Source organism: Bernardetia sp. Wsw4-3y2, from assembly GCF_037126295.1.
Taxonomy (GTDB): Bacteria; Bacteroidota; Bacteroidia; order Cytophagales; family Bernardetiaceae; genus Bernardetia.
This window is the reverse complement of the sequence record NZ_CP147017.1, coordinates 1,451,199-1,566,541: the sequence shown is the minus strand read 5'-3', so window position 1 is coordinate 1,566,541 and position 115,343 is coordinate 1,451,199. Positions and strand designations below refer to the sequence as shown.

Below are 115,343 nucleotides of genomic sequence, written 5' to 3'. Positions count from 1 at the left end.
TATTATCTTTGGATAAACTCGCTGAATTTAATAAAGCCATAGGACTTCATTCTCATGGAGTTGGTATTGGCTCATTTGTTTATTTAAGAAGAATCTTTGAGAATTTAATATTTGAAACTCATAATAGAGTGAAAGATACAATAGACGGTTGGGATGAAAATAAATTTTATGCAAGTAAGATGAATGAAAAAATAAATCTTTTGAAAAACTATTTACCAAATTATTTAGTAGAAAATAAAGAAATTTATGGAATACTAAGTAAAGGAATTCATGAATTAGATGAGAATTTCTGTAGAGAAGTATTCCCTATCATTCAATCTGGTCTTGAGTTTATATTGGACGAGAAACTCGTTGAGTTCGAAAAAGATAGAAAAAAACAAGAAAATTCTAAATTGTTATCCAAAATCAAAAGTGAGATGAAAAATAAGAGTTAGTAAGATTTATAATATTACAGGTTAATTATTTTACAAAAACAAAAAAAGACTTGCCAGTAAATAATCTTACCGACAAGTTTTTTCTGTTTTAAATACATTTTGCTGTAGGAGAAGGACTCGAACCTTCACGAAGTAGTTAGTCAGATGATTATCAAAAATAGTCATTTGATTTATCCCAAACCTTCACCCCTGAGACCGAGGGGCGTGGCTGCCAAAATTTCACCATCCTACATTTTCAGTTACCAGTAATCAGTTAATGAACAATTAAAAATTACAATCTGCAAAAGCAGCGAAGCTAATTACGAATTGAATTTCCTTATTGTTCAAATAGTTACCAGTTAAATACGTGAAAGTAATCTTTTTTACCTTCTTCGAAAGAGAATTAAAAATTAAATGAATTGATAATTAGCAAAGTTAAACTCGTAATTTTTAATTCGTGATTCGTAATTATTTCTAGCTGTAGGAGAAGGACTCGAACCTTCACGAAGTAGTTAGTCAAATGATTATCAGAAATAGTCATTTAATTTATCCCAAACCTTCACCCCTGAGACCGAGGGGCATGGCTGCCAAAATTTCATCACCCTACATTTTCAGTTACCAGTTATCAGTAAAACAGTTGATTTCAGAATGCGATTATCTTTTATAATTTTTCTTTGATAATCCTTTTTTATGAAATTTGTAACGTTTTTCCCTTTCTGATGATACAAAGTAAAGGAAAAGATTCTTTTGTTGCAAATTTATCAATGAAATTAATTAAAATTTATGTATTTCGCAATTATATATTTCAATCTTTAGAGATTTCGTAATTTGACTTATAGATTTTGCTGTTTTTTTGTAAAATTTTTAATGAGGAATAAATAGCTTCTTTTCTTGCCTTATTTTATGCTGTTTTGTGAGTTTTTCTCATTGGTTTTGGAATAGAAAGAAAGATTAGAAAATTGTTTTTTCTATTTTTGTGTAAATTGAGAAACAATTACGAACTGAAAGACGACGAAGTCAATTATGATTTATTATCGATAGTTTGTGATTTATAAAAAAATAATTTATTGGTTTTCATTTCTCATACTATAAAATTTAAAAAATCATTCATATAAAAATACACGCAAATGTCAGAAACACCATTAGACCACTTAATAAAAACAAATTGGACTCGTGCAGAAATAGCCGAAATTTATAATACACCTGTTTTAGAACTCATTTATAAAGGCGCAAGTGTTCATAGAAAATTCCACGAAACATCAGAAGTACAAGTTTGTACACTTTTATCTGTCAAAACAGGAGGCTGTCCAGAAGATTGTGCTTACTGTCCACAAGCTGCACGCTATCATACCGACGTAGAAGCAAGTAGAATGTTGAAAAATCAAGAAATTGTAGAAAAAGCAAAAGAAGCCAAAGAATCTGGCAGTACACGCTTTTGTATGGGAGCAGCTTGGAGAGAAGTTCGCAACGGAAGAGAATTTGACCGAGTAGTTGATGCTGTAAAAGAAATCAATGGAATGGGTTTAGAAGTTTGTTGTACATTAGGAATGCTTACAGAAGAACAAGCTCAAAAACTAAAAGAAGCTGGACTTTACGCTTATAATCACAACTTAGATACAAGCGAAGAATATTACGACAAAATCATCAGCACGAGAGATTATTCGAATCGTTTGGATACCTTGGAGAATGTTCGTAAGTCGGGTATTTCGGTTTGTTCAGGTGGAATTATCGGAATGGGAGAGGCAGAAGAAGACCGTATCGGAATGCTTCACACACTTGCAACCCTTCCAGAACATCCAGAATCTGTTCCTGTAAATGCGCTTGTACCTGTTGAAGGAACGCCTTTGGAAGAACAAGAAAAAGTTTCGGTTTGGGAAATGGTCAGAATGATAGCGACAGCACGTATTATTATGCCTAAAGCAATGGTTCGTCTTTCTGCTGGTCGTGTCAGAATGAGCGTTGAAGAACAGGCTCTTTGTTTCTTGGCTGGTGCAAATTCTATTTTTGCAGGAGATAAACTCTTGACTACTCCAAATCCTGATGCTAAAACAGACAAAGAATTATTCCAAATCTTGCAAATAAAACCTCGTCAGGCTTTTAAGAATGAGGGGAATACGGTTGAGGTGTAACATTAGAAAACTTTGTAATTAGTTTTTTGTTAATCCAAAATACTCTGATAATAGTTTAACATTTCAACTATTGACAGTCTTCTGAAAGGACTGTCAAAGCCTTAAATCGTTTTAAAATCCATTATTTATTATAAAAATAGATAATGGATTTTTTCATTCTCTCTAATCTCTTCTTGCTCTGTGGTTCAAAAGAAATTTTTATTCCCTATTCTCTTACTCCAAATTTAAAAATCGTACCTTTGCATCTTCATTAAAAAAAGACATTACACACAATCAAATAAAGACAATACAGATAAAAATTTTACAAAATAAATTCAAAAGATGACTCAAATTTTTCAAAACTTTACTCAAAATTTTTCTAAAACCTTTACACAAAATCCCAAAGATGATATCCTTTCAGGACTTACAGTTGCTCTAGCTCTTGTTCCTGAAGCGATTGCTTTTGCTTTTGTAGCAGGAATTGACCCAATAATTGGTTTGTATGGTGCTTTTATGATGGGCATTGTTACAGCAATTTTTGGAGGACGACCAGGGATGATTTCGGGTGCGACAGGTGCGATGGCTGCCGTTGTTGTTAGTACACATTTGATTATGAAAGGAAATGAAGTAGGAGCTACTTTAGGAATGGAAGCTGATTATTTAGGTGTACAATGGCTCTTTATTACGCTGCTTTTAGTTGGTATATTTCAAGTTTTGGCTGGTGTTTTTCGTTTGGGAAAATTTGTCCGTCTGATTCCACATCCTGTAATGATGGGTTTTGTCAATGGTCTTGCAATTGTGATTTTTATGGCACAAATAGATTTTTTTAAAGAAACTGTAACAGTTGGAGGTGCTGCTGAAAAAGTATGGTTACAAGGAAATGATATGTATATTATGATTGCTCTAGTTGCTCTTACGATGGGAATTATGTTTGGTCTGCCAAAACTAACCAAGAAAGTTCCTTCTGCTTTGGTAGCAATTGTAGTTGTGGCTGCCATTACAATTTTTGGAGGAATAGAAGTAAGTACAGTAAAATCATTTGTAATCGAAGGAAGTGGAGGAAAATCAACAGGAATTGAAGGTTCTTTGCCTACTTTTCAAGATCAGATTTTTACGCTTTTCTATACAATGAAAGAACATTGGACACTTATTTTATCAACTGCTTTTCTTTTGGCTGCCGTTGGACTGATAGAATCATTAATGACATTGAATTTATTGGATGAAATGACTGAAACTAGAGGAAGTGGAAATCGTGAATGTGTCGCTCAAGGAACAGCAAATATTTTGAATGGTCTTTTTGGTGGAATGGGTGGCTGTGCAATGATTGGACAATCAATTATCAATGTTGAGTCTGGTGGTCGTGGTCGTTTGTCTGGAGTAATTGCTGCGATTGCACTTCTTTGTTTTGTGCTTTTTGGTGCGCCACTTATCGAACAAATTCCTATTGCTGCACTTGTTGGTGTTATGTTTATGGTTGTGATTGGAACTTTTGCTTGGAGTAGTTTCCGTATTTTACACAAAATTCCTGTTTCTGATGCTATTGTTTTGATTACTGTTTCGGCTGTTACAGTGTGGCAAGATTTGGCGATTGCTGTTTTTGTAGGTGTGATTATGTCTGCTTTAGTTTTTGCTTGGGAAAATGCAACTCGTATTCGTGCTAGAAAACACATTAAAGAAAACGGAACAAAAGTATATGAAATTTGGGGCCCTTTATTTTTCGGTTCTACACAGGCTTTTAGTGCTAAATTTGACCCAAAAAATGATCCACAAAAAGTAGAAATAGATTTTATAGAATCAAAAGTAAGCGACCATTCAGGTATTGAAGCATTGAGAGGCGTTGCAAATCGTTATTTAGATTTAGGAAAAGAAGTAAAACTGACGCATTTGAGTGAAGAGTGTATTACACTTTTACTCAAAGCAAATCCAAAATTTGAAGAAGTAATTGAGCGTTCGATTGATGACCCTCGTTATTATGTTGTAAGCGATGTAATGGATGGAGTAGTTTCTTGATAAGATAGATAGTTACTAGATATATAAAATTTAAGTCAGATAATCTTTTGGGTTGTATGACTTTTTTTTATCCTGAAGTTATTTAAGAATATCTATTTTTCTAAACTGAAAAATATGTTTAATAAGGAAGTTGTTTAAGAATGGGATTTGTGGATATATTTGTTGGTGTCGCTACGCTAAAACATCAACAAAGGCTTTAGAACTGGATTTGCAAACTCAGTTCTAAGGAAAAATGAGTATTCTTAAACAACTTCATTAAAGCAAAATTGTAGTCTTACAATTTATCACAATTTTTTAGTATTTTTGAAGTATATTTAAACTATTGTAGTCTATTTTGAATTTTATACATAAATTCTTGATAAACCTGAGAAAACAACCAAAAAAACTGTAACGACAAAACTCCTAATACGATATGGCAAAAGAAATGAAAATACCTACTGTTGGCGAATCTATCACAGAAGTAGTCATCGCAAACTGGCTTGTAGAAGACGGCGACCACGTAGAAATGGACGACCTTATCTGTGAATTAGAATCTGATAAAGCAACTTTTGAAGTTCCTGCTGAAGCTGATGGAATCATAAGGTTCAAGGCAGAAGCTGGCGATACTTTAGAAATAGGCGCACTTCTTTGTGTAATCGAAGAGGGAGAAAATGGCAGCGAAACTAAAGAAGAAACCAAATCAGAAGCGAAAGAAACTCCAAAACAAGAAACTACAGCAAAAGCTGAGACATTTATCATGAAAATTCCGACAGTAGGCGAATCTATTTCGGAAGTAGTATTGGCAAACTGGCTTGTAGAAGATGGCGAAGAAGTAGAGTTGGATGACCCAATCTGTGAATTAGAATCTGATAAAGCAAACTTTGAAGTTCCTGCTGAGAAAGCTGGAAAAGTATTTCACATGGTAGAAGCAGGCTCTACACTTGCTATTGGAGACGATTTTGCCAAAATCGAAATGGGTGGAAGTGGTTCTTCTTCTAGTTCAAGTAAAGAAACTACAAGCGCATCAAATGCTCCAAATAGTGATATGTATTCTAGTGAGGATTCAGGGTATGCAAAAGGACATGCCTCTCCTGCTGCTTCAAAAATGTTAGCTGAAAAAGGAATTGATGCAAAAGATGTAAAAGGAACAGGAAGAGATGGCAGAATAACAAAAGAAGATGCTCAAAATGCTCAGAAATCATCTTCTACATCTGCTCCTTCTCAACCAAAAGCTCCTGCATCTTCTAAGAAAGATGATAAAGCACCATCAAGTGCTGAAACACAAGGCGACCGTAGTACGAATGTAGAACGTATGTCTTCGCTTCGCAAAACAATTGCCAAACGTTTGGTAGCTGCAAAAAATCAAACAGCAATGCTTACTACTTTTAATGAAGTAGATATGTCGGCTGTTATGGAAATGCGTAAAAAATACAAAGATAAATTTAAGGAAACGCACGAAGTAGGTTTAGGATTTATGTCTTTCTTTACAAAAGCTGTAACGATGGCACTTATGGAAATTCCTGGGGTAAATGCTCAAATTACAGGTGATAATAATGATGAAATTTTATATCATAATTATGCTGACGTTTCGATTGCAGTTTCTTCTCCTCGTGGTTTGGTTGTTCCTGTTATTCGTAATGCAGAACAGCTTTCTTTTGCAGGTGTAGAAAAAGAAGTGGTTCGTTTGGCTGTAAAGGCTAGAGATGGAAAACTTACTATAGACGAAATGTCTGGTGGAACATTTACTATTACTAATGGTGGTATTTTTGGCTCAATGCTTTCTACTCCAATCATTAATGCTCCTCAATCAGCTATTTTAGGACTTCATAATATTGTTGAGCGTCCTGTTGCGATTGATGGAAAAGTAGAAATTCGTCCAATTATGTATATCGCTCTTTCTTATGACCACAGAATTGTAGATGGAAAAGAATCTGTAACTTTCCTTTACAGAATCAAAGAATTGATTGAAGATCCTTCAAGATTACTTTTGGGAGTTTAGATTTTGTAATGATGTCGTTGGTGAGACACCAACAACGGCAATAGAGTTATGAAAAAGCCTTTACAATCATTTTGTAAAGGCTTTTTTGTTGAAATTTACTGAGATTTATGATGAGAATTTATTTTATAGGTAGTTCTACAAAGAAAGTCGTACCTGTATTTTCACCTATATTTTCGGTTTCGAACCAAATTTTGCCGTCATGCTTTTCAATGATTTTTCTGACAATATTAAGTCCTAATCCACTTCCTTCTCCTACTGGTTTGGTAGTAAAGAAAGCATCAAATATTTTTTGTTTGACTTCATCTGGCACTCCTTTTCCTGTATCTCTTACTGAAACAAGAATTTTATTTTCCTGCTTTTTGGTAGTCATATATATTTTGCCTTTCTTATTCTTGCTAGTATCTATGGCTTGAATAGCATTATGAAGCAAGTTTGTCCAAACTTGTGCTAGTTCGTCTTCATAGGCATTTATTAAAGGCAAATCTTCCATTTCTCTAATTACCTCAATTCCATATTTGAGTTTATTTTGATATAAAATCAATGTATTTTCTAAGCTTTCATTGATACTAGTAGGTTTCTTTTCTCCTGTATGATCTTGACGAGAAAAATTTTTGAGAGTAATAATAATTTTTGAAGCTTTTTCAGTTGCAATTCTGACAGTTGTATTACTTTTCATAATTGTAGATATTTCATAGATGGAATGAAAAAATTCTACAGCCTTAGGTAATTCTAAAAAGGGTTCATAGAGTTCTGTGTATTCGTTCAATCCTGTATCAACTAAAATATCAGCAATTCTATCAGCTTGATAAATATTTCTATCTTCAAATTCAGCAATTAATTTGTATTTTATAGCTCTTTTTTCTCTAGAAGAATAAAGTTTGTTTGTCTCCATTGATTTTTCTATCAATATATTAAAACCTTCTAATTGTTGCTCAGTAAGAGTTTTTATTATTTTAGGTAAGTTAGATAGTGAATCTTTTAGTAATTTGAAAATAGTTCCTGCTGAAGAACTAATTGCGCCTAAAGGTGTATTTATTTCATGAGCAATACTAGCAACAAGTTGCCCTAGTGTTGTCATTTTTTCATTATGAATAAGTTGAGATTGTGTGGTTCTTAATTCATCTAGCGTTTCTTGAAGTTCTTGGTTTTGCTTTTGTATTTTAAGTTCATTTTCTTTTAGTTGGTCAATATTTTGCATAATTCCAGTCCATAAAATACTTCCATCATCCATACGTGTTGGTTTGGAGGTAGCATGTATCCAAACTTCTTTTTCATTTTTGATTAGGCGAAGTTCGGATTCCCATTTTTGCATGGTATCAGCCGATTTTTTTCCTGAAGATTGAAAGCCTAACAAATCTTCAGGGTGTATAGATTCAAAAATATCATTAGATGAGTTATTTTGCATTTCTTGAGGTGTAACTCCCAAAACAAATTCTGAGCCTTTACTAACTAAGGGAAAAGAAATATATCCTTCTTTATCTCTCTTGAACTGATAAATCATGGCAGGAACAGCATCAAAAATTTGTTCTAACTGTTGTTTTTGTGTTTCTAAATCTTTCTGTAAGTGATACATTTCTCTGATTCCTTTTCTGAGTTCTTGCTCAGATTTAGCTAAATCTTGATTTTGTTCTTCAATAATGTTTTCATGTTCTTTTTGTATAGTAATATCTTGAGTGACTCCCAGTATTGAAATGGGGTTTCCTTTTTCATCCTTTATTAAAATGGCTTTTCCTTCGTGATAACGAATTTTTCCATCAATAGGTACTGTTCTGTATATAGCTTGATATTGTAAAACTCTTTGGGTGACTAAATCTGCAAGAAGCTCATTTACCCTAGCAATATCATTAGGATGAACTCTTTTTGATATGCTTCCAGAATTTATTTCTTCATGTTCAGATATTCCAAACAGTATTCTAGCTTGTTTATTCAAATAGGGTTGATTCGTAATTAAATCTATTTCCCACAATCCAATTCCTGTTTTTTCTAATGTGGTAGAAAGTTTAACTTGAATAGATTGAATTTCTTGTTGCGCAATTTGTAGCTCTGTTACTTTTTCTTGAATTTTAAGCTCTGCTTGTTTTTCTTTAGTAATATCTTGAGTAACCCCAAAAACAGAGATAGGTTTGCCCACTTCATTTTTTATTAATATAACCTTAGAATCATAGTATTTTATAGTTTTATTAGAAAGTTTTACTCTATATACCATGTGATAGGTTGGAATTTTTTCCATAATTAAATCTTCCAACATTTTGTTCATTATCACAAGGTCATCTTCATGGATTTTGGATGATGCTATTTCATTATTGATTTCTTCAAATTCATTAACACCAAACATTTTCCTGATTTGCTTATCCCAATAAGTTCTACCAGTTAGTAAATCAACTTCCCATATCCCAATACCTGTTTTTTCTAAGGTAGTAGAAAGTTTATTTTGAATTTTTTGAGTTTCTTGTTTTGCTTTTTCTAGTTCATTTACTTTTTCTTTAAGCTGAGTTTCAGCATTTTTTTGAAGCGTTATATCTTGAAGCAGTCCATATAGTTCTATTGTTTTTCCTTGCTCTATTTTAGGAATTCCGATTACTCGTACCCATTTTTTATTTCCTTTATGTGTAGTTATTCTGAGTTGTTTGTCAAATGAAATTCCACTATTTATAGCATTATTAAACGAATCAGTAATCACTTTTCTATCTTCTTCATGATAAGATTCTAATCCATGATCTATTGAAGATTCATAATTATTATCTACTTCATGTATTTGTCGAATAATTTTGTCTACTTTATTAACTCTAGTTTCTAAATCAAATTCCCAAACACCAATTACTGCATTGGCATTACAAGTTTCTAGGAGTGTCCTTGCATGTAAGAGATCATTTTGAGAAACTTCAAGTTCTTCGATTTTTTGTTGAAGAATAATTTCATTTCTTTTTTGCTTATCTATGTTTTGGGTTGTTCCATAGAGTTCGACACATTTTCCATTCTCAAATGTAGGTACACCAATGACCCTTACCCAAATTTTATTCCCTTTTGCTGTAATGATTTTAAGTTCTTTATCAAACGGAATTCCTTCTTCTACAGCTTTTTTAAACAAATTAGTTATTGTCTCACGGCTATAACCCTCTGTATAAAATTCTATTCCATTTTCAATTGTAGTAATAAAATTAGTATCTACTTCATGGATTGATTTAGTTACTTTATCCCAAAGTACAGACTGATTATTTAGGTTAAGTTCCCAAGTTCCAATTTGTGCAGCCTCATTAGAAGCATCTAATAATTTTTGAGTATGAATAAGTTGATGCTGTGTAATTTCTAATTCATCTATTTTTTGCTTTATCTCTGACTCAGCTTCTTTTTGAGCTGTTATATCTTGAAATGTACCATAGAGTTCGACACATTTTCCATTTTCAAGTGTAGGTATTCCTATAGTTCTTATCCAAACTTCATTTCCTTTAGCAGTAACAATTTTAAGTTGTTCATCATACGGAATTCCTTCTTCAAAGGCTTTTTTAAATACCTCAGTAATTTTTTCTCGGCTATATCCTTCTTTATAAAAAAGAATCGCATTATCAACATTCCAAAGGAAATTATCATCTACTTGATGAATCTGTCTAGTAATTTTATCAACATTTGTACTAAAATCATCTATATTAAGTTCCCAAGTACCTATTTTTGCAGCTTCATTGGAAGCATCTAATAATTTTTGAGTATGAATAAGTCGATTTTGAGTAGTTTGTAACTCTTCTACTTTTTCTTTTATTTCTAGCTCAGCTTCTTTTTGAGTTGTTATATCTTGAAATGTACCATACATTTCTATACATTTTCTGTTTTCAAATGTAGGAATTCCAATAGTTCTTACCCATTTCTCATTTCCTTTTGCAGTAATAATTATGAGTTGTTCGTCAAAAGGCATTCCTTCTTCAAAAGCTTTTTTAAATACCTCAGTAATTTTTTCTCGGCTATATCCTTCTTTATAAAATTCTATTCCATTTTGAGCGTTCGAAACAAAATCATTTTCTACTTGGTGTATTTCTTTAGTGACTTTATTCCAAGTAGTTGTAAAATCATCTAGGTTAAGTTGCCAAGTACCTATTTTTGCAGCCTCATTAGAAGTATCTAATAACTTTTGAGTATGAATAAGTTTATTCTGTGTAGCTTCTAGTTGTGATATTTTTTCTTTTAGTTGAATTTCTATTTCTTTTTTCTCTGTTATATCTTGAAAAGTACCGTATAGCTCTACACAAACTCCATTTTCCATAGTAGGTACGCCTGTAGAACGAACCCACCTTTTGTTTCCCTTATTAGTTACGAATTGGAACTCGTCATCATAACTTATTCCCTTTTCAAGAGCCAAGTCAAGATTTTTTTTAATTTTTTCTTGATCTTTGTCTTTATAGAAAGAAATGCCAATTTTATCATCAACTATAAAATTCTCATCTACTTCATGTATTTCTCTGATAATTTTATCCCATTTGACAAGCCGTGTTTTTAAGTCTAACATCCAAACTCCAACTCTTGTATTTTCATTGCAAGTTTTAAGAATTTGTTGAGTATGTATTAATTCTTTTTGTATAATTTCTAGTTCTTTTAACTTTTCTTTGATTTGTAATTCAGCTTGTTTTTGAGAAGTAATATCTTGTATAGTACCATAAAACTCTATACAACTACCATTTTCCATGACTGGAATTCCTATTACTCTTATCCATCTTTTATTTCCTTTGTAAGTAATAATTTCGAATTCTTCATCAGGTTTTTTTCCTTCTGTAAGAGCTAACATACCTACTTTTTCTATGCGTGCTTTGTCTTTTTCTTGATAGAATTCAATTCCATTATTGTGTATTACAAAATCTTTATCTACTTCATGTATATTTCTAGCTATTTTGTCCCATTGCACAATTCCTGTTTTTAAATCTAGATTCCATATACCAATCTTTGCATGCGAGTTACACGTATTGAGGAGTTTTTGTGTTTGAATTAATTCTTTGGTTTGTATATCTTTTTCTTTTTCAGACATTACTTTATCAGTCACCTCTATGCCTATACATTGTATTTCTTCTGCTATTCCATCTTTATTGAGAATGAGTTTACATTCCCAATCAGAATATATGTACTGAGAAGTTGTTTTTTGAGTTTTTCTATCAAAAATAGGTTTTCTGAGATGAACAAATACAGAATCATTAGGAGAAGCAAAACATTTATGAACAGCCTCTATATATTTTTCATGGTCTTCTACTAAAATTGCAGACATAGCACTTTGTCCAATAATCTCTCTTTTATCTAAGCCCAATCGGTCGCAAAAATGATTATTGACATAGGTATATTTTCCTTCTAAATCAGTTCGGATAATAAAAACACTATTATGGTTTAGCATAGATTCATATCTGTTTACGATACGAATCAATTCAACTTCTTGTTGATGGTTTGTTGTTGTATTGGTGTGTGTTACTACTACTCTATGATTATTTTCTTCAGGACTTCCAAAAATAAGAGCTTTCATTTTTACCCACAAAGTAGTTCCATTTTTATGGAAAAATCGTATTTCATTTTCATAGATAGTAGAACTGTTTGTCGTTTTATAACTCAAAAAAATCGTATTTATTTTTTCTACGTCTTCAGGATGAACAATTTTTTGAATTTGGTTACCTTGTAATTCTTCATATTCGTATCCTAAGAGATTACAAAACTTAGGATTTATCCATTTATCATTAGGTTTTTCTAAATTCCAAAACCAAAGTCCATCAAAAGCATTTAGTTGAACGAAATCAAAAAAATCTTCATCAGACTTTAGAATCTGATAGAATTCTTGTTTTAAATAGTTCATATAGTAAGTAGCAAATTTTTAATTATTAGTAAGTGGTAGTTAATCCAGTTTCTTGACTTAATTCTTTAAGGTCAGAAAACAACTTCATTTTAGTTTTACTAAAACAGAGTTGTTTTTCTTTGTTTTTTATTTTTTACAAAGGAATTTCGACAAAAAATGTTGTTCCTTCTCCTTCTTTACTCTCAAACCAAATATTACCATTGTGTTTGTTAATTATTTTCTTGACAATATCTAATCCAAGTCCACTTCCTTCTCCTGCTTTTTTTGTTGTAAAGAAAGCATCAAAAATATGTTCTTGAGCTTCTTTTGGAATGCCTGTACCCGTATCGCCAATACTTACTAGAATGTTTGTTCCCTTTCTCCTTGTTTTCAAAATAAGTGTACCTTGATTTTTCATAGCTTGTATAGCATTATGAATAAGATTAGTCCATACTTGCACAAGTTCATCAGGAAATCCCATTATTTCAGGAATATCATTAAATTCTTTTTGCATATCAATACCGTGTTTTATCTGATTTTGATATAAAACAAGGGTGTTTTCGATGCTTTTATTTACATCTGTTTTTTGTTTTACACCGTTTTGGTCTTGACGTGAAAAATTTTTGAGCGCAAAAATAATTTTTGAAGCTCTTTCTGTTGCCATTTGAATAGTCTGATTACTTCTAATTATTGATGATATATGATATATTGTTTGAAGTAACTCATAAGGCTTTTTGGAGGCTAGTATGTTATTTACCATTTTATCATCCTTATAAATACCACTATCGACAAGCAAGTCAGCAAAACGGTTATTATATTGGACATTTTTACAAGAGTCAAGTTTATCTATCAAATCATACTTCAATGTTCTTTGTTCTCTTGAAGAAAGTGAAATGTTATTTTCTGCAGAAAACTTAACTGCTTTATTAAATATTTTGAGGTCATTTGGTGGTAAGGCACTCAAAAATTCAGGTAAAACAGGTAGAGTTTCGGTAAGCGTTTGTTCAATTCCTCCAGCCGACGAACGAATAGCACCCAAAGGTGTATTTATTTCGTGTGCAATATTTGCCACCAATTGTCCTAATGTAGCCATTTTTTCACTATGAATAAGCTGACTTTGCGTACTTTTTAGTTCTCTCAATGCTCGTTCTACTTCTATTTTTTGTCTTTGCAGTTCTTCTTGTGTAGTTTGAAGTTCTTCAAAGTTTTGACGTAGCTCTTCTTCTGAGGTTTGGAGCATTTTATTTTTTTCTAAAATAAGCTGTTCGGCTTCTTTTCGGACTGTTATATCTGTTTCAACTCCCACAAACTGAACTACTTCTCCTGTTTTTTCATCAAAGACAGGAGTAATACTGATTTCTAACCAATATTCTTTTCCATATTTAGAATAATTTAGAATTTCTTGTGTAAATGGTTTCTTAGATTTTAAACCTTCACGAATTGCTAAAACATGTTCTCTTTTGGTTTCTTTTCCTTGTAGAAGCGCACCTGGTTTTTTGCCGATTACTTCAGTGAGAGAGTATTCTGTGATTTTCAAAAACCCGTCATTTACCCAAATAATATAACCTTGAGCATCTGTAATAACCACAGCATTACTAGTTTCGCTTGCCACAACAGAAAGACGTTTCAAATCTTCTTCATCTTTTTTGCGTTTGGTAACATCAGTTTCAATGCCAATAAACTGTGTTATTTCGCCTGTAAATTCATCTATGACGGGAGTAATATTGAGTTCTAACCAATATTTTTTGCCCATTTTGTCATAATTTAGAATTTCTTGTGTAAATGGCTTCTTAGATTTTAAACCTTCACGAATCGCTAAAACATGTTCAAAGTTAGTTTCTTTTCCTTGCAACAACTTTCCAGGTTTTTTGCCTATAATCTCAGGAAGTGTGTAACCTGTTGTTCTAGTAAAACCTTCATTTACCCAAGTTGTATAACCTTCTGCATCTGTAATAACAATGGCATTACTTGTTTCTCGTGCCACAACAGAGAGCTTTCGAAGTTCTTTATCTGCTTCTTTTCTGTCTGTAATATCCTGAGCCATAGCAAGATAGCCGATTGTCTCTCCTGTTTTGTCATTTTTGATGCTACTTATATGTAATTCTACTGGAAATATTTTTCCATTTTTAGAAATATATGTCCATTCTTTTGCTGTGGGCAGATTACGTTTTGCTTTTGCTGTCAGAACATCAAAACCTACTGGAATAATTTCATCTAATTCTTCTGAAAGTTCTTTTGCATAGGCTTTTATTTCATCCATATCATGGAAAATAATAGGAGAAACTTTTCCTACTACTTTTTCAGCTTCGTATTCTAATAATTTTTCTGCAAGCGAATTAAAACTGGTAATTGTACCTTTCAAATCAATTGCTATGAGCATCATTGGAGCATTTTCTAAAATTGCTTTTCTATAAATGCCTTCTTCTTCAATTTTTATTTTTTGTTCCTGAAGTTGCTCTTGAGTTGCATTCAATTCCTCTAAGTTTTGTCTCAGTTCCTCTTCTGTTGCTTGAAGTTCTTCTTGTTGCGCTTGAATTTCATTTTCATTTTGTTTTTGGGCATTGTAATTTGTAGCAATTTTGATTACTCTAATTACTTCTCCTTTGTCATTTGTTACAGGACAATATGCCCCAAAAACCCACAAATCTTTATCAGATTTGGTTTTTCGTCTGAAAACTCCACTTACTGTTTTTCCTTTTTTTAGTTTTTCCCAAAGGTCTTTGAAATATATTTCTGTTTGCTCGTCTTGAGGCAAAAGTTTTTTATGAGAAAGTCCGATAAGCTCACCTTGATCAAATTCGGTCCATTCAGCAAAAATTGGATTTACTTTAATTATTTTCCTTTCTAAATTAAATTCTACATACCCAAAACTGGTACTGATAGCATCTAATTGAGATTTATTTAATAAGAAAGTTTCTTGTAATTGCTCTTGTGTAGCATTTAACTCTTCCAAATTTTGTCTTAATTCTTCTTCTGTTGCTTGTAGTTCTTCTCGTTGTGCTTGGATTTCAATTTCAGCTTCTTTTTGAGTATTATAATTAGAAGCAATTTTGATTACTCTAATTACTTTTCCTTTTTCATTTTTGACAGGACAATATGCTCCAAAAATCCATAAGTCTTTATCAGATTTGGTTTTTCGTCTGAAAACTCCACTTACTGTTTTTCCTTCTTCTAATTGTTTCCAAAGATTTTTGAAATAACTTTCAGTTTCATCATCTTGAGGTAGTAGTTCTTTGTGTGAAAGTCCGATAAGCTCACTATCAGAAAACTCTGTCCAATTAGCAAAAATTGGATTTACTTTAATTATTTTCCTTTCTAAATTAAATTCTACATACCCAAAACTGGTACTGATGGCATCTAATTGAGATTTATTTAATAAAAAAGTGTCTTGTAATTGTTCTTGTGTAGCATTTAACTCTTCTAAGTTTTGTCTTAGTTCTTCTTCTGTTGCTTGCAGTTCTTCTTGTTGCTGTTGAATTTCATTTTCAGCTTCTTTTTGAGCATTGTAATTAGAAGCAATTTTGATTACTCTAATAACTTCACCTTTGTCATTTTTGACTGGACAATATGCCCCAAAGACCCATAAATTTTTATCAGATTTAGTTTTTCGCTTAAATACTCCATTTACAGTTTTTCCTTCTTCTAATTGTTTCCAAAGATTTTTGAAATAGGTTTCTGTTTCTTCATCTTGTGGTAGCAGTTCTTTGTGTGAAAGTCCGATAAGCTCACTATCAGAAAACTCTGTCCAATTAGCAAAAATTGGATTTACTTTTACGATTTTTCTATCCAAATTAAATTCTACATATCCAAAACTAGTACTAATGGCTTCTAGTTGAGATTGATTAAGCAAAAAAGTTTCTTGTAATTGCTCTTGTGTAGCATTTAACTCTTCTAAGTTTTGTCTTAGTTCTTCTTCTGTTGCTTGTAGTTCTTCTTGTTGCTGTTGAATTTCATTTTCAGCTTCTTTTTGAGCATTGTAATTAGAAGCAATTTTTATTACTCTAATAACTTCTCCTCTATCATTTTTGACTGGACAATATGCACCAAAAATCCATAGATTTTTATCAGATTTAGTTTTTCGTTTAAATACTCCACTTACTGTTTTTCCTTCTTCTAATTGCTTCCAAAGGTTTTTGAAATAATTTTCAGTTTCTTCATCTTGAGGTAGAAGTTCTTTGTGTGAAAGTCCGATAAGCTCACTATCAGAAAGCTCTGTCCACTTAGCAAAAATTGGATTTACTTTCGTTATTTTTCTTTCTAAATTAAATTCTACATACCCAAAACTTGTACTAATGGCTTCTAGTTGAGAATTGATAATTAGATTTGATTCCTCTAATTGTTCTTTTTGAATTGCTATATCAGCTTCAGCTTTTTTTCTATCTGTAATAAGATAACGAATAGATAAATAACTCGTAATTTTTTTATTTTCATCAAACATTGGATTAATGACTGTATCTACCCAATAAAAAGAACCATCTTTGGCTTTATTTTTTACTTCAGCTCTCCATGTTTTTCCTCTAGAAATATCTCTCCACATTTCCTTCCAAAACTCTTTTGTATGATGTCCAGAGTTTACAATTCTGTGGTCTTTTCCTAAAAGTTCCTTTTCTGTGTATTGAGAAATACGACAAAACTCATCGTTAATTTTGGTAATTTTTCCTTGTTTATCAGCTATTGAAACAATAGCACTTCTATCAAGGGCATCCACTAAAGATTGAAGCTGATTTTGGCAATTTTCTAATTCTTCGTAAGTGGTCATAGTTTTATATTCTGTTTATTTAAAATACATATTGACATCACCATTAGAAAATAGTGAGTTAAATTGATCAAAATAAGGGGAAGTATTCTTTACTCTAAACAAAATCTAAATTGGGGAAGTATTTTTCAGCAAATAAAAATAGTGTGAAAAGCACTGATTCTATTCTTGTAAAAATTTAAGTTTTAGTTTGTTTAAATTACTTAAGTTAAGATACTGTTTTTTGCTATTTAATGCAAGTGTTTTTAGATAAAACAGAATATAATTTTGATTTATGTAGTTAAATCAAATATAAAGGCTGATTGTATTTATTATACTTTCAGTGCTTATTCCACAGAAGTTATATTGTTCTTGTTGGGTTGCTTGGGAAATAATGGAATCTGGAACACCTAAAACTTTTACTTTATCAAGACGTTGTAAATAGTTGTTTTTATTCAAAAACTCTAAGATAGCACCTCCAAAACCTCCTATTTTACTTCCATCTTCTATTGTGATTATGTTTTTTATATTCTTAAATTCCAAAATATGATGTAAAATATCTTCATCTAAAGGTTTACAAAAACGCATATCATAATGAGCTATTTTATTTTGAAAGTCTTGATTATTTTCTAAAACTTCAATAGCTTCTTTGGCAAAATTTCCTGTAATTCCGTAAGAAAGGATTACAATTTGAGTTTGATTATTGGCTTTTTTTATACTTCTGGCTTTTCCTATTTCTATTTTGTTTTCTGATTCTTCTAATTCATTAATTGATAATAATCTTTCTTTACTCTCCTCATTATTTTCTAGTAAAAATCCTTCTCCACGAGGATAACGAATGGCAAAGGAAGTTTTGTTTTTTTCTAATTGGGCTGCAAAAAGCATTTTTTGAAACTCTATTTCGTCCATTGGTGCAGCCAAAACAAGATTTGGAATAGCACGCAAAAAAGCAATATCATAAACTCCTTGATGTGTTGCTCCATCTGCTCCCACTAAGCCTGCTCTATCAATACAAAAAATTACTTTGAGTTCTTGTACACAAACATCATGAATAATTTGGTCATAACTGCGCTGCAAAAAAGTAGAGTAAATGACACAAAAAGGAATTATTTTTTGAGTAGCCAAACCTGCCGAAAAAGTAACAGCATGTTGTTCTGCAATTCCAACATCAAAAATACGATTAGGAAATTCTTTTTGCATCTCTAAAAGTGAACTACCTGATGCCATAGCAGGAGTAACAGCAATAATTTTAGAGTTTTGTTTGGCTAATTGTGTAATTGTTTTACCAAAAACATCTTGAAATTTGAGAAATGACTTTTTAGTTGAGGACTCTGATTTGATAAGCTGACCTGTTTTGGTTTCAAATTTGGCTGGAGCATGCCATGAATTATATTTCGATTCTAATTCTGAATTAGCATTTTCAATAATTCCTTTTCCTTTTATGGTCTTGATGTGAAGAAAATGAACTTTATTTGTATATAAATTCTGATTTGTGTTTTGCTTTAATTCATCAAAAAAATCAAGTAATGTTTCTAAATTATGTCCATCTATAGAACCATGAAAATTTCCTCCAAAAAACTCAAAAATAGAAGGAATAGAAAATGTATTTTCTGAATTTTCTTTTTTCCATTTCTGTTTCGAAAGCTCTTCAAAATGGCTTTTGAGTGTACCAACATTTTCATCAATAGACATTCCATTGTCATTAAGAATTATCAAAACATTGGGTTGAATGCCATTTTCTATGTTATTTTGTATATTATTCAAAGCCTCAAAAGGCAAACCAGCCGTAAAAGCACCATCACCAATAACTGCAATATGCCAACGGTTTTTTATGCTTTCATCTTGTGAAAATTGAGAAGCCACAGCCATTCCCAAAATAGCAGAAATAGAAGTAGAAGAATGTCCTGTTCCAAAATCATCAAATTTGCTTTCTTTGATAGAAGGAAAACCTGAAAGACCATTTTGTTTTCTGATAGTATGAAACTTATTTTTTCTGTTTGTCAGAATTTTGTGTGCGTAGGCTTGATGCCCAACATCCCAAACAAGTTTGTCAGATTGTTCTGTACCCAAAAAAGAAAAGGCTTTATGAAGAGCAATAGTAAGCTCAATTACCCCCAAAGTTGCACCCAAATGCCCTCCATTTTGTGCTACATGTTCGATGATAAAATGACGAAGTTCTTGGCACTTTTCTTTTAGTTCTGTAAGAGTGAGATTTTTGATAGACATTTTTACTACATTGAAACCTCGTTGACGGTTTCATTTGAGTCTCAACGACGGCTGATTTTATAAAACATATCAACCATCAACGAGCTTAAAAGCGTCGTTGAGGATTTTCAAATTAAAACAGAAAAAGGCAACTTTAAAATATTAAAGTTGCCTTTTTATAATGAAATACTAAAATTTCTACTACAAATTATGCAGACAAAGTGTTTACATATTTCATCAATTTAGATTTTTTGTTAGCAGCATTTCTATCGTGAATGATATTGCGTTTTGCTAATTTATCTACCATTGCGATTACTTTAGGAAGTAATTCTTTTGCTTCTGCTGCATCAGTAGTTGCACGCAAACGCTTCATGAATGTACGAGTAGTTTTTAATTGGTAACGGTTACGAAGACGTTTAGCTTCATTTCCACGAATACGCTTGAGGGCTGATTTATGATTTGCCATTTAATGTTAAACTATTTTTGATGAGATTTTCTTAAAACAGAAAAAATCATCTGATTAAAAAGAATTCTTTGTGATTAAATAAAAAACCTAATTTCAATCCTAAATTTAATAAAAATAGAGCAATCCGTTTATTAAATTACAGAGCTTTGATTTTATGAGAGGAATAAAATAAAAGCCTGATGAAAAGTTGGAAACAATTACGAATTACGAATTAAAAATTACGATAATAATCTAATGATTAGTAACGATTTACAAATTAATGTTTAATTTTTTTACTTGTAAAGTATTCGTTTTTTGTGCTTTTCTTGATTATTCGTTTTCATCTTATTGTATCAAAATACAATTTGATTTTACGATTTTTTGAACTGATTTCTTTTGATAAAACCTTTAATCTTACTAAAATAAAGATTTTTGTCTTCTACTGTTCCTAATTAAATAAGAACCGTATAAAGAGCGCAAAAATACGACTTATCTACAACTTTCACAAACTATGAGACAATAAAAATAAAGAAAAATCAAAAAAAAAAATGAAAGGAATAAATGGAAAGCACTGTAAATGTTAATTTAGAAAAGACTAAAAAACAAGGTTTAAACAATAGAGAGGTTTTGAGGTTTTTTTGTAACTTGCTAGACAAACAAAACGATTTGATTTTTTGAGAGATGATTAAATTTTCGAAAAATTATTTCGTATATTATTCAAAACCATTTTTTGATTCCTACTCCCTATTCATTTTTATAAAAAAATAGTATGAAATTTACACTCAACAAACAAGAACAATATACTGTATTTAAGTTGCAAGAAGAAAAACTAGACTCTTCAATTGCACCTAAATTAAAGACCGAATTTTTTACCTTATATCAGTCTGGAATGATTAATCTTATCTTTGATATGGGCGATATTAAGTATGTAGATTCATCTGGACTTAGCTCTATTTTGGTAGCCAAACGCCTTTCTGAGCAGATAAATGGCTATTTGGCTCTTGCAGCTGTTAGCGACCACGTTATGAAACTCATGACAATTTCAAAATTAGATAGCGTTTTGAACATTATTCCAACAGTAGCAGAATCAGTTGATGCTGTTTTTATGGCAGAACTAGAGCGTGATATTAAAGAAGATGAAAAAAATAATGGTTAATTATTAATGTTTTCTATATAAAAACCCTAAGAATCTTTAAAGATTCTTAGGGTTTTGTTATTTTTTATTTTTCTTCTGCCAAAGCGTTTTCAATAATCTGTTTGGCATTTTGAGAAGGACGAGCAGTGGTAGAAATAAAATTTCCTTCTTTATCTAAAAAAATGTAAGCAGAAGCTCCTTCAATATTATAGGCTTCTCTTATTTCTTTACTTTCTTTGTCTTCTGCATAAAGTTCTGTTCCTTGTAGGGGCATTTTATCTAATACTTTTTTCCAAATACTTTCTTTACTATCTATACAGACATTTAAAAATACAATGTTACCATTTGTAAACTCCTTTTCTAATTTTTCAGAATAAGGGCGTTCAGCGATACAAGGTTTACACCAAGCTGAAAAGAAATCAATCAAAACATACTTTCCTCTAAAATCAGATAAAGAAACCGTTTTACCATTTTCATCTTTGAGAGTAAAATCAGTAGCAGGTTGTCCTTTTGCAAAACGCTTTGAGTTTTTAGCTTTGGTTTTTAGATAGCTTATATCTTCATCATGTGGAAACTCATTTTCCAAACTTGTAAATGCTTTATCTATTATTTCTGTTTGAGATAAATTGCTCCACTCTGCTTTTCTTATCATTCCTTCTAAAGAATGTAAAGCCATCACTTTTTTGAGTAGAGGAGTAGTTATTTTGTTTGTATTTTGATAAATGCAATGATAATTCTCAAATCCATATACTTTTCCTTGTTCAGTTTCACAGTTTCCTTCTTTAGCTAAAGTGCTAGAAACACCTCTTATATAATCTGAAGTATAAGGGTAATCTTCTTCAAGACTGGAAGGAATGGTATAAGGAACTTTAGGCTCTGCATCAAAATATTTTTCAGGAAGAATAGCTACCATTTCCTTTTTTTTGTGATGACGGTTATGAAAAAAATGATAATATCCAAAAGCATAATTATGAGAAGAAACTACTTTATTTCTGAAATAAGCATCAAAAATAGGATTTGGTTTTTCGCTTTGGAAAGCTAATTCATAATCAGATATTTCTTGTTTGATAAGACTATCTACTTTTTCCACATATTCTTGCCATTCGTATTTTACAAAATCAGAATAGCTATATTTATTTTGGTTATTAAATGTAGTTTGATATTCTTTTGATAATTTACTCTTACTAAAAGTGTATTTGCCTTCTTCGTTAAATAATACTTCTATTTCATCATTTGGAAAGATTAATAGGTAATTATACTTCTTTCTTTTTACAGACAAATAATATAAATCAGCTCTTGAAATAGGAATTTTTATAACCCATTCATTTTTTATAGAATCTGTTCTATCAAAATAAATAGTTGTTTTTACTTCTGTAAATATAGGGTGAAAATTCTCAAGACTTATTGTATCTGCTATTTTCCAATCTTCTGTTGTAGGAAGTGTTATTTTGATAGTTGTACTGTCATTTTGCTGTGCAAAAGTAGTTGTTGCTATTCCTATAAAAAGGAAAAAAGCAATGATTAAAATTTGATGTTTCATTGAATTATTGTTTTGAATGATAATTAATCAACAAAGAAACTCATTTCTTTATCAAAAATTGTATCAAATCAATGCTTTTATAAAAAATAAATTCAATTTTCTGTTTGTAACAATTTGGTTACAAAACTTTCAATCAAAAATAATACAGTCATTTTTTAATATAAAAAATATCATAAATTCTTTTGTAAATCTAATTTTAATATTCAAAGTTTAGGTAATTGAACTATTATTTCCTCAAATTTATAAAAGTGTAATTATTTCGTAATCTATTTTTTGAGTTTTTGAATGCTCTTCCTAGTAATTTTGTAGTCAAGAAATAAAACCTAATAAGGCAATAATTACCAGCTTATAGTACGATTATAATTTGAAGGAAATGACTCAAAACTTTACGACTTCTGTTCAATCAAATAAAAAATTTAGAGGTATCAAAAACAAGCTACAACTCTATTTTAGCGTTTATTTGCTTCTAACAGCACTTATTATTGGTGCTATTTTTATGTTTTATGAAAAACAAGAACGGATAGAAAACATTACAGACTTACTTACTCAACTTCACATTGATATTCAGACACTTAGTGGTGTAGAAAAGGATTTTTTTACGTATGAAACTATCAATACAGCTTTTTTTGAAACAGGAAAAAGTGAGTATTTGGATATTCGAACCAAAAAATTATATGACATTCAGAATGGTTTGATAGTTTTAAAAAACAGGAAAGAATTACGAAATGAAGATATTGATAAAAAATTATTCAAACTAAAGAAATCAGTAGGAGAATATGAAGTGATTTTTGAGCGATTAGTTCAGATTATTCAACGAAAAGGACATAAAGACTATGGAAAAGTAGGACAGATGCGTAAGTTTATTCATAAAATAGAAAATTCTGATTTGCCTTTTAAAAGAGAAAAATTACTAATGATTAGAAGGCATGAAAAAGATTTTATGATTCGTAAAGAAGAAGAATATATAAATAAACTTTCCCTTGCTGTTCAAGATTTACGAGCCGAAATTAGAGAAACTATACAAGACAAAGAAAGGCAAAAAGAAATGTTAGACTTACTAAGAAACTATCAATATGCTTTTTTGGATATGGTAGATTATGAAAAACAAATTGGACTCAATATTCATGAAGGAATGCGTTATCAAACGCAGCAAAAAGCCTATCAAATTGCTGATATTATTGCAGAAATAAACAAAGCAGGAGAAGTACAAGCACAAGAAATCACATACAGAATAAAATATACATTAGGAGCTGTTGTTCTGTTGTGTTTTGTTTTGGGAATGTTTGTCAGTTATTTGATTAGTAAAAAACTCAGTTTGCCTGTTCGTCAGTTATCAAATTCTATTCATAAAGTAATAAAAAACGATTTTTCAGAACAGTATTCTATCAAACCCATAATTACAAGTGATGAAATAGGTTGGCTCTCAAAAGATTTTGGCTTAATGCTAAACAAAATTCAAAGCAGTTTGCAGGAAACAAAAGAAAAGAGTGAAGAAATTGAGCGTTCTCAGGTTCAGATAATGGATTCGATTCGATATGCCCGTCAGATTCAAGATGCTGTTTTGCCTACCGAAAGTGAATTAAATGAATATTTTCTAGATAGTTTTGCTATTTACAAGCCTCAAAAAGTAGTTTCTGGAGATTTTTATTGGGTATATCGTAAGAAACGAAAAACATTTGTAGCTGTGGTAGATTGTACAGGACATGGAGTACCAGGAGCATTTATGTCGATGATTGGACAAACACTTTTGAATAAAATCATTGGACAAAGTAAAATCTATGACCCAGCTATGATTTTGGAAGTTTTACATTTGGAAATTCAGCATGCCTTAAAACAAAATGAAGGAAAAAATGATGATGGAATGGAAGTGGCTATTTGTGCCATTGAAAATACAGATTTAGGAAAACAAGTAACTTTTGCAGGAGCGCATCGTCCTCTTTATTATGTACAAGGAGGTGAGTTTTTGAAGATAAGAGGAAATAATCGGAGTATAGGAGGAAAACAAAAACAAGAAAATCAACAATTTGTAACACACACTATTCACTTACAAGCAGGTGATATTCTCTATCTCACAACAGATGGATTTGCAGACCAAAATAATCCAGATAGAGCAAAATATGGAACTCAAAAATTAACACAGTTCTTAGAACATATAAAAGAACATCCTTTTGCTACTCAAAAAATAGAACTTCTAAAAGAGTTTGAAACCTTTAAAAATGATGAACCTCAACGAGATGATATGACAATTTTAGGATTAAGAGTGTAAAGTGGCAAATAGGATATGTGAATTGGAACTAAAAATTACACTGAAAGCAAAAACGTATTATTTTCATTATTACCCATATCCTAATTCCCACCTCCCCATTTTCTAAACAGGTTGTTTAAAAGGCAGTTTGATTGTAAAGACAGAACCTTTTTCCATTTCACTTTCTACACTAATTGTTCCGTGATGTGCTTCTACCATAGATTTTACGTAGCTAAGTCCTAATCCAAAACCTTTTACATTGTGTACGTTTCCTGTAGGTACTCGGTAGAATTTATCAAAAATTTTGCTGACTACTTTCTTCGGAATTCCTTGTCCTTCATCAATAAATTTTATTTCAATTCCATTTGAAGTATTTTGAGTTTGTACTTCTATACGTGGAGTATTAGGCGAATATTTATTTGCATTGTCTATTAGATTCGATATAATACTTGTAATATGAACTTGGTCTCCTTCAACTAGCGTTTGAGTTGCTTTCAAATCTGTAAAAATTTTTCCTCCTCTGTTTTCTACTTGCACAGCACTATTACGGATTACTTTTTCTATAATTTGATGAATATCTAAGGATTTGAAATTTAGCTTTAGGTCTTTTCTATCTAGTTTTGCAGCCTGTAATACATTTTCTACCTGAGAACTAAGTCGTTTGCTCTCATCTGCAATAACTCCCAAATAACGATTTGTTTTTTCTGAATTTTGCTGAACACTAGGGTCTTGTAAAATCTCACGGGCAAGAGAAATAGTTGCAATAGGAGTTTTGAACTCATGAGTCATATTATTGATAAAGTCGTTGGTAACCTCTGATACTTTTTTCTGACGAATAATCGTATAAATTGCAGCAGCAAAACAAAGAATAATTACGCCAATAAAAATAATAGAAGAAGATAATATCATTGCCATTTTTCCCATCAAATATTTAGATTCAGTAGGAAAATAAACACATAATAAGTTATCTGGGTTATGCATATCATTCGGAAAAAGTTTGGTACAGTAATTTGTTTCTACCAAACACTCACTACTTGTAGAAGGAGAAGCAAAAAACCAACTTTTCTGAGAGTGATTAAAGACAGCAAAATCATACTCTAATGCAATTCCTTTATTGTGCATTTCTTCTCTCAAAATAGAATCAATAACAGGACGACTAGTACGTTGTTGAATTGGTTTTTCTTGATTTTGAAAAAATAATTTTTCGGCAATGACAGACAAAATCTGAGACCTATTTACCTTTCTACGTTGTGTTTCTTCCCAAATCATTTTTGGATCACGTATATCATATCTTTTCATCGGCTCAAGAATAATTTCTGTACTTTGTTGTGTAGATGTTATTCCGTTTTTTACTTGAAACTGAAGTTCATAAGTAAGTGCCGAATTAGTATTTTGTGCTTTTGTAATTGAATCTAGCGTAGAAATAAGCTGTCCACTCATTTGGTCTGCATTACTTTTCATTACATAAATAGCTTCATGTTTTTCCAAACGAGTAGCTACTTTTTCAAGTGCTTGATGAACGTTTTGTTTGAAACGAGATTTATTAAGTGTTATGGTTGTAGTAATCCAATAAAACTGTAGTCCTATAAGTCCGACCATTGCCAAACTCATAAGAGCAATAATATAGCGTACTTGTTTTGCGCCTACTAATCCTTCTATTTTCATAATAGTTGTATCTTTTTATAAGTATTTCCTCTTCGCTCATTACTTTGCGCTTTTTTATGCTACTTTATTATGAGAGGTAAATGTATTTTCAAATAAATTATTTTTGAGGGTCAGATTTTTTATTTATTTACAAAGGATATTGATGTCTACACCTTTGTTTCTGATATTAATTTATACAAAATAAAGCAATCCTTATTCTTTAAAAATGCACTTAACAAACTTTAACCCACTTACATTGAGGACTTTAAGAGTATTTACGAAAACAGGAGTGAAAATTAGAGGTTTTTGGGTAAAATATTATCCCACAATATTAATCTCAGGCTCTATGTGTATTCCAAATTTATCAAAAACGGATTTTTGAATTTCTTTTGCCAAATTCCACACTTCTTCTCCTTTTGCATTGCCATAATTTACCAAAACGAGAGCTTGATTTTTGTGTGCGCCTGTATTTCCGACTATTTTTCCTTTCCAACCACATTGTTCAATTAGCCAACCAGCAGGAACTTTTGTTATTTTATCAGAAATAGGATAACCAACAATATTAGGAAATTCTGTTTTTAATTTTAAAAACTGACTACTCGGAATTTCAGGGTTTTTGAAAAAACTTCCTCCATTTCCAATCTCTTTTGGGTTGGGTAACTTCGATTCTCTGATAGAAATGATTGCTTTGCTTATCTCTTGAATTGTTGGACTATCATTTTCTAAAGCCTCTTGAATTGCTCCATAAGATGTATTTAGAGTATGGTTTTTTGTAGTCAATCTAAACTCTACACCAATAATAATGTATTTGTCTTTTGCTTGATGCTTAAAAATACTACTACGATAGCCAAATTGACATTCGTTATTTGAAATCCAAAAAGTCTTTTTTGTTTTTCTATCAATTACTTTTACTCTTTCGACAACATCACGAATTTCTACTCCGTATGCTCCAATATTCTGCATTGGTGCAGCTCCAACAGTCCCCGGAATGAGTGATAAATTTTCTATTCCTCCATAATTATGTTCCAAACAGAAAAGCACAAACTGATGCCAATTTTCGCCTGCTGATACATAAAGAGTTGTATTTTCTTCATTCTCTTCTATTACTTCTATTCCTGTAATAGAATTTTTGATTACCAATCCTTCAAAATCTTTCAAAAACAAAATATTACTTCCTCCTCCCAATACAAGAATAGAAGGATATTTTTTTTGCTCTGCAAATTCTAAAACCTCCAGTAATTCATCAACTGTTTTTACTTCTATAAAATTTTTGGCTGTGCAGTTTATTCCAAACGTATTGTAAGACTGTAAAGAGATATTTTTCAGAATTTGAGGTTTCATAATTAGTATATTTTTTGTTGAAAAGGTTTGTTGTCCTAGAAGTTGTTTAAGAAAAAAGAACATAGCCTTTGTTGGTGTTTTAGCGTAGCGACACCAACAAACATACACTAAAAATCTAAAACAACTTCCTATTGAAAATACAAAAGTACGAAACAAAAAAACCACTACCTCAAAAAAGTAGTGGTTTTTCTATTCACTAAAACAAAATCAAAAATGAAAAATCTAATCTTACAATTTCTTTTTTTTATTCTTCTTCTACTAGGAGCGATTCTGCTTCTTCTTTTGAAAGAACATCAGCAAATTTTTCTATATCTCCAAGTCCTTGGCGAAGCAAAATAATATTATCTTCTATACAACGAATAACAGTAGAAGGCTGAATTTCGCCCATTCCTGCATCAATAACAATATCTACTAAATGTTCATACTCTTCTTTCATAAGCGAAGGGTCTGTCATTGGTTTTCCATCCTTATCATAAACAGAAGTAGTTACGATAGGATTTCCCAATTCTTGAACAATCATTCTAGGGATTTTATGGTCAGGAACACGAATACCTACTTGATTTTTCTTTACTCCACCTACTTTTGGAACTTTATTACTTGAATCTAAAATAAAAGTAAATGCCCCTGGTAGAGCTTTTTTCATAACTTTAAAAACGTGATTGCTTACTCTATGAGCATACAAACTAATATCACTTAAATCATAACAAATAAAAGAAAGGTGCATCTTTTTCGGGTCAATTCCCTTAATTTTACATACTTTCTCAACTGCTTTTGCATTTGTAAAGTCACAACCTATGCCATAAACTGTATCAGTAGGATATATAATTACACCACCATTTCTTAGCGTTTCGACTATTTTTTGGATTTTACTTTCTTGTGGATTATCTGGGTGTATTTTGAGGAGTTCTGCCATACTATTTTAATAACTTTTAGTAAAAAATAAACTTCTTTTGTTTTTAATGAAATGATTTAAGAAGTTTTTAAATATAAGTATAATTTTATTGCATTCAAAATAAAAATTATTTAATTATCTTTTTTAGGCTTTATTTTTTTAAATGAGCAGGGTAAGTAGATAATTTTACATAAAAATAGATGCTTTATCGCTTACTCTAACCAATAATACATAATTTCTTTGTTTGTTGCAATATTTTAGTGTAAATACTTTTGAATTTTTCTAAAAAAGCCAAATACTATTCTGATATCAAACCCATTTGACAATCACCTATTTAGTTTTAACCTACTTTATTCTATGCTTTTATGTATTGTATCAAGCTATTTTTATTTTTTTTTTTTTAAAATAAATAACCTATGCAACCTTATTGCCTACTTAGTGGGTCATAGAAATAGAAGCGCAAAACTACTATGTTTTGAAATCTTCTAACTTACAACCTAACAATTCCTAACAACTTCCTAAATGATAGATTTAGGAAGTTTGTTTTAAAGAAAAATAGAGTAGGTAAGTTAAAAAAGAAATTTCAAATTATTTTAATATAAATAATTTATAGATACAAAAATCTTTTGTTGGCTATGTAGTTTTCTAAATTACAGTAGCCATAGTTAGTGAGTAGTGGAAGATGATGCAGCCTTTGGAAGTATCATCTTTTTTTTGTGCCTATATTTTCTTTTTATCAAATAAAAAAATCCTACTTATCAGAAGATGAGTAGGATTAGTATAAATTAAAAGAGAAAAATTATTTATTCTCTGCTATTTTCTTTTTCATCAAGTCAATGTTCTTCTGATCTTCCTTCATAACATATAAATCTTTAAGTATATTATAAAGTGCTACATCATCATTATTTATCTCTAGAGCTTTTTTTGCATACATGATAGCCTTATCTGCACTTGCAATAATAGGTTTCATTTTCTCACTTTTAGAGTCTTGTTCCTCTGGTTTCAATTCATTATATACATTTATAGCCTCTTTGTAATAATGAAGAGCTAAAGCGAAAGTAGCATCATAATCTTGAGCATCTAATTCCAAAACTTTTTGATAATATTCCACAGCTTTTTCAGGTTGCCCTTCAGATTGATACATAATGGCAATATTTGTAAAAGTTTTTGTGCTTGGTTCTATTTCACTTACATTTTTAAGTATTTCAATCGCTTTAGGATAGTCTTTACGTTGGATATATACATCAGCAATATTAGTAAGGAAATAGGTTTCTTGAGGAAAACGTTCTGCTCCTTTTTCTAATACTCTAAGAAAGTTTGTACTATCTTCTAATTTATAATAGGAATAAGCAGCTGACTGATAAGCGTCTACTGCACCTGTATATTCTTCTATGTTGCCAAGTTTTTCATAAAAAAAAGCTGATTTATCTAGTTTTTCAGCTTTATTAGCAAAGTAAGCAGTATAAATCAAGTTTGTGGTATCAGTAGAAAGATAAGTAGCAAGAGGAAGCATTGTTTCGTAAGCTTTCACAAAGTCTTCTGCATCTTGGTATTTCTGTACGTTATTAAGAATAGCATTTTTCAAGCGAGCTTGTAAACCTGTTTCCATTCCTAAATCACTTTGAAAAGCTGGATCTTCTATTCGTTTAGTATATTTATCATCTCCTTCGGCTTTTTCTACTTCTAATGCCTTTGTCATGGAAGCAAAAGCACTATCTATTGGATTCTCTACGAGAGCTGCTACTTCTTTATCTTCTACTCCTGCTTCAACAATAGCAGTAAAAACTTTTGCTCTTGTATACCAAGTTCTAGCTTTTCCTTCTGTTTTCTTATGATAAGTTGCTTGACGAACTTTTTCTAGTGCTTTTTCGTAATTTCCTTCTTGAGGCGTTGCAAAAAATTCAGCGCTGGTTAAAGCTCCATTTTGTGCAATAGTTTCATTTGTAAGAAATGAACCTGTTACAAATGCAGTTCCTACTATTATTGATTTTAAAATTGATTTTGTCATTGTATAAAATGAGTTTGAATTATTGGATTCATCACACGTTAAAATAGGTGTGATATTATTTTGAAATTGATTGTTTATAAAAAAATAGAAGTTCTATTTCCCTTACAAAAATAGAACTTCCAAAGTTAATGCAAGTATAATGCAAAAAAAAATTATTCTACACCTTCTGAATTTTCATCAGCTTCTGTATCATCATTTTCAGAATGACTTCCATTTTCAGAATTATTGGCTTCATTAGCAAGATTTGTAGCAATTTCTCCATTTACCTCTGTATTTGGATTTTCCATTCCTTCTTCCAATAAAATATCTTCTAACTCTTCTTCTATGTGTTCAATTTTAGCAACAGAAGCTATTTGGTCTCCTTCTGCTAAATTTATCAGACGAACGCCTTGTGTAGCACGTCCCATAGTACGAAGTTCGGAAACTGCAAAACGAATCATGACACCCGATTTTCTACTAATCATTAAATGGTCGGTATCGATTACTTCTTTTATGGCAATCAAAGTACCTGTTTTTTCTGTGATTTTGAGAGTAGTTACTCCTTTTCCACCACGTTTGATAACTCTATAATCTTCTACATCAGAGCGTTTTCCATATCCTTTTTCAGAAACGACTAAGAGATTTGAATCTGGACGGTTCAGACAAACCATTCCAATTACTTCATCACCTTCTTTTACAGAAATTCCACGAACTCCTGATGCTGTTCTTCCCATCGGACGGACTTGTGTCTCGTTGAAACGAATTGCACGACCCGAACCAACAGCCATAATAATTTCGTTGTTTCCATCTGTCAAACGAACATCTAAAAGTGCATCGCCTTCATTAATCGTAATGGCATTAATTCCATTTTGACGAGGACGAGAATAGGCTTCCAAAACTGTTTTCTTGATTTGTCCTTTTTTAGTACAGAAAATTAGATTATTGTTATTTATATAATCTTCGTCTTTCAGACTTTTTACATTAATAACAGTCTGTACTTTTTCACCTGTTTCTATCGAAATAAGATTTTGAAGTGGGCGACCTTTTGATGTTTTTGAGCCTTCTGGAATGGCATATACTTTTAACCAATATACTTTTCCATAGTCTGTAAAAATCAATAAATAATTGTGTGTAGAAGCTACAAACAAGTGTTCTGCAAAATCATCTGCTTTTGTAGTTGCTCCTTTTGAACCTTTTCCACCACGGGCTTGTGATTTGTATTCTGATAAAGAAGTACGTTTGATATAACCTTCATTAGAAATAGTAATTACCATTTCTTGTTCAGCAATCAAATCTTCAATATCAATATCTTCTGCGCTATGAACAATTTGAGTACGACGCTCATCACCATATTTTTCTCTAAGTTCAAGTAGTTCCTCCGTAATAATTTCCATACGACGTTCTACTCTAGCTAAAATATCTTCGTAATCTTCTACTGTCAAAACAAGTGCGTCGTGTTCGTTTTGGATTTTGTTGCGTTCTAGTCCTGTAAGACGTTGAAGACGCATTCCCAAAATTTCTTTAGCTTGAATTTCTGAAAAATCAAATACAAAACCACTTGGAACAGCAATGTCTTTGAAGAAACGACTTTCAGTATTCATTTGTCCTTCACCTGTCAAAACATTTCTTGCTTCTTCGGCATCTTTTGAGCTACGAATTGTCGCAATTACTAAATCAATTACATCAAGAGCTTTCAAAAGACCTTCTAAGATATGAAGACGTTTTTTAGCTTCTCTAAGGTCATATTCTGTTCTGCGAACAACAATTTCGTGTCTGTGTTCGACATAATAACTAATTAAATCTCTAAGATTACAAATTCTTGGACGACCTTTCACAAGTGCAACATTGTTTACACTAAAAGAAGTTTGAAGTCCTGTATATTTGAAAAGTTGATTCAAAACTACATTTGCCATCGAATCACGCTTAATATCATAAACGATACGCAAACCATTTCTATCTGACTCATCACGAATAGCAGAAATTCCTTCAATACGCTTTTCGTTAACCATAGCAGCCGTTTTTTCTATCAAACTTGCTTTATTGGTTTGATATGGAACTTCTGTTACAATAATCTGTTCACGATTATTTTTGTCCGTATGTATAGTTGCAACGGCACGCATCACAATTCTTCCACGTCCAGTTTCTAATGCTTTTTTTACTCCTGTGTAGCCATAAATAATTCCTCCAGTTGGAAAATCAGGTGCAATTACAAATTTTGTAAGTTCCTCAACTGTAATTTCTGGATTTTTGATATACTCAATAATTCCATCAATGACTTCTGTAAGGTTGTGAGGAGCCATATTGGTAGCCATACCAACAGCAATACCAGACGAACCATTTACCAAAAGGTTAGGTAATTTTCCTGGTAAAACAGAAGGCTCTGTTAAGGAATCATCAAAGTTTGGAATAAAATCTACCACTTCTTTGTTCAAATCTGCCAACATTTCTTCAGCCAAACGCTGCATACGTGCCTCTGTATAACGCATAGCTGCTGCATTATCACCATCAATAGAGCCAAAGTTTCCTTGTCCATCGACGAGCATATAACGAAGCGACCACTCCTGCGCCATACGAACCATCGTTTCATAAACAGACGAATCGCCATGAGGGTGGTACTTACCCAAAACCTCACCTACAATACGAGCCGATTTTTTGTAAGCTTTATTGTGATATACTCCTAAGTCTGACATTCCATACAACACTCTACGGTGGACAGGTTTTAAACCATCACGTACATCAGGTAAAGCACGAGAAACAATAACGGACATCGAATAATCAATGTATGCCGTTCGCATTTCGTCCTCAATACTTACAGGAATGATATTACTGTTTCCATCATCTAACAGGTCTTCTGAACCATTTTCTATATCTGCCATATATTATCTAGTAATAAAACTATATTAAATTGAAATTCTTGATTCTAATTTCTCATTCAAGCATTTGCTTGGATGTTCTCTTTTGTAAGTATATGCTTACTAACTAAATAGAAAACACAAGATATAATCTTGCGTTAGAATAATAATTTTTCAGTTGTTTTTGCTATAAAATTTCCTTGAAAAACAACTCTGCAAGTTACGAAAAAATAGGTAATTTGACAACGTTTTTAATGTCCTAAATTGAGTATAGAAGGGTTGAGTTTATAACAGTGTTTTTTATTTGGGTTTTGCTTAATTTTTACGTTATCTATCTCATTTATAGCCTGTAAATTCTTTTTTCTAACTATTTTTAATGAAAATACGTTTTACAATCACAATTATTTTTAAAACTACCTTAACAACCCCTAACACTATAATTTTGATAACATTAAAAAATTCTGATGAAAAAGTATTTTATGAAGTTTATGTAGAAGCACATACAAATTGTCTTTATGCAGATTGGACTGGGTTTGTGAATGTAAATAATGTAAAAGCAGGCTGTTTGGTTGCTTTGGATTTAATTAAAGAAAATAATTGTCCTTATATCATTAATGATAATACAAATTTAGTAGGTCCTTGGCAACAAGCTAATCAGTGGATACAAGAATTTTGGATGCCACAAGCTATTGAAGCAGGGTTACGCTACATGGCTCATATTACATCTCCTGATATTTTTGGGAAACTTTCTGCACAAGATTTAGAAAAAAAGGCAGCAGGTGTTTTTATTATGCGCTTATTTAAAAATAAGGAACAGGCAGAAGAATGGATAAAAGAATGTCAGAAAAAAGATAGCGATACTTTATAAAACCAATATATAGTAGTCTTTCAATACATAAAAGTAATTTTTTCATATCCTGAGAAATTGTTATCAAATTTTTTGAATTCTAAAGATAATCAAAGTAGAGAGGGCGTTTTTTCTTTCCTATCTCTCTTCATTTTTTCTTAATTTTACGGATAATACTAAAAAACAAAGAAAATTAAACTTATAAAAAATGACACCAAACGATATACACGTAGAATCTGCACGCATCCAGAAAGGAATAGAAGACCATTTGGGAATTGATGGAAGTCTTATTTTTGATTATTCACAAGAAGGTACAACTGTAAAACTCAATTTAATTACAGTTAATCCTCGCCACAATCAATCTTTTTTGTTTCATACCGAACACGGAACAGACAAACTAGATGCGCTCAAAAAAATGTTTGAGTACGTTCGTAATTACCGTGAGCGTGACAGTTCTTATACTATTCAGTGGGTTTCAAAAGAGGATAACGGACATAGAGAATTACAAACTTCTTATTTTCGTGCAAGAAATATGTACGAAGCACTAGACAAACTTTATTTTGGTAGAGAACTCAATTCTATTACTGTTTATAGTGTAGTGATGAATCCTTCAGCTTAGGTGTGTTTGTCGTTGCTGGAGACACTAACAACGGCAGGAGACAAAGCAAATACACCAAAAAAAAGGAAAATTAAGCCCTTTCTGCCAAGTCAAAATCTATTATTTGGAGAAAAAATTAAAACAACTTCCTAAATAGAAACAAAAAACTCTCTTCTCAAAAAGTCAAATAAATTGAATGTTGAGAAGAGAGTTTTTAATATAATAGAATTTGGTTTTAATTAATTGAACAGGATTTTAATCCTGTTTTGTCTTATTCAATCCCTAATTCTTCTTTCATTTTACGAATATATTGTTCGATTGCTCCTGTCATAGATGGTGCATTTGGAAGAGGTGCTTCGATATCTAAGCGTAAATTGTGGTCACGAACAGCTTGTGCTGTCGTAGGACCAAAGGCTGCAATACGAGTAGTTTTTTGTTTGAAATCAGGGAAATTATCAAATAAAGATTTGATTCCTGATGGACTAAAAAATGCAATTACATCATAATTTACATTCTTCAAATCGGATAAATCACTAGAAACAGTTGCATAAATAACAGCTTCTGAATGCTCAATATTATTTTCTCTCAAGAAGCTAGGAATATCATCTCTACGAATATCTGAACAAGGGAATAAGAATTTTTCCTTCTTGTGCTTGGCAATGACTTTATTTAAATCTTCTGCCGTGCGCTCACCAACAAAAAGTTTACGTTTGCGAAGATTGATATATTTAGGAAGATAAATAGCTGTTTGTTCTGAAACACAAAAATATTTCATGTCATCAGGAATAGTAATTTTTAGCCCTTTACAAAGCGTAAAAAAATGATCCACTGCATTTCTACTTGTGAAAATTACTGCTGTATGGTCTAAAATATTGATACGCTGCTTTCTAAATTCACGTAAAGAAACAGGCTGCACTTCAATAAATTGTCTGAAATCTACCTTTACATTATACCTTTGCGAAAGGTCGTGATAAGGAGATTTGTCAGTCAAAGGAGCAGGTTGAGAAATCAGTACACTACGAATTTGCTTAGGTGCAGGTGTTGGGTGTGAGGCATTCGCTTCGTTTGCCATATCGTTGCAAAAATTGGTTTGATAAAAACTACGACTAAAACAGTTTATATAAACTAAATATGTCTCTCTTTTCAATAAATCATTAATCAAATAATGATTTATTCAGAAAATAATGATTTATTCAGAAAATAATTTATATTTACACAAACTATGAAATACAGATTTAGAGGTTATTCTAAAACTGTAAAGATTAATCTAACCTAATTAAAAGTCTTTTATCTAACTCAGTAGTTTGATTAATTTAATGAAAAATTGTATTTAATCTAAAAAACTGTTAAAATAGGAGAATTTAATTAAGAATAAACTAAGAAACTGAGATAATCCATTTTGAAACTATCAAAAGGGGAATTATTTCGGTGGCGCAAAGGTACGAAAAAAGATACAACTTACCAGCATTTGTTCGTGTAAACAAATAATAACTAACTAACAAACTGTGAGTTAGAATAGAAAGTGCTACTGAAAGAACAAAATAATAGAGGAAAGAACTATGTGTAGTATTAATTATTGTGCTTGAAGAAGGACTATAAAAAGAGTCAATTAAGAAAGAGAATAATATTGTTACTATAAAAATCACACTCATTGCAAATGTATTTCCTAAGATAAGAGCCTGTGTATGTTGCTCGCTAATCTGACTACTTTTGAAGAAAAGTTTTCCCATCAATTGAATCCAAAACAGTCTAAAAATAGCAATACACAAACACCAAAAAGCAGCATAAAGCCAATTTAAGACAAAAGAAAATAGACTGTTTTTTATAAGAAAAAAGTTAGTTGTAGTTGTTCCATAAAGTTCTACATAGTTATAAAAAATCCATACAAAACCCATTACCAAACTAAAATAAACTACATACCCAATTTGAGGCAATAGTTCGGTTCTTTTAAAAGCTTTGGCAGGTCTGAAAAAATAACTCCAAAATTCTCCAAATGCTTCTCTACCAACTAGAGGATAAATACTGACCGAAAAAACAACAATAATTCCAACCATCAGCCAGTTTATCATTAATATCCAATCTGGAAGAGGTAATTTAGGTTTTTGTAGGGTTATTGGATTTATTTCTTCTTTTTTAGTTGTTTTTCTTTCACTAAAACTATTTTTTTGAGTGAGAATATAAGCAGAGTAGGCTTCAAGGATTTGATTTTGAGGCTTTTCTTGGTAAACTGTCAGCATTAAAAAGCCATTAAAATTTTTAAATTTTTCTTTATCAGAATATAAATTTATCAGGCTATCAAACGAAATTTCTATGTATTCTTTTTCTGTAACAATAGAAGAAAAACGAGTATTCCAAAATAGTTTTGCATCTTGTGGCAACGCAATGCCTAAATAATTATTCTTATAATCAGAGAGGTTTTTATTGAAATCAAAAATCAAATGTAAAGCTCTGTACTGACTATGAACTGTTGGTAAATAAGGAACATAACTCTCTAAATCTTCATCATAAACTACCCATTTTTCACTCAAAGTTTGATAAATTGAGCTAGATTCAACAGTAGGTAACACAGACGAAGCCATCGCAGAATTTTGAACACTCAAAAATCCTGTAAAAAATAAGATAACTAATAAGATAATTCTAGAAATAGAATTTATTATAGAATTGCTAAGACTTTTCACACTAATTTCAGAATAAAAATATTTTTTATTTCGCAGACTAAAGCCCACGTTACTACACTACAAAACTAGCTAATTTCTTTCTAAAATATGACTTTTCTTTTTTGGTTACTCTTTTTTAGTATTTCTTTTTTGAGTGTTTTTGCTTCATTTTTCTTTAAAAATGGACAAACTATTCAAATTATTATGATTCCAATATTATTTTTTTTAATATATTTTGTTTCTCAAAGTATTGAAAAAGTAACTTCAACCTCTTTTTTTAAAGAAAAGAAATATATTTTGGTTCTGCTTTTGGGAAGTATTTTAATCTGGTTTTTGAATGCTGCTTTTGTGTTCGATATTTCTGCAATTTTTGACGCAAAAAATGATTTTAATTTTCGTATTCCCTCAAAAGATTCTTTTTTCTATGGACGTTTATCTGAAAAATTACTGACCTCTTCTTATGAAACTGTTTTTGCTTTTCATCAAGATTCAAAAGCTGTTTTGGGAACTACTCCTTATCATTATTTTGAATTGTGGATTTCAGCATTTTTTAGTAAAATTTTTTCTGTTTCGGGTTATATAGCTTATTCACTTTTTACGATTCCTTTATTACAAATCTGTGTTTGGATAGGAATTATAGCTATTTTTGAGCAAAAAAAACGTGAAAAAATATCTCTAGCTACTTTTATATGGGCATTTGGATTACTTTTTTTAGGTGGAATTTATCTTCCTTTTTATTCTGATGTAAAAGGTTTTCAATCTACTTATTGGCTTACAAATACTCTTTTTACAGGACTTTCAGAACATTATTTTTTTTGGATTGCTGTTTTTCTATCCTTTCAAAAGAAAAATTACAGAGCTTGCGTTTGGATAATTTTTATGATTCCAATTATTTCTCCTACACTTTGGGCTGCATGTTGGACAGGACTTTTTTTCATTGCAAGTTTTTTGTTCTATCAACAAAAAACACTTTTTCTACAAAAATACAAGCTAGAACTGATAGCTTTTTTTGTGATTCCTTTTTTCTATTTTTTGTTTTATTATCTGACACAATCTTCTCAAAGCGTAGCAAGTTCAGAGATTTCTATTTTAGCTTTATCGGAAAATGAAATTAATTTGGTTGCTATTTTTAAAGAAATAGCAATTTATTTATTTGGTTTTTTTGTGATTTATATTCCTTTTTTGAGTCTATTTTATTCTGCAATTAAAAATTATTTTATAAAAATTATCAATCTACCGTTGTTGGTATCTCCACCAACGACATTTTTACTCTTTTTTATGGGAGGAGTTTTGGGAGGGATATTTTTTTATTTTCTTTTTCCATTTCATCAAGAACGATTTCAATTTTTGAGAAATTTTATTTTGCCATTTGTACAAATTAGTTTGATTTATATTTTTGTGATAAAACAGAATTATTTGAATAACAAAGTAAGTATTGTGTTTGTAATTTTACTTTGTTATGGGTTTGGTTTTACACTGCATTGGTTTTTAAAAGAAATAGAGCCTAATCAAATTTATTCACAGAACTATTTGAATAGTATTGAAAGAGAATTGCTACAAAAAGAAGAATTGAAACGAGGAGCGATTTTTCATTCTACTACTTATTATGATGATAAAATTTTATTCAATAGAAATGAAAACTTTGAAATAGAAGGTCGTTATTTAGCTTTTAAAAAAGGTTTAGAACACTTTTATAATTTAGATATGGCTTGTATAAATTACCAAGATAGAACAACTTCTTCGTTTTCTGAAACTGATATTTTTGCAGTTTGGCTAAAAGACAGAATGAAAAATAAAATTGAGCTAGAAAATAGAAATGAAAAGTTAATGTGTAATGATTCTTTGAAGTGGCTTTTTGTTAAAGAAAAGCAATTAGATTTTGTAGTTATTGGAAAAAATGTATCTATTCCTTTAGAGTTTCAATCAAAAATTCAGTTCCAAGTGCAGGATAGCCAAAGTGGAGAAGTTTTTTTGAGATTAAAATAAAGCAAAATCTAATCAATAAAAATTTGTATTGATTAGACTTTGCTTTCAATCAAAAATTCAAAAATAATTCAGAAAATCAATATTCATGATAAACTGACTTATCAAATCTACTTTCAAATAGATGTTTTGGAAGGTGTTTTGAAATAAGTGAGAATACGAATCAGAATAAGCTAAATTTCCAAAATCATTTACATTAAATAAATCAGCTCTTCTTTTTCCATTTGTAAAAAAGAAAAATAATGCGATAATAGCTAAAACAGCGATAACAGCAAGTGCAATCTTGATAACACTATACGGACGCTCACCTTGAACTTCACCTGTACGTGCATTGACCAAAAAACGATAGACTTTATCTTGATAACGATAAGCACTAATCCAAAGAGGAAGCAAAATATGCTTAAAAGTAATATCATTATAATCAATTTGAATATCTTCGATGCGCTGTTCATCTCCTCCAATATCTCTAGAAACTAGATTTCTAATTTGCTCTTGCATCTTTCCTTTTGCTACTTCAAAACCACTTTTAAGGTCAATCTGATAGGTTTCTGTTTGAAAACCAGATAAGTAACGCTCATCGTAACCTGCTAGTTTCTCTAAATCCCATGGCTCAAGTTTGTCTACATAATTTCGTGGTAAGGAATGACTAGCTAACACCAATGTATCATCAAAAAAATGGTCTATTCGTCCAGATACAGGAGACCAACGAGTATGACGAACTTGCCTAGTTTGGTGATTTCCATCACTATCTGTATAACTTTCAGTTGTATAATAATAATCGCCTCTCATTCCGTGATAACGAGAATCCGTTTCACTATCAAATGTCCAATAAGGAATATACATTCCTTTTAGTTTTTCTGTAAGTTCTGCTCTTTTTTTCAAATCATTTGGAGCAAACCAAAGGCTAGAAACCCAATCCTTAAAAAGTTTGCCTGCTGCTTTTTGATCAATATCAAAAGGTAATAATGATTTGGGTTGAAATACTTCTACCGTTTCAGGTGAAGAAGTGACTAGAGGTGTTCCACAGAAAGCACATTCATCAGAAACTACATTTGGTTTGAGTGTGGTACGTGCGCCACAGTTATCACATTGCACAGTTTGTAACGTTTGCATTTCTGTTTTAGAAGATGCTTGTTGAAGAGCTGCATAAAAATCATGTTCTTCAATAATAGTTTCTACTTCTGCAACAATTTCGTTTTCTGCACCACAATAATTACACTTTAGAGCAGTCGTTCCTGGAGCATAGACTAAGTTTGCACCACAATCGTGACAGGTCATGTTACGACTTTTGGTAGTAATATCGGGTGTTTCTCCATCAGGACGGCGAGGAGAATCTTCTGGTAAATTATTGGGTAAATCAGGAGGTAAATTTGGCATAATTTGGTAATGATTAGTTTTTTTTATTTTACTTTTCTTAAAAATAGAAAAATACAATCAAAACTCAAACTAATTTTAGATTAGATTTGAACAATTAGTTTACTCACAATCTTAAAATAGAATTATAAGTTATTGAAGAATATTTTCATACAATTAGTTTTCAAGCTAGTGAGGATACAAAAAAACAAAACACAAACAAAAAAGGCGATGCCAGCAGCAACGCCTTTTTGACCTTAACCAATAAACAACACATAAAACACACGCCCTACTATATAGGGTCTGAATTAAGTTTTTATAGATAAACTAAAATTCTTAATTCGTTATGCAAACATACTATTTTTTTTTGAATTCTAAAACTTTTGCAAAATATTTTATAGATATTTAGGCAATTCGCAATATTTCTTGTATTTTTTAGGAAAATTACAATAACCACATAATAAAATGACTAAAAATTCTCAAATCGATAGCTGTGATTTACGCATCTTATCTGAACTTACAGATGATGCAAAATTACCTTACACAGAGGTTGCTGACAGAGTATTTGTTTCAGGTGGAACAGTACATGTTAGGATGAAAAAAATGCAGGATTTGGGCATCGTAAAGGGAGCTTCCCTAACGATTGATTATGCCAAATTAGGCTATGATGTTACTGCTTTTCTAGGAATTTATTTAGAGCGAAGTTCTATGTATGATGAGTCTGTGGAACAGTTATCCAAAATTCCAGAAATTTTGAGTTTACACTATACAACAGGTGCATACAGTATTTTTGCCAAAATTATTTGCCGAGATACAAAGCATTTAAGAGAAGTTTTACACGACAAAATCCAGAAAGTACCTGGAATTGTCAGAACAGAAACCTTTATTTCTTTAGAGGAACGTGTAGAACGTGCGCCTCTTTTAAAACAACTCGCAGAAGAAAGTAAAAATGAAGATGTATAATTAAATTTATCAGTTATTTATGGAAACCAAACAACTCATAAAAACAGGACGAGTAATAGCTATCCTTTCTTTTTTGATTGGAACAGCTATTTTCATCGTTTATTACCTCACTTCTGCTGATTTCTTTTTGTCTTTAGGAGGTGTTTTTATTCTTGTGGCAGCAATTATAAATAGTATATTTTTGATTTTAATTTTGAGACGATATTCAAAAGAGAAACACTACAAAACACATTTATTTATAACAGCAGGAATTATTTTACTTAATATTCCTGCATTTCTTTTTTATTCTTGGGTTACATTTCTTTTAATGGATACAATGAGAATCAGTTTCATAAATTCTACACAGGAAACTATCACAGAGTTAAAAATTACAGGCTGCCAAAACAAAACAATCAAAAAATTAGATGTTGGACAAAGTGAAATGATTTGGATAAATATAGAAGCAGATTGTACTATAAATATTGATTATCTGTTGAATGGAGAATCAAAAAAAGAAACTGTTTTAGGATATGCCACAACAAGTATGGGACAAAAAATGAAATATAAAATTGGAGAGAAAAAAGAATGATTCTATTAAACGTTATCACAGTTGTTTACAGGTCTAATAATTAGCAAGTTATAGAAAAACAAATCTGTCTTATTTTTCCATAGCGCAGGAGTTTGCAAACCTTGTGCTATGGAAAAATGAATATTACTAATTTAACCGTGATAACGTTTATTATGAAAAATCTAATTTTATTTCTGTTTAGAAATCAAATTACGAGCTTCCCAATAAGAACGAATCGCATGAGGACTTTTTCCAAAACTGGCTTTCATAGTCTCAATAATTGGTAAGGTCTGAACTATGTATTTTGTCCAATTTGCAGCAGGAATACCCAATAAATCACAAATTCTATCGCCCAAAAGAAAACGCATATAACTATGAATATAGCCTTTAGGAACAACAGGAGGTAAAATGTCGTCAAAATGAGAAAGTAGAGTTTGTGTCAGAATATTTCCTTCATGAGAAGATTTAAAATGACGCATTTCTGTATTTTGAGAAAGAAAAACGGCTTCTTTCATTGTTTGAGGAAGGATTTTTTTATCAATTCCTAAAAGTTGTCCCACTACAAACCAAAGATGTAAATAGTTTTCAGCATCTTGATTTGTGAATTTCTTTCCCAGCTTTCGAAGTCCACGCAAAACGATAGACGAAAAAGCAATATTTGTTCCCATCAAATCCTCTTGATTGATAGGCAACCCCCATTTTTTATTCCAGCCCTTATGGTTTTTGACGTGAAAACGAATGGTAGCATGTAATAGTCTAACTTTCAAAATAGTAATAAAAGCAAGTCCACCTTCTTTCAAACTATCTCTTTGATTGACTTCAAAAACAAAACGAGCTGTTTCCAATAATCGTTTTTGTGCATCATTTCGCATACGTTCTGAAAAATATAAAACTTGTGCTCCATCAGCAGCAGCATAACAATAGGGCAAAGACATTGTACCCAACAGACTTAAACAGTCTTCTGCATTTTTTTGAAAAAATTCCTGCCCCTTTGCTATTTTTTCGATATTCGAACCAACAGGTAAAACAGCGTTTTGGGTAAAATATTTTTGTATAAAATCAGGTAAATTATCAGGCAAACTTTGATTATCGCCCCATTGAATTGTAATTACTTTTCTAAGGTGTTCCCACTGATTTTGTTCTTGTGTTTTTTGTATTATTTCATCAGCTACTCTATCACCTTGTAGCCTATAATTATCCCAGTCTATTTGTGTTAGGTTTTGCATTTTCTATTCTTTTAATCATTGACCTATAAATTAATCTTATATTTTTCCTGTATTTTTTGAGCTAACAGACTGTTATTTAAAATGGTTTTGATTGTCAAGAAAACAAATCAATCAATTATATCTATATTGTTATAGAAATTATCAGTTTGATTTATAATTTAAAAAATCTAATCTTTGTGATACGAAAAGAGAAAAACACTATTTTATTTTTTTAATTATGAAAATCTTTTTATAAATTATTGATTAATAAGTAATTACACTACTATCTTAATTTATCACAACCTTAAACTCTAAAAAGAAAATGGAACACAACACAAACGGAAAAGGTAAAGTTTGGGACACCAACGAATCTAGTAAATGTCCTTTTACAGGTGGAGGAGCAGCAAAATTTACAGCAGGACAAGGAACAACAAATCTTGACTGGTGGCCAAATATGCTAAAAACGACTATTCTTCGTCAAAATTCTTCTCTTGCTAATCCAATGGACAAAGACTTTAATTATGCTGAAGAATTTAAAAGTTTGGATTTAAAAGCTATCAAAAATGATCTTTTTGAATTAATGACAAATTCTCAAGATTGGTGGCCAGCTGATTATGGTCATTATGGTCCATTTTTTATTCGTATGGCTTGGCACAGTGCAGGTACATATCGTACGGCTGATGGTCGTGGTGGTAGTGGCTCAGGAACACAGCGTTTTGCACCACTTAACAGTTGGCCCGATAATGCAAATCTTGATAAAGCTCGTTTATTGCTTTGGTCAATTAAGAAAAAATATGGTAAAAAAATCTCTTGGGCAGATCTTATGATTTTGGCAGGAAATTGTGCTTTAGAGTCAATGGGACTACAAACTTTTGGTTTTGCAGGTGGACGTGAAGATGTATGGGAACCAGAACAAGATATTTATTGGGGTTCGGAAGGCGAATGGTTAGGAGACAAACGTTATTCAGGTGACAGAGAATTAGAAAATCCATTAGCAGCCGTTCAGATGGGACTTATTTATGTAAATCCTGAAGGACCAAATGGAAAACCTGACCCATTAGCATCAGCAAAAGATATTCGTGAAACGTTTGCAAGAATGGCAATGAACGACTACGAAACTGTTGCTCTTATTGCAGGAGGACATACATTCGGAAAAACACATGGCGCAGCAGATCCAGGAAAATATGTAGGAATGGAACCAGCAGGAGCAGCTATTGAAGAGCAAGGAACAGGATGGAAAAATACATACGAAAGTGGACATGGAGTACATACAATTACAAGTGGATTAGAAGGAGCTTGGACAACAACGCCAACAAAATGGAGTAATGATTATTTTGATCATCTATTTGGTTTTGAGTGGGAGCTTACCAAAAGTCCAGCAGGAGCGCATCAATGGAAACCAAAAAATGGAGGAGGAGAAGGAACAATTCCTGATGCTCATGATTCATCAAAAAAACACGCTCCCTTTATGCTTACAAGCGATTTGGCATTGCGTGTGGATCCAGATTATGAAAGAATTTCAAGACATTTTCATGAAAACCCAGCTGAATTTGCTGATGCTTTTGCTCGTGCTTGGTACAAACTGACTCACCGTGATATGGGACCTGTTTCTCGTTATTTGGGAGAGGAAGTTCCGACTGAAGAACTTTTATGGCAAGACCCAATTCCTGCTCGTGATTATGATTTGATTGATGAAAATGATGTTAATTCTTTAAAATCTAAAATTCTTAATTCTGGACTATCTATTTCTGAATTAGTTTCTACGGCTTGGGCTTCGGCTTCTACTTTCCGTGGTTCGGACAAGCGTGGTGGTGCAAATGGTGGTCGTCTTCGTTTAGCTCCTCAAAAAGATTGGGAAGTAAACAATCCAACACAGTTAGCTAACGTATTGAACGTTTTTGAAGAAATCAAAAAAGGATTTGATAATGGAAACAAAAAAGTTTCTATTGCTGATTTAATTGTTTTAGGAGGTTGTGCTGCTGTTGAGAAAGCTGCTAAAAATGCAGGTCATGACATAGAAGTTCCTTTTACGGCAGGTCGTACAGATTCTTCACAAGAACAAACTGATGTAGATTCTTTCAAATTCTTAGAGCCACAAGCAGATGGTTTCCGTAACTACTCCAAAGCTGAATATACATTATCAGAAGAAGAATTATTGATTGATAAAGCTCAATTATTGACTTTGACTGCTCCTGAAATGACTGTTTTGGTAGGTGGAATGCGTGTCTTGAATACAAATTTTGATGGCTCTTATTATGGTATTTTTACAGAGAATAAAGAAACTCTTACAAATGATTTCTTTACAAATCTGATTGATTTTACAATGACTTGGAAAGCTAATTCTGACACTCAGAAAACATTTGAAGGCAGTGACAGAAGAACAGGACAAGTAAAATGGACAGGTTCTCGTGTAGATTTAATTTTTGGGTCAAACTCTGAACTCCGTGCTTTAGCTGAACTTTATGCGTGTGATGATGCAAAAGAAAAATTTGTACACGATTTTGTTGCAGCGTGGGATAAAGTAATGAACTTAGATAGATTTGATTTGGCTTAAATCTAACTCATTTTTTAAACTTATATTTTTTACAAAAAGATAGTCTAATTTTTTAGGCTATCTTTTTTTTATAAAAAATGTATCAAAAAAAAAGCAACTTTTGAAAAAAAGTTGCTTTTTTGTCACTCTTTGTAAAGTTTACATTGAGCTAAAATATATTGATTCAATTAAGAACAGGATTAGTGCGAAACTATAACTATTGATAACTAATTCAATTGTTTTTGTTTAGTAGTCACGACGACCACCACCAAAGTTTCCACCACCTCTGTTTTCTCTAGGAATGGCTTTTTTTACTTGGATTTCACGATCTTTAAGCTCAATACCGTTCAATTCTTCGATAGCTGCTTCGCCATCTTCTTCTGATTCCATTTCAACGAAACCAAAACCTCTTGAACGACGTGTTTCACGATCTGTGATAATTTTTGTTGATGTAACAACACCAAGTTCTGAAAATACAGCCTCTAATTCTTCTTCTGTGATAGAATAAGGCAAGTTTGATACGTAAAGATTCATAAAACTAATTAACGAGATAAAAACTAATAAATTGAAGGCTCTAAGTTGTTCCTTCGAATCAAAGATACGGAAAAATATTAGAAAACTACTATTTTTTTGTAGAACTTTCCATTTTTCATCACTTAAAAGGAAAAATTACTCAAAATCTTTTATAATAAGCAGAATAAAGTAATTAATTTGATAGATTTAACTTGATTTAGATTTGATTTTTTTACCAAATTAAATCACTCATTCAAAACAAACGAAATATAGTCATTCAATTCTTTTTGATATTCAATACGCTCTACCCAATTACTTGGAAATGATGATATTCCATTTCTAGCTCCTGCTAATGCTCCTGTGACACAAGCAATAGAATCTGAGTCTCCTTTTGTATTTACTGCTCTAATTAGTGCTTTTACAGAATCATTTGGAAACAATAAAAAACACAATAAACCAGTAGCCAAAGATTCTTCAGCAATCCAACCTTCTCCTGTATATTCACATGGGTCTGTTTCTTTATCATTTAGTTTTATAGCTTCCTTAACTTGTTGCAATATTTCTATACACTGCTCCCAACCTCTGTTTATAAAATCTAGTTCATTATAAATTCCTGCTCTTTCCCATATATTTTTGAGAATGACTATATTCTATCAACACATCAATTAATTCTGTTGGTTCTACATCTTCTATAATTTTAATAATGGCAATAGCTGTCAATTCAGAAGCTACTAAAGCAGTAGGATGAGCATGTGTTATGGCAGATTGAAATTGCGACCATTTACCAATTTGAGTATCTGTTATATTTTTATTTTTGAATTTCAATATTCCTAATGGCGTAACTCTCATATTTGCGCCACAACCTTTTGAATCTTTTGCTGTGGCTTCTTCCCATTTCATTCCTTTTTCTAGGTTTTCGCAAGATTTTAGACAAGTCATTCCAGGCGCACGATTATTTTCATCATCATTCAGCCACAAAACAAATTTATTTATTAGTTCTTTTTCAAAATTATCTCTTATCAAATTTCCTTCTTCGTAGGAATTCATAATTGCTTTAGATACAGCTATTGCCATTTGTGTATCATCAGTTACTTTTATAATATCGCCTATTGGTTCTGTAAGTCCATTATTTCCCCATTTCAATTTTATTTCCTCTACATTCATAAACTCAGTTGGATAACCAAATCCGTCTCCAATGGCTGAACCAATTAAACAGCCTTTTATTTTGTCTTTCATAATTGTATTTATTTTTTTATACAATGACAGCCTAACTTTTGTTATTAGGCTATTTTTTTATGCTGTTTTTTGAGAGTTTTTAGAATTATATAGTTTAGAAATTAAATCTTTATTTTCTTAGATTGAAATCTGTTTCTCCTGCTTTTATACACATTGCTATTACTTGGTAGAAGTCTAAAAAATCTGTTTTTTCTTCTATAACCATTTTGATCATCTTTAAAAAAGTTATAGAATTATCGTTTAATTCCCCAACATAATTAAAAAATAAACTTCTATTAGGTTCATAAAATAAATCTATTTCAGTACCAAAAACTTTTTGGTTAGAATTTAAATCTATGTATGAGTTTATAGCAGACTCTAAAAGAGTTTTGTATGTCAAAATTACTTGAGAATTATAAAGACTATCTTCTTTACATTTTATACTAAAAATATGAGGCTCCCATTGCACAGCTTTTTGTAGTAGATTTTCATCTAAATGACCACTTATCTTATTTCTTAAATGATTAGTAAATTCAAGTCTTTTCTTTAAACTTTTAGCTCGTAATATTAAATCTTTATCTTGCTTTATTATTCTATCAAAATAATTAAATGATTGACGTAAATTATCCAAAGACAAGAAATTATCTTTGAGAAGACGAAACTTCTTATTTAAATCATCACCTGAGTTTTCTAACTCCTTATGATAATTTGAAATATCATCCAGTAGAATAATAACTCTAAGATATGCTGTTTTCAACTCTTCCATACTTGTTTGTTTTTAATGTATTTCAATTCATAACGTAAATCTTTATTATTGAGTTCATTTAAAAAAACACTTTAACCAATTCCAAAAAAAACAATACCTCATCTAGCGCAAGGTTCTCCTTGTGCCTATTATTTTGTCAGCATATGCTGACGAAAAAGCCAGTACGAGATAAAATCTTGCACTAAAATATATCTTCCTCCCCCTTTTTAGAATCATTCTAATTAATATCTATAAATTGATAATTTGCTTAGTTGTGCGTAATTTTCTAGTTTAAATGGAAAGACATGTATTTTGTCTATTCATTTGTATAAAAAACACACAATCACACACCATCCTTTGTGTATTCTAACTATTTCTAACTATTTTTTGAGATATGAGTTAGTGTACTATATATCTTTTTGAAAATCTTTTACTCTTAAATAAAAAACAAAAAAATGGCTCTTTACGATTTAGATATGATGAAAAAAGTCTATGCGAACCTCAAAGGTCGTGTAGATAAAGCAAGAGAAGTAGTAGGCAGACCCTTAACTTTGTCAGAGAAAATTTTATACAATCACCTTTGGGATGGAGAAGCAACAACAGCATTCAAACGAGGAGAAGATTACGTAGATTTTGCACCAGACAGAATTGCTTGTCAGGATGCAACAGCACAAATGGCATTATTGCAATTTATGCAAGCAGGAAAAAATAAAGTAGCTGTTCCTACAACAGTTCACTGTGACCACTTGATTCAAGCAAAAGAAGGAGCTGCAAAGGATTTAGCTTTCGCAAACAAAACAAGTTCAGAAGTATTCGATTTTTTATCTTCTGTTTCTAATAAATATGGTATTGGATTTTGGAAACCAGGTGCAGGTATTATTCACCAAGTAGTTTTAGAAAACTATGCTTTCCCAGGTGGAATGATGATTGGTACAGATTCGCACACTGTAAATGCTGGTGGACTAGGAATGGTTGCTATCGGTGTTGGTGGTGCAGATGCTGTGGATGTAATGGCAGGAATGCCTTGGGAATTGAAATTTCCAAAACTAATTGGTGTAAAATTGACTGGTAAATTATCAGGTTGGTCTGCACCAAAAGATGTTATTTTGAAAGTAGCTGGTATCCTTACTGTAAAAGGTGGAACGGGTGCTATCGTAGAATATTTTGGAGAAGGCGCAAAATCTATGTCTTGTACAGGAAAAGGAACTATCTGTAACATGGGTGCAGAAATTGGAGCAACAACTTCTACTTTTGGTTATGATGAGTCAATGGAGCGTTATTTACGTGCAACAGGACGTGATGCAGTTGCTGATGCAGCTAATGAAGTAGCAGATTATTTGACAGGAGATGACGAAGTATATGCAAATCCAGAAAAATACTTTGATCAAGTAATCGAAATTAATTTAGACGAATTAAAACCACACATCAATGGTCCTTTCTCTCCAGACTTAGCTTCTGAAGCAGGAACTGACGTAAAATCAAAAGCTGAAGCAAACGGTTGGCCTTTAGATGTAGAATGGGGACTAATTGGTTCTTGTACTAACTCTTCGTATGAAGATTTATCAAGAGCTGCCTCTATAGCAAAACAAGCTGTAGATAAAGGAATTGAAGTAAAAGCTGAATTCGGAATCAATCCAGGTTCTGAGCAAGTACGTTTTACGGCTGCTAGAGATGGTTTATTAGGGATTTTTGAAGAATTAGGAGCTACTATTTTTACAAATGCTTGTGGTCCTTGTATTGGACAATGGGCAAGATACTCTGACCCTAAAAATGCACCTAAAAACTCTATCGTTCACTCGTTCAACAGAAACTTTGCAAAACGTGCCGACGGAAACCCAAATACACATGCTTTTGTAACTTCTCCTGAGTTAGTAGCTGCGATTGCTATTTCGGGTCGTTTGGATTTTGACCCTACAAAAGATACATTGAAAAACAAACATGGTGAAGACGTAAGATTTGACGAACCAACAGGTCAAGAATTGCCACCAAAAGGATTTGATGTAGAAGATGCAGGTTTCCAAGCTCCAATGGAAGACGGTTCGGGTGTAAATGTTGTAGTGGATAAAAATTCTGAAAGACTACAATTGTTAGAGCCATTTGAACCTCTAGGTTCTGACATTAAAGATGCTAAATTATTAATTAAAGCATTCGGAAAATGTACGACTGACCATATTTCTATGGCTGGACCTTGGTTGCGTTTCCGTGGACACTTAGATAATATCTCTAATAACTGTCTTATTGGTGCTGTAAATGCGTTCAACAAAGCAACTGATAGCGTTAAGAATCAACTTACTGGCGAATATGGTGCTGTTCCTGCTACGGCAAGAGCATACAAAGCTGCTGGTGTTCCTTCTATCGTTGTGGGAGACCATAATTACGGTGAAGGTTCTTCAAGAGAACACGCTGCTATGGAACCTCGTCATTTGGGAGTAGCTGCTGTAATTGTAAAATCATTTGCACGTATTCATGAAACTAACCTTAAAAAACAAGGTATGTTAGGTCTTACTTTTGCCAATGAAGCAGATTATGATTTGATTCAAGAAGATGATACTTTTACTTTTACAGATTTGAAAGATTTTGCTCCAAATAAGCAACTTACTTTAGAAGTAACTCATAAAGATGGTTCAAAAGATACTATCAAATTGAATCATACTTATAATGCAAGTCAGATTGCTTGGTACAATGAAGGTTCTGCATTGAATTTAATTAAGAAAGAAAATGCAGCTTAATTTTAATTAAGTAACACATTTTATAAATTTAGAAAAGCAAGTTCAGAAATGGGCTTGCTTTTTTATTTTTGAACTACTTGAACTTATGGGTTAATGATTTTTATGATAAATGAAGATTAAATACAATGAGAAATTTCTTTTTTTATTTTAGAAGTTGTCATTATTGATTTTTATTCAGTAAAATTGCATTCATCTTTATTTTATAATATAAATTATTGGCTAATAAGTTATGATATTTTTCATTTACTAAAATAATTTCATGCAAAAAGCAAACTATCAACATAGCGACCTTACAAAAAAAATCATAGGAGCATTTTTTACTGTTTATAACACACTAGGGCATGGTTTTTTGGAAGCTGTATATGAAAAAGCATTACATATAGAACTAACTAAAATAGGAATAAAAGCACAAACTCAAATTCCTATAAAGGTATATTATAATGACTTTGAGGTAGGACATTATTTTGCTGATATATTAGTAGAAGATAAAGTCATTTTAGAATTAAAGGCTATCAAAAATCTTTTGCCTGAACACGAAGCACAATTACAAAATTATTTAAAAGCAACTGGTTTAGATGTTGGGTTATTATTAAATTTTGGAATAGAGCCAGTATTCAAAAGAAGAACAAGACAAGTAAAATCATAAGAAAGCAGTAATTTGCATTCATCTTCATTTCATCATAAAAATCATTAACCTATAAGTTCTAGTATTTGTATTATTAACTTAAAAACATGTCCCCACAAACTACCCTCATCGTTCTTATTATTTATTTCGGAGTTTTATTTTTTATTTCTTGGCGCACTTCAAGAGGCGCAACTACCGAAACTTTTTTTACTGCCAATCGAAATGCACCTTGGTATTTGGTGGCTTTTGGAATGATTGGCGCATCGCTTTCAGGCGTTACTTTTATTTCTGTGCCAGGGCAAGTAGGAGCAAGTGCTTTTAGTTATATGCAAATTGTTTTTGGTTATCTTTTGGGATATTTAGTGATTGCCACAGTTTTGCTACCTCTCTATTACAAACACAATCTTACTTCCATTTATGAGTATTTGAATGCTCGTTTTGGTTTTTGGTCATATAAAACTGGAGCTAGTTTTTTTATATTGTCTAGAATTGTAGGTTCTGCTTTTCGTTTGTTTCTGGCTGCTGGTGTATTGCAAATTTTTCTTTTTGAGCCTTTAGGAATTCCGTTTGAAATAGCTGTTTTTGTTACAATTATATTAGTTTTACTTTATACTTTTCAAGGAGGAATCAAAACGATTGTTTGGACAGATACACTTCAAACCCTTTTTATGCTTTTGGCTGTCGGAATTACGATTATAATGATAGGAAAAGAACTAGGATTAAATTCTATTTCAGAAATTTATAGTTCTGTTTCGAATAATTCTATGAGTAAAATCTTCTTTTGGGACATTAATACGCCTAAAAACTTCTACAAACAGTTTTTAGGAGGTGCTTTTATTGCTATTACAATGACAGGTTTAGACCAAGATATGATGCAAAAAAACTTGTCTTGCAAAACGCTTGGAGAATCTCAAAAAAATATATTTTGGTTTAGTATTGTGTTAGTTTTTGTCAATTTATTGTTTTTAGCTATGGGTGCGCTTCTGTATATGTACGCAAATACAAAAGGTATAGCAATTCCAGAAAGAACAGATATGCTGTATCCAATCATTGCTAAAAATCATTTACCAGCACTTGCAGGAATTTTGTTTTTAATCGGAATTATTGCAGCAGCGTATTCTAGTGCAGATTCGGCTCTGACAGCTCTTACAACATCTTTTTGTGTTGATTTTTTAGGATTTAAAGAGTATAAAGATGCAATGACAGAAAAAGATTATACTACCCAAGAACAAACAAAAAAAACAACTCGTTTGAAAGTACAGGTAGGTTTTGCAGCCGTTTTATTTTTTGTGATTTTGGCTTTTCATTATTACAATGATAGGTCAGTTATTGATGGAATTTTTACGGCAGCAGGTTATACGTATGGACCTTTATTGGGTTTGTATGCCTTCGGAATGTTTACCAAAATAGAAATAAAAGATAAGTTTACACCATTTATTTGTGTAGTTGCGCCTATTGTTACTTTCTTTTTGGTTTCATTTATCAATAATTCGCCTAAACTTTTTGGAGGATATAAAATTGGCTATGAAGCTATTTTAATAAATGGAGGACTTACTTTTTTAGGACTTTTGTTAGCTAAGAAATAAAAACTATTTTCTATGAAAAATATCATTCTTCTTGTTTTCATTCTAGCATTTTTCTCTCAAATTTCATTTTCACAAGCTCAAAGTCAAGATAGTATTTTTGTTTCTTGTAAACGTTGGGGAGGGGATATTGAAATAGCAGAAAGTTGGAAATGGAAAATAAATAATGTAGAATTTAACCTTACTCCAGATACTCTCAAAATTCCTATTCATAAATCAAATTTTGATACAATTCTGTTTAGTGATGGAAATAAAGAGCGTATTATTCTGACAAAATTTAATAAAGGACACGTTTATAATATTCATTATAACGCTTGTTGTAGTGATTTTGATATTGTAGAAAAAAATGACTATTATGATAGTTTAGCACAAATTGAAGATATAATTATGTCTTACTATATTCACACAAGAGAACCAAGAGTTAGGTTTGAGTTATTGAATGGAGAACCGAATGATAACTTAGTAGGTGTTTTAGGTAACTTTTATTACGATGATACAATTCATGGAGAAGACTTACATAATAACAAAAAAACAAGTTATTTATCTCCTGCTACTATCTCATTTGCTGCTTATAATTACAACTTAGGTATTATTCGAAGAGCAAAGCAATTAACAACAAAAGCTGTAGATAATGATAAAGCTTTTTATGTTTACTTTTATAATTCTGAAAAAAAGGACTACTACAAAATAGAAAAGATATTTCAAATGATAGAATACCGTTTTTTTGGGAAAGAAAAACTGCTGGTTACTTATGATTATCAGACCAATAAAATGAAAATTGAAATAGAAAATTAATACTCTATACCTTCAACCCCACCACAGCAATATCATCTCGTTGTTCTGTTCCTTGTTGGTGTTGGTCTAAAGTTTCATTGAGTTTTTGTTCTTGTATTGCTAATGGTTGTGCTTTAATTTCATCCAATAAAGCAACAAATTTTTTAGAACCATATTTTTTTCTTTTGATATTATTTTGATCAGCATAGCCATCACTACTTAGATAAAATACAGTACCTTTTTCTACTGAAAAAGTATGCGATTCAAATCCTTTGTCATAGTTGGTTTTTCCTCCTACTGATTTTCTAGAACCTTTTATTGTTTTTAATTCTTGATTGGGTTCATAATAATAAAGAGGTTGCTTGGCTGCTGAAAAACTAATTTCTACTCCTTCACTTTTTCTAGTTATACGGAGAACTGAAATATCCATTCCATCAGTATTTCCTGTTTCTTCTTGTTGTAAGGCTAATCGTAATCTAGCATGAAGTTGATTTAATATTTCAGTAGGTTGAGTAGCTTTATCTGATTTTACAATTTGGTCTAATAATGAACTTCCAATAAAAGTCATGAAAGCTCCCGAAACGCCATGCCCAGTACAGTCAGCCAATACAAATATAGTTGTATTTCCTTTAGAATAAGTCCAATAAAAATCTCCAGACACTACTTGTTGAGGACGATAGATGATAAAAATATCGTTAAAATAACGGCTAATTGTAGTTAGGGTCGGTAATGTCGCATTTTGTATAAGTTGTGCAGAAGCAATGCTTTGATCAATTTTCTTTTTATAATCTAATAATTCTCCATTGGTTAATTCTAAAGAGTTTTGGTGTAAAGCTACTTGTTGTCTTTCTTGCTCTAGTTTTTCGTTGAGTCTTTGTTGTTGGAAAAAAGCAAAAAGCATAGCTACTAAAATAATAGAAATAAGTCCAATTCCAATATATGTATAGTTGGCTTGGGTTTCTTCTTCTTTTAATTGTAGGTCTTTGAGTCTTTTTTCAGCATTTGATAGTTCTAATTCTTTTTCTTTTTCTCTTTTTTCTAAGCGTTCTTGAATGAGTTCCCGATTTTGTAATTCTTTTTCATTCTGTAGTTCCCTTAATGCCTGATTTTTTTGTTCTGCTTCTAATTTTTGTTGTGTTATGGCAAGAGCCTGTTGAGTACGTTCTTTAGCCAGTCGGAAAGATTTTATCTCAGCTACTCGTAACTGTTTTTCTTGTTCTAATAACTTGAGTTCTTGTTCTTTTCTTTCTGATTCTAACTTTAATTGCTGAACAGTAAGTTGTTGCTCTTTTTTTTCAGATAATTCTTTTTGAATGGCACTTTCTTCTTTTTCTGCTTCTATCTCTTTATCAATTAAGTTTTGTTTCTTTTCTTCTTCTATTTTCTGAGTTCTTTCTAAAAAAGATTGAGATTTTTTATACGCATATTGTGCAGCTTGAAAATTATTTTCCATATTATACAATTCAGAAAGCACTTTATAAGATTCTGCTTGTAATGCATTATTCTGTAATTCTTCTCCTATTCGTATCGCTTTTTGTAAATTTTCAGAGGCTTCTATAGTATTACCATTTATCAAATAAGAAGCAGCCAAAAAATTAAGCGAACTAGCTATGCCATTTTTGTTACCTGCCTTTTTTTGCATAAAGATATTTTCCTTCAATTTATTAATAGCTGATTCTACATCTTTTAAATAAATAAGATTAGTAGCCATATTTACATAAAGTGCATTTTTATCTTCTGCATTTAAGGATTGGTTTGAATCAATCAAACGCTGATTCATATCCAATGCTTTCTGAAAATACTCATTTGCTTCCTTATTTTGACTATTTTTCTTTTTTAAATATCCTAAATTATTGAGAAGTATAGCATACTTAGGAGAATCTTCTTGATAAAAAGAAATCAACTTTGTAGTATATTCTATGGCCTTTTGAATGTTGTCTTGTTTTTTATAAATCTCTGCTAACTGATTGTAAAGAGTTAGTTTTTCTTCTTCATTGGAAAGAGACAAAAGTAGGTGATAGGTTTTTTCTGCTTGTTGATAATTGCTGGTAATAGTTTGTAGGTTGCCTATTTTTTCTAAAACATTTTTTTCCTCTTGACTAGATAACTTATTGCTATTATATATTCTCTGATAATAATCTATTGCCTTATTGTATATTCTATTTTTTTCATAATAGAGAGCTATATTTTTTCTACTATTGTTTTTTTGTTCTATAGTAGTTGCATTTTCTAACTCAACAATTAAATTATCCAAACTTTGTGCCTTTACAGAAGTACAGCAAAAAACACCTCCTATAAATAGTAAAAGGAATAGAGAATAAATGTTTTTTAACTTTAAAAGGATATTTATTTTCATTAAATTTTTATATACGACTAGTTTTTATTGATTTAATTCATGAAACTAGATGCTAATACTAAAACCTGCCCAAAAAGAACGTCCTATATGTTCTCCTTTTGCATATTCTACCGAATTATCTCCTAAAATATTTTTTATAGATATAAACGAATTGATTTTATTTGTTAGTCTGTAACGTGCTGTAAGATTCAAAAGTAATTTTGAGTTTATAGGATAAATACCCCTTACTCCATCCATTTGTTCTGTATTTTGACGATGATAATAAGTTTGGCTACTCAAAAAATAACCTAATGTATTGATATTTAGTTTTGAAGAAATCAAATAGTTGAAATAAACACCTCCAAATAAGGCAGGGGTAGATTCGTGTTGTTTGTCTTCTGTTGTATTTATATTAAAAATTAAAGGGTCATATCCCAAAATAAGCTCACTTGTTTGGGATGTATTTAGATAAGGACTATAATTTTTTAATTCTGTTGTCTGTAAAGTCAGATAAGGTTTGAATTGCCATTTTTCTGTAACAATATCAGACGAAACAGTAATGCCATGTTGTAGAGCTTCTAAAGCTACATTTTGAATAATAATAGGATCAAAACCTATTATTTCTCCTTCAGGAGTAATGGAAGAAGTCGTTTCTTGTCTAACAACTTCGGTGTAATTAGAAAATTTACTTCTGAAAATTTCTACATTTAGATCTACTTTTTCCGAAATTTGATAACGTAATCCTGCTTCCCATAAATCTCCTTGTAGTAACTTGAGTTGTGTATTTCCCTGAATGGTCGTAACCAAAGAAAAAAGTGGATCTTCTGAAATTTGAGAAACTGTACGTTCATTGAAGTAAAGTTCGACAAACAAAGGTGCACGATAAGCTCTTGAGACACCTGCTCTTACTAATAATTTTGGACTTGGTTTATAGGTAACAGCACTTTGATAAGAAAAATAGTTGTCCGACGGATTATTAAAAGCATCTACATGAATCCCTAAAACAATTCTCCATCTTTGAGTAGGGGCATAATTAGCACTTAATCCTGCTGCATAATTTTTTAATACTTCTTTGCCTTGCAAAATAATCGAAGTTTTATCATCAAAAGTAGCTTCTCTATAATTTAGAAGTGGTTTGAGGCGTAATTTATTTCCTATTCTAAAATTATATTCTGCGACTATATCATACGTTTCAAATCTACTCTCATTAGCAATACTTCCACCTATATAACCAGTTTCAATTACTAAATCTTTATAATTGGTATTTAATCGCAAATAACTAGATTGAGATTCTAAATAACTCAAAATAGTGCTTCTATTATCTGCATACGCTGTAAGCCCATTAGATTTTTCAAAACCTGCATCTACATTGAAAGATAAATTATCTGAATAATCATACGAACTAAATACATTGAAACTATATGCCTCTAATGCAATGTCTGTATTTCTGTTGTTTTTCTTAAAAGAGAGAAGAGGGTCTCCTGTTGATATTGACTTTAAAGAATCAATAGGAACATAGCTATTGTCAAAATGGTGGTACAATAAATTATCATAACGTTCTCTTCGTTGTATGTTTCCACTTACTCGTATAGATAATTTTTCAGATTTATAGCCTGCACCTACATAATTAAGTACTGAATTGTGGCTTCCATAAGTAGTTTGAGCTGTTCCAAAATAACCTTTTCGCTTTTCTTGAGTAGTAATAATATTAATCACTCCAGACACAGCATTAGTACCATACAAAACTGAAGTTGTTCCTCTAATTACTTCTATTTGTTCTATATCACTAACTACAATAGGCAGTGCATGCCAAACTGTACTTCCTGTCAAAAAATTATGTACAATTCGGTTATTTACCATAACTAGTGTACTTGTATTCAAAGAAAGAGAAGTAATGTTATTCGGGCTAATATTGTCCATCCCACGCAAATGAATGTCATAATTTCCGTTTGACATTTCTCTGACAATTACCCCTGGAATCAAACGCATAGCTTCAGGAATAGACAAACAACCAGCAGCCTCTATTTCTTCTCGGCTAAGTACAGAAGCCGAAAGAGGAACATCAAAAAGATTTTCATACTGCCTAGAAGCAGAATAAATTTCGGTGGCAAATTTATCTTTTTTTGGGAGTTCTAATATATCATCAATACTACTTTGATAGGATAGAAGAGAGTCGTATTGGATTTGCCCACCTTTCTGTGCATACAGAAAAAAAGGAAATAGCAAAAAATAAAAAAATATTAATAGAAAAAAACTATTTTTCATAAGTAAAAAAATGACCTTCTAAAAAAACCTTCTAAAAAAATAATAGTTAGGATTAATGATTAATTCAAAGGCAGAAAACAAAAATAGAAAAAAAATGAGTAAGAAGAAATATAAAAACAATAAATTGTTCTTTCTAAGTTAGTTAGATAGATGGTCAATGACCCTACCATTACTAAATTTTGGATAGGTTTGTTTAACAAAGATAATAATTAATTATCTTTTGGTACAAGTAATTTCAACAATTCGATACTAGTATAAATTTCTGTTAGATAAACCAACATGATTTTTAACCAACAAAAGCTATCATAACTGGCCTGCTATATTGATTATTTACCCTCCAAACCCTCATAAAATTTAATTTGGTAAAGGCACAGCATCAATTTCTTTTTCTTCAGCAGATAAATATTCATTGAGCATCTGACGAGTCTGTTGAGGAGAGAGGTTTTTAGTTATTTCTCCATTTTTTACAATTGAAATTTGCCCTGTTTCTTCGGAGACTACCAAAATAAGTGTACTTGTTCCTTCACTCATGCCGATAGCAGCACGATGTCGCATTCCTAAAGAAGCAGGAATTTGTTCGTTTGTCGAAAGAGGAAGTCTACAACGACCAGCCATTATACGACCTTTATAAAAAATAGCAGCACCATCATGTAACGGACTATTTTTAAAGAAAATAGAAGATATAATTCGTTTTGATATTTTGGCATCAATAATATCTCCTGTTGCAGCATATTTTTCCATATCATCAAAACGAGAAATTACGATAAGTGCGCCTGTGCTTGTACGAGCCATTTCTTTTGTAGAATCTACAATAGCATCAATATTCCAAATAATATGTGCTGTATCTTTTCCAAAAAGAGTATTCCAAAACTCAGAATTGAAGGCAGGAGCTTTTCCGATTAAAAGTAAAAAACGACGGAGTTCATCTTGAAACAAAACCACAGCAGCCACTACACCAACGCCCATAAACTGACCTAAAATAGAAGACAAAAGTTCCATTTCAGTTGCCTGTACAATTAGATATAAGAAGTACAGCGACAAAAAACCAATAAACACACGAAGTGCAACCGTTCCTCTGACGAGTTTATAAAAATTATAAATCAAAAGTCCAACCAGTAGAATATCAAAAACATCTACCCACTTTACTTCCAAAAATCCAATGTTGAAACAGAAAAACAAGCCTTTTTAGTGATTAGTAATAAATGATTAGTGATAAATGAATTTAAAAACCTTCAAATTCATCTGTCTTAAACAAAAGTAAGATAAAATAACAAATAAATCACTTGCAAAAAAGTAATCCTTTCAATTTTGGTACTAATTTTTTGTAAAATTGTAACGAATCAATTATATTATTCTACTGCGAAAAATGTTAAAACAAATAAATAGTCGTTGAGTTAGTATTCGTCGAAAAAAAGGTTTATTTTAGCTAAACAAGCAAGATATTTGATTCAAATTCTGTTAATTAAACATTATCTGATAAATCAATTAGATAAAACCTCAAAATATAATTAGTTTTCTTTCTGTTCTCAAAAGTCCAATTAAAAGCCTACACACTTTATGAAATGGTTTAATAGTTTTAAATTATCTACTAAAATAACAATTAGCTTTCTTATTATTACTGTCGTAGTAGGAGTGATGTCCGTTTTTACTTTGATATCTATTGAAGACTTGCGTGAACGTTCAAAAGAAGTTTCCGAAGTTCACTTTGAAGGTCTTCGTTTGCTTACTCATATTGCAGAAGCCTACCCAATGATGCTTGTCAAGACTCGTGATGTGATTTTGTCTGAAACTCTTACACAACGTAAACAGTATGCACAACAGATTACTAGAGATGAACGAGATATTGATGAGTGGACAAGACAGCTTGGCTCAAAGTTACCTTCTGAAAAAGAACAAGAATTGTATGAAAAATATACAACTTCGTTACAGGAATTTCACTCATTACGAGTTACTGCCTTAGGATTAGCCATTGATGAACAAGATTTGCAACAAGCTAATCAACTTATTTATGGTGAGCTGAATAAAAAAGCTGAGGAACTAAAAACGACACTTGATAATCTAATTGAAACAAAAGAAAAGATTGCAGCACAAGTACAAGAAGATAATGATAAATTAGTACAGCAAGCATATAAAACTCTAGGTGGTTTTGGTGGTTTGGTATTTCTAATTACTATTTTTATTCCTTTTTGGATAAAAGGACAAATAAGTCGTCCTATCGAAATTATGGAAGAAAAAGCTGAGCAAGTAGCTTTAGGAAATTTAGAAAACGTAGAATTCAAACTTAGAGGGAGAAATGATGAAATAGGAAAGTTAGGGCAAAGCTTTAATGAAATTGTGAAAAGTCTGGGACAGATTGTAACAAAAGCAAATGCTATTTCACAAGGAAATTATGACGTCCAACTTAATGTACGAGGAGAAAAAGATGATTTGAGTATTGCACTTAATGAAATGACACATTCTTTGCGTAATCAAGATTATTTAAAAGAGGGAGCAAACAAATTAAATGCACTGCTTTCTGGTCATTTTACTTCAAAAGAAGTAGGGCAAAAAAGTATTAGTTTTTTAGGTGAGTTTTTACAAGTTGGTTGTGCAGTTCTTTATATTTATGATGAAGAAGACAGAAAATTAAAACTCTATAGTTCGTATGCCTTTACTGATAGAGATAGACTTTCTAGTGAGTATTATTTAGGAGAAGGTGTTGTAGGACAAGTAGCTTACGAGAAAAAACCTATTATGCTCAGAAATATTCCTGACAATACTCAAAACATTACTACAGGGACAATAAGTAAAAGTCCGTCTTCTACTTATACGTTTCCACTTTTGTATGAAAATGAGCTTTGTGGTGTAATCGAATTGGCTAGTTTTGAGCCTTTTACAGAACTTAAAAAACAACTTATTACAAGTTCTGCCGAACTTATTTCTTCACATTTGTATTCTGCTTTGCAAAGCGAACGAATCAAAAATCTTTTTGAAGTAGCACAAAGTGCAAAACGAGAAGCACAGTCAAAAGCTAAGGAAATAGAAAAAGCAAATGCGCTTTTGAAAGAAGAACAAATGCACGTTCAACAGCAATCAGAAGAATTGCAACAGCAAAACGAAGAAATGCAACAACAAGCAGAAGAGCTTCAACAAACTAATGAAGAGCTTCAACAGCAACAAGAACAACTTGAAAGACATCGTACAGAGTTACAGATTCGTAATGAACAATTAACTGTTATTCAGGCAGATTTAGAAGAGCAGGCTGATGAACTTGGCAGAGCAAGTAAGTACAAATCAGAGTTTTTGGCAAATATGTCACACGAACTCAGAACGCCTCTTAATTCTATTATTTTGCTTTCAGATATGCTTCGTCGAAATTCTTCTAAGAATTTATCCGAAAAAGAAGTGCAGAAATGTAGTATTGTTTATCAATCAGGAAATGATTTATTAAATCTCATTAATGATATTCTTGATATTTCGAAGATAGAAGCTGGAAAAATGAGTGTCAATATTTATCATTTCCACACAGGCGAACTACTTTCTCATCTTAAACCTTTGTTTGATGAACTTGCAAGACAAAAGAAACTAGATTTTATTGTGGATGACCAATTAGGAATTGAGTTATTTAATGATAGAGACAAAATTAGTCAGGTTCTCAAAAACTTTTTATCAAATGCCTTTAAGTTTACCAAAAAAGGTAGCGTAACAATTCGTATTACGAAAAGTAATCACGATAAACTACCTGTCAAAATTTCTGTTATTGATTCTGGAATTGGTATTCCTCACAACAAACAAAAGGTTATCTTTGAAGCCTTCCAGCAAGTTGATGGTTCGGTATCAAGGGAATTTGGAGGAACTGGTTTAGGTCTTTCTATTGCTCGTGAACTTACAAACATGTTGGGTGGAGAAGTTCATTTGAGTTCAGAACACGGAAAAGGAAGCGAGTTTTATATGTTACTTCCAATCGAAAATCATATCGAAGAAGAAGATGCTAAAAAACGCAAATTAGATGTCGTTTATGATAAAAAAAGAAAGCCACAACTTCGTTCTAATGCTGATGATGTAGCACAAGTAAAAGAGCAGGCTGCTGAAAGAAAATATAAACGAGTAGCGCAACTTGCCGTCGAAGATGACAGAGAAAATGCCAATCAAGGTGATGATATCATTCTGATTGTAGAAGATAATGTTGATTATGCAAATAGTTTGGTAGAAATTAGTCGTGGATTAGGGTTTAAGAGTATTATTGCTGTTTCTGGAAAAGAATTTTGGCAAGATGTCGAATATTTTAATCCCTTAGGAGTTCTTTTGGATTTAGGATTGCCAGATATTACAGGAGCAGAGCTTTTAGAACAAATCAAAACCAAACCCAAATATCGTCATATTCCAATTACAATTGTTTCGGCTAGAGATAGAAATATCGAATTACTTGAAAAAGGAGCAGTTGGCTATCTTCAAAAACCAATTGAAGCAAAGGCTGTGCGTGATGAAGTGTTACGCTTGACTGGAATTTCGCATAAGTCTACAAAGCAAATGCTTATTGTAGAAGATGATGAGTTTCAACAAAATTATTTATTAGAGCTATTTGATAAAGAAGGAGTTGTTTGTAAAGGAGTTGCAACAGAAGCAGCAGCTAAGCAAGAACTAGAAACAGGAAATTATGATATCGTAATTGCTGATTTGAAGCTAGAACAAGGAACAGGAATGGGACTTTGTAGATTCATAAAAGAACACAGTCTAAATATTCCAGTTATTATTTATACTGGAAAAGATTTAACAGCTTCTGAAAAAGAAGAAATGCGTTTGTACTCAGTAAGTGTAATTATCAAACATCCACAAGCCTATACTCAACTTTTAGAGAAAGCAAAAATGTTTTTGCATCAAGTACACGAGAAAAATCCTACAAAAGGTTCAACCAAAAAAGAAAAAGAAGAAACAACAACTAATTTAGAAACTAATGCAGAAAGTAATACAGAGAATTCAGAATCTGAAAATGTGACTACTTTTGCAGAAAGAGATAACAGTAATGATCACTTTAATAAAGAAACATCAGAAGATTTTGATTCTATTGTCAATAAAAGTTTAGAGTCTTACTTAGCTGACGAAGCTGATGAAGCTAATAGTGATGATTTACGAGGCAAACGTATTCTGATTGTTGATGATGACATTCGTAATGTGTTTGTAATGACTTCAGCCTTAGAAAATCATGATGCTGATATTATAGAAGCATTTAATGGAAAAGAAGCATTAGAAGTATTAGAAGAGGAATCTGTAGATTTGATTTTGATGGATATCATGATGCCAATCATGAATGGTTTTGAAACTATTGAAAATATCCGAAAACAAGAAAAATGGAAGGATTTGCCTATTATTGCCGTAACAGCAAAAGCACTTGAAGAAGATCGAAAAAAATGTCTTGAAGTAGGCGCAAATGATTATATGACAAAGCCAGTTGACTATACTATCTTGATGAAAAAAATCAAACAACATCTTAATAAGCAGAAAGCATAATACTTTTTGCTAAGTTTGCATAATGCAGAGATTGAATAAAATTTCTGCATTTTTTATTTATTCGTATAAGTGGATAAAAAATTGATTGAAATAGAATAAATTTACACAAATTGCACCTGAAATTAATGGCTGTTTTGTCAATAGTTTATTAATTTTTTTATATTCACATGGCTTAATAAATTTTTATTGTGAGTATAGTTTCAATATATCTTTGTCAGGAAGCCAAAAGATTCATATTTATAGATAAAAAATGTATAAAATTATTCTGTTGTTGTATTTATCTTTACTTATTACGTCTTCCTTTGGGCAAGATAATGTAATAACTATAAATCATTCGACAGATTTATTGAAAATAGGAAAACAAATTTATGTTTTAGAAGATACAAAAGGTAAATTGTCATTCGAAGAAATTCAAAAGTTTGAACAACAAGGAAAGTTTGAACTTCATCAAAAAGATATTTTTATAGAAACTTCGTCAGAAAGTGTTTTTTGGTTCAAATTCCAAACTCAAAACAAATCATCTACTGATATTTGGCTCAATATAAATACTACCTATTTGTGGGAAATTGATTTTTATAGTCCAGATTCAGCAGGAAATTATAACAAACCTTTTCAAACAGGAATTTTAAGAGTAGAACAAGAAAAAAAATATCCCTCCAATACCTTTTGGCTGCCTCTTCAAAAAGAAGAAAATACTTCTGTTCAAACTTATTATTTAAAAGTAAAAAGCGCACGTTCTTTAGAAGTACCTCTACTAGTAGGTAGTCTTCAAGCCCTAGAACAAGAAAAAGATAAAGGGGATTTCATAACAGCAGGTTTTGTAGGTGTACTTCTAATTATGTTTTTATACAATAGCTTTTTATATTTTGCTACTCGTAAAAAACTCTATTTATTATATGTATTTTATCTTTTTGGAATTGGGTTTTCTGTAACATTTGCTAATAATTATACTTATTGGTCAGAGTTTTTTGGAAAAGGAGAGTTCTACATTTGGATTCATACCCATATTGCAGTTTGGGTTACACCTGTTCAAATAACAGTCAGTCTTATTACTATTTTTTACCTTGAGTTAAAGAAAAATAATAAAATGCTCTACTATCTATTGATAGTTCTCATTTCTATAATATCTCTGATAGGGTTCTCTAACTTATTTATTCCATTACAAAAAATTCAGCCTATACATCAGTCTTTTCTTGTTATTAATGCAATAGTCAATCTTACTATTGCTTATTGGATAACATTTCAAGGAAAGAAAAATGGACTTTTTTATGCTCTTGGTTGGACTTTTTTATTTGTATCTATATTAATTTTCTTAATTACCATAAATGGAGTTATTCCTTATTTTACTTATACTCGTAATGCCGTTTATTTTGGAGTCGTTTTAGAAATTTGGCTTTTTTCACTTGCTTTAAGTGATCATATTCGTAGCCTAAGAAAAGAAAATAAAAGAGTCGTTCAGAATTTATTATTAAAGGCTGAAAAAGAAATTGAGATGAGAAATCAAATTATTCATAATCAGAAACACCTAGAAGAAGCCACAACAAATGCTACTAAGCTCAAAACTGCTAATCAAGAACGAATGATTTTGAGAGCAATTATTGATAATCTACCTATTTTTGTAGCAATGATAGATACAAAAGGACACTATATAATTGCCAATAAGATGTATGAAGATAGTTTCTTTTTACCTATTTCAACAATAGAAGGAATGCATCACACCAAAGTATTGCCAAAAAATATATCAGATATTCATATACCTTATTTAGAACAAGTAATGCAAGGAAAAGTAGTAGAGTTTGCTGACCCACTTCGGCTTCCTAACGGGCAAATGTTGCATTCGTATGGAAAATACTTTCCTGTTCTTGATGAAGACAAAAAATTGAAGTATGTAACTGTTTTTGTAACTGATGTAAGTGATTTGAAAAATAAAGAGCTAGAACTACAGAGCTTGAATGATACAAAAGATAAACTCTTTTCTATTATCTCTCACGATTTACGTAGCCCATTTGCACAGCTAAAAGGAGTTTTAGATTTATTTGAAAAAGGAGGCATTTCAGAAGCTGAATTAAAATACTTCCTTCCTGAAATTATCAAAAATGTAAATTATACTTCTGATTTACTGAATAATTTGGTCTACTGGGCAAAAAGCCAAATGACTGGTTTACATGCTGACCCAGAAGATTTTGATATTTATAAGTTAGTTGCCAACAAAGAAAATTTATTCAATAAAGAAATAAAAGGGAAAGATTTGAGTTTTACAAACCAAGTCGAACAAAGTACATTTGTCTATGCTGATAAGAATATGATAGATTTAGTTATCAGAAATTTAGTAGCTAATGCAATTAAGTTTTGTAGAAAAACAGATACCATCTTAGTCAAGTCAGAAGAAACAGCAAATGATTTTTTAATTATGCGAATAGTAGATACAGGAATAGGAATTTCTCCAAAAAATAAAAAGAAAATTTTTAACGAAGAAAATTTCACAACCTTAGGGACACATAAAGAAAAAGGAACAGGAATCGGACTCAAACTCTGTAAAGAATTTATTGAAGGAAATGGAGGCAAAATATGGATTGATAGTGAGGAAGGAAAAGGGACAATCTTCTCATTTTCACTGCCTACCAAATCAAAATAAAAAAGAATGAAAAAGTAGAATAAAAATTATTAAACTTTATAGCCTTACACTTGTTTTTATTCTGTGATTTATGTAGATTGAAACTAAAATGTAACACGAATTTAATATTAAATTCAATACTCATTAAAGTATTTTTTAAAATCAGTCTACAACAAAGAATTTATTACGAAAAGTATAATATTTCATTTTTTTTACCTTAACCTCAATTTTTATGAAGTTAGAAATGTATTATGTCGATAATGATAGAAGCGACACACTAAGCGATTTTATACAAACGAAAGTCAATAAATTAGAGACTTTCTATGACGGAATCATCAACGGAGAAGTTTATATTCGTACCGAAAAAGGAGACCCTAAAAAAGAAAAAGTAGTCGAAATTCGCTTAAATGTACCAGGTACAAGTCTTTTTGCAAAAGAATCGGGAGAAACTTTTGAATCTGCTGCTGATGAAACAGTAGAAGCTCTGCGTCGTCAGATTAAAAAATTTAAAGAAAAAATGAGTACACACTAAGGCATTTTTTTGCTTTATGTATGACTTTAACTTTTAAAAACCTTTCAGAATAAACTTTTTAATTATTCTGAAAGGTTTTTTTATCTTTACAATATTAAAAGCTAAGTTTCTTATAATTTTATTCTACTATGAAAAATATAATAAATAACTCCATCAGGTATTCTATTCTTGGTATTTGTCTTGTTTTTGGTTTTTTATTTATAAGTTGTTCAGATTCTGAAAATGAAAGAGCAATTAGATGGAAGTTTCAAAATTTTGATAAGCTAACTTATAATTTTACTCAAAAAACAGAAGTTAGTCCACTGGGAGGAATTTTTTCAGCTTTTGGGATTACAAACACAGCAAAAGGAAAACTGACAATTGTACCTACCCAAGACGGAAAAGCAAACCTCGCCTTAGAGGATATGTATATGGGAGAAATGGGTAATATGATTTTACAAAACATGAAAATAGAAAATGAGGAGCTTAACAATTTGTCTATCAAAGGATTGAAATCTGATGGAACAATAGAAGGAGAAATAAGTGAGGCTATGAAGTTATTTTCCACAGGAATATTACCAATTCCGACAAAGGATTTGAAAGTAGGAGAATCTGTCAAAATAGAAACAAATATGTCTATTCCATTAGCAGATGAAAAAATAACCATGACAGGTTTTCAAACACTCACACTCAAGTCTATTAAAGGTAATCTCTACACATTAAAAAATGATATTCTGATTGATAAATACCAAAATCCAAAACTAGAAAGTAAAATAAAGGAAGAAGACAAACCAGAAATAAAAGGAGAAGGAGAGTATATTTTTGATATAGAAAAAGGATATTTCACAGAGGGAGAAGTTGTACTAAAAATTCAGATGAAATTAGATAAATTACAAAATCAAGAAAATAGTGGTATGCAGTTCAACCTTGGTAATATGAAAATAAATTTTATCTCTACCATAAATCTTGATTTGATGAAGGAAAACAAATAATTTTTATGATTTAATAAAGGAAAAGGCAAGCCTTTTCCCTACGCTGAATTTCAATTCATTGCCTTTACTTCTAAAATCTAACTTCATACTTCTAAATTTTTTTATGTTTCCACTTTCATTATCTATCAACGGTCTTTATTCTTATAAAAAAAAGCATACTATTAAGTTTGATACACTTTCAGAAGCTGGTATTTTCGGTATTTTTGGAAAAGTAGGAAGTGGAAAATCCAGTATTTTGGAAGCGATTACGTTTGCTATTTTTGGCAGAACAGACAAGCTAAATATTAGTGGCGACAATAGGTATTACAACATGATGAATCTAGATTCTGATGTTGTAGAAATTAGTTTTGAGTTTTTGGCAGGAAAAGAAAAAGAACATTTTATTTGTGAATTTATAGCCAAACGAAATTCCAAAAAATTTGATACTGTTACTAATTATAATCGAAGAGCAGCCAAAAAAACAAATGGAAATGATTGGCAAACCATTGAATTCGAAGAAGTAGAAACAGCGATTGGTCTTTCGTATGATAATTTTAAAAGAACAGTTATTATTCCACAAGGACAGTTTGCCGAGTTTTTACAGCTCAAACCTGCTGCACGCATAGACATGATAAAAGATGTTTTTTCGCTGCATGAATATGATTTGGCTGATAATACACGCAATTTGCTGAAAGAAACCAAAAATCAGATTGAAGTAATTGAAAATATAATTTCGCATCAATTTGAATATTTGACAGAAGATTTTATTCAAAACAAAGAAACAGAAGTAGAAAACCTAAGTAAAATAATTTTAGAACAAGAAAATCAAATCAATCAAAAAAATGAACAAAAAAGTCAGTTAGAAATCATTAAAACGATTTTTGAAGAAAAAAATAGAAAGCAACTTCAACTGCAAAAACTTCAATATCAAGAAGAAACTATAAAAAAGAGAGAAGAAAATTTGAATCAATTTATTTTAGTAAAAAATGAATTTGAACAAGATTTAAAAGACCAAAAAAGAATAATCATAAACTTAAATTCTATTCAAGAAAAGCAAAAAGAAACGCAGCAGGATTATCAAAAAACTCAAAAAAAATATGATAAAACTGTTGAGTTACAAAAAGAAATTTCTATTCAAAAAGAAGAAAACTTAAAAAAACTAAAGCAAATTGAACCTATAAATCAGCTTATCAAACTCAAAGAAGCAAAAGAAGAATATACAAAGAAAGCAGAAAGAATAGAAAATGGAACAAATCTAATTCTTCAAAAACAAGAAGAACTTCAAACTATAAAATCTCAAATTAGTAAAGAAAAGAATGCTATTTCAGAATTTAAAAGTAAAATAATTGATACCGAAAACCTGCAAAATGCTTTTATTTGGTTTGATAAAAATGAAAATTTAGATAAAAATCAGTCTGAAATAAATAAAGAAGTAGAAAATGCAAAATCAGAAATTGAGAAAATTGAAACTGAAAAATCGACTTTTGAAACTAATAGATTACAACTATCAGAAAAACAAATCACTCAAAATATAGAAAAAACAAATCAAGAAATTGAAAAATTGACAATGCAAAAAGGACTTCATCAAGCCGTTCATGCATTGGAAGATGGTCAGCCCTGTCCTGTTTGTGGTTCGGAATCGCATCCAACTATTTTAGATGTGGAGAATCTTGATAGTAATTTGAAATCACTCAAAAAACAGAAAAAAGAAGACGAACAAAATCTCAAGACACTTCAAAAAGAAGAAGTAGAATTAAGCCGATTTATAGAAAAAATTACAGAAAAGAAGGAAAGTTTAGACAAACAACTTCAAAAGCAATCAAGCATAAACGTAGAATTTGAAACTCATCAGAAAGTATTTTTAGAAAATAAGAGTAAATGGAAAAGTCTATCTAAAACTGAAATTTTAAAAATTCAGAAAGAACAAAAAACTATTCAAACTCAAATCAAAAAATCAGAAAATCAGCTTTCAGAATTAGAACAAAAATCAGAAAAAGTAAATGCTGAGATAGAAAAGTACAAACTAGGTTTGGAAGACATAAAGCAAAAACATGCTTTACAAACGGGGCAAATACAAGAATTAGAGCGAAATTCTGAAAAAGTAAGTCAGTTGTACCTAAATTCTTCCATTTCAGAATTAGAAAAAACGATTGTAGAAATAAAGAATAATGCAGAAAAATCAGAAAAGGAATTTTTGAAAAATCAAGAACAAGAAAAACAGTTTTTCCATCAGAAAAGTGAGTTAGAAGGAACACTAAAATCTATTCTTTCTCAACTCTCAAATCTAAATGAAGAGCTAGAAGCAAATCAAAAACAGGTTTTGCAAAAAATAGATAGTTTTAATAGAAATTTGGAATGCAAAGTAAATCAAGTTGATATTGAAATTATTCTAAAGCAAAAAATAGATACAGATAATGAACGAAAAGAAATTACGACTTTCTTTACAAATCTAAAAAATACTTTAGAAGATTATCAAAAATTAGAGCAACAAACTGAAGGAAAAAGCTATGAAAATGATTCATTTGAGAAACTTATCAAAGAAATAAAAGACCTCACTGCAAAACAAAAACAAGATATTTCTCAGCAAACTATCCTCAGTCAAGAAATCAAAAAGGCTGAAAAAGATAAATTAGAAAAAGCAGATTTAGAGAAAAAACTATCTAAACTTTTACAAAGACAAGATAATTTGCAAACACTCACAAAACTTTTTAAGGGTGGAAGTGGTGGTTTTGTTGATTTTGCTTCAACAGAATATTTAAGAAATTTGTGTAATCTGGCAAATGTTCGTTTTAGAGAACTTACTCATCATTCTTTAGAACTAATTCTCAATGAAAGTAATGAATTTGAAGTAAGAGATTTTTTGAGCGAAGGAAAAACAAGAGCTATCAAAACGCTTTCGGGAGGACAGCTTTTTCAGGCTTCACTTTGTGTTGCGTTGGCACTTTCGGAGAGTATGCGAAAACAACAAGAATTCTTTTTTATCGATGAGGGTTTTGGTTCTTTGGATAATGATTCACTTCAAATTGTCCTTAATACACTTCAAAGTCTACAAAAAGAAAATAAAGTAGTTGGTATTATTTCCCACGTAGAAAGTCTGCAACAAGAAATTAGAACGCATCTTCATATTCAAAAAAATCAAACTGAAGGAAGTGTTATTAAATTGGTTGCTGGGTAAATAGATTTTTATTTAGTGCAAGATAATAGATATAAGCACAACTTTGTGCCAAATATGATTCATTAAATAAAACCACAAAAATGAAAAATTTCCAAATTATTATTTTAGTACTTACTTTTTTGTCTTGTACGGAAGAAAAGAGGCAAATTTTGGATTATACACTAACAAGAGAAGAGAGTTCTATTTATTTTTTTCCTGTTGATGACAGTACTTACAGTATAGACATATTTAATTGGCAAGATTCTCTTCCTGATTCTACATACACAAAAAGAATAATTAATATTGCTGTTATGGAAAATTCTAATGTTAAATTAAGACAAGGTTTTTTGCAAAAGTTAGAATCATTCTCAATATCAGAAAGCAAATTGGGGAATGATACTTTGTTTTTAGACAGTTCTTTTAAAAACTTAGATTACTTGTGTCTTATTCATCCAAAATGTGCAGTAATAAATTTAGATTCAGTTAGAATCAGGAAATTGTATTATACTGCACTTAAAGAACGAGATTATAATTTTACTCTAGACCTTAATAAAATACAAGGTTTAGACACACTTACTATTCAGTCTCCTGAAGAGTATATAAAGATACCAATCAATAAAAATTATAAGTGTATTCTTCCTTGTACCAAAAACAATCAAGTCGAAGAGTTAAGAAAATATTATGAGCATGTCTACCCTTGGTCTTGCTACTATTAAAAAAGTCTAGCCTCAAAAATGAGATTAGACTTTTTATATTTAATCTTGCTGTTGTTTGTCTGCTCACAAACGACATCTTTTTAGTTAAGCCTTCACTTCAAGTTCACTAATAGCCTTTTCAATTCTAGCAGAAACTTCTTCTTTTCCTAAAAGAGTAGCTACTTCCATCAAATCAGGTCCTGAACCTGCACCAGTCAGAGCCAAGCGCAAAGGAAGCATAACAACACCCATTTTGACTCCTGCATTTGTAGCAGCATCATGAACGAGTTGTTTAGTTTGTGCTTCATCAGTCAATGAATCTGTATTTTTCAAAACTTCTACCAAAGCAGTAAGCCCTTTTACAGCATCAGCATTCCATTTTTTGGCAACTAATTGTTCATCATATTCAGAAGGAGCTTGTAAAAATACTTGTGAACCTTCCCAAAAATCACTCATAAATACGGCTCTTTCTTTTAATATTCCAGCTAATTTTTCTAAATAAGAAGTATCAGCCAAAGAGTTAGAAACCATTTTTGAAGCTAAATAATCAGCGATTTCATTATTTGGTTTGTTGCGTAGATATTGTTGATTAAACCATTTTGCTTTATCAAAATCAAATCTTGCTCCTGCTTTATTTACTCTTGAAATATCAAAGGCTTCGATTAATTCTTCCATAGAAAAAATCTCTTCATTATTCCCAGGATTCCAACCCAAAAGAGCTAAAAAGTTTACGACAGCAGCAGGTTCGAATCCCCATTCTCTAAAACCTTCAAATTTTTCATCTTCTGCTCCTTTTCCATTCCATTCCAACGGAAAAACAGGCATTCCGAATTTTGCACCATCACGTTTTGAAAGTTTTCCGTTTCCGTCTGGTTTCAAAATCAAAGGCAAGTGAGCAAATTTTGGCATTGTATCTTCCCAACCCAAATAACGATACAAAAGAACGTGCAAAGGAGCAGACGGAAGCCACTCTTCACCACGAATAACGTGTGTAATTTTCATTAAATGGTCATCGACAACATTTGCCAAATGATAGGTAGGCATTCCGTCGGATTTCAACAAAACTTTATCATCAATGGCAGACGAATGAACAACTACCCAGTTACGAATCATGTCATTCAAACGAACTTCTTCTTTGCGTGGAACTTTCAAACGAACTACATATTTTTCGCCACTTTCTAAAAGACGTTTTGTTTCATCTTCTGGCAATGTCAAAGAGTTACGCATTTGTGTACGAGTGATACTGTTGTATTGAGGAGAAGCAACACCTGCATTTTTCAAACGTTCTTTCATTGCTTCTAAATCTTCTGAAGTATCAAAAGCATAATAAGCATATCCGTTTTCGATGAGTTGCATGGCATAATCTTTATACATATCTTTTCGCTCAGACTGGCGATAAGGCGCATATTGTCCTCCATGTTTTGGACTTTCAGTAGGAACAATTCCAATCCACTCTAAGGCTTCCAAAATATATTCTTCTGCTCCTTCTACAAAACGAGTTTGGTCGGTATCTTCTACACGAATGATAAACTCGCCACCATGTTTTTTGGCAAATAAATAATTGAAAAGGGCAGTACGGACTCCTCCGATATGCAATGCTCCTGTTGGAGAAGGTGCAAAACGAACTCGTACATTTGATGCTGTGTCGTTACTCATAAAGATAATTCTATATAGTTTTTTTGATATATTTCATTTTGAATTTTTAAAATACAAATTTACGAAAAAATAATGATGCTTCTAATTATGCTTTGTATTTGGTTTTAAATTATAAACTTGATGTTTGGCTTTGTAGTTCATTTAATCCTAATTTATAATTTTGAAAATATTAATTGCCAATGTATAATCAGAAAAAACTAGATCATTATTCTCAAAAAGTAAATGATTTTTTGAAAAAAAACTATCCTTCTATATTAGAATCTCCTTATCGAATTAGTTTCCATCAAAATGAGGATATAGAAACCGTCTTTTTAGAAATAAAAATAAAATCCTTTAGTGAAGAAAGAAACACGAATTTGATTTTAAATAGCCAAGATGAAAAAATAACTATTGGTTTTTGTAGTCATCATTGTCATTTTGGAGGTTGGTATGAAAGTAAGTTTGAAGAAGATATAAAAGATGCAATTTCTACCATCAAAAAAATAAGAGAAGGAGAATTAATTGTAGCAGAGTATTACAGAGATGAAAAATTTGTAGGTTCTGTATTTATAAAAAAACAAGAACAATTTGATGAAAAAAAATTATTGAAGGAGTGGAAATCTGGAAAGCCTAATCGAATTAATTTTGAAAGGTTTAGATTGAATGAATAATTTTAGATATTCTCTGTAGCTTTAGTAACTCTGTTTTATCTAAAAATTCACAAGAGTTACTTTATTATTACCAAATTAGATAAAATTGATAGATAGATTTTGAAAAAAACATTCTTTATTTTGTTTCAATTTCAAAAATTGTATTTCCATTTTCTCCTAAATAATGTTTTAATAATTTCTCATATACTTTGTAGCCATCATCCACATTAGTAAAAATAATTATTCCTTCTTTTGTCTTAGGCAAAATAAATACTATTGTTTGGCAGCCTTTGTCAGCACCACTATGCGCTAAAGCATATTGATTGTTTGCTAATTCATAAATTCCAAATCCAAGTCCAAAATATTTTCCTTCTTTTGTTTGAATTTGATGTTTAATCATATCATCAAATACTTTTTCGCTCAAACCTTCGCCTTTCATTACACTAGTTAAAAATTTTCCATAGTCTTCAAGTGTAGTCAATAAATTATCAGCAGCATTTGCAGTTGTATTTCTTTCTATTTCGTAAGCAAGTCCCTCTTTGTTATAACCTATTGCAAATCGTAAACTGTCTGTTTTTTCAGTCCAAAAATAATTGGTATCATTCATTTGTAAAGGAGTAAAAATCAATTCGGTTGCTAACTCATTAAGCGATTTTTGAAATTTTGCTTCTAAGGCTTCTCTCAAATATTCAAAACCTTCTCCTGAATATTGATATTTTGTTCCGACTGGAAATTCAAAATGTAGTTTTCCATCTTCATTATTTCCACGCCAATTTGTAAAACCTGTTTGATGACTCAAAATATGTCTTGTCGTAATTAATTTGGAATTTGGGTCTTTTGCCACATCTGGATCAGTCCAATAGTTATAAATAGGCTCATCTAAGTTCCATTTTCCCAAACTGACGAGCTTCAAAGTTACTATTGCTGTAATTGGTTTGGTAAGAGAGGCAACATTAAAAATAGTATTATAAGGTGCTACAACATCTTTTTTGAGTTCTCCAAATACTTTTATTTGTTGTAGTTTTCCATCTTTAATAATTCCCAGTCCTAACGTTGGAACTTTGTTTTCTTTTAACCAATTTTCTATTTCAGTATCGCTACCAAACATAGAAGATTGATAGCTTAAGGAATTTGTGCCTTGATGGTCATAACTCAAACTCTTGTTTAATTTCCAAACTCCATTTTCTAAAAGCCAAACGTGGGTAAATTTTGCTGTACCTACAAAGGTTTCTTTTTGGTTTGATATTGTTTCATGAAATTTATGATTGCCTGTTTGAATTGCTCCATACAACACATTTTTTTTATAAAGTGGATAAATTTCAGTGCTTTCTGTTACTAATTCTCTTCTTGATTTATAGTTTGTAGGTGATTTGCATAAGCCATTTCTCAAATTATATATAAAATCATTTTTGTGTGAAATACTGTCTTTGTCGTGAAAGAATTCAAATTTTTCACTCAATAAACTCTCAAACTGGTCAATATCACATGTGTTAAAGCCTACATTAAAAAGCAGACTGTCCTTTAACATAATCGTTTTGTATAAGTCAGAGCTTTTTTCGACTTGTGCCCATACTGAAAAAGTTGTCAGAAAAAGAAAACTAATAATCAGATATTTTTTCATGTTATGATTGTTAATTGCACAATTTGAAGTTTGTAAATTATAAGAGTATGATTAATACTGTTACAGATTTACTACAAAGACAATGTTTTTTTGAATAGATTGCATCAAAAATGAATTTTTGAATATTTTTCTGAAAAATGAATTGTATGGAATACTAAAATACATGTTTAGGACAAAGAAAACCTAACTCAGTAGCTAAGTTAGGTTTATTTTTAGTTAAATTTTTAAATCTGCTCAACAAACTCCAAAAACACTTCTTTATGTTTTTCCAAATCCATATCAGCAGAAAGCGACACACGAGCAATATAATCTTTGTCAGATTCTTTGGTTGTTCCTTGTGTAGAAGTGGCAGGAATTGTCCAATAACAACCCTTTAATTGTCCATAACTCACACAATATTTACTTTCGTTTGGAATCTGAGTAATCATCATAGTAATTAATTTATCATTCAATTTCCTTTTGTAAAGTTCTTTTTCTTCTGCCGTATTTCCTTTTGTAGGAAGATCTAATGAAAAAACCGAAGGTGTAAACCCTTGCTGCGCCAGTTCTTCAGAAACAAAATTGATTTTTGCTGTTGGTAAAACCTCTTTGATAAAATTGACAAATTTGCGAGTGTTTTTATAAGCATCTTCAATTCTTTGATTCATTGAAGGTAACTGTTCTGCCAAAATTTCCATTTGAAGATTTGTCGCTTCGTTATCACAAAGAATGATGTTTTTTTCTATTTTATCCATCAAATAATCAGCTTTTTGATTGGCTACACAATACCCAGCTGTTACTTTTCCACCACTAGGAAACTTCGAACCACTGACATACGAAATAACTTTTACCGTTGAGAGAATTTCATTTTTGCCTAAAAAATTTACATTCGGACAAAAAGTTTGGTCTAAGATAAAAACAGGTTCGATAGCTCTTTTGCCAGTTGGAGTTTGACGTTTTTTGCTTAAAGCCTTTTCCAAATTTTCAAGATTTGGCACTTCCACTCTTGGATTGGTCGGAATCTCGGCAATGATATAAGGAACTGCATCTAATTCGGCTACTTTTGCTAAAACTCGTTCAGTGCTTTTTACCATATCATTATCGCCATCAACTGGCAAATCCATTATTTCAACATTATCTAAACATGCAGCTACTCTTCTAGCTTGGTCATTTGTGCCACCATAGCAATTTGGAGGAACGATAATTTTGATAGCTTTTCCCTTGTGGTTTTCTGTTGCATCATGAATCAATCCCATCATAATAGCATATTGAATAGAAAGTCCACTAGAACCAACAACGGCTTTCGAATCCGAATGCGTAATTTTTTTGATGGATGCTAAAACCGATTCTTTATTTTTTTGAGTATCAAATGTTTTAGGTTCAAAAGACGTATTTTCTGTAAGGATATGCAAAGCTGTCAAACAATCGGCTGGAGTCATTGCTATTGTTTCTCTTCTACGGACGTGCTGAATTTCTGAAATATAACTTTCATTTTCTTTGCCATTTACAAACAAAATACTTCCTAAATCATCATGAATATTAATATAAAAATCAATTTTTGAATCAAGATTAGCCGTTCCAATTTCATTTTTTTGTGAAATATAAACTGTACTTCCTTCAAAGTTTTCTATTTCTTCTATTTTCTCAACTTGTTTTAATTCAAACTCATAACCGTAAACATTTTTAATAATTTCAGCATCAAAAAAAGCAGGTAACTCTCCACTATAAACGATTTGAGTAGCTTTATTTTGTAATAAATTCTTTCTCAAAATAGCCAAAATAGGAGTTGTTCTTGACGAAAAACTGATTACACTTTCTGATTTTAGGTTATTCAAGTTAGCGATTGCCCACTCTAAAACAGAAGACAACGGATGACCCAAACGAATATAATCGTAAGCCGTTGGTAGTTCACTTAAAGCCGATTTTTCAGCGTTATGCGTTGCAAATAAGATTTCAAACTGCTCTAAAAACTCTGTTTTTGCTCGTTCTTCATTATAAATATCTAGTCGGTGAGTGGTTAGTCTCAACCAATCGCTTGGCATATTTTCTAAGACAATTTTAATATATTCAAGTAGGTTGCCATTTTCAATAATTTCAGGCTTCAAGTCATTCTGAATCATAACTGAGTGTGTTTTTTGGTTCGTATTTTTGTTTGCTATATCAAATAAACGCAAAGATACGATATTGGTTTGTTTTCTCTATTTTGAATCTATTTTCTAAATAATTCTGAACGATTCAAATTTTAAAGAATCAAGATTAACCTCAAATTCACTTGTTTGATAAGATAATTTTTTCTGATAAATTATTCTCCTATCTTCTGTCAATTCTAATACTTCAAATTGTCCTCCTTGAAAGTGAGAAAATCTTGCAATAGCATTTTTTTGAAAATCAATTAGAAAAAGTCCTAAAGCAACATCATTATCATATTCAATGGATTCTGCATCAAAATTCTCATTTACATATTCTTCAAATACGATTATATCATCCGTCAATTTCCAAAATCTCCCAGTAAACCATTTTCCAAACTCCAAAGAGTTATCTAATAGACTAAGTTTGTAGGTAAAATACCAATGGTCTGCTCTGATATTCAATTTTGAAGGATGGAATGCATCAGCAAAAGTTAGTTTTAACGTGTGTGTTTTACTAGAGATTAGAATGTCTTCCATTGGTTAGTATAAGTGATATTATCAAAGATAAATTAGAGATTTATTTTAATTTCAATTGGCTTTTCAAGATTTTGATAATTTTCTATTACTTCATTCATATTTGGAAGTTGTAAAATAATAGGTTCTTTTTCTTTACTGTGGGTTTCTAAAATATTTATGCTATGATTGCCTTTCAATGAGGGTTTCCACCCATCATTTAACCCTTTATTTATCATATCAGCAATGAATTTGGGTTTTATCTGAGTAATTTGTTCAGCTCCCATAAACCCATCTACTAAAATTGAATTTATCTTTATCAATAAACTTGAGACAGGATTGTCTTTTAATTGAATTACAATATTAATTGTAATGTCCATTACTTTACCTAGTCCATAATGACTTGCATATTTTACAAATGTATCATTCAATTCATCTGCTTGTTCTCGCCATTCAGATTTCGTTTTAATTTTAGATACTTTGTACAAATATTCAATACCATTTACGTTTATTTCTCTTGAACCTTTTTTTGAAATTGCCATTTGTTTTTTTGGAATGATAATATTTTTGAAGTTATTTTTAACTATCTCAAATTGAATTAGAAATAGGTTTGTTAATTATGTCAAATGGTGTCCCAAAAGAACCAACATTTTTCAAATATTCTTTATCTTCTTCTGTAAGCTCGTTTGTTCCAAGTCCAATTTCATTATAATTTTCTCCGTCTTGTCGTTTAAAAGCAAATTCAACAGCTTCAATTTTTGGTGTTTTATTCAATCCTAACATTCTCAAATCCATAAATTGTCCTTGTTTGACTTCTCCCTTTGTTATTTCGCCTAAAAGAAAAAATGGTCTATCTATCAACTGAAATGAACGATTAAGTTTAAATTTTGCAACGATTAAGTTGTGCCAACTATATCCACAATGTCTACATTGTCTCGCATATGGTGTTCTTGCAAGTTTGTTACATTTTGGACAATTATTTAGAAATACCTTTTTTGGAGTTTCGCTCATTATTCGTCTTGCAACATTGAGTTCAAATTCTTGATAGCCATCCTTTAAGAAATTAATTATTTTAGGTTCTGTACTAATCCAACCTCTCTGGGTCATAATATGCCTCATTTCTAGATTTTCATTAGTTTTCCAAATATACATATGATGTTTCAATGCCAATTTTTCGTCATCAGTCATTAAATTACTAAAATAATTGATAATATAACTTACCGTTTCTTTGTCCATAAAATGTCTTTTTATTATTTCTACAATACATCAATATACAATATTCACTTAAAAAAAATAAATCAGCCGAAAATCCAACTACTCTCCAACAAACCCCACTTCAAACTCCAAAAAACGACCTTCTAAATCCTTCCTTATTTTTTCCTTTTCTGATTTGTTGAGAAATGAATAATTGATACTATTAAAAACCATTTTTTTGATGTCTTGATACTTTATGGAAGGATAATCTCTTGTTAGTATCAAAAATTGCTGCGTCAAATCTGTTCGGAGTACACCTGCATCGTCTGTCGAAATTACTATTGGTACATTATATGCCTTGTATAAAAGTACAGGATGTTTATTTCCACTCACACCCAAAATAAAATCATTACTAGAAAAACTAATTTCTACTGCGATTTCATTTTGTGCCATATAGGACAACAATTCCTCTGATTTTTTCTCATAAGCAATATCGACACCGTGTCCGATTCGCTTTGCACCTGCAATAAATACAGCGTCATTGATATGATACGTCAAATCTTCTGGTTTTACTAATCCTAGAGTAAGTTCGCCTGCGTGCATGGCAGTTTTTACGTTTGGATAAACCGATTTGAAATACTTGAAAAGCTGCATGTGTAACCAATAATCTCTCATAGATACAGCATTATTTTCTGGTGCAACAATATTTACACCCACTATCAAATCCGACGTACTGGCAGAATGAAAAGCAATTAAGAAAGATTTGAAGGTAGTAGCTGGGTCAAACAAACGTATAAAATAGTTTTGATAACGCATCGTAAATGTATCGTCATCTATTTTATTTTCAGTATGCAGTTTTTGGATAAGCTCGTTATGTGATTTTACTTTTGAGAGAAAAACAGCATTTTCTACTTTTGTGTAGTAGTTGTAAAGTTCGTCTAGTTTTTTTTGTATCGAATTATCTTTGGTTTCTTGTAAAGCTAATAATTGAGTAGCAAACTCATTATCCTTTTCAAACTTATCATAAAAACCTGTGCTTTTAAACATCGTTTCGATATAACTCACATTTTCAGAAATAGCTCTATTTTTTATTTCTCTAAGACCTTCATTATAGGTTGCTTTTGCTGGAATACTGAACCTTTCGAAGGTAGAAAAAAAGTGTTCATCACTTGGATTAGACATGTAATTAAAATAGAGTTTAGACCAAGATTCTATTATTTTGACTTTTATATCCGACCAATATCCATCTTCTTTGAGTGAATTAACCGTTGACCATTCGCTTCTTTCATTTCTAGGTGCTTGGTCATAAGCAATAGCATACGAGTTTCTATTAATCCATAAATTATTCTTTTCAATATATTCCAAATACGTTTCAGCGTAAACCGAACCACTATAATGATGATGCAAATCTGCTCCTTTTGGAAATTTAGCAAAAAATTGTCTCAAACGAGCTTCATCATTTCTAATACTATCCAAATAAGTATCAATTCTGCGTACTGTTTCTTGATTGGTGTTTTGTGCAAAACTAAATTGAGCAATAAAAAATAGTAGAAAGACGATTAGCGAATGTTTCATTTTAGAGTAGTTTGTCATGTCTTTTTTTTATAAAAGCTCTAATATACGTAGTACAACTTGGATTTGGTTCAAGCGTTGAGGCTTGAACCATAAAAAAAAATCTTCGCTTTTGGAATACTTATTTTTTCTTTGTTAGTGAGCTTAATATTTCTCTCATAACAGTTGAATCAGTGGATGTGCAATTTGTTTTAGACAAATGAATATTTACAAACAAGTCTTTTTTAGCCATAAAATATCCATACATATGTTTCTGATTGACTTTTACTCCCTCAAAGTTAGTAATATCATTTTGGCGAAACATAAAATCGTCTGTTGGTTCTCCCCATCTTTCTTCATTCGTCTCGTATTTTTTGAGTTTTGAATAATTGAGAAAATAGAAAAAAGGATAGGCTGGACTTATATCAGGTCCTCCCATAGCTACTCTTGGGGCATCAACTAAGGTAAGTCTTTCTTCTTCATTTAGCTTGTAGTACAAGACGGAACAAATAATCCCATCCTTACTTTCACTATAGTAATAGTAATCTGTACCACGCCATTCTTTTTTAAACTTTTTAAAATTATCAGTTTTTAGAGTTATTGTTGTGTTATCAAGCTTTGGATAACTAAATTGAAATAATTTTAAACTATCAAATGTAAAGGATAAAATTCCTGTTATGATTATCAGAGAAAGAGTGAGTTTTTTTATTTTGTTCATGATTTAGTATTGTTGTTTTAAAAATAATGCTAATATACTTAAATGTGTGCTATTCGTTTAATTTAAAAAAAACTTTAGCTCTATTATTAATAATAAAAATTAAAACCATTCATATTTTGCACAAACCCTATTATTTTCAGACTTTTGTACTACTTTAAACTAGAAATAAAACTGGTTTAAGCGTCTTCGCTTGAATCTCATTTACTTTTCCAATAAAACTATGACCTCTCGTTATGCACAACGTGGTGTTTCTTCACAAAAAGAAGACGTACACGCAGCCATCAAATCTGTTGATAAAGGAATTTTTCCGAAAGCATTTTGTAAGATAATCCCTGACATTTTGGGAGGAGATGAAGACTATTGCAATATCATGCACGCAGATGGTGCAGGTACAAAATCATCTTTGGCATATCTTTACTGGAAAGAAACAGGCGATTTGTCGGTTTGGAAAGGAATTGCACAAGATGCCGTCATTATGAATATTGATGATTTGATTTGTGTGGGAGCAACAGATAATATTTTGCTTTCTTCTACTATTGGACGAAATAAAAATCTAATTACAGGCGAAGTAATAGCTAAAATCATCAACGGAACAGAAGAATTATTAGAAAATCTTAGAGAACAAGGAATTACAATTTTCAGTACAGGAGGAGAAACTGCCGACGTAGGCGACCTTGTTCGTACAATTATCGTCGATAGTACCGTAACAGCACGAATGAAAAGAAGTGATGTAATCAGCACAGATAAAATAAGTGAAGGCGATGTAATTGTAGGCTTAGAATCTTTTGGACAAGCAACTTACGAATCTGAATACAACGGAGGAATGGGAAGCAATGGTTTAACTTCTGCAAGACATGACGTTTTGACTAAAAAATATGCTGAGAAATATCCAGAAAGTTTTGATAATTCTGTTCCTAGTGAGCTTGTTTATAGTGGCTCTAGGAGTTTGACAGATATTTATGAAAAACTTCCAAAGGATACAAAAACAGATATTGGAAAGTTGATTTTATCCCCAACACGTACTTATGCGCCTGTTGTGAAAGAAATTTTGAATAAAATTAGAGAGCATGTACATGGAATGATTCATTGTTCAGGAGGAGCGCAAACCAAAATTTTGCATTTTGTTGATAATTCTCAAAATTTGCATATCATAAAAGATAATTTGTTTGACACACCACCACTTTTTGAGCTTATTCAGGCAGAAAGCAAAACGGATTGGAAAGAAATGTATCAAGTCTTTAATATGGGACATCGTTTGGAGATTTATCTTCCAAAAGAACAGGCACAAACGGTTATCGATATTTCAAAATCGTTTGGAATTGATGCAAAAATAATTGGTAGAGTAGAAAAAAATGGAGATACTACTAATGAGAAAAGTAAAAAATTGACTATTTCTTCAGCGCATGGAGAATTTGTTTATTAAAACCCTTCTTCTCTAAAAACTTCCTCCTTAAAATAAGTAATTATATTCATTTTAAGGAGTTTTTCTTGCTCTTCAATCTTCAAGATAGGCAAGGGTTTGATGAGTTTCCAATGCACCCAGCCGTCTTCATCTGTTCCTTCAAGTTCATAATAGTCAGAATAACTCAATGCCTTACACGTTGCCATGTGCATCAAATCCTGTTTTTCATCTTTGCTAAATGTTCGAATTCCTTGCCCTAATTCTTGTATTCCCATTAAAAACAAAATTCCATTCAAGTCAGGTTTTTTATCAAAATGACTTTGTAATTTTCGGCATAGTCTAAACCATTCGGTTTCTATGTCTTTGTCTTCGTTCCATTTCATAACATCAAAATTTTATTTTGAGCCTTTTTTTAATTTTTTTGTATCACTTGCTATTCTTCGTTTTACTTTTTTGAGGTCTTCTGCTGGTGGCAGTTCTTCTGGTTTTGTGCCTCGTCTAAGAAAAACGCCTCTTACTTCTTCGTTATTTTTTTTATGTTCTTTTGAAATTTTACTTGTTGAGTTCAAGTTATATTCCTTTATGCTATCATTTGTCAGACTGGCAGCAAAGTCTTTACCTTTTATAAGTGAAGTTTGTAAATAATCTGCTAAAGGTCGGTTTGTCGGAATATCTAATTTCTCTTTCATTTGTTTTGTCGAAAGTCCTCCAAAAAGAGCTTTATCGCCGTTACTTCTTATATATCCAAAGTTTGCATTTCTTTGTTTGACTAGAGCAGATAATACTTTTTCGGTATCTGTCAGTTTTTCTCTTGCCGTAACTCTTTCATTTTCTAAAAAACGCTTTTCTATAAGTTCTTGTTTTCTTGTCTGAACAGCAAAATAACTTTGAGCAAATGCAATTTCATCTTTTGAAGGATCGCCATTTTGGGCAACCAAATAACATGCGTAACGAGTGAGAGCATAATCTTTGAGTTCTCGTGTAGTTTTGCTACCTATATCGACCATTTTCGTGACCTCACGAAAATGGTTATGAGCATCTTCAGAGCTATTTTTACAAGATTCTAAGGCTTTTTGTATTGATTTATTAAAATTTTCCCAACGTGCATAACCGAGTATGTTTTGCAATTCTCTAGCAGACCAAAACTCTACCCCTTCTATTTCTTTACGAATTTGTTCGAAGCGAGCAAATAATAATTCTGATTGATGTTTGTTCATGATTTTTTGGATGAAAATGATAAAGACGCTTTAAGATAGTTAATATAATTTGAAATTACCTTTTTTATTTGCATAAATACTCAAAAAAACTGATTCAAGTAACAAAACTCAAATCAGTTCTTTTATAAAATAGCATTTAGTATTAATCAGTACTATATTTTTTTGCCTTTACCATCAACTTTACCGACAATATTTTTATTACCCTTTTCAGCAAACTCAATAGCTTCTTTCTTTGCATTTTCAGAGAATGAACGAACAAAGAAGTATGTTCCTACCACAACAAAAGGAATACTCAAAAGCTGACCCATATTGATTCCATAAGAAGCTACCATATCAATTTCCCACGCTTCTTGTACATTTTTCACAAACTCAATGAAAAAACGTGCGCCAAAAAGTAATATTAAAAACTGCCCAAAAATTCGTCCTCTTGGAGTATAACGTTTAGTTTGTAAGTAAGAAACCATCAGATAAATAAAGAGTAAAATATACGAACCTGCTTCATAAAGCTGTGTAGGATGTTTGGGTAATGTTTCGCCATTTTGAAGGAAAATAAATCCCCAAGGCAAATCAGTAACACCTCCATAAATTTCCGAATTCATTAAGTTGCCTAGACGAATAAAAGCACCAGCAAGTGCAATCGGAATTACAATTCTATCCAAAAGCCATAAATAAGGCTGGTCTGGATGTTTTCTTGAATATAAAAACAGAGCTACCAAAAGTCCGATAGTTCCTCCATGAGAAGCCAATCCACCTTTCCAAATTTTCAAAATTTCTAATGGATTAGACAAATAATAAACAGGGTCATAGAATAAACAATGTCCCAAACGAGAACCCACAACAGTTGCAATAACCATATAAGTAAGGAGCGTTTCTAAGTCTTCTTGTGGCTTACCTTCTATTTTATAGATTTTGGAAAAAATAAAGTAACCAATAATAAAACCTGTGGCAAATAAAAGTCCGTACCAACGAAGATTAATAAATTTCCATTGCCAAATTTCAGGACTTACGTCCCAAGAAATGGCTGAAATTAAGTTAAGAAAGTCGAGCATATTTTTGAATAAATTTTAGTAAATACAGTTTTTTTAGATTTTTGAAGACAAATAATTTATTGTCTATTAATTCTGTAAAGATAACGTAAATCTTTTTTAGGCTACAAGTTATAGTAGTTCTTTATATTTTTTTCAGAACATTTTACTAGAACAAAATCTAATAAATTAATCAAAAAAAAATGTTTTGATTGTATTTTTAATGTATAAAGTTTGATTTTTCAAATAAAGACAACTTTTTGGATAAAAATTTGGTTTAAATATAAAAAATAGCCATGTAATTCTGTAAAAATGATAATAATAAGAATAATCTATCAAAAACAACCACTAAATAAAACCAACTATGAAACAAGATAATAAAATACTAGACCGACTTTTTACCCAACTGCAAACAGCACGTTCGACAGCACGTATAGAAGCCATCCTAACACAAATTTGGAATATTTGGCTCAATACAGGAAATGTAGAAATGAATACCTTAATTCGTTTAGGAACTGAAAGCCTTTCAAAAGGAGATTATACGGATGCAATTAATGTTTTTACACAAGTGGTGGATAGAAATCCAAATTTTGCAGAGGGTTGGAACAAGCGAGCAACAGCCTTTTATTTGAGAGGAAATTATAAAGCAGCTATTGATGATATTCATCAGACCTTAAATATAGAAAATCGTCATTTTGGAGCTTTAGCAGGACTAGCAACCATTTATTCTGAGATTGGAGATGAACATGGTGTACTTGGTACTCTTGAAAAACTCTATCAAATTCATCCTTTTCAGCCCAAACTAAAAGACCAAATTGAAGAACTTCGTTCAAGATTGAACTAAAATAATTAGAAAGTCTTTTAAATCAAAAAATATGTTTACTTATTACTAACTAAGCAGTTATAAATTTTATAACTGCTTTTTTTTGTCGTATTTTTCAGAAAATTTGTTCCAATTAATTATTACAGCAAAAAATGGAAATTCTCATTATTCAAGGAAGTGCAAGAAAAAATGGTAATACAAATAAGATTGTAAATTATATTCAAGAACAGTTAGATTGTGATTTTATTGATTTAAAAAACTATACTATTTCACATTATGATTACGATTCACGTAATAGAAATGATGATTTTTTGCCTTTAATGAGAGAAATAGTAGAATATGATTTGATTATTTTTGCTACTCCTGTATATTGGTATGCTATGTCTGGAATTATGAAAACCTTTTTTGATAGAGTTACAGATTGCTTGAAAATAGAAAAAGAAACGGGTAGAAAATTAAGAGGCAAAACAATGGCAATGGTTTGTTGTGGATCTGAGAAAGATGTTGTTTTGGAAATAAGTGCCGCATTTGAAATGCCATTTAGAGAAAGTGCTTCTTATTTAGGAATGAATTATGTAGGCAGCGTTTATACGTGGATGGATACAGATGATATTTCAGGAGAAGTAATTCAAAATTTAGATAAATTCATAGGCAAAATAACCAAATAGAACAAATAAAGCAGGTTTTATGCTAATTTCAGATACAATATTTGGATTTAACGCACTTGCTTCTTACATTTAGTTTCTCAAATCTAACTTAAAGTTGATTTACTCATTCAGTTACACTCAAGTTTGTGTTATCCTGTTTTTATAAAAGTTTTATATTAATTTTTATAACAAATTCAAATGGATAACATTTTATTTTTATGATAATAGTTCGATAGAGTTATTTAAGAGTTATTCCAATGCTATATTTGAGTTTTGTAAATGAATGTTTTTATAAAAAAATAAACTGTAAAATACCTTATAAAATAGTCAAACTATGCTAAATTTAGTTTTATTCGGCCCTCCTGGTGCAGGAAAAGGAACACAGAGCCAACATCTTGTAGAGCATTATAATTTGATACATATTTCTACTGGAGATTTGCTTCGTGCAGAGCGAAAAGCAGGAACACCACTCGGAAAAAAAGCCGAAGAATATATGACAAAAGGAAATTTAGTTCCTGATGAAGTAGTTATCGGAATGATAGAAAACAAACTTAAAGAAAATACAGGAGCAAAAGGAATTATTTTTGATGGTTTTCCTCGTACAACAAAACAAGCAGAAGCATTAGATAATCTTCTTAAAGCTCACCAAGTGGGTATTAACGCTGTTCTTTCTCTACACGTAGATGAAGAAGAACTTGTAAAACGTCTTTTAGAAAGAGGCAAAACTTCTGGTAGAGTAGATGACCAAAAAGAAGAACTTATCCGAAACCGTGTACAGGTATATCGTAACGAAACTGAAGTAGTAGCAGACTATTATAAAAAACAAGACAAACTCCATGTTATCGAAGGAGTAGGAGAAATTAGCGAAATAACAGCTGCCATTCGTGGTGCTGTTGAGCAAGTAAAAGCTAGTTAATGAGAATTGTGAATTATAAATGGTAAATTCATTTAGCAAAACTCTCTTCTTACAAAATAAAAACTGTTTCAAACCTTCAAATTTGAAACAGTTTTTTGTTTTCTCATTTCAGTATCTAACTGATGTTACATAGTCAAAAAAAAATATGCTGTTTTCTACCCTTCTCTACTTGTTTACCACGATTAAAATCGTGGGTTTCGTTTATGCAAGTAATTTGCAGAAAATCTATTTTTGTGTAATATTAATATCTGATGTTACGCAGTTTGTTTTTTTTAACCCTGCTCTGTGGCACACAGAGCAGACTTTTGCGTAACATCAGTTAATATAACTCCCATTTTTCAAATCTCTATTTTGCTGAAACTTCATTTTTATATTCTTTAAAAGCACGATAAATTCCTGATGCAATATAAGTTTGTCCGTTATCAGTTTTCAAATAACCCTCTTCTTTTGTGTTGGTCAAAAAACCAATCTCTATCAGTGCTGCTGGCATAGCTGTTTTCCACAATACTAAAAAGCCACTTTGTTTTACACCTCTATTCTCTCTGTTTACACGCTCTTCGAATTGTTTTTGTACTTTGTTCGCAAAATCAATACTCTTAGTCTGATTAGCACTCTGAAAATTTGACATTTTGATATATGAAATAATGCTATACGGGTCAAATTGATATTTTTCTTTGTGATTTTCTTCTTTCAAAATAACAGCATTTTCACGCATAGCTACATCAAGATTTCCATCTGTTTTGTGCATTCCGATAGTATAAGTTTCTGCACCCAAAACTTCTTTGTTTTTAGCTGCATTACAATGGATAGAAATAAATAAATCAGCTTTGTTGCGATTTGCAATGGCAGTTCTTTCATCTAACTCTACAAAAACATCTGTACTTCTTGTATAAACCACCTTTACATCTTTGAGGTTTTGTTTGATATAATTTCCTACTTTCAAAGCAACAGCAAGAGCAACATCTTTTTCTTTTGTTTTACTACCCGAACAACCAGGGTCTTTTCCTCCATGTCCAGCATCAATGACAACTGTAAAGTTAGTAGCATCTTTATTAGTAAAACTAAAAAGAGTTAAGCCAAAAAGGGCTACAAAAAACATATAAGGAAGAGATTTTAAATATTGATTCATAACAGATTGATATTTTTACTAGGTAATTTTTAGTATTCTAATTTTTTAATAGAAACTATATGTTCTATACTCAAAATTAACAAAAAACTTTCCAATTTGAATACAGCATGGTTTTATAGTTTTGATAATCAGATAATAGACTCCTATAATTGTCGTTTATAAAGTGTCAATTTAACTAATTTGAGTTTTATCAAAATTCTATGAAAAACATATTTATCCTTATTTGCATTCTATTTTTAGCTTTTCTCTCTGTTTCTTCTGCTTTTGCACAAGATTCTACTTTTATAAAAATTACTTTGTCTAATTCTGAAAAATGGAGTACAGATAGTGTTAAGATTTATAATTTTCTATACGACAAATGGACTTATTTTGATAAAATAGATACAGCAACTAATTCTTGCTTTCTTAAATTTCCTTGTGAAAGAGCGATAGAACAGAATGTTTATTTAGGTAATAATAAAGGTTTTTACTTGCTTACTCTGTCAAAGGATACTATTGAAATAGGTATTGATGAAGAAGGTAAACCTATTTTTTTGAAAGGGAAAACATATAGAGAAAATCAGATTACTTATAATATGTACAGCTATCCCAAATTTGATATAGATTTTTGGTTCAATAACTCTCCTTCTCCTATAGATATACATGATTTAGATATATTTTTCCGTAGAAATGATAGTACACTTCGAAGTATGATTGAAAGTTGTGATACAAGCCTCAAGCAAATAGACGTTGATTCCACCTTTGATAAATACTTTCGAAACCAGTTAGCTGTTCATAAATATCAAATGAAGGAAGATGAAGATAAGTCTATTTTTAAAAACAAGATAGATGAAAACTATCCTTATGCTAAAGATTATATAGATTTATTATATGAACAAATACTAGAAGCAAATTGTGTAAAAACAGAGCGTGGATATGCTGACTACAAATATTATTCTTGTGCTTATCAACAAGTCAAGAAGATAGAAGACGAGCAAATAAGAAACTATTTAATTTTAAAAATACTTGATGATAATTCATTTGCTAATGGAATGTTATACAAAACTAAATGGTGGAGTGAAGAGGAAAAGTTATTCAATGAACTGATGCATCAAGTTAAAAAAACATTTCCTAATAATAAACAAGTAGCAATTATAGAAGAAAAGGCTGCTCTTTACAAACAATTTGCAAGAGGCGCACCTGCTCCAGATTTTACATTAAAAGACCTTATTGGAAAAGAAGTATCTTTATCTGACTTTAAAGGAAAATATGTTTTTTTTACCTTCATAGATTCTGCTGCTCAAAATCTTGAAGTTAATTCATGGTATTCAAATCTACTCTACAAAGAATACACGGATGAAAAAATAGCTTTTCTTTATATTTTTGTAAATGGAACAGAAGAAAGTTGGAAAAATTTAATTTCTACACAAGAAGTTGAGGGAATACACCTTTTTGCTAATAAAGAACAAAGCAAAGAATTGTATGAAAATTATGGCGATAAAATTCATAAGATTAAATCAAGTGATTTTCAAATGAAAAGAGAAGGCTTAGATACTAGGAATTATAATGTAGCATTTATAAATAAAAAGGGATATTTCATCAGTCGTTTATTATATCTTGGTCATAATATGGATTGGGTAGCCAAGAAGATTTTGAATGGAGAGTAATTTAGTATTTAATCAAAATCAAAACATGGTTTCATTTTTGATTATTTCACTTTTGAATGCTTTATTTCTACTCAAAAATACAATAAATTATAGCTTTTTCTACTTTTGTTAGTATATTAGCCTATCTTTTAGAGGCTTGGTTGAATAAAGATTCCAAAATTCCTATCTACTTCTGTTTTATAGTTTATAAATTCTTTTTTTCTATTTCCCTTTTATTGTGGCAATACGTCCTAATTCTTACAAAATCTTAGTGGCTGATGATTATGATAGCAATTTAGCTGTCATTGAGAGTATTTTCGAAGAATCTGGTCAAGTATTCGAAATTATTTATGCAAGTGATGGGCTTTCAGCTTACGAACAAGGAATTTCAGAATCTCCTGATTTAATAATTATGGACTGGGAAATGCCTCAAATGACAGGCATTGAAGCTGTTAGAAAACTGAAATCAAGACCAGATACACAACACATTCCAATAATCATGACGACAGCATTTACTTCGTCTGAACATTTGGAAACTGCTCTTCAAGCAGGTGCAATAGATTATGTTCGCAAGCCGATTGATGAAGTAGAGCTTTTGGCTCGTGTTAATTCTGCGCTACAACTGGTTACTTCTTACAAACAAATATTAGCTCAAAAAGACGAGATTCAAGAGAAAACAAAGAAATTAGAAGCTGCTTTTGATGAAATAGAAAAGAAAAACGATAAAATTATGAGTAGTATCAAATATGCAAAACGCATACAAGATGCTCTTCTCCAACCTGCTGCCTCATTACAAAACTTAATCAAAGACTCATTTATTCTCTACAAACCTCGTGATGTAGTGAGTGGCGATTTTTATTGGTTTTGTGAAAAAGATGGAAAAATTGTTATTGCTGCCGTCGATTGTACAGGTCATGGTGTTCCAGGGGCATTTATGTCTATGCTTGGAGATACTTATCTCAATCAAGTTGTTGGTGTAATGGGAATTATTGAACCGAATGAAATTCTTAGTCAGCTTCATGAATCTATCCGAATGGCTCTCAAGCAAGATTCTACACAGAATCGTGATGGAATGGATATTACTATTTGTGTAGTAGATAAGAAAGAAAGAACGCTCAAGTTTGCAGGAGCAAAAAACCCATTGGTTTATATTCGTGATGGTGAAGTTATTAGAGTAAAGGGAGATACAGCTTCTATTGGTGGAAAAAATGCAGAACTTACCTTTACAACACATACCATCGAACTGACTGATGAACCAACTCCATTTTATATTTATTCAGATGGCTATCAAGACCAGTTTAGTAGTGGAATGCACAGTAAATTTATGGCAAAACGCTTCCGAAAACTACTTCATAAAGTTCATAAATATCCATTTGCAGAACAAAAAGACATCTTAAATCATATTCTAAAAGATTGGATGCGCCAAACTCGCCAAGTAGATGATATTTTGGTCATTGGGTTTGCTATTTGATATTCAAATAATTAAGGTCAAAATTATTTTCTAAACAAGGTTGATTCAATCTTTAATTATTGCTTCTCTCAGCGAAAAGGTAAAAGTTGTTCCTTCTTTTTCTATACTTTCTACCCAAATTTTGCCATTTTGTTTTTCTACAAATTCTTTACACACCATTAGTCCTAAGCCTGTTCCTTTTTCGTTGGCTGTTCCTCGTGTAGTTACGTGTTGGTCTGTAATAAAAATTTTCTTTGCAATGTCTTCATTCATTCCTACTCCTGTATCTCTGACAAAAATATGAATCATTTTTTGAGCATTTTTTTCTAAAGTATTTGTATCAGCAATTGCTCCTACTGTAACTGTTCCTTCTGTATCTGTAAATTTTATAGCATTACTGATAAGGTTACGCAAAATGAAATTGAGTAAATTGGAGTCTGCTTCTACTAAAATACCCTCTTCAATTTGAGAAACTTGAAGGTTAATTTTTTTATTTTTTGCTGTTGGAAGTAATAATTCAATATTTTTTTGAATATGGTCTGTAATCAATAAAGGCTCTAATTTAGTTTCTAAATGCCCCATTTGCGCTCTAGACCATTGTAAAAGATTTTCTAAAAGCCCACCAACATTTCCTAGTGATTTATCAATATCTCTAGTTATTTTATTGATTTCTTCATCAGTAAACGCATTTCTGTATGAAATAAACATTTTCAAAAAGTTTTGAAGAGTTGCTAAAGGCGCACGCAAATCGTGAGAAATAATAGAAAACATGCGATCTTTAATGCTATTGGATTGAGAAAGCTCATTTTCAGATTCTTTCAGAAGTGAGTTTGTTACAGCTAATTCTTTGTTTTGCTGTTTTAGTTTTTCAGTTTGTTTTTCAACTTCTATTTCTAAGTCTTTACGTTTTTTCTCTAAAGAATGTGTTCTCATACGTACATAACCAACCAAAAGTATAAATCCTATCAGTATGCAAGCAACTAAAAACCATGTTTTTTTCCAAATCGGAGTAGCAATAGTAAACGAGTAACTTGCAGGAATATTTGCCCAAACACCATCATCATTGGTTGCCAAGACTTCAAATTCATAACTACCATCTTCTAAGTGAGAATAATAAGCAAAGTTTTGAGTCATTATTTCAGACCAATTTTCATCAAATCCCTTCAAACGATATTTGAATTTTACTTTTTCTGGATAACGAAACGTAATTGTCTTGAAATCTAAACGCAAACTATAATCATCATAAGGCAAAACTAAATCTTCTTCGAAACTTCTCTCTTCTCCAAAAATACGAAAACCACTCAAGACTACCTTCGGACGAACAAGATTGATGTGGTCATTTTGTCCGATATAATGAATGAGTCCTCTAGTAGTTCCAAACCACAAATCTCCATTATAATCTTTTTCGACGGCACTTCTGTTTGCTTCTGTTCCTATAAGTCCATCAGATTGATGATAAATTTTGGCTAAATCATCTTTTGGACGCAGTCTTGTAATTCCTTTTCTTGAACCAATCCAAATATTATAATTTCTGTCAGCAGCAATAAAGTAAGAATAGTTTGAAGCTAATCCGTCTGCTGTTGTATATTTTTTGATTTCATTTTCAGAATATGCAAAAACACCTGAACCTTCCGAACCTATCCAAAGTGTGTTTTCAGCATCTTCTGTAAAACAAGTTGCTTTTACTTGACTAAACTCCGAAACAGCATCTAAAACCGTAAGTTTGTCGTCTTTCCAGTAGGATAATGTATAATCAGAAGAAGCAATCCAAATACGATTTTGCCTGTCTTTATAAATATTCTGAATTCGATTCAATTGTATGGTTTTGGTTGGCAAAATTTGGGTAAACCTATTTTCAGATTTTATATATTTAAAAAGTCCCCATGAGTTAGTTGCTATCCAAATATTTCCATCGTCATCAGATGTTATTTTGTTGATAGTTTTGTCAGGAACATCTCTAATTAATTTTAAAGAATTAGTAATTGGGTCAAATATAAAAAGTCCTTTTTTCTCAGTTCCTATCCATACTTTACCTAATGAGTCTTTAAAAAGAGTACGAACAACGGTCTGAGAAAGTGCAGGGAGGTAAGGTTTAAAGATAGTTGAATCTCCTTGTAAAGTAAGTGAAGTTATAGTTTGGTCTGTACCTAAAAGTAAGTTGTTTTCATCCATTCGTAGTACAGACAAAATATTTTCACTAGGCAAACCATGGGAATAAGTATAGATTTCAAACATTTCATTTAGCATCTGAACCAGTCCATTATTTTCTGTTCCTATCCAGATACTTCCTTCATAGTCTTGTAAAATACAGGAAATAGATGAGCTTGGCAGTCCATTTTTTGAAGTATAATGTTCTATATCGACTACTTTTTCTTCTTTTTTTATTGATTCTATTCTAAATAGACCATTATTTTTTGTGCCTACCCAAAGTTTTCCTCGTTTATCTTCCAAAATTGAGGTAATGTATTCTTTAGCTATTTCTGTTCGACTTGGAAATGCCTTTTTTACAGTGCTATTAGAGAAAAAATTATATATGCCATTGTCTTTTGTTCCTATCCAAAAACCTATTTGACCTTGCCTTTTTCTTGTGATAGAGTGTACTTCTATTCCCTGTAATTCTTTTATTTGATCTGTAAAAATAAATTTTTCGTCTTTTACAGAAGCTACAAAAAGACCACTATCTGTTCCCACTAAGAACTCATTACTAGATAATCGTTCAAAAACATTACACCTTTCTGTATGTGTGCTGACAAGTGGAAAGTAAGAGGTTTGATAATCAAAATCTTCTGTGGGCTGATTAATCTGACTTTTAGAGTTTATTTTATTAAAACTAACTTTGAAGACACCTTCTCTTTCTGTCAAAGCCCATATCTGTTCCTCTTCTACATAGATTTGTTGAATTCGACTAAGTAAATTTTGACTAAGTGAAGTAACTGTCCAAATAGAATCTGTTTGTCTATTTTGGTAAGAGAGCAAACCTTGTGGGTGTCCTAACCAAGTTCCATTACGAAGAGAGTCAGTAGCTAAAGCAGTAACAAAATTATCAGTCAAGCCATCATTTTGTGTAAAAGGCTGCATATCATGCCCATCAAAGCGAGCTAATCCATTTCCAGTTGCTATCCATAAGAACCCATTTTTATCTTGTGTTATTCCATAAATATCCCCTTGAGGTAAGCCTTCATCTACATCATAATGACGCAAACCAATAGACTGTGCAAAAGAATATTGTCCAGAAAATAAGAATAGCAATAAAAAGAAATATAATATGGAGTTCTTCATGTAGTGATATTTGGCATAGCTATCAAAAATATTCATTTTTTGTCAAAATGCAAATATTATTTTTATCTAAAAGGCACATAAACATATTTTTGATATAATAACCTCATAATCAATTGACTCTGATATAGCCTCTGAGTTTTTTAAGGTTTTCTAGTGAAGCAGCATATTTAAAAATCCCATGTCGCTCTTCCAAAGGAGCTTCCAAAATTTTAGAATACTCTAAATAATCTACTGAAGTAATGATTTGATTATCAGTAGTATGTTCTGGGTCAAAGCCTGTTTTTAGCTTTCCACCAACAGCACGAACAGCAAAAAATAATTCTATTGCATGAATAGGCAAATTGACATATTCATAAACACACATAAAATAATCAATTTCTATTTCTAACCCTGTTTCTTCCAAAAACTCTCGCTTTAGTGCGTCAGTTGCTGTTTCTCCAAGTTCTATTCCACCACCAATAGGAGCTAAAAAAGATTTATTTTGTTCTAAATTAGATGAAATCTCATTCATATTTACGACAAGTAAACTTCCATTTTCATTGATACAAATTCCACAAACTCGTGTTCGGATTTTATTGCCGTATATTTTTTCTAAAGATTTATCCATATCTAACTAAATTACGAATTACGAATTACGAATTACGAATTACGAATTACGAATTACGAATTATTTTTTGTTATAAAACAATTATTTCAGAAAGTAATTTCTCACTAATCACTAATCACTAATCACTAATCACTAATTTACTTTTCTACTACAAAAATCATTCTTTCAGAAATTCCTTCTTCAAATTCAGACAAATCATAATCTCCAAATATGCGTGCTACTGTTAGTCCTGCATTTCTGAAATAACGCAAAAAATCAGTTGTTGGAATTGCTCTAACTCGTTCTTGAAAATGAAATTCTTTCCCTTTATCTTCAAAATGAATATCTTTTATAATAAAATTATTTTGTACAGATTTTGAAATTTTAAATGTAATTCCTTCAATAATTTTTTCTTCATAACAGACAAGAGATTGTATTACTTTTGTTGTATTAAAAAAATCTAATACAATTCGTCCTTCTACTTGAAGAGCTTTTGCCATTGCCGAAATAGCTTGCTGATTTTCCTGATCAGTTTGAAAATAACCAAAACTAGTAAAAAGATTCAAAATAAAATCAAAATAATCAGTTTTATAGACTTTTCTCATATCATGCTGACTAAAATGCAAACGTTCATTTTCAAACTGTTTGGCATATTGAATACTTTCTTCTGATAAATCTATCCCTTCTACATAAAGACCTTTTTGATTGAGATAAATAGAATGACGACCTTTTCCACATGCTAAATCTAGTATTTTATCATTAGGTAAAAAGTTGAGATATAAACTTATATTATCTATAAATAAGCGAGCTTCTGTATCGTCTCTATCTTTATATAGAATGTGATAATAATGAGAGTCAAACCATGTGGCAAACCATTCACTATCTTTATTAGAAGTGTTGGAATTATTTTTTTTGTTTTTATCGTCGGAATTGGAGTTTGACACGGCTAGTATAAAAGGTAAGATAAGGGCTTAATAAGTTTTAATATAAAAAAACAAATTTGAGATAAAATGGAAAATGAAATGAGAAAGTCTTTAGAATTAATTGATTTTATCTACAAATTAGTTAATAATTAATTGTGAATTGTGTATTTGTGTTTGTTTTTAGACAAAAAACAGTTAGTTTAGATTATCTTTTTCTATGGATTTTTTAATGTAACAAGAATTACAAAAAAAAGATAGAGATAATAAAAAAACAAAATCCTGTTCCTTCATTCTGCATCACTTTCTAATAAGTGCGTGCAAGTTGTGCAAATTTATATGAAACAAACCTATTCACCAATAATTTTTTTAACATCTGCTACAGAAACGTCTGCTTTTTTGGCTGTAGATGTTGCTCTTTCTACACCTCAACGTACAGGAATGTGCGAATTGATAATGACTTCAGAGAATATCTTTTCAGAAGTATTTCAACGTTTAGATGAAAAAGAATTTAGTGATAGGCTTTTTATTTTTCATTGGGTAGGAGATTCGAACGATTCCACCTTTATCGAACAGCTTATTCGTCGTCTTTCTATGATGCCAAATTTAGCTTGTCTGATTTTGGAAGATATAAAAGTTCCTCCTTCTGCTACAATTGCACATCTTTTGCCCATTACAATTGCTGTTTCCAAAAATCAAGATAAAGAAGATGACAATATCTTTAGTAGTCATTTTTATGAACAATTAGCTCAAAACAATTCTATCAAAGAAGCCTATAATTATGCTTCAAGAAAACTTCCAAATACACCTTCTACATTATTTGTAAAGCCAAGCGAAGAACATACACTTGATTTTACGTTACTAGAAACCAAAAAAGTAGAAGCAGCTCCCAAAACACCAGAGCAACAAAAAATAGAACGTTTTAAGAAAATTATAGCTCAAAAAGCTCGTTTTTCAGCATATTCCAAACCAGAACTTTTACTTTCTAAAGAAGAAACTAAACTTTTTGAAGAGTATAAATTTGAACTTGCCCCACTTTCAGATATAGAAAATCAGCTTTATATTCGGAGTCTTAAAAAAATAAATCAGAAAAAAAGACAACAAAGATATTTATATAGAGCTATATTTTTCTTGACATTCTTTTTGGTTTTGGCAGGTCTGGGTTTTTGGGCGCAATATCAAGAATATGAAAGACAAGACGAGGCACATAAAACACAAACTCGTCAGCAACAAGCTAATTTTTTGACTTATTTGGGTGATAATATGCAAAAGGAAAATGCCACAAAGGCAATTCGTTTGATAGAAAAAGCAGTCAGAGAATATCCAACACATTTAGCACAGGGTTCTTTGTATTCTCACTTTTATAGTCCAAATTTATATTATTCGGCTCAAATTCCAATTAAAAATGAGAATCAAGATTTAAAAAGTAACGAAAATATAAATTATGCTGTTTCTTCTGATGCTCAATGGTTAGCTTATTTTGAAAATGATAATAAAAAAGGCAATCACAAAAGGAAAAATGCAATATTTATTAGTTCATTACAAGGCGATGTTATCAAAAAAATAGAAAAAGAAGTAGAAATAGAAAAAATTATTTTTTCAAATAATGTTCCCTATCGTTTGGCTGTTGGTTTTGCAAATGGAAAAGTAGAAATTTTAGATGTGTATGGAAAGAGCTTATTAGAAATGCAGGTACATAATGACACTATTTCAGGACTCTCATTTTCGAAAGATGATACAAAAATTATTTCGGCTGCTGATACAACAGCTCTTATTTGGACAACAGCAGGAGAAGTGTTAGATACAATTAGTGGAAATCGGAGTAAGATTTTGAGAATGCAGTTTTCTCCCAATCAAAGAACTCTTTTTACAGAAGCGAAAGATAGTGTCATAGCTGTTTGGGAAGGTTCAAATTTACTTTCTACTTTCGAAGGAACAAAAGCTAAATGGCTTTCAGATAAATATCTAGTTTTGAAACAATACTCTAAAGATGAGAATCAAAAAAAGAAAAATAGAAGACAAACAGAATCTTTAGTTAATTCTGATTCTTTAAAATGGGTAGTTTGGGATGTTTCTACAAATGAAATTAAAAAAGAACTTCAAAATCCAAAGCAAGTGTTGTCTCAAGACTCTGCTTCTTTTTGGGTGATAGATGAAAAAAATATACTAAAAAGGTATTACTTTGAAAGTGATTCTATTACTCTTTGGCAAAGAAATGTAGCTTATTTTGCTATGTATAAAGGAAGTAATCTAATTAAAACAAACAAAAAATGGGTAATTATTTCAGAAGATGGTTTGTGTACAATACGTTTTGCTGATGGCAGCCAGTCTACTACAAAGCTAGAAAGTTTGCCTATTAAGACCCCTTATTTTACACAAGATGGAAGTTATTTAGTTATACAAACTTTAGAAGATATTACTTTTTGGCGAGCTGCTAGTCCTCAAATGCGTTTTAATGACAAATTACAAGGTGAAAAATGGCTTGCTCAGAATGCAGCAATAAATCAAAATAAAATAAAAAGTAGAGATGTACAGCTCATTTATTATTCTGGAAATATTTATCGTCTGACCGACCAAAAAGAAAATGCAAAAGCAGAGTTTGCAGCCGATAAAGTGTTTTTACATCCTTCTCAAGATTATGTTCTGACAATCAAAAATGCTGTTATTTCTTTAGATAAATTTGATAAAACAAACCTAGCCGAAAAAGATAAGCCTTTCAGAATTACAAACGCATTTACTAAAAAACCAAACTATACGAATGCTGGTTTTTCTAAAAAAGGAAGTTTTGTTTGGGCAGTTACACAAAATAATGAGCTTCAATTAATAGATCTAAAAGGTAATGTTTTTCACACGCAAAAAGTAAAACCAAATACAGAAACAACTAGCTCTTTTGATGATAGATATTTAGCTTTGGCTCAAAAGGTAACAGGAGGATTAAAGCCATACAAGATTTTGCATTTAGATACAAAGCAAAGTTATGAATTAGATACACGTTTAGAACGTTCGAATATTTCTTCATTTTTCTTTTCTCCTTCTCAACAAGGACAACCCTATTTAGTTTCTGCTTCGGGTTCTTGGACAGATTTTTGGGATTTGAAAGGACGCAGAATGAAAGCTCTAAAAGGTGGAAATCCAATTTATGGAAAAGAAATGATTCTGACTTCCTCTTATGGCAATTTTTATATTGCAACGTTAGATGTAAATAAAGTGTACCATCAAAAAATGGAGAACCTTCAGAAAGCTACTTTAAGTCCTGATAAAAATTATATTGTTTTACATTTTTCAGATTCTTTACAGATTTGGAAAACATCACCTTTTGGAATCATTCAATGGCTAGAGGAAAATAAAATTTATCAACTTTCTACCCAAGAACAAAAACAATTATTGCTTCGATAACGTATAGTATATTAAGAAGTCAAAATTTGATTCTATTATTTTATCAAATTATTTTTTAGACTTCAAAATTTTATTATTTCCTTTCATTTTTTAAACTTTGAAATTTATGTTTACGATTCTTGTAGCAAATGCCTTTGGTGTTTTGGGTAGTGGTATTGGTGGTATATTATCAATCCTTCATCTTATTCTTATTGTCTATTGTTTTTATAGTGTATGGACTTCTGCTAGTACAATGGGTACAAAAGTTCTTTGGTCTTTAGCTATTTTCTTTTTACCTATCATAGGTCCAATTCTTTATCTTTTATTAGGTAGATAATAGTTCAAGAAATATTCAGTTAGGAAAACTAACTTATCAATAACAAAGCCCTAAATCTTCTTATGAGATTTAGGGCTTTGATGTGTATACAAAAAGTTCTGTGTTTAGTAAAACTTAAAAAAGTTATAGAGTTGAGTTTTTTAAGTAAATAAAGTATAATATTGAAAAGCCTTTTTATAATTTTTCTTATAAAAAGCCTTTTTTGATACTCTAAACAAACATTTTTATTGTAATTGACAATTTATTTGTAGTTTTGTAGTTATAATTTACACAAACATTATTACCAAACACTTTTTTTACAGACAAAAATCGACTCCCCTAAATTGACTACTCCTCTTCAAAAAACATCTCGTTTATTTATTGCCATTCCTCTTCCTGAATTTTTAAAAGATGCTTTACAAGAATGTCAAGAGTGGCTTTCTTCTTATCCAGAAATGAAGGAAATTAAAGATTGGATAGAAATCTCTAAAATGCACATTACATTGCATTTTTTAGGAGATGTTTCACACCAAAAAATTTCACAAATACAGGAAATTGTAAGTCAAATTGCAAAACAAGCCCCTCTTACTTTAACAATGAAAGACATAGGAACATTTGAAAAAAATGAACTTCCTTATGTTCTTTGGGTAGGAATTTTGAAAAATGAAGCTTTATCAGATTTATATGAAAAATTGGCTCAAAAACTAGAAGAAATAGATATAGAGATTGAAAATACCAACGTTGAAAATTATAATCCTCATGTTACTTTAGCATATATTCGTACTGATGATGAAACTAAAAAAGCAATGAAAGAACGTCTTCAAAAAATAATTGTTGGTGAAATTGGTGTTTGGGATAGCAACAAAATTGAACTGCTTAGCAGCACACCAACTAGAGAAGGTTCTGTTTATAAAGTTATTAGTTAATATATAATTTGAGAAAAATTAAATATGCCTAAAAAAATAGAAAGTAGAAATCTAAACTGTCAGGATACCTTTTGAGGTGTCAGACAGTTTAGAACATGTTATTTTGAGCTATTTATTTTGGTCTATTTTTGTTCAGCCACTTTTTATATTGTTCATTAATGGCTTCATAAAATAAATCTCCCTGCAAATTATACCCTGTTTGGGAAAGATGAATTTTATCATACTGTCCTAACCCTGCTTTGTGCCAATCAATAATTGATTTGAAACCTCCCATTATCTGATAAAAATTCCAAAGAGCTACATTTTTTTCTCTTGTTAGTTCTTGTAAACGCTCTTCTGCTTTTTGGGTGTTATAATTTGCATATTTTTTATAACGATAAGTATCATTTGGCGAAGTAAGTAAAATGGAAGTATTCGGATTAATATTTCTAATTTGAGTAATTATTTTTATTAAATTTCCTTTGAAAGCCACATCATCAAATCTGGTTGGATAGGCATCGTTTGTACCCAAAGAAATTACTACTAAATCTGGCTGAATGCTTCTGAGTTGTGTTTCAAAATCTTCACAACGCAAATAATGTCTTGTTTCTGCTCCATTTATTCCCACAGCGTGATATAAAACTCCTTTTTCATTACTTTCTAAAGAAATGCCTTGCAGAATAAAATGTGTTTGAATATCATCTGTTTTATCTAATCCAATGCTGATAGAAGTTTGAGGAACAGAAAAAATAACTTCCAAATAACCATCTGGGTGCATTTTTTGAGATTTTATTTCATTTGTTGGAGCAATAATGACAGCTTCAAAAAGTTCTTCATTCAGGATTGGATAATAGATTCTTACTTTTTCTATTTTTGAAGGGTTGCGCTCATTGTATTCTATGGGTTCAAGTGTAATTGTTGATTTAGGATTTATTGTCTCTACATTTATTCCCGAGATTCCCCATTGAGATTGGTCTTTATTACTGACCATTTTTTGGCTTGTCCAAGTTCCTGTATAACGAGTTTTGTAATCAAATGGATTGTTTGTTTTGGCAGCCGAATAAGGGAAAATAAATCCACGTCCTGCGTCTCCAAAACGTTTGTCTTCTTGGAACAATCGTCTTACTTTTCCTGTAAAAAAGTCAGCTTGAATATGAGAATCTCCCATGTGCAGAATTTTTACCTGATTTGGTTCTCCTTTTTTTTGAGTTTGAAGTTTATAAAGAGCTTCAAAAAAATAATCTAACGAAGTGCTATCTTTCATCTGAATTCGGTTTGCTCCATAATTGACGACTTCAAAATAAGGTCGCTCTCTATAAAGCATTAAGCGAATAGAATCTTCTAGGCTTTTTGTTTTTTCTTGTAAATCATCTTGGCAAAATGCTAGTGTAGGAATTGAAAGTAAAATTATCAAAAACCAAATTACTCGTTTTTTTATTTTCATCATAAAATTGACCAACTTCTTTTTTTAGGGGTAGATTTTTCGTCTTATAAATCTTTCAAATACATTTCCAAAAAGGCATAACAAAAGACAAATTTAAAGAAATATTGAATAAAAGAAGCTATTTTATTAAAATGAAAAAACTCTTCAAAAATCTAAAGATAGAAATGTGAAGAGTTTTTTAGACTAATTGTCAATTGTTTATTCAACAATTGCAAACTATATTTATCCTTTGCGTACTTTTCCTGAGCCACTTACTTTAACGATTTGTCTTTCTAATTCATTTCCACCAGTAGTGTAACGAATATCTCCAGAACCTGAAATTTTTGCTTCTAAATTCTTTGTAACATATACATTAGCATCTCCAGAACCTGAAATCTTGATTTCTGTATCTTGTGTTTTTAAATCTTCTGCTTCATAATCTCCAGAGCCTGCAATTCTTACTTCTTGTTTTGTAGCTGCTCCTTTAAGACAAATTTTTCCAGAACCTGCAATACTTGCTTCTAAGTCTGAAACAGCAACTCTTCCACATACTTTTCCTGAACCTGCAACACTAATTTCTAATGTAGAGCTATATAATTCGCCATCCCATTCCATAGAACCCGAACCTGCAAGAGATAATTTTTCTAGTTTTTCAGTATGATAAACTGTAATAGTTACTTTACTATATCCTCTAGAACTCCAACTATTGCCTTTTTTGATTCCTATTCTAAGACGATTGCCATCTACTTGAGTTTCTAGTTTTTCTAAAAGGTCTGCATCTGCACCTTCAATTTTGACTTCATTTTTAGAAGATTTTACAATTTTAATATCAAAACTTCCTCCTGATGAAATTTCTTCAAAATTAGATACACTTCTAACTTCTTGAGCAAAAGCTGTAGAAATTGAAAATGCAAAAAGAAACAAAAGAGCAAATGAGAAAGTAGTTAGTTTGTGATTGAGCGTTTTCATAGAATTAAATGATTATTGATGTAAATAATGAAATGTAGTTAAATTAGTGAGTAGCTTTTTTTATGAGCTTATTTACTACAAAGACAGTATATTTTTAGATAGGTTGCATCAGGAAAAAAAAAACTGTTAAAAATATTTTCTTACTCTGTCAAAAATGCCTTTTCTTCCTTAATTGCATTTTCATACAACTCATAATAGTCCTTACTTAGATTTTCTAACAGCCAAACTTTATTCCCATTCTGACGGCTATATGTATCTTTAATTTCTCCAATAAGAGTTTGTTTGCCTACTGTTTTGCTAATATCTTGATGGATTCTATCATTAATAAAAATTACTTTTTTTGCAGTAAATTTTTGAGGAAGCCAAAGTAAATAGCTACTTGAAAAACTATATACTTGTGGTAAATTAAATTCTTTTGCATAGAAATCAATTGCTCCTGCTTGTCCATAATTTTCAGCCAAAATTATAGTATTCTTTCTCTCTTCAACAGGAATTTCATAATATGCCTTTGCTGCTAATTTAGCTATTTGTTTCCATCCCAACATATCAGCAAAATCTTGAGGGAGAGCATGTATTTTTCCGTCTTCCCAACGATTAAACGATTCTTCTCCTGTTTTTTCAGTAAAAGTAGCTGCATATTCTGTAAGTTTTTCAGGACTCAAAATAGGAATGCTAAAAGGAAGCAAAGGCAAGATAAGCATTATTGGAATTACAACAGCAGGAACACGTAAAAACGTACGGTTTTGTGTCAGACGTTCGATAGCGACTGAACCAGCAGCAAGCATTACAGGAAAAGCTCCTAATGTATAATAACTTTTGCCATGCAAGAAGAAAAGCATTAAAATAACCACTACAAAAAATACAGCTATCGTTCTGAAAGGTTGAAGTGTTTTACTTTTTAATAAGCCTGTAAAACCCAACATCCAAATCCAAGTAATAGGAAGATGCATTAAAAATTGATCAATTATAAAATCTACAGGATTTATATTTTTAAGCTGTGTAACACTAAGCTCTTCCATGTGATGAAAGACGGGAAAATTATGAAAGGCTTGCCAAATAAGATTAGGTAGAACAATCAGAAGACCAATGCCTACACCAAGCCACAACTTTTTGTTCAAAAGCCATTGTCTTTCTTTTGAAAACAAAGTAGCTATTAGAATAGCAATCACACAAAAAACAATACTGTATTTATTTAAAAAGAAAATTCCTGCAATAGCTCCCATTCCGACCAAATAACGTCCTTGTTGAGTTTTTATATGACGAATCCAAAGATAGATAAGCCATGTCCAACCCAAAACATCCCAACCTACAGGTTGAAAAAGTGTATGTATACGCAAAAAAGCAGGTGAAAAAATAACAATAAAACCAGCAAATAGGATTGCAAATGTTTTTCCCCCCATCTGACTAGCTATCATTCCTGTCAGAATAACCAAAGTCATTCCAGCCAAGCCAGAAACTAAATGAATAGCCCAAAGAGATTCTCCTATTGTATTTTGAATAAAGGAAGCAAAAAGAGCAATCATTGGAGGAACTTCCAAAAAACCAAAATCTAAATGTTTGCCCAACGCAAGATAAAGTAATTCATCTCTATGAAAACTATATGCTTTATTGAGTAGAAAAGGTGTCTGTAATTTGAGAAGAGCAAAAAAAGAAAGTAAAAACCAGTTTTTGATTGACATTAGAAAGACTATTTTTGTAGAATGGTGTGTTAGAATATGCTAGTTGTTTGAGTTATCATCTTTTTGGTTTCTCAATAATTTAACTCAATACTTATTTGTAAGCTGAAAATAATGAATTTGAACATCTAATTTATGAAAAAACAAGAAGTTATAGAAGCCAAAATAGCGAAAAGAAATCCTGCTCAAAATGTTACTCTAAAAGAGACCAGTTTGTTTGCTCACGAATTAGAAAAAAATATTCCTAGTGTTCATGTATTAGAGCTTTCAACGGTCTATTTATTAAATGGATATTTATTAAGTTTATCTGATTTTAAGACTTTCAATTCTTATACTCATACATATCCAATAAGTAAAAGTAGAACGCTTCTAAATTTTGCTAAGGTAGTTTTATCTAATTTTTTATCAAAAACAAAAACGATAGAAAATGCTATTTTTGCGACAGATAATTGGTCAGATGGTTATTTTCATTGGCTTACAGATGTTATTCCTCGTGTTTTGGTTGCTCAAAAGATAGAAAAACGAGAAAATACAGAGTTATTAGTTCCAAAAGAACTAGAAAAATATGATTTTACTCAAATTACAGGAGAAAAACTAAATAGGAAAATATATTTTTATGAGAGTAATCAGGTCTATAAAATAAATAAATTAATCTTGCCTTCTCATATTGGAAATAGTGGAAATTATGATAAAGAATTGATGCAGGAAGCTAGAAAACTATTTACTCAAAGTTCGAAAATAGAGTCTAATGAAGGTACAGAAAATGTAATTAAGCAAAAAATAAATAGGAAAATATACATCAGTCGTCAGAAATCTAGGTTCAGAAAAATAAATAATGAAGAGCAAGTTCAGAAATTACTCAAAAAATATAATTATGAAATTCATTATTTTGAAGAGTATAGTTTTGAAAAACAAATTGAACTTATGAAACAAACAGTTTCTTTGGTTGGATTACATGGAGCAGGACTTACCAACATGCTTTTCATCAATCCGAATACTAAAGTTTTGGAAATTAGAAATCAAGCAGACAAACATAATAATTGCTATTTTTCATTAGCTTCTGATTTAGAAGTTGATTATTATTATTTACTTTCAGAAGGTGATTCTGCTGAAACACATACTGTAAATGTAGACGTAGATATAGAAAAGTTAGAGCAAATTATTTTAGAGATGGAGAAGTAAGTAGTCTTCATCTCATTTTAGATGAGATTTTGTTTGCTTTTATATCTATCATACTTTTTCATAATTAATTTAGAAATCAATGAATTTCCATATTGTCCATCTTTCTACTCCCAAAACTTGGCGAGGAGGCGAACAGCAGATTGCTTATTTAGCTACCGAAATAGAGAAAAATCAAGAAGATAAAATCTCACTTCAACAAACAATTCTGACACCTCAAAACTCTTCTTTGTCTGATTTTATAAGAAATTATAATAAAGAAAACGTAACTACCAATTTGGAGGTAGAAGAGTTAAATGGAAACTCAAAGTTTGGACAAGCAAAATTTTTGGCTACTTTTTGTAAAAAAAATAAAGTAAGTATTGTTCATCTTCATGATGCACACGCACATACAATAGGTGTTTTGTCAGCCGTTTTTTTTCAGAATAAAACTAAATTTATCTTGAGTAGAAAGGTGATTTTTCCTGTTAAAAATAATTTTTTTTCCAACTACAAATACAATCACTCAGCTATAAAAAAAATAATTTGTGTTTCAGAAAAAGTAAAAGAAGTGGTGGGTCTTAGTATTAAAGACAAGTCAAAATTAATTACAATATATGATGGAATTGATTTGGATAAGTTTAGTAATGAAAATGACACATCTATTTTAAGGCAAGAATATAATTTGTCAAAAGATACGATTTTGATAGGAAATGTAGCAGCTCTTACACCTGAAAAAGATTATATTACCTTTTTAGAAACAGCAAAATTACTCATTCCTAAACTAGAGAAAAAAAATAAGCAGGTGTGTTTTTTCTTAATTGGAAAAGAAGGAGAATCAAAAAACGAAATTCATAAGTGGTTCAATCAAAATCCACAACTAAAAGAGCATTTTATTTTGACAGGTTTTAGAAATGACATTGCTTTTATTCTAAAAGAATTGGATGTTTTTCTTTTTACAAGCCAAACAGAAGGATTAGGAACAAGTGTATTAGATGCTTTTGCAAGTAAAGTTCCAGTTGTGGCAACAGCAGCAGGAGGAGTTCCAGAGTCTGTAATTAATAACAAAACAGGTTTGCTTTCAAATATAAAAGATTCTTTTTCTTTAGCTGAAAATGTAGAGAAGGTTCTATTTGATGAAGAACTAAGAAATAAATTAATACAAAATGCTACTATTCACCTCCAAAATTTTACAAAAGAAAATACAGCCAAGAAGACTTTAGAAATTTATAAAAATGTAGTTCACTCTTCATAGTGACAAACAAGCATAAAAAAATCCCTTTCATATATAAAAAATGGAAAGGGATTTCTCAGTTATATTTTAAAAAAGTGTAACTGAATAGCTAAAAAATAAGGAGTTGTAAAAAATAAGTTCTTTTTTAGAAGAAACTTCAACACGCTTACTATTCAATCTTGACTTTCTATTTGATAGAATTTCTGAAAAATAAAGCTCTGATAAAAATAATGAGTTAAAAATTTTGAGAAATTAATCTCAATCTCATTGCAGATGCTTTTAGAAATTACTATCAATTTGTTGCTTACTTGACTTATATAATTCAAAGTGTTTGCCAATGCCAAAATAAATTAAACTATTTGTCAATTAATTGCAAAATGTACGTATGAAGCTCATATAAGGCTATTATTGTTTTTTGATATAATTATTCAATATATAAATATTCCCATTTTGAAAGAGTGTATTTTTCATTATGAAAATTTATTTCTGCTTTTCTATCTCTATCTTTAATTCTTTGAAATTCTTATTCATAAATTTATCAAAAAATTCAAATCCTTTGTATTCTTGCTTACTGATTCCTATTTTTTTTGCTTTTTGAAGCTTTTTGTCTTTAACAAAACTAAGCTCTAAAATTTTATAAACGTCATTAAAAGTTTTGATTTCTACTGCGTTCCATTCTCTCAAATCTTCAAAAAGCCATTTCTTTTTTGGTAGAAATAAATAAGAAACAACTAATTCTTTTTTTGAAAAATGAAATGAAGTAGGCATTGTAGAAATTTTGAGAAGAAGTAGTAAAACGATAATTGCAGCAATACCGATAATCAAAAATTTCCAGTTTGATTCTAAAGAAAGTGACCAAGCAGCAATTCCTATAACTCCTAAACAGAAAATAGTAAGTGAAAAAAGTGTTTGAAATTTGAAAGAAAGTTTATTGTTCATGGCTAAATGAGATTTTTAATGATTTACTCTTCTTCGTCTGTTTCTTTTTCCTCTAATTCTTCTAAATTTTCAGTCAGATTAGAAACTGATTCTATTGATTTTACAGGTATATTGTGATGTTCGGCAGGTAAAAGTTTATCTACATACAAAAGTAAAATATCTAAATGTACAAACATTTCTTCTGCATGAGGAAGTAGTCTTTCGCCATGAGGAAGCAAAATTTTACAATGAGGGAGTAGCTTTTCGACTTCTGGCAAAAGTACGTCTTTGTACTTTAAAAGCAAATCTGTATAAGGTAACAACTCATCTAAATACGGCTCAAATAAATGAAAATAAGGCAATAATTCTTCTGCATGAGGTAAAAGCTGGTCAGAATAGGGAAGAAGTTTTTCTGCATGAGGAGCTATCTGATTGGCATAGGGCAAAAGTTCTTCTTTATAAGGTAACAATTTTTCTATATGAGGCGCAAGTAAAGACGATTGAGGTAACAAACTCTTGGCGTGGGGCATAAACTCGTCTGCATGAAGAAGCAAGCGAAGACTATGAGGAAATAAAGAAGGCGCATTCCAAAGAAGTTGAGGCGCATTTTTAGCAAATCCTTTTAATAAATTTCTATATTTTTTGTTTGCCAAACCTTTTAAATGATGAATTATAAATGGTAAGTTGTAAATTATCTGAAATTAGATGATTCTACAATCATATTAACTTAATTTGGAAAGGATTAGTTTTAATAAGATACTAATAAAATCCTAAGAGTTTTTAGAGTCTCTTAGGATTTTTAAATTAATGTAAAATTACAAAAATTATTCTTTTGCAGCCACACAAGAAATTTCTACACGTACATCTTTTGGCAAACGAGATACTTCAACAGTTTCTCTAGCAGGAGGGTTTTCTGTGAAATATTCACCATAAGCCTTATTAATAGCTTGAAAATCATTCATATCTTTTACAAAAATACTGCACTTTACAATGTTGTAGTAAGAAAGCTCAGCAGCTTCCAAAATTTGTCCCATATTGTGCATTACTTTGTGTGTTTCGTCTTCTATGCTTTCTCCATCTTGACCTGTAATTTTGCCACTTTTTGCATCCATTGCAATTTGTCCAGACACAAAAAGTGTGTTTCCATTCCAAACAGCTTGACTATAAGGACCAATAGGAGCAGGAGCATTTTCTGTAAATACTATTCTTGACATTTTTTTTAAAATTAGGATTTGAGAATCAGAAATAGGTAAATAAATAAAACCGTATTCTGTAAAGTACAAAATACGGTAATTTGTTTATTTTGAAATAGTATCAATTATTTCTTCAAATTTTCAATAATAATTGCTGAAGCACCACCACCACCATTACAAATAGCAGCTAATCCATATTTACCATTGTTCTGACTAAGAACATTAGTAAGTGTTGTTACAATTCTTGAACCTGAACAGCCAAGTGGGTGTCCTAAAGAAACTGCTCCACCGTTTACGTTTACAATTTTAGGATCAATATCTAATTCTTTATTGAATGCCATCGTTACAGCTGAAAATGCTTCATTTACTTCGAAAAAGTCAATGTCATTTTTTGTAAGACCTGCACGTTTTAGAGCTTTTGGTGCTGCAATTGTTGGTGCAGTCGTAAACCATTGTGGTTCTTGTTCTGCGTCTGCAAAATCTACAATTCTAGCAATTGGAGTAAGTCCTAATTCTTTTACTTTCTCTCCACTCATCAAGATTGCAGCCGAAGCACCATCATTGATTGTAGAAGCATTTGCTGCCGTAACTGTTCCATTTGCAGAAAAAACAGCTCTAAGAGTAGGTATTTTATCAAATTTTACTTTTTTGTACTCCTCATCTTCACTTACTACTACTGGGTCACCTTTTCTTTGTGGAATTTCTACAGCTACAATTTCGTCTTTAAATCTGCCTGATTCTGTTGCATTTTTTGAACGAGTATAAGATTCTATAGCAAAAGCATCTTGTGCTTCACGAGTAAACTTATATTTTTCGGCTGTTTTATCAGCACTTACACCCATAGCAGAATTGTCATACGCATCAGCCAAGCCATCACGCATAAGTCCATCGATAAGTGTTCCATGTCCGTAGCCGTAACCACCAAAACGAGCTTTATCTAAGTAAAAAGGGATATTTGTCATACTCTCCATTCCTCCAGCAACTACTACATCCGAATGACCTAACATAATACTTTGAGCAGCAAACATAATCGCTTTCATACCCGAAGCACATACTTTATTCACTGTTGTACATTGAACAGAATAAGGAAGACCAGCCAAAACAGCAGCCTGACGAGCAGGTGCTTGTCCAAGGTTTGCTGAAATTACATTACCCATATAAACTTCTTCTACTTCTTTTGGGTCAAGATTGATTTTTTGCAATGCTCCTTTTATTGCTGTCGCACCAAGTTGTGTAGCTGCAACGGCTGCCAAAGAACCATTAAAACTACCAATGGGAGTACGAACTGTTGAAACTAAATAAACTTCTTTGAGTGTCATATAAGTTATACTTTTTGTGTAAATGTTGTATTGTAAAGATTACTGAAAAATTACTGCTATGCAGTAGTTGAGAGGTCTGCAAGTTACAAAAAAATGATATAAAAAACTCTTAACGAAGCTAAAGGGAAAGGTAAAATTAATTTTTAGAATTCTCATAAGTAGAGATAAAGTCTATTAATTCAATAGCTCACTTTCTGCATAATTATCTCCTTTATCTAGTTCTCTAAAATAAAAAACAATTGAGCCATTAGAAGAAATTTTGAGTTCAGAATAGCCTTCTATTTGCATTGTTTCTAGTACTTTTTTAGATTCTTTAAGGCTCAGGTCAGTTTTCATGGCTAGTTCTGTGGGGGTTAGATGTCCTCCATTTTGAGAGGCTGCTTCTAGTATTTGACGCTCATATTTGTTCATCAAAAATTTTCGTTGTCCTATGCGTGAAAACTTCCATAAAAAAAAGCCTGCTAATGCTGGTATTCCTCCCAAGGCAATTCCTCCTAACAAACCATCTACAAGTTCATTTCTGCCATTATTTATGTTAGCTAACATAATTATAAAAAAAATACTTCCTAGCACAACGAAAGTCATTCCGATTATCTTTCCAAGTTGATATTTGAGTGTTTGCATACGAAATAATATATAATTTGGTATTTTTAAATTTGTAATTACTTCAATATACATTTTTTCTAAAATTTGAACAAATCGTTATCCAGCAATTTTATTTTAAACTACTTACATCTTAGTCAAATCCAAAAGGCTTTTCTACCTAATAAAAAAACATTTTTACCGAAAGTAGTTATATAAAAAATTGTTTTGCTTCAATTTTTGTGTATTTTTCCATATAATAACTGCATTTAGTTATTAATCATAATAATTCTATCAAAATTTTAGCCCTAACAAAATACATGAGGTACGCTTGTACACTTTTCTGTATTCTAATTGTACATAGTTTTTCTATCTTCTCCAATTCTTCTTTTGCTCAATTTACTGATTTTGGAGATACACCCTTAGAAGCCGAACATCTGAGCATCGATCAAGGATTGTCTCAATCGACAGTGCTTTCTATTCTGCAAGATCAAAAAGGATTTATGTGGTTTGGAACACAAGACGGACTAAACAGGTATGATGCCTATAAATTCAAACTATTCAAATCTCAACGAGGAGACTCTACTTCCCTTCCTGACAACAATATACAAACACTTTTTCAATCTAAAGACGGTACAATTTGGGTAGGAACAGAAGCAGGTTTTTCAATGTACAACCTTGACTTTGATAATTTTACTAGCTATAGATATCAAGCTGCAAATAAAAAAACTATTTCTAATGATGATGTGAGTGCAATTACAGAAGATACAACAGGAGTTATTTGGATAGGAACAAAAAAAGGATTAAATAAATTTGATAGAAAAACAAAGACTTTTGAAAGATATTTTGCTGATGGAAAGACTAATTCTATTCCTAATAATGAAGTTACGGCACTTTACACAGATAAAAAAGGAAATGTTTGGATAGGAACACAAAATGGAGTTGCTCGTTATCAACCCAAAACAAATAATTTTAAAGTATTTTTAGCAGACTCTACTTTTTCCTCTTTACCAAATGGACATATTACCTGCTTTTTTGAAGACCGTTTTAAGGCACTTTGGATAGGAACAAAAAATGGAATAGGAAGATATAATCGTTTGGGTGATAATATGTCGTCTTACAAAGCCTCTCCTTTAGCTATTGAAGGGATAGAACAAGATGAAGATGGTAATTTATGGATTATCTCTGCTCTAGAACTTGGTAAGTTCAATCAAAATAATCACACCTATAAGCGTCAAAATATTGGCAATACCTTTGAGAATTATGGCTCTTTTAATGCTATTACAAGAAGTAAATCAGGACTTTTATGGATAGGAACAAATAAAAATGGAATTTTTAAGATAAATACTCGTACCAAACAATTCAAAACATTCCGTCATAACCCTGAAAATCAAAATAGTCTTCCTCCAGCATGGGTGTGGAGTATAACAAACTCTGATAAAAATAACCTTTGGATAGGAACAGCAGATGGTTGGAGTTATCTGAACGTAACTAAAGACTCTGCTTTCAATTATAGTACATTTTTTTCTTCCTTCCAAAATCCAAATACTAGAGATGTAACAGCTTTATTAAATGAAGGAGATTCTGTTTTATGGGGTTCTGTACTCAAAAATGGTCTTTTTAGAGCTACACTTGACAAACAAACTCATATTCCTTTAGATTTTCAAACTTTTGTAGCAAGTGAAAATGATTTTTTACAACAATCGCCGAGTGGAAACAGAATTACAACTATATATAAAGACAGCTTTGGTAAAATATGGGTAGGAACTTTTCAAAAAGGATTGAATGAAATTTATGAAGACACAACAGGAAATCATTTGAATTTTGAAAAAATTAATCCAAAAAAATACCGTTTTAGATACTTTATTCATGATAAAAATAATGCAGCATCTTTAGCAGGAAGTAGTGTCCGTATTATTTTTGAGGATAGAAATAAAAATCTATGGATAGGAACAGAAGAAGGAGGACTTAGTCTTGCCAAACGAGATAGTAAAGGAAATATCCTTTCTTTTGAAAATTTTTCTTATAAAGATGATGATCCTACAAGTATTAGTAGCAATGCAATCAGAACAATTTGGGAAGACGCATCAGGGTATCTTTGGTTAGGAACGCCAAATGGACTAAATCGTTTTGACCCAAAAACCAAAAAAGCCCTTCATTTTGGCGAACTAGATATAAAACTTAGCAGAGTTATTCATGGAGTTTTGGGAGATAAAAAAGAAAATCTATGGCTAAGTACAAATAATGGTATTCTTAAGTTTGATGTTGGGGATAGTATCGTATGGGAATTTAATCTTGAGGATGGAATACAAAGCAATGAGTTTAACTCAGGTGCTTCTTACTTGAGAAAAAATGATGGAATGATGTTTTTTGGTGGAATTGGAGGACTAACTATGTTTCATCCAGATACTGTAAAATCAAATAATTATCTTCCTCCTGTTGTTTTGACTGATTTCAAAATTTTTAATAAATCTGTGGCTGTAAGAGATGCCAATAATGAAGATTCTCCTCTCACACATCATATTTCAGTGGTTGATGAAATTATTTTGGATTATGAAGACCAAGTAATTACATTCGAATTTACGGCTCTTAATTTTTTACATCCTGAAAATAATAGATACTCATATCGTTTGGAAGGATTTGAGGAAAATTGGAATGAAGTAAACGACCGTCGTTTTGCTTCTTATACAAACTTGCCTAAAGGAGAATATAAATTTGTGGTTCGTGCTGCAAATAATGATGGTCTATGGAATAACGAAGGTGCATCTGTCAAAATTAGAATGCGTCCTCCTTTTTGGGCTACATTAGGATTTAGAGTTGCTGTTATTTTGGTTATTGCAAGTGGACTTTGGACAATCTATTATTTCCGAACAAAATCTATTAGAGAACAAAATACAAAACTAGAAAACTCTGTAAAAGAAAGAACAGGTGAATTGCTAGAAACTACTGAAGAGTTGCGTGTTCAGCGTGACCAGCTTGAAAATGCGTATGCAAATATTCGTTTGCTTAGTGATATTGGAAGACAAATAACAGCTCGTTT

General features: G+C 31.1%; 79 protein-coding genes (2 of these 79 cut by a window edge). 35 read left to right on the top strand and 44 right to left on the bottom strand.

Features of this window, described 5'->3' with window-relative positions:
• The 4 genes from V9L05_RS06150 to odhB all read left to right on the top strand — a co-directional run.
• On the top strand, positions 1–434 hold the 3' portion of the coding sequence (locus V9L05_RS06150; RefSeq protein WP_338814797.1) for a hypothetical protein. 430 nt of this gene lie to the left of the window's left edge; only the last 434 of its 864 coding nucleotides appear in the window; the start codon falls outside the window, past its left edge; the stop codon is at positions 432–434.
• A gap of 1,106 nt (positions 435–1,540) precedes the next feature.
• Entirely contained in the window at positions 1,541–2,542 is a 1,002-nt protein-coding gene (gene bioB / locus V9L05_RS06145; RefSeq protein ID WP_338814796.1) for a biotin synthase BioB, read from the top strand.
• Between the two features lie 321 nt (positions 2,543–2,863).
• Positions 2,864–4,531 (top strand): SulP family inorganic anion transporter, encoded by a 1,668-nt coding sequence (locus tag V9L05_RS06140; protein WP_338814795.1) that lies wholly within the window; start codon positions 2,864–2,866, stop codon positions 4,529–4,531.
• 412 nt (positions 4,532–4,943) lie between these two features.
• Positions 4,944–6,509 (top strand): 2-oxoglutarate dehydrogenase complex dihydrolipoyllysine-residue succinyltransferase, encoded by a 1,566-nt coding sequence (odhB, locus tag V9L05_RS06135; protein ID WP_338814794.1) that lies wholly within the window; start codon positions 4,944–4,946, stop codon positions 6,507–6,509.
• 118 nt (positions 6,510–6,627) lie between these two features.
• Here odhB and V9L05_RS06130 read toward each other — a convergent pair whose 3' ends face one another.
• The 4 genes from V9L05_RS06130 to rpsT all read right to left on the bottom strand — a co-directional run bounded on the left by V9L05_RS06130 (position 6,628) and on the right by rpsT (position 19,709).
• Positions 6,628–12,324, bottom strand: a complete 5,697-nt coding sequence (locus V9L05_RS06130) for a PAS domain-containing protein (protein WP_338814793.1) — start codon at positions 12,322–12,324, stop codon at positions 6,628–6,630.
• Positions 12,325–12,457: 133 nt separating this feature from the next.
• Complete coding sequence (locus tag V9L05_RS06125) at positions 12,458–17,062, bottom strand: PAS domain-containing protein (protein WP_338814792.1); 4,605 nt, start codon at positions 17,060–17,062, stop codon at positions 12,458–12,460.
• A gap of 282 nt (positions 17,063–17,344) precedes the next feature.
• Complete coding sequence (locus V9L05_RS06120) at positions 17,345–19,264, bottom strand: 1-deoxy-D-xylulose-5-phosphate synthase (protein ID WP_338814791.1); 1,920 nt, start codon at positions 19,262–19,264, stop codon at positions 17,345–17,347.
• A gap of 187 nt (positions 19,265–19,451) precedes the next feature.
• On the bottom strand, positions 19,452–19,709 hold the full coding sequence (gene rpsT, locus V9L05_RS06115; protein WP_338794130.1) for a 30S ribosomal protein S20: 258 nt from the start codon (positions 19,707–19,709) through the stop codon (positions 19,452–19,454).
• A gap of 748 nt (positions 19,710–20,457) precedes the next feature.
• Between rpsT and V9L05_RS06110 the strand changes: the two genes are divergently transcribed.
• Positions 20,458–20,844, top strand: coding sequence for an STAS domain-containing protein (locus V9L05_RS06110; protein ID WP_338794131.1), 387 nt, complete (start codon positions 20,458–20,460; stop codon positions 20,842–20,844).
• A gap of 64 nt (positions 20,845–20,908) precedes the next feature.
• Here V9L05_RS06110 and V9L05_RS06105 read toward each other — a convergent pair whose 3' ends face one another.
• Positions 20,909–22,363, bottom strand: coding sequence for a TlpA disulfide reductase family protein (locus V9L05_RS06105; RefSeq protein ID WP_338814790.1), 1,455 nt, complete (start codon positions 22,361–22,363; stop codon positions 20,909–20,911).
• A gap of 373 nt (positions 22,364–22,736) precedes the next feature.
• Here V9L05_RS06105 and V9L05_RS06100 point away from each other — a divergent pair, with 373 nt between their 5' ends.
• Positions 22,737–24,629, top strand: a complete 1,893-nt coding sequence (locus tag V9L05_RS06100) for a SpoIIE family protein phosphatase (protein ID WP_338814789.1) — start codon at positions 22,737–22,739, stop codon at positions 24,627–24,629.
• A gap of 102 nt (positions 24,630–24,731) precedes the next feature.
• Here V9L05_RS06100 and V9L05_RS06095 read toward each other — a convergent pair whose 3' ends face one another.
• The 5 genes from V9L05_RS06095 to gyrA form a co-directional block, all read right to left on the bottom strand.
• Positions 24,732–26,273, bottom strand: coding sequence for a HAMP domain-containing sensor histidine kinase (locus V9L05_RS06095; RefSeq protein WP_338794134.1), 1,542 nt, complete (start codon positions 26,271–26,273; stop codon positions 24,732–24,734).
• A gap of 297 nt (positions 26,274–26,570) precedes the next feature.
• A complete protein-coding gene (murB, locus tag V9L05_RS06090; RefSeq protein WP_338814788.1) occupies positions 26,571–27,593 on the bottom strand; it encodes a UDP-N-acetylmuramate dehydrogenase in 1,023 nt (340 codons plus the stop codon).
• A 244-nt stretch (positions 27,594–27,837) separates the two neighbouring features.
• Complete coding sequence (locus tag V9L05_RS06085; protein WP_338814787.1) at positions 27,838–28,506, bottom strand: L-threonylcarbamoyladenylate synthase; 669 nt, start codon at positions 28,504–28,506, stop codon at positions 27,838–27,840.
• A gap of 778 nt (positions 28,507–29,284) precedes the next feature.
• Positions 29,285–30,493 carry a tetratricopeptide repeat protein gene (locus V9L05_RS06080; RefSeq protein WP_338814786.1) on the bottom strand — a complete coding sequence of 403 codons (1,209 nt, stop codon included), beginning with the start codon at positions 30,491–30,493 and terminating at the stop codon, positions 29,285–29,287.
• Between the two features lie 152 nt (positions 30,494–30,645).
• Complete coding sequence (gene gyrA / locus V9L05_RS06075) at positions 30,646–33,348, bottom strand: DNA gyrase subunit A (RefSeq protein ID WP_338794139.1); 2,703 nt, start codon at positions 33,346–33,348, stop codon at positions 30,646–30,648.
• A 418-nt stretch (positions 33,349–33,766) separates the two neighbouring features.
• On the opposite strand from gyrA, the gene V9L05_RS06070 reads away from it, so the two are divergent.
• Together V9L05_RS06070 and V9L05_RS06065 are read left to right on the top strand one after the other, a co-directional pair.
• Positions 33,767–34,192: a hypothetical protein gene (locus V9L05_RS06070; protein WP_338814785.1), complete on the top strand. Its 426-nt coding sequence runs from the start codon at positions 33,767–33,769 to the stop codon at positions 34,190–34,192.
• Between the two features lie 187 nt (positions 34,193–34,379).
• A complete protein-coding gene (locus tag V9L05_RS06065; protein WP_338814784.1) occupies positions 34,380–34,790 on the top strand; it encodes a hypothetical protein in 411 nt (136 codons plus the stop codon).
• Between the two features lie 250 nt (positions 34,791–35,040).
• On the opposite strand, the gene V9L05_RS06060 is transcribed toward V9L05_RS06065, so the two are convergent.
• Both V9L05_RS06060 and V9L05_RS06055 read right to left on the bottom strand, forming a co-directional pair.
• Positions 35,041–35,841: a uroporphyrinogen-III synthase gene (locus V9L05_RS06060; RefSeq protein WP_338814783.1), complete on the bottom strand. Its 801-nt coding sequence runs from the start codon at positions 35,839–35,841 to the stop codon at positions 35,041–35,043.
• Between the two features lie 304 nt (positions 35,842–36,145).
• Positions 36,146–37,447 (bottom strand): DUF4271 domain-containing protein, encoded by a 1,302-nt coding sequence (locus V9L05_RS06055; RefSeq protein WP_338814782.1) that lies wholly within the window; start codon positions 37,445–37,447, stop codon positions 36,146–36,148.
• Between the two features lie 87 nt (positions 37,448–37,534).
• On the opposite strand from V9L05_RS06055, the gene V9L05_RS06050 reads away from it, so the two are divergent.
• Entirely contained in the window at positions 37,535–39,412 is a 1,878-nt protein-coding gene (locus tag V9L05_RS06050; protein WP_338814781.1) for a hypothetical protein, read from the top strand.
• A 57-nt stretch (positions 39,413–39,469) separates the two neighbouring features.
• Here the strand turns inward: V9L05_RS06050 and V9L05_RS06045 are convergent, their stop codons facing one another.
• Complete coding sequence (locus V9L05_RS06045; protein WP_338814780.1) at positions 39,470–40,786, bottom strand: hypothetical protein; 1,317 nt, start codon at positions 40,784–40,786, stop codon at positions 39,470–39,472.
• Between the two features lie 441 nt (positions 40,787–41,227).
• Here V9L05_RS06045 and V9L05_RS06040 point away from each other — a divergent pair, with 441 nt between their 5' ends.
• Positions 41,228–41,725: an Lrp/AsnC ligand binding domain-containing protein gene (locus V9L05_RS06040; RefSeq protein ID WP_338794146.1), complete on the top strand. Its 498-nt coding sequence runs from the start codon at positions 41,228–41,230 to the stop codon at positions 41,723–41,725.
• A gap of 19 nt (positions 41,726–41,744) precedes the next feature.
• The gene (locus V9L05_RS06035; RefSeq protein WP_338814779.1) at positions 41,745–42,293 is read left to right on the top strand and encodes a hypothetical protein; all 549 of its coding nucleotides are present in this window, start codon (positions 41,745–41,747) and stop codon (positions 42,291–42,293) included.
• Between the two features lie 167 nt (positions 42,294–42,460).
• Here the strand turns inward: V9L05_RS06035 and V9L05_RS06030 are convergent, their stop codons facing one another.
• Positions 42,461–43,498 (bottom strand): oxygenase MpaB family protein, encoded by a 1,038-nt coding sequence (locus V9L05_RS06030; protein WP_338814778.1) that lies wholly within the window; start codon positions 43,496–43,498, stop codon positions 42,461–42,463.
• A 301-nt stretch (positions 43,499–43,799) separates the two neighbouring features.
• Here V9L05_RS06030 and katG point away from each other — a divergent pair, with 301 nt between their 5' ends.
• Entirely contained in the window at positions 43,800–46,031 is a 2,232-nt protein-coding gene (gene katG / locus V9L05_RS06025; RefSeq protein WP_338814777.1) for a catalase/peroxidase HPI, read from the top strand.
• Positions 46,032–46,256: 225 nt separating this feature from the next.
• Here the strand turns inward: katG and V9L05_RS06020 are convergent, their stop codons facing one another.
• The 4 genes from V9L05_RS06020 to V9L05_RS06005 all read right to left on the bottom strand — a co-directional run bounded on the left by V9L05_RS06020 (position 46,257) and on the right by V9L05_RS06005 (position 48,504).
• Positions 46,257–46,544: an RNA-binding protein gene (locus V9L05_RS06020; RefSeq protein ID WP_338794150.1), complete on the bottom strand. Its 288-nt coding sequence runs from the start codon at positions 46,542–46,544 to the stop codon at positions 46,257–46,259.
• A 224-nt stretch (positions 46,545–46,768) separates the two neighbouring features.
• Entirely contained in the window at positions 46,769–47,089 is a 321-nt protein-coding gene (locus V9L05_RS06015; RefSeq protein ID WP_338815415.1) for an ADP-ribosylglycohydrolase family protein, read from the bottom strand.
• Positions 47,090–47,126: 37 nt separating this feature from the next.
• Positions 47,127–47,759: an ADP-ribosylglycohydrolase family protein gene (locus V9L05_RS06010; RefSeq protein WP_338814776.1), complete on the bottom strand. Its 633-nt coding sequence runs from the start codon at positions 47,757–47,759 to the stop codon at positions 47,127–47,129.
• A gap of 109 nt (positions 47,760–47,868) precedes the next feature.
• Positions 47,869–48,504: a hypothetical protein gene (locus V9L05_RS06005; protein ID WP_338814775.1), complete on the bottom strand. Its 636-nt coding sequence runs from the start codon at positions 48,502–48,504 to the stop codon at positions 47,869–47,871.
• Positions 48,505–48,938: 434 nt separating this feature from the next.
• Here V9L05_RS06005 and V9L05_RS06000 point away from each other — a divergent pair, with 434 nt between their 5' ends.
• The 4 genes from V9L05_RS06000 (at position 48,939) to V9L05_RS05985 (ending at position 54,215) form a co-directional block, all read left to right on the top strand.
• Entirely contained in the window at positions 48,939–51,212 is a 2,274-nt protein-coding gene (locus V9L05_RS06000; RefSeq protein WP_338814774.1) for an aconitate hydratase, read from the top strand.
• A 259-nt stretch (positions 51,213–51,471) separates the two neighbouring features.
• Positions 51,472–51,858 carry a GxxExxY protein gene (locus V9L05_RS05995; RefSeq protein WP_338814773.1) on the top strand — a complete coding sequence of 129 codons (387 nt, stop codon included), beginning with the start codon at positions 51,472–51,474 and terminating at the stop codon, positions 51,856–51,858.
• Between the two features lie 86 nt (positions 51,859–51,944).
• Positions 51,945–53,423: a sodium:solute symporter gene (locus V9L05_RS05990; protein ID WP_338814772.1), complete on the top strand. Its 1,479-nt coding sequence runs from the start codon at positions 51,945–51,947 to the stop codon at positions 53,421–53,423.
• Positions 53,424–53,435: 12 nt separating this feature from the next.
• Entirely contained in the window at positions 53,436–54,215 is a 780-nt protein-coding gene (locus tag V9L05_RS05985) for a hypothetical protein (RefSeq protein WP_338814771.1), read from the top strand.
• A gap of 4 nt (positions 54,216–54,219) precedes the next feature.
• Here V9L05_RS05985 and V9L05_RS05980 read toward each other — a convergent pair whose 3' ends face one another.
• The 3 genes from V9L05_RS05980 to cdaA all read right to left on the bottom strand — a co-directional run bounded on the left by V9L05_RS05980 (position 54,220) and on the right by cdaA (position 59,946).
• On the bottom strand, positions 54,220–56,550 hold the full coding sequence (locus V9L05_RS05980) for a tetratricopeptide repeat protein (protein ID WP_338814770.1): 2,331 nt from the start codon (positions 56,548–56,550) through the stop codon (positions 54,220–54,222).
• A 45-nt stretch (positions 56,551–56,595) separates the two neighbouring features.
• Entirely contained in the window at positions 56,596–58,755 is a 2,160-nt protein-coding gene (locus V9L05_RS05975) for a TonB-dependent receptor (protein WP_338814769.1), read from the bottom strand.
• Positions 58,756–59,148: 393 nt separating this feature from the next.
• On the bottom strand, positions 59,149–59,946 hold the full coding sequence (cdaA, locus tag V9L05_RS05970) for a diadenylate cyclase CdaA (RefSeq protein WP_338794159.1): 798 nt from the start codon (positions 59,944–59,946) through the stop codon (positions 59,149–59,151).
• 405 nt (positions 59,947–60,351) lie between these two features.
• On the opposite strand from cdaA, the gene V9L05_RS05965 reads away from it, so the two are divergent.
• The 6 genes from V9L05_RS05965 to V9L05_RS05940 all read left to right on the top strand — a co-directional run bounded on the left by V9L05_RS05965 (position 60,352) and on the right by V9L05_RS05940 (position 72,247).
• Positions 60,352–64,281, top strand: a complete 3,930-nt coding sequence (locus tag V9L05_RS05965) for a response regulator (protein WP_338814768.1) — start codon at positions 60,352–60,354, stop codon at positions 64,279–64,281.
• 250 nt (positions 64,282–64,531) lie between these two features.
• Positions 64,532–66,916, top strand: coding sequence for a 7TM diverse intracellular signaling domain-containing protein (locus tag V9L05_RS05960; protein ID WP_338814767.1), 2,385 nt, complete (start codon positions 64,532–64,534; stop codon positions 66,914–66,916).
• Positions 66,917–67,127: 211 nt separating this feature from the next.
• Positions 67,128–67,427 carry a ribosome-associated translation inhibitor RaiA gene (gene raiA / locus V9L05_RS05955; protein WP_338794162.1) on the top strand — a complete coding sequence of 100 codons (300 nt, stop codon included), beginning with the start codon at positions 67,128–67,130 and terminating at the stop codon, positions 67,425–67,427.
• Positions 67,428–67,555: 128 nt separating this feature from the next.
• Positions 67,556–68,398, top strand: coding sequence for a hypothetical protein (locus V9L05_RS05950; RefSeq protein ID WP_338814766.1), 843 nt, complete (start codon positions 67,556–67,558; stop codon positions 68,396–68,398).
• A gap of 103 nt (positions 68,399–68,501) precedes the next feature.
• Positions 68,502–71,552, top strand: a complete 3,051-nt coding sequence (locus tag V9L05_RS05945) for an SMC family ATPase (RefSeq protein ID WP_338814765.1) — start codon at positions 68,502–68,504, stop codon at positions 71,550–71,552.
• Between the two features lie 80 nt (positions 71,553–71,632).
• A complete protein-coding gene (locus V9L05_RS05940) occupies positions 71,633–72,247 on the top strand; it encodes a hypothetical protein (protein WP_338814764.1) in 615 nt (204 codons plus the stop codon).
• Positions 72,248–72,331: 84 nt separating this feature from the next.
• On the opposite strand, the gene gltX is transcribed toward V9L05_RS05940, so the two are convergent.
• The gene (gltX, locus tag V9L05_RS05935) at positions 72,332–73,882 is read right to left on the bottom strand and encodes a glutamate--tRNA ligase (RefSeq protein ID WP_338794165.1); all 1,551 of its coding nucleotides are present in this window, start codon (positions 73,880–73,882) and stop codon (positions 72,332–72,334) included.
• 179 nt (positions 73,883–74,061) lie between these two features.
• Between gltX and V9L05_RS05930 the strand changes: the two genes are divergently transcribed.
• Entirely contained in the window at positions 74,062–74,532 is a 471-nt protein-coding gene (locus V9L05_RS05930; RefSeq protein ID WP_338814763.1) for a hypothetical protein, read from the top strand.
• A 115-nt stretch (positions 74,533–74,647) separates the two neighbouring features.
• On the opposite strand, the gene V9L05_RS05925 is transcribed toward V9L05_RS05930, so the two are convergent.
• From V9L05_RS05925 to V9L05_RS05895, 7 genes are all read right to left on the bottom strand, one after another.
• Positions 74,648–76,132 (bottom strand): serine hydrolase, encoded by a 1,485-nt coding sequence (locus V9L05_RS05925; RefSeq protein WP_338814762.1) that lies wholly within the window; start codon positions 76,130–76,132, stop codon positions 74,648–74,650.
• A 224-nt stretch (positions 76,133–76,356) separates the two neighbouring features.
• Positions 76,357–78,231, bottom strand: a complete 1,875-nt coding sequence (locus V9L05_RS05920) for a cystathionine beta-synthase (RefSeq protein WP_338814761.1) — start codon at positions 78,229–78,231, stop codon at positions 76,357–76,359.
• A 96-nt stretch (positions 78,232–78,327) separates the two neighbouring features.
• Positions 78,328–78,777, bottom strand: coding sequence for a hypothetical protein (locus V9L05_RS05915; protein WP_338814760.1), 450 nt, complete (start codon positions 78,775–78,777; stop codon positions 78,328–78,330).
• Positions 78,778–78,809: 32 nt separating this feature from the next.
• Complete coding sequence (locus V9L05_RS05910) at positions 78,810–79,295, bottom strand: hypothetical protein (protein ID WP_338814759.1); 486 nt, start codon at positions 79,293–79,295, stop codon at positions 78,810–78,812.
• Positions 79,296–79,341: 46 nt separating this feature from the next.
• Complete coding sequence (locus V9L05_RS05905) at positions 79,342–79,989, bottom strand: hypothetical protein (protein WP_338814758.1); 648 nt, start codon at positions 79,987–79,989, stop codon at positions 79,342–79,344.
• Positions 79,990–80,067: 78 nt separating this feature from the next.
• The gene (locus V9L05_RS05900; protein WP_338814757.1) at positions 80,068–81,522 is read right to left on the bottom strand and encodes an adenosine deaminase; all 1,455 of its coding nucleotides are present in this window, start codon (positions 81,520–81,522) and stop codon (positions 80,068–80,070) included.
• 118 nt (positions 81,523–81,640) lie between these two features.
• Complete coding sequence (locus tag V9L05_RS05895) at positions 81,641–82,216, bottom strand: hypothetical protein (RefSeq protein ID WP_338814756.1); 576 nt, start codon at positions 82,214–82,216, stop codon at positions 81,641–81,643.
• 220 nt (positions 82,217–82,436) lie between these two features.
• On the opposite strand from V9L05_RS05895, the gene V9L05_RS05890 reads away from it, so the two are divergent.
• On the top strand, positions 82,437–83,639 hold the full coding sequence (locus V9L05_RS05890; protein ID WP_338814755.1) for an AIR synthase-related protein: 1,203 nt from the start codon (positions 82,437–82,439) through the stop codon (positions 83,637–83,639).
• Here the strand turns inward: V9L05_RS05890 and V9L05_RS05885 are convergent.
• The 3 genes from V9L05_RS05885 to lgt form a co-directional block, all read right to left on the bottom strand.
• The gene (locus V9L05_RS05885) at positions 83,636–84,001 is read right to left on the bottom strand and encodes a hypothetical protein (RefSeq protein ID WP_338794179.1); all 366 of its coding nucleotides are present in this window, start codon (positions 83,999–84,001) and stop codon (positions 83,636–83,638) included. The two genes, V9L05_RS05890 and V9L05_RS05885, sit on opposite strands and share 4 nt — an antisense overlap.
• Before the next feature lie 12 nt (positions 84,002–84,013).
• Positions 84,014–84,835, bottom strand: a complete 822-nt coding sequence (gene dinD / locus V9L05_RS05880) for a DNA damage-inducible protein D (protein WP_338814754.1) — start codon at positions 84,833–84,835, stop codon at positions 84,014–84,016.
• Positions 84,836–84,987: 152 nt separating this feature from the next.
• Positions 84,988–85,884, bottom strand: a complete 897-nt coding sequence (gene lgt / locus V9L05_RS05875) for a prolipoprotein diacylglyceryl transferase (protein ID WP_338814753.1) — start codon at positions 85,882–85,884, stop codon at positions 84,988–84,990.
• Between the two features lie 340 nt (positions 85,885–86,224).
• On the opposite strand from lgt, the gene V9L05_RS05870 reads away from it, so the two are divergent.
• The 3 genes from V9L05_RS05870 to V9L05_RS05860 all read left to right on the top strand — a co-directional run bounded on the left by V9L05_RS05870 (position 86,225) and on the right by V9L05_RS05860 (position 88,246).
• A complete protein-coding gene (locus tag V9L05_RS05870) occupies positions 86,225–86,704 on the top strand; it encodes a tetratricopeptide repeat protein (protein WP_338789835.1) in 480 nt (159 codons plus the stop codon).
• Between the two features lie 131 nt (positions 86,705–86,835).
• A complete protein-coding gene (locus V9L05_RS05865) occupies positions 86,836–87,351 on the top strand; it encodes an NAD(P)H-dependent oxidoreductase (protein WP_338814752.1) in 516 nt (171 codons plus the stop codon).
• Positions 87,352–87,664: 313 nt separating this feature from the next.
• Complete coding sequence (locus V9L05_RS05860; protein ID WP_338789837.1) at positions 87,665–88,246, top strand: adenylate kinase; 582 nt, start codon at positions 87,665–87,667, stop codon at positions 88,244–88,246.
• A gap of 346 nt (positions 88,247–88,592) precedes the next feature.
• Here V9L05_RS05860 and V9L05_RS05855 read toward each other — a convergent pair whose 3' ends face one another.
• A complete protein-coding gene (locus tag V9L05_RS05855; protein WP_338814751.1) occupies positions 88,593–89,375 on the bottom strand; it encodes an N-acetylmuramoyl-L-alanine amidase in 783 nt (260 codons plus the stop codon).
• Between the two features lie 200 nt (positions 89,376–89,575).
• Here V9L05_RS05855 and V9L05_RS05850 point away from each other — a divergent pair, with 200 nt between their 5' ends.
• Complete coding sequence (locus V9L05_RS05850; protein ID WP_338814750.1) at positions 89,576–91,021, top strand: redoxin domain-containing protein; 1,446 nt, start codon at positions 89,576–89,578, stop codon at positions 91,019–91,021.
• A 217-nt stretch (positions 91,022–91,238) separates the two neighbouring features.
• The gene (locus V9L05_RS05845) at positions 91,239–92,471 is read left to right on the top strand and encodes a response regulator (protein WP_338789841.1); all 1,233 of its coding nucleotides are present in this window, start codon (positions 91,239–91,241) and stop codon (positions 92,469–92,471) included.
• 45 nt (positions 92,472–92,516) lie between these two features.
• Here the strand turns inward: V9L05_RS05845 and V9L05_RS05840 are convergent, their stop codons facing one another.
• The 3 genes from V9L05_RS05840 to V9L05_RS05830 form a co-directional block, all read right to left on the bottom strand.
• On the bottom strand, positions 92,517–95,729 hold the full coding sequence (locus V9L05_RS05840) for a two-component regulator propeller domain-containing protein (protein ID WP_338814749.1): 3,213 nt from the start codon (positions 95,727–95,729) through the stop codon (positions 92,517–92,519).
• Positions 95,730–95,838: 109 nt separating this feature from the next.
• Complete coding sequence (locus V9L05_RS05835; RefSeq protein ID WP_338814748.1) at positions 95,839–96,336, bottom strand: NUDIX domain-containing protein; 498 nt, start codon at positions 96,334–96,336, stop codon at positions 95,839–95,841.
• Positions 96,337–96,473: 137 nt separating this feature from the next.
• Positions 96,474–97,259 (bottom strand): methyltransferase domain-containing protein, encoded by a 786-nt coding sequence (locus V9L05_RS05830; RefSeq protein ID WP_338814747.1) that lies wholly within the window; start codon positions 97,257–97,259, stop codon positions 96,474–96,476.
• 315 nt (positions 97,260–97,574) lie between these two features.
• On the opposite strand from V9L05_RS05830, the gene V9L05_RS05825 reads away from it, so the two are divergent.
• From V9L05_RS05825 to thpR, 3 genes are all read left to right on the top strand, one after another.
• Positions 97,575–100,631, top strand: a complete 3,057-nt coding sequence (locus V9L05_RS05825) for a hypothetical protein (protein ID WP_338814746.1) — start codon at positions 97,575–97,577, stop codon at positions 100,629–100,631.
• A 106-nt stretch (positions 100,632–100,737) separates the two neighbouring features.
• Positions 100,738–100,947 (top strand): PLD nuclease N-terminal domain-containing protein, encoded by a 210-nt coding sequence (locus tag V9L05_RS05820; protein ID WP_338789846.1) that lies wholly within the window; start codon positions 100,738–100,740, stop codon positions 100,945–100,947.
• Positions 100,948–101,270: 323 nt separating this feature from the next.
• Entirely contained in the window at positions 101,271–101,852 is a 582-nt protein-coding gene (gene thpR / locus V9L05_RS05815; RefSeq protein ID WP_338814745.1) for an RNA 2',3'-cyclic phosphodiesterase, read from the top strand.
• Positions 101,853–101,964: 112 nt separating this feature from the next.
• Here thpR and V9L05_RS05810 read toward each other — a convergent pair whose 3' ends face one another.
• From V9L05_RS05810 to V9L05_RS05800, 3 genes are all read right to left on the bottom strand, one after another.
• Positions 101,965–103,278: a GDSL-type esterase/lipase family protein gene (locus tag V9L05_RS05810; protein WP_338789848.1), complete on the bottom strand. Its 1,314-nt coding sequence runs from the start codon at positions 103,276–103,278 to the stop codon at positions 101,965–101,967.
• A gap of 219 nt (positions 103,279–103,497) precedes the next feature.
• On the bottom strand, positions 103,498–104,223 hold the full coding sequence (locus V9L05_RS05805) for a head GIN domain-containing protein (protein WP_338814744.1): 726 nt from the start codon (positions 104,221–104,223) through the stop codon (positions 103,498–103,500).
• Positions 104,224–104,363: 140 nt separating this feature from the next.
• Entirely contained in the window at positions 104,364–105,902 is a 1,539-nt protein-coding gene (locus V9L05_RS05800) for a glycosyltransferase family 39 protein (protein WP_338814743.1), read from the bottom strand.
• 132 nt (positions 105,903–106,034) lie between these two features.
• Between V9L05_RS05800 and V9L05_RS05795 the strand changes: the two genes are divergently transcribed.
• Together V9L05_RS05795 and V9L05_RS05790 are read left to right on the top strand one after the other, a co-directional pair.
• Positions 106,035–107,081, top strand: a complete 1,047-nt coding sequence (locus V9L05_RS05795; protein WP_338814742.1) for a glycosyltransferase family 61 protein — start codon at positions 106,035–106,037, stop codon at positions 107,079–107,081.
• A gap of 79 nt (positions 107,082–107,160) precedes the next feature.
• Positions 107,161–108,312, top strand: coding sequence for a glycosyltransferase family 4 protein (locus V9L05_RS05790; protein ID WP_338814741.1), 1,152 nt, complete (start codon positions 107,161–107,163; stop codon positions 108,310–108,312).
• A 459-nt stretch (positions 108,313–108,771) separates the two neighbouring features.
• Here V9L05_RS05790 and V9L05_RS05785 read toward each other — a convergent pair whose 3' ends face one another.
• The 5 genes from V9L05_RS05785 to V9L05_RS05765 form a co-directional block, all read right to left on the bottom strand.
• Positions 108,772–109,230: a hypothetical protein gene (locus V9L05_RS05785; RefSeq protein ID WP_338814740.1), complete on the bottom strand. Its 459-nt coding sequence runs from the start codon at positions 109,228–109,230 to the stop codon at positions 108,772–108,774.
• A gap of 23 nt (positions 109,231–109,253) precedes the next feature.
• Positions 109,254–109,862 carry a hypothetical protein gene (locus V9L05_RS05780; protein ID WP_338789854.1) on the bottom strand — a complete coding sequence of 203 codons (609 nt, stop codon included), beginning with the start codon at positions 109,860–109,862 and terminating at the stop codon, positions 109,254–109,256.
• Between the two features lie 171 nt (positions 109,863–110,033).
• Positions 110,034–110,423: a RidA family protein gene (locus V9L05_RS05775; protein WP_338789855.1), complete on the bottom strand. Its 390-nt coding sequence runs from the start codon at positions 110,421–110,423 to the stop codon at positions 110,034–110,036.
• 104 nt (positions 110,424–110,527) lie between these two features.
• Positions 110,528–111,721 carry an acetyl-CoA C-acyltransferase gene (locus tag V9L05_RS05770; RefSeq protein ID WP_338814739.1) on the bottom strand — a complete coding sequence of 398 codons (1,194 nt, stop codon included), beginning with the start codon at positions 111,719–111,721 and terminating at the stop codon, positions 110,528–110,530.
• A 174-nt stretch (positions 111,722–111,895) separates the two neighbouring features.
• Positions 111,896–112,345: a hypothetical protein gene (locus V9L05_RS05765; protein WP_338814738.1), complete on the bottom strand. Its 450-nt coding sequence runs from the start codon at positions 112,343–112,345 to the stop codon at positions 111,896–111,898.
• Between the two features lie 278 nt (positions 112,346–112,623).
• Here V9L05_RS05765 and V9L05_RS05760 point away from each other — a divergent pair, with 278 nt between their 5' ends.
• Positions 112,624–115,343 carry the 5' portion of a two-component regulator propeller domain-containing protein gene (locus tag V9L05_RS05760; protein WP_338814737.1) on the top strand. The gene runs 1,270 nt beyond the window's last position, so 2,720 of the gene's 3,990 nt are visible here — the first part of the coding sequence; it begins with the start codon at positions 112,624–112,626; the stop codon falls past the right edge of the window.

Coding starts and splice junctions, on each gene's coding strand:
- bioB (WP_338814796.1), top strand. CDS start 1,541: ATGTCAGAAACACCATTAGACCACTTAATAAAAACAAATTGGACTCGT.
- V9L05_RS06140 (WP_338814795.1), top strand. CDS start 2,864: ATGACTCAAATTTTTCAAAACTTTACTCAAAATTTTTCTAAAACCTTT.
- odhB (WP_338814794.1), top strand. CDS start 4,944: ATGGCAAAAGAAATGAAAATACCTACTGTTGGCGAATCTATCACAGAA.
- V9L05_RS06130 (WP_338814793.1), bottom strand. CDS start 12,324: ATGAACTATTTAAAACAAGAATTCTATCAGATTCTAAAGTCTGATGAA.
- V9L05_RS06125 (WP_338814792.1), bottom strand. CDS start 17,062: ATGACCACTTACGAAGAATTAGAAAATTGCCAAAATCAGCTTCAATCT.
- V9L05_RS06120 (WP_338814791.1), bottom strand. CDS start 19,264: ATGTCTATCAAAAATCTCACTCTTACAGAACTAAAAGAAAAGTGCCAA.
- rpsT (WP_338794130.1), bottom strand. CDS start 19,709: ATGGCAAATCATAAATCAGCCCTCAAGCGTATTCGTGGAAATGAAGCT.
- V9L05_RS06110 (WP_338794131.1), top strand. CDS start 20,458: ATGAAATTTACACTCAACAAACAAGAACAATATACTGTATTTAAGTTG.
- V9L05_RS06105 (WP_338814790.1), bottom strand. CDS start 22,363: ATGAAACATCAAATTTTAATCATTGCTTTTTTCCTTTTTATAGGAATA.
- V9L05_RS06100 (WP_338814789.1), top strand. CDS start 22,737: ATGACTCAAAACTTTACGACTTCTGTTCAATCAAATAAAAAATTTAGA.
- V9L05_RS06095 (WP_338794134.1), bottom strand. CDS start 26,273: ATGAAAATAGAAGGATTAGTAGGCGCAAAACAAGTACGCTATATTATT.
- murB (WP_338814788.1), bottom strand. CDS start 27,593: ATGAAACCTCAAATTCTGAAAAATATCTCTTTACAGTCTTACAATACG.
- V9L05_RS06085 (WP_338814787.1), bottom strand. CDS start 28,506: ATGGCAGAACTCCTCAAAATACACCCAGATAATCCACAAGAAAGTAAA.
- V9L05_RS06080 (WP_338814786.1), bottom strand. CDS start 30,493: ATGACAAAATCAATTTTAAAATCAATAATAGTAGGAACTGCATTTGTA.
- gyrA (WP_338794139.1), bottom strand. CDS start 33,348: ATGGCAGATATAGAAAATGGTTCAGAAGACCTGTTAGATGATGGAAAC.
- V9L05_RS06065 (WP_338814784.1), top strand. CDS start 34,380: ATGACACCAAACGATATACACGTAGAATCTGCACGCATCCAGAAAGGA.
- V9L05_RS06060 (WP_338814783.1), bottom strand. CDS start 35,841: ATGGCAAACGAAGCGAATGCCTCACACCCAACACCTGCACCTAAGCAA.
- V9L05_RS06050 (WP_338814781.1), top strand. CDS start 37,535: ATGACTTTTCTTTTTTGGTTACTCTTTTTTAGTATTTCTTTTTTGAGT.
- V9L05_RS06045 (WP_338814780.1), bottom strand. CDS start 40,786: ATGCCAAATTTACCTCCTGATTTACCCAATAATTTACCAGAAGATTCT.
- V9L05_RS06040 (WP_338794146.1), top strand. CDS start 41,228: ATGACTAAAAATTCTCAAATCGATAGCTGTGATTTACGCATCTTATCT.
- V9L05_RS06035 (WP_338814779.1), top strand. CDS start 41,745: ATGGAAACCAAACAACTCATAAAAACAGGACGAGTAATAGCTATCCTT.
- V9L05_RS06030 (WP_338814778.1), bottom strand. CDS start 43,498: ATGCAAAACCTAACACAAATAGACTGGGATAATTATAGGCTACAAGGT.
- katG (WP_338814777.1), top strand. CDS start 43,800: ATGGAACACAACACAAACGGAAAAGGTAAAGTTTGGGACACCAACGAA.
- V9L05_RS06020 (WP_338794150.1), bottom strand. CDS start 46,544: ATGAATCTTTACGTATCAAACTTGCCTTATTCTATCACAGAAGAAGAA.
- V9L05_RS06010 (WP_338814776.1), bottom strand. CDS start 47,759: ATGAAAGACAAAATAAAAGGCTGTTTAATTGGTTCAGCCATTGGAGAC.
- V9L05_RS06005 (WP_338814775.1), bottom strand. CDS start 48,504: ATGGAAGAGTTGAAAACAGCATATCTTAGAGTTATTATTCTACTGGAT.
- V9L05_RS06000 (WP_338814774.1), top strand. CDS start 48,939: ATGGCTCTTTACGATTTAGATATGATGAAAAAAGTCTATGCGAACCTC.
- V9L05_RS05995 (WP_338814773.1), top strand. CDS start 51,472: ATGCAAAAAGCAAACTATCAACATAGCGACCTTACAAAAAAAATCATA.
- V9L05_RS05990 (WP_338814772.1), top strand. CDS start 51,945: ATGTCCCCACAAACTACCCTCATCGTTCTTATTATTTATTTCGGAGTT.
- V9L05_RS05985 (WP_338814771.1), top strand. CDS start 53,436: ATGAAAAATATCATTCTTCTTGTTTTCATTCTAGCATTTTTCTCTCAA.
- V9L05_RS05980 (WP_338814770.1), bottom strand. CDS start 56,550: ATGAAAATAAATATCCTTTTAAAGTTAAAAAACATTTATTCTCTATTC.
- V9L05_RS05965 (WP_338814768.1), top strand. CDS start 60,352: ATGAAATGGTTTAATAGTTTTAAATTATCTACTAAAATAACAATTAGC.
- V9L05_RS05960 (WP_338814767.1), top strand. CDS start 64,532: ATGTATAAAATTATTCTGTTGTTGTATTTATCTTTACTTATTACGTCT.
- raiA (WP_338794162.1), top strand. CDS start 67,128: ATGAAGTTAGAAATGTATTATGTCGATAATGATAGAAGCGACACACTA.
- V9L05_RS05950 (WP_338814766.1), top strand. CDS start 67,556: ATGAAAAATATAATAAATAACTCCATCAGGTATTCTATTCTTGGTATT.
- V9L05_RS05945 (WP_338814765.1), top strand. CDS start 68,502: ATGTTTCCACTTTCATTATCTATCAACGGTCTTTATTCTTATAAAAAA.
- V9L05_RS05940 (WP_338814764.1), top strand. CDS start 71,633: ATGAAAAATTTCCAAATTATTATTTTAGTACTTACTTTTTTGTCTTGT.
- gltX (WP_338794165.1), bottom strand. CDS start 73,882: ATGAGTAACGACACAGCATCAAATGTACGAGTTCGTTTTGCACCTTCT.
- V9L05_RS05930 (WP_338814763.1), top strand. CDS start 74,062: ATGTATAATCAGAAAAAACTAGATCATTATTCTCAAAAAGTAAATGAT.
- V9L05_RS05925 (WP_338814762.1), bottom strand. CDS start 76,132: ATGAAAAAATATCTGATTATTAGTTTTCTTTTTCTGACAACTTTTTCA.
- V9L05_RS05920 (WP_338814761.1), bottom strand. CDS start 78,231: ATGATTCAGAATGACTTGAAGCCTGAAATTATTGAAAATGGCAACCTA.
- V9L05_RS05915 (WP_338814760.1), bottom strand. CDS start 78,777: ATGGAAGACATTCTAATCTCTAGTAAAACACACACGTTAAAACTAACT.
- V9L05_RS05910 (WP_338814759.1), bottom strand. CDS start 79,295: ATGGCAATTTCAAAAAAAGGTTCAAGAGAAATAAACGTAAATGGTATT.
- V9L05_RS05905 (WP_338814758.1), bottom strand. CDS start 79,989: ATGGACAAAGAAACGGTAAGTTATATTATCAATTATTTTAGTAATTTA.
- V9L05_RS05900 (WP_338814757.1), bottom strand. CDS start 81,522: ATGAAACATTCGCTAATCGTCTTTCTACTATTTTTTATTGCTCAATTT.
- V9L05_RS05895 (WP_338814756.1), bottom strand. CDS start 82,216: ATGAACAAAATAAAAAAACTCACTCTTTCTCTGATAATCATAACAGGA.
- V9L05_RS05890 (WP_338814755.1), top strand. CDS start 82,437: ATGACCTCTCGTTATGCACAACGTGGTGTTTCTTCACAAAAAGAAGAC.
- V9L05_RS05885 (WP_338794179.1), bottom strand. CDS start 84,001: ATGAAATGGAACGAAGACAAAGACATAGAAACCGAATGGTTTAGACTA.
- dinD (WP_338814754.1), bottom strand. CDS start 84,835: ATGAACAAACATCAATCAGAATTATTATTTGCTCGCTTCGAACAAATT.
- lgt (WP_338814753.1), bottom strand. CDS start 85,884: ATGCTCGACTTTCTTAACTTAATTTCAGCCATTTCTTGGGACGTAAGT.
- V9L05_RS05870 (WP_338789835.1), top strand. CDS start 86,225: ATGAAACAAGATAATAAAATACTAGACCGACTTTTTACCCAACTGCAA.
- V9L05_RS05865 (WP_338814752.1), top strand. CDS start 86,836: ATGGAAATTCTCATTATTCAAGGAAGTGCAAGAAAAAATGGTAATACA.
- V9L05_RS05860 (WP_338789837.1), top strand. CDS start 87,665: ATGCTAAATTTAGTTTTATTCGGCCCTCCTGGTGCAGGAAAAGGAACA.
- V9L05_RS05855 (WP_338814751.1), bottom strand. CDS start 89,375: ATGAATCAATATTTAAAATCTCTTCCTTATATGTTTTTTGTAGCCCTT.
- V9L05_RS05850 (WP_338814750.1), top strand. CDS start 89,576: ATGAAAAACATATTTATCCTTATTTGCATTCTATTTTTAGCTTTTCTC.
- V9L05_RS05840 (WP_338814749.1), bottom strand. CDS start 95,729: ATGAAGAACTCCATATTATATTTCTTTTTATTGCTATTCTTATTTTCT.
- V9L05_RS05835 (WP_338814748.1), bottom strand. CDS start 96,336: ATGGATAAATCTTTAGAAAAAATATACGGCAATAAAATCCGAACACGA.
- V9L05_RS05825 (WP_338814746.1), top strand. CDS start 97,575: ATGAAACAAACCTATTCACCAATAATTTTTTTAACATCTGCTACAGAA.
- V9L05_RS05820 (WP_338789846.1), top strand. CDS start 100,738: ATGTTTACGATTCTTGTAGCAAATGCCTTTGGTGTTTTGGGTAGTGGT.
- V9L05_RS05810 (WP_338789848.1), bottom strand. CDS start 103,278: ATGATGAAAATAAAAAAACGAGTAATTTGGTTTTTGATAATTTTACTT.
- V9L05_RS05805 (WP_338814744.1), bottom strand. CDS start 104,223: ATGAAAACGCTCAATCACAAACTAACTACTTTCTCATTTGCTCTTTTG.
- V9L05_RS05800 (WP_338814743.1), bottom strand. CDS start 105,902: ATGTCAATCAAAAACTGGTTTTTACTTTCTTTTTTTGCTCTTCTCAAA.
- V9L05_RS05795 (WP_338814742.1), top strand. CDS start 106,035: ATGAAAAAACAAGAAGTTATAGAAGCCAAAATAGCGAAAAGAAATCCT.
- V9L05_RS05790 (WP_338814741.1), top strand. CDS start 107,161: ATGAATTTCCATATTGTCCATCTTTCTACTCCCAAAACTTGGCGAGGA.
- V9L05_RS05785 (WP_338814740.1), bottom strand. CDS start 109,230: ATGAACAATAAACTTTCTTTCAAATTTCAAACACTTTTTTCACTTACT.
- V9L05_RS05775 (WP_338789855.1), bottom strand. CDS start 110,423: ATGTCAAGAATAGTATTTACAGAAAATGCTCCTGCTCCTATTGGTCCT.
- V9L05_RS05770 (WP_338814739.1), bottom strand. CDS start 111,721: ATGACACTCAAAGAAGTTTATTTAGTTTCAACAGTTCGTACTCCCATT.
- V9L05_RS05765 (WP_338814738.1), bottom strand. CDS start 112,345: ATGCAAACACTCAAATATCAACTTGGAAAGATAATCGGAATGACTTTC.